This window comes from Actinacidiphila sp. bgisy160 (assembly GCF_057707815.1).
This window is the reverse complement of sequence record NZ_JBYIQW010000012.1, coordinates 56,397-149,555: the sequence shown is the minus strand read 5'-3', so window position 1 is coordinate 149,555 and position 93,159 is coordinate 56,397. Positions and strand designations below refer to the sequence as shown.

Here is a 93,159-nt window from a genome sequence, read left to right as displayed (position 1 = left end):
GGACCCCGCCACCGGTCGCCCGTCGCGGGTCGCGGGTCGCGGGTCGCGGGTCGCGGGTCGCGGCACACTGGCGGCATGGACACAGGCGGCGGGATGCCGATCGTCGGTTTCCTGCCCCCGGCGACCCGCGGATCCGCGCCACCATCGACGCGACCGAGCGGAGGCTCACCGACGACGCAAGGCTGGTCCACCGGTACCGCACCGGGGAGTAAGTGGACGGCCTCGCCGGCGAGGAGGGCGCCTTCCTGCTCCGCACCTTCTGGCCCGGCCCAGGCGCCGGCCCTGGCGGGCCAGGCCGAACGGGCCGGCGAGGTCTCCGCCCGGGCGGCGGCGTACGTCGACGACGTGGGCCTCCTGGCGGGGAGATCGGCCCGGAGACGGGTGAACTGCTCGGCAACTTCCCCCAGGCGTTCGGCCACATCGGTCTCGTCAACGCCGCGTGGGCGATCAGCGCGGCCCGGCAGACCATTGCGGTGTGACGATCCGTCACCATCTTTTCGCCCGCACGGAGCCGGCGGGGGCAGGGCGGGACAGGACGTACGAAGCGGGCCCGGGGCCTTTCATCGGGGGCCACTCCGGGGCCCCGGGCCGCTGCCTTCATCAGACACCCGCCGCCGGGTTCCTGCGAGCCGGACTGACCCACCCGGGCTCAACCGGGCAGGAGGCGGGTGGTGCGACAGAGCGTCCGGAGCCCTTCGCGCCCCGTGAGCCCGTGGGCAGCGCCGTGCCACGGGTCCCACGACCACACGATCGGCGCCGGCCGGGAAGGGGGCCCGGCCGGCGCCGGATCGGAGCGGGGCCGTTCTCCTGCACGGGACTCCCTGGGGGCCGGACCGCTTCGCGGTCCCCATGGAGTCCTGTGGCAGGTCTCCCGCGCCTGATTCAACCGTGAACCGGAAGTCGTCATTCCCCGTCCGGTCCGGAGACCGGGTGACGCCGCTCCCAGTCGGCGGCGAGCAGGCCGAACAGCAGGTCGTCGGTCCACTCACCCTTGATCCAGGTGTGAGCCTGGCGACGACCCTCCGGCCGGAACCCCACACGCCGCAGCAGCCGCGCCGAGGCGGTGTTGCGGGCGTCGCACTCGGCGCAGACGCGGTGCAGACCGCCGTCGGTGAACAGCCGGTCCAGCAGCGCGGTGACGGCCTCGGTGGCGTAGCCGTGGCCCTGGTGCGCCCGGGCGAGGGTGAAGCCCAGGTCGGCCTGTATCCGGTTGTCGTGCAGGCAGACGCCGATGTCGCCGATCAACTCGCCGGTGGCGGTGAGCTCCACCGCGTACTGGAACCAGCCCGGCTCCCGCGGATCCCCCGCGGCGAACCCCGCGATCAGGTGAGCGGCCGCCTCCACGGACACGGGCTCGCTCCAGCTCTGATACCGCGCGACGGCCGGATCGGAACGGTAGGCCGCCAGGGCCGCCGCGTCACCCGGGCGGAACCGGCGCACACGCAGCCGCGAGGTCTCCAGGAACATGCCCGCGATGGTCTCACGGCGGGGCCATGCCTCCATGCGCCCCGCCCGGCGTGGTCCGGCCGTTGCGTTGGTGCTCACCGATCGCAGGCACGATGCTGGTCAGTGGACGTCCTGGCCGAGCCCGGTTCCCGCGCCCCAGCGGGGGGAAAGAACCTAGCGAGGGCGAGATGACAGCCATGGAGCCACTTCCCACCGCCGCCGGTGGACAGCCGGAGTCCCGGGGCACCGACGGCGGCACCGCCTACACCGCCACCGCCACGCTCGACGACCACGGGATCGTCACCGGCTGGAGCGCCCAGGCCCACCATCTGCTCGGCCACACGCCCGCCGAGATCATCGGCCATCCCGCCACGCTGCTGCTCGCCGGACCACCGCCGCACACGCCGCCCACCGCGCCGCGCTGGGCCGGGACCCTCGCGCTCCGGCACCGCGACGGACACACCCTGCGTCTGCGCCTGCTGGCCCACCACCGGGAGTCCGCCGGCACGGGCGGCGGCGCAAGCCCCGGCCACAACGGCGGCGGCCACGGCAGGAGCGGCTGGCTCGTCGTCGCGGCGGTTCCCGGGTCCTTTGGCGACCCGCCGGCGCACGACGCCGTCCGTGGCTGGGCGTTCGGCCAGTCCCCCTGCCCCCAGGCGGTATTCGACACCAACCTGCGCCTGACGCGGGCCAACGCCGCCTTCGAGGACACGCTGGGGCTGCGCGAGGCCGAGATGCGCGGCCTGCGGCTGCCCGACCTCGCCCCCGGTGACACCGCCCGGCAGGCGGAGACCCACATGCGCAGTGTCCTGACCAGCGGCCACCCGCAGCACACCCCGGCCCCCTTCACCGCGGACGGCTCCCTCGCCACCGGACACGACGGCAGCGGCCGGGGCACCGGGCCGGGGGACACCGACCGGTCGCGGGAAGGGGCGGACGCGGCGGAGGGCGCCGACGGGGAACACGCCCTTCGGGCGACGCTGACCCCGCTCGCCGACCCGGCGGGGACCATACGCGGGGTGGTGTTCACCACCCACCCGGCCGCCGAGGACCCCGAGGTCAGGCGCCGTTCGCACCTCCTGCACAGCGCGGCCACCCGCATCGGCACGACCCTGGACACCACCCGCACCGCGCAGGAGCTCACCGACCTCGTGGTGCCCGAGCTCGCCGACTACGCCGCCGTCGACCTGATCGAGCCCTCCACCGGCCGGCACACCGCCGGACCGGACGGCCCGGTGACCGTGACCCGCACCGCCGCCAGGTCCGTCCTGCCCGGCACCCCCGAGGCCCTCATCGCCCTCGGCGACACCGCGACCTATCCCCCGGGCTCCCCGCCCGCCCAGACCCTGGCCACCGGGAAGGCCGCGCTGTACGACATCACCGAGGCCACCCTCGCCCGCTGGGCCGTCCAGGACCCGCGGGCCGCGTGGATCCGCGAAGCGGGCACCCACTCGGTCATCGCGGTCCCCCTCACGGCCGGCGGCAGCACCCTCGGTCTGGCCGTCTTCAGCCGGCACCGCAATCCCATCCCCTTCACCGCCGACGACCTCGCCCTGACCGAGAAGCTCGCCGACCGGGCCGCCGCCGCGATCCACAATGCCCGCCGCTACGCCCGCGAGCGCACGACGACGATGACGCTGCAGCGAAGCCTGCTGCCGCACACCCTGCCCGAACAGGCCGCCCTGGACGTCGCCACCCGCTACCTCCCCGCGACCACGCACGCAGGCGTGGGCGGCGACTGGTTCGACGTGATCCCCCTGTCCGGCACTCGCGTCGCGCTCGTGGTCGGGGACGTCGTCGGGCACGGCATCCGCGCGTCGGCCACGATGGGGCGGCTGCGCACCGCGGTGCGGACCCTCGCCGACGTGGACCTGCCGCCGGACGAACTCCTCACCCACCTCGACGACCTGGTGATCCACCTCTGTTCCGACGACGCCGGGGAGAGCCAGGACGCGGAGACCGCCGGTGGGATCGGCACCACGTGCCTGTACGCCGTGTACGACCCGACCACGCGCCAGTGCAGCCTCGCCCGCGCCGGGCACCCCCCGCCCGCCGTGGTGACCCCCGACCACGCCGTCCACTTCCTGGACGTCCCGGCGGGCCCCCCGCTGGGCCTGGGCGGGCTCCCGTTCGAGACGATGACCACGAACCTCCCCGAGGGAACGGTCCTCGCCCTCTACACCAACGGGCTGCTGGACCCGCACCACCACGACATCGACCAGTCCCTGGACAAGATGTTCACGGCCCTCGCGCACCCGGCCCGGTCGCTGGACACGGTCTGCGACCGGGTGCTGACCACGCTCATCACGCACCGTCCGACGGACGACATCGCCCTCCTGGTCGCCCGCACCCGCACGCTGGCGCCGGACCACATCGCCACCTGGGAGCTCCCCAGCGACCCCGCCACCGTCGCGCGGGCCCGCCACCACACCACGAGCCAGCTCGCCACGTGGGGCCTGGAGGAGACCTCGTTCACCACCGAGCTGCTCGTCAGCGAGCTGGTCACCAACGCCATCCGCTACGGCAAGCCGCCGATCCAGCTGCGTCTGATCCACAACAACACGGCGCTCATCACCGAGGTCACCGACACCAGCAACACCACCCCGCACCTGCGTCGTGCCCGTACGTACGACGAGGGCGGTCGCGGTCTGCTCCTCGTGGCGCAGCTCGCCCAGCAGTGGGGCACCCGTCACCATCCCCGCGGCAAGACGATCTGGACCGAACAGGCCCTGACGCCCGCCTGACGGCGGCTTGACGACCGCCTGTGGGCACGTACCCCCACCCCGTATCGCCGGTGGCCGTCCGCACACCTTGGAAGATACCCCCATGGGGTATAGGTTGGAGCGGCGCGGGCATCCGGCACGCGTCCCTCGGACACGCAACCACGGAGCAGTCTTGAACACCGGAACGAAGATCACCGCCTTCGCCGTCGCCCTGGCGGCCTCGTTCGGCACCGCCTACGGCGTGGGCGCGGCCTTCGACCCGGTCCGTGCCCCGGCGGACGGCGCGAACGCGCCGGGAACGCGGCACGCACACGACACCGCCGACGGCGAGGGCGAGGCACGTCCCGCGGGCGGCCTGGCGATCAGCGAGGCGGGCTACACCCTCGACCTCCTCACGCCACGCGTCGGATCCGGCCGCCCCGCCGAGGTGCGCTTCCTCATACGGGACGCCGACGGCGGGCCGCTCACGTCGTACCGGCGCGCCCACGACAAGGAGCTGCACCTGATCCTCGCCTCACGCGACCTGACCCGATACCGCCATGTCCATCCGGTCAGGTCCGCCGACGGCACGTGGCGTACCTCCGTCAGCCTCCCCCGCGCCGGAGACTACCGGGTCTTCGCCGACTTCACCCCCGCCGCGAAGGGCAGCCGGAACCTCACACTCGGCGCGGACCTCTCCGTGTCCGGCGACTACCGGCCCGCCGTGCCCCCGCCGGTCTCCCGGACGGCGATCGTGGACGGCTACACCGTGACGCTCGACGCCCTGCAGCCCGGCGCCGCACGGGAGTTGCGGCTGACGGTGACGAAGGACGGCCGCGAGGTCACGGACCTGCAGCCCTACCTCGGCGCCTACGGCCACCTGGTCGCCCTGCGCGCCGGCGACCTGGCCTATCTGCACGTGCACCCGGGCGGGGCCCCGGGCGACGGCGAGACCGCGCCCGGGCCGGACGTCTCCTTCACCGCCACGGCCCCGAGCGCGGGCACGTACCGGCTCTTTTTCGACTTCAAGCACGAGGGGAAGGTCCGCACCGCCGCGTTCACGATCACGGCCGGTCCGGCCGGCGGGCACGCAGAAGCGGACGCGGTGAGGGACGGCGGCGGCACCGGCGGCCACGGCCACTGACAGCGGGCGGGGCCGGCGGGCGGGGCCGGCGGCCCCTCAGGCGGAGCGGCGCCGCAGGCGGCGGGCACCCAGGACGGTTCCCGCGCCGGCGATCAGAGCACCCCCGGCGACGCCGGCGAGCGCGGTGACGTCGGGCCGGTGCCCGCCGGACCCGGTGTCCGCCAGCGCCGGGCGGCCGGACTCGGCGGCGGTGGCGGCCTGGAGGATCAGGTCGGCGACGACGTCGGGCCGCGCGATCAGGGACACGTGGCAGGTGTCGATCTCCACGGTGTGGGAGTGGGCGCGCTTCGCCTGGAAGCGCTCCTGGTCGGGGTTGATGGTCATGTCCTGGCGGCCGACGAGGGCCCAGGACGGAATGGTCTTCCATGCCGCGACCCTGGCCTTCTCCGAGAACGCGGTGGTGGCCGCGGGCCGCTGGGTGACCCCCAGCAGGTTCGCCTCGCTCTCCGGCAGGCAGGCGGCGAACACCGGGTGCACCTTGTCGCGCTTGAGGTAGAGGTCGGTACCGCTGACGCCGCCGCCCGCCCGGTACGGCACGGACTTGGTGGCGGTGCCGAGGGCGCTGGGGAACCGCTCGGCCAGCGACATCCCGCTCTCACCGACGTCCGGCATCAGCGCCGAGACGTACACCAGCGACTTCACCTGAGGGTTCCCGGCCGCCGCACTGCTGATCACCGCGCCGCCGTAGGAGTGGCCGGCCAGGACGATGGGGCCCTTGATGCTCGCCAGTTCGGAGGCGATGTAGGTGGCGTCGCTGTACAGCCCGCGCAGCGGGTTGGCGGGGGCGATGACGGGGTAGCCGCGGCGCTCGAGCCGCTCGATCACCCCGTTCCAGCTGGAGGCGTCCGCGAACGCCCCGTGGATGAGGACCACCGTCGGTTTCGTCCCGGTCGTGTCCCCGTCCGCGGCCGCGGGAGCCGCGGCGGACGCGCACAGGGCCAGGGCGCAACCGGCCGCGGCGACGTGGGCGCGGCGTATGTGACGCCGGGAGCGGGAATCCGTTGTTGCCGCCATGCCGTATCTCGCTTTCCTCGGTGCTCAGGGCGGGGGCCCTACGGCACCTGAGTGTTCACGGCTCCGCGGCGACAGGCCCGGCCGTCTGTGCCGTCCGGGTCACGGGCATGGACCGTCGGGGGGAAAACGCCGCCATGGGGGTGTGGGACCCGCGGCGGGCGCCGTGCGGCCGGGCGGCGGGGCGGGCGTCAGGAACGCTTCGTCCGCGCAATGACCGGCAGGAGCGGAGCGGCGCACGCGACCACGCCGCCGACCAGCCGGCCCCCTCCGGGCAGGCCGGCGATGCCGCTGCCCGCGCACGGGACCAGGCCCGCCCCCACGGTGACGGCGCTGCGGCCTACGGCGCTGCCGTCTCGGCGGCGGCGGCCGGCGGTGCTGTCGGGCATGCGGATGTCCCTCCTGTAGTGGGACGTGTGCGCCGATGGCCCGTGCGCCCGGCGGCGAGCGCGGCCAGGCCGGCGGAAAACCTCCGGGACTGCGATGCGGCGGTCCGGCCCCGCGGCGCGGGAGTTCCGCGGGGGCGGCCGAACCCAGGTGCGGCGACGCCGGCCGGCGTCAGTCGTGGTCCAGGGAGCGGTGCGGATGCGCCGGGTAGACGCCCATGATGCGCACCTCGGAGGAGAAGAAGCGTAGTTCCTCCAGGGCCAGTGCCACGCTGCTCTCCTCCGGGTGACCCTCGATCTCGATGTAGAAGCGGCTGGCCTTCAGCCCCGCGCCCACCTGGTAGCTCTCGATCTTGGTGAGGTTCACCGCGTTGCTGGAGAAGCCGCCGAGGGCCTTGTAGAGCGCGCTCGGGATGTTCCGCACGGAGAAGAACAGGCTGGTCATCATCGGCGTGCCCGAGTCCGGCGGGAGCTGGGCGTCGCGGGCGAGGACGACGAAGCGGGTGGTGTTGTCGGAGGTGTCCTCCACCGCGCCGCGCAGCACCTGCAACCCGTACAGGTCCGCCGCTCCCGGCGGGGCGAGCGCCGCGTGCCGCGGATCGCCGAGCTCCGCGACCTCCCGGGCGGCGCCCGCGGTGTCATCGCTCACCAGGGTCTGCCAGCCGCCCTCGCGGATGATCTGCCGGCACTGCCCCAGGGCGTGCACATGGCTTCGGACGCACGCGACGTCCTCCAGCGTTGCTCCGGGCACGCCCATCAGGTCGAAGCGGATCGGCAGGAAGTACTCCGCGATGATCGAGAGGCCCGCCTCCGGCAGCAGATGGTGGACGTCGGCGACACGGCCGGCGGCGGAGTTGTCCACGGGGATCACCGCCAGGTCCGCGGTCTCCAGCGCGACCGCCTCCAGCGCCTGCTCGAAGGTCGTACAGGGCAGTTCACGGCTGTCGGGGTACAGCCTGCGGGCCGCGGCGGCCGAGTTCGATCCGGGTTCTCCCTGGTAGGCGATGGTCACCATGTGCGCGTCGGTATCTCCGGATCGGTGGGCTGTGCGTGCGGCGGGGCCGTCCTCGCATGGTACTGCGCGTCGTGCGAGCAGCCCCTTCCCGTCCGAGGGCCGGACGGCCGCGGCCGGAACGGAACGCCTGCTCACCCGCGGTGCGGGCGGGTGACCCCGGGCGGGCCCCCACCACCTGGGGGATGCCGCGCCGGCCGCGGCGGCCGGCGCGGCGATCACCCGGCAGCGGCGCCGTACGATCGCCGAAGGTGCCGGTCGGGCCGTCCTGGCCGACCGTGCGCCGGTAAGGTCCACGCATGCGCGAAGTTGCGACCGGCGTCTGGCACTGGCGGGCGCCACACCCGGACTGGACGCCCGAGGACCGGTGGCCGCGGGAGGTGTCGTCGTCCGCCGTCGACGACGGCACCCGGCTGCTTCTCCTCGACCCGCTGTCCGTGCCGCCCGCGCTCCTCGCGCTCGCCGCCGACCGCGAGCCGGTGGTGGTGCTCACCGCGCCCTGGCACGAGCGGGACACGCGGAGCCTGGTCGAACGGCTCGGCGCACGGGTGTTCACGCCCCCGCCCGACACCGCCGACGACCTCGTGCGGAAGTTCGGCGTCACCCGCGAACAGGCCGGTGCCGGCAGCCCCGACCTCACCTGGCTGCGCACCGGGGACGACGGCGAGGGCTGCCTGTACGCGGCGGGCGACCGGCTCCCCGTGGGGGTGGAGGCGCTCGCCGGAAGGGAGCACAACGACCTGGTGCTCTGGGACAGCCGTGTGCGGGCGGTCGTCCCGGGCGACACCCTGGTCGACTTCGGCCGCGGCCTGCAGATCAACGACTGGCTGCGGGACGGCGTGACGCGCGAGCAGGTGGTCGAACGGCTGCGGCCGCTGCTCGCGCTCCCGGTCGAGATCGTGCTCCCCGCGCACGGCGCGCCGGCCGACCGGGCGGCGCTGGAGCGTGCGTTGTCGCTTTGAACCCACCGCGGACGGAGCAATAGCCGCATGGTGACTGGGCGTCCGCCTGCTTCGGGCCGGAATTCCCCTGCTGCTCCTGACTCCGTGATCACGGCACGCGGCGCCCCCACCCCGTCCGGCGCAATCGCCACGGCCTCCGGCCTGCGCGGCGATCACGAACGGGGCAGCCTGGGAAGCGGAGCCCGCCCGGTCGCCCTCGCACGCCGACCGGGTGGGCCGCTGCCTCGGAGCGGGATGACCTGGCGGGCCGCGGCGGTTGTATGGGGGGAAGTGCACGTCACGCGAGGGAGCGGCGGACATGACCGCACAGGACGTCGAACGCACCGGCTTCATCGAGCAGTGGGAGCGCTGGCACCGCGGCAAGGAAGAGGTGCTCGCCGGTCCGCACGGCTTCCTGGCGATCACCAGCCTGCGATGGCTCGGCCCGCGACCGGAACGCTTCGACGACGCCCCCGGCGCCTGGTCGGTCGCCGACGACCACGTGGTGGTCGAGCTGGACGACGGCGAGGAGTTGACCGTCGACGGGACGAGGGTGGGCGGCCGGTACGACTTCGGCGTCATCGCCGAGCGCGACAGCGTGTACGCCGGGTTCGGCGACGCGGTCGTCGAGGTCGCCAAGCGCGGCGGGCACGACATCCTGCGGCCGCGCCACCCGGACAGTCCGCTGCGCACCGGCTTCACCGGCACGCCCGCCTACACGCCCGATCCCCACTGGGTCCGCGAGGGCCGGTTCGTGCCGTACGACGCCCCGCGTCCGGTGACCGTGGGCGCGGCGGTCGAGGGCCTGGAGCACGTCTACGACTCCCCCGGCCAGGTGGAGTTCGACGTGGACGGCGCGACGTACCGGCTCACCGTCTTCAACGGCTCCCGGCCGGGCGCCGTGATGGCCCTGTTCACGGACACGACGTCCGGAGTGACCACGTACGCCGCGAACCGCTCCCTGCAGATCGACCCGCCGGACTCCGCGGGCGGGGTGAGCCTGGACTTCAACCGCGCGGCCAACCTGCCCTGCGCGTACACCGACCTCGCCACCTGCCCCCTCCCGCCCGCCGGCAACCGGCTGCCGTTCGCCGTCGAGGCGGGCGAGAGGATCCCCCTGGAACGGGGCGGACAGGCCTGACCCCGGCCGCTCAGCCGCGCAGGACCTCCCGGCCCAGCCGGCGCCGGGCCGGGTCCAGCGCGGCGTCGACCTCCTTGTTCCGCGCGGCGTCCGGCACGATGGCGGCCGGATGGTGCTCCCGGCGCTCCACGGCGGCGCGGCGCCCACTCACCGGGACACCGGGGCACGGACCCCGCGGTTCCAGCACGATGGCGTCGTCGCGGTGCAACCGCGCGTGCCCGGCGGTCACCACGGCGGCACCGGGCAGCTAGGCCGCGCCGACCGGACCCGCGCGGACGACCGCCGGACCACCGGGCACGGCCTGCCGCCGGACTTGCCCGGCGGCCGCATGACGTCGTCGGAGCTCGCCGGAATCCACGCCCCGTACCCTGGCTAGTCGCCGCGCGGCGGGGTGATGTCGTACGAGATGCGCCCGGCGGGCAGGTAGAACAGCGCGATGAGGGCGCCGCCGCGGACCTCGGGGTAGTGGTGGCTGCCGGGGGCGGGGGCGGTCCAGCCCGGACCCTGCCAGCCGCTGGGGCCGGCCAGTTGCGCGCCGCCGTCGACGGGGGCCACGAGGTTGATCTCGCCGTAGGGGTGGGCGTGGTACTGGCCCCGGTAGCGGGCCGCGCTGTTCATGTAGACCGCGGTGATGCTGAAGTACTGCGTCTCCGCCGAGGGCGGCGCGATGAGGCTGCGCCGGTAGTTCGGTCCGTCGACCTCGACGTTCGCCGCCCAGCCCGCCTCGACGCCGAGCCTGATCAGGCGCGCGAGGTGGCCGTACAGCTCGCTGTGCGGACCGTGGGTGTCGTTCAGCCACGCTTCCAGCTCCTTGCCCGCGGTGCGGTTCCTGACCTCGTCCAGGAACGGGATGCTGCGCTCGATGAGCTCTCGCCGGTGGTCCATCGTCCGTCCTCCTCGGCACGCGGGTGGCCGTCGCACCTCTCGGAATCAGCGTGGCAGCGAGTTTCGTTATAGTCAATGGTTGTAACCTAACTACGACCCACGCCGGCGCACGCGGGCGGCGGAATCCCCGCCCACCGACCGTCGTTACGAAACTCCCATCCGTAATGAAATGTCCACCCTGGCCCGTCTCCGACGGCACGGCCGGTGGGTCAGGCGAGGAGGTAAGGCCCGTGCACCAGCGGTTCCGGCGTGTGGAGCGCATCGCTCCGGTCGTGGTCGCCGCGGGGGCGCCCCACGGGCGGGGACGGGCCGGGTCCTGGCCGGCGTGGCGCATGCCCGAGGTGGGTGCCCCCGTCGCACTGGTCCTGATCATCACGGCGATCGGTCTCGTCGCACCCGCCGACGTACATCTGGCGTCGCTCCTCATCGCCGCACCCGCCCTGACAGCGGCGGTCTCGACGGCGCGCGCCACCACCTGGGTGGCCACGCTGTCGCTGGTGGCCGCGGTGATCTGCGACGTCCACGACGGCCTGGCCCGCTCCGCCATCCTGCCGATACACATCGCCGCGCTGCTCGTGGTCTCCGTCTTCCTCATCGCCTTCTGCAGCGCCCGTGACCGCAACCGCCGGGAGACGAGCCAGTTGCGGGCGATCTCCGAGGCGGCGCAGCAGGTCGTCCTGCGGCCCCTCCCGCACCGGATCGAGAACCTGCGCCTCGCCTCGGTGTACCGGGCGGCCGAGACGATGGCCGAGGTCGGGGGCGACCTCTACGCCGCGGCCCGGACGCCGTACGGCACCCGGCTCCTCATCGGCGACGTCAAGGGCAAGGGCCTGAAGGCGTTGGACGACACGGCGGCGCTGCTCGGCGCCTTCCGCGAGGCGGTGCACCAGCACCCCACCCTGCCCGGCCTGGCCGCGGCGCTCGAAGGCAGCGTGCGCCGGCACGTGGCCGAGGCGTCCGAGGCGGACGCGGACGCGCCCGAGCGGTTCATCACCGCGCTGCTGGTGGAGTTCCCGGCCTGCGGGGGCCTCATGCGGACGGTCAGCTGCGGGCACCCCCTGCCGCTGCTGCTGCGCGACGGCCGCATCACCGCGCTCGCGGGCCCGGCGCCCGCGCCGCCGCTCGGGCTGGCCGGCCTCGACCCCGCCGCGTACCGGGAGGGCCGCTACCCGCTCCTCCCGGGCGATCTGTTCCTGCTCCACACCGACGGTCTCACCGAGGCGCGGGACCGCTCGGGCGCCTTCTACTCCGTGACCGACCGCGGGATCCCCCGGTCGGTCACGGCCGCGTGCGACCCGGAGTCCCTGCTCGAGGAAGTCCTGGCGGACCTGCTCCGCCACACGGACGGACAGCTCAACGACGACGTCGCGCTGGTGGCCGTGCAGTGCCCGCCCGCCGCCTGACACGGCGCGGCACCGGCCCCGATCAGGACGCCGTGACGTCGAGTTCGATGCGGGGACCGCCGGTGTCGGGCAGCCACAGGGGCTCGCGCACCCGGGCCCGAACGGCCCGCCCCACCGGTTGCGCGACGAGACCTCGTGGACCGGACGCCGGTCGGCAGCGACCCCCCAGCGGCCCAGCGGACACCCGAAGGCCGGCATCGCGATCATCCGCCGGCCGTCCTCGGTGGGCACGCCCAGCAGCTCGCAGACGGTGCCGGCCTCGTAGCGCGGCACCGCGGTCAGCACTCCGCCGATGCCCCCGGCGCGCGGCCGGCAGCGAACTCCGGATGGCCGGGCAGATGCCGGCGCCGCCATGGTCGTCCACCGCGAAGACGAAGAGGAGCAGCGGGATCTCGGTGAAGTGCCGCGGCGTCCTCGTGCGGTGCCGCACCGAGCCTGCCGGCCGCGATGTCGGCGTACTCCTGCCGCCGGCAGGACGCGTAGAGCGCGGCGAGCCCGCCTTGAGCCCGGGGCCGTCGACGGCGAGGAAGTGCCGGCGTTGCACGTTGCCGCCGTTGGGCACCCGGATCGCCGCGTCCAGGATCCGGCACCGGCTCTCGATCGGGATCGGGTCGGGCTTCATGCGGCGCATGATCCGGGCCGTGCAGAGCGCCTCGTGAACATCCACCGGCCGGCTCCCTGTCACAGAGACCGTCCGTAACACGAACCGCCGTCGCCCGCCCGCTGCCCGGGCCGGGTCAGCAGGAGCCGGACGGGCGCGCCGCGATAGCCGGCCAGAGGGTGTCGGCCACGCGCTCCGCGACGTCCGCACCGGAACCACCGGTGCGCAGGTAGTCCGCGAAGTAGCTGCCGAGGCAGAGGGTCACGACGGTGTCGAGGTCGACGTCCCCGCGAATCTCGCCGCGCTCGCGGAGCCGCAGCAGGATCCGCGCCAGCTCCTCGCACCGGGGGCCCACGCCGTGCTCCCGCATTTGCTCCAGCAGGCCGGGGACGCGTTCGGCCTCCGCCATGAAGTTGCCGTGCAGCGCCATCGCGCCCCTGTTGTGGTAGCGCGGGTCGAGGCGGCGCACGCCCTCCCGGAACGCCTCGGCCGCGGGCAGCGCCTCCATGTCGACGTCCGGGTACGCCTCGCGCTGAGCGCGGAGGCCGTACCGCAGGGCGTCGACGACCAGGTCGTACTTGTTCGCCCAGCGCCGGTACAGCGTGGGCCGGGTGACCCCGGCGTCGGCGACGATGTCCCCGATGGTCATCTGCGAGTACCCGTCGGCGACCAGGCGCTTGCGCGTCGCCTGGATGATCGCCTCCTCGATCGCCGGGTCCCTCGGCCGGCCACCGGCCCGCGAGGCGGCGCCGCGGCCGGTCCCCTTGGCGTCCCCGGCGCTTCCGGCGCGGTCGTTGCCGCTCATGCGCGGTCCTCTTCTCTGCGGACACGCCCCACGCACTCGACAGCGGGGCGTTACATTACATAAGTGTAATGTAACGGTCTCTCGCCTCACCATGGGAACGGCCCTCGTACGGTGATACCGGCCGGAAAGGTCACGGACACCATGTAAGACGCCGGCCGGTCCGCCGCTGGGGGTGCCGGGCGGGAGCGGCGCGGCTATCGTACCGACTGGACGGTATGAGCCGATCCCCCGCGAGCCCTCGAGGAGCCCCGCATGCCGCGCGCGAAGTCCAACGGTATAGAGCTCGAGTACGACACTTTCGGCAGCGCGGGCGATCCGGCGCTGCTGCTCGTCATGGGCCTCGGTGCCCAGATGACGCTGTGGCGGCCGGAGTTCTGCTCCGCGCTCGCGGACCGCGGCTTCTTCGTCGTCCGCTACGACAACCGCGACGCGGGGCTGTCGACCGGTCTTGACGAGCACCCCCTCCCGGACATCGGCGCCATCCTGTCGGGCGACGCCTCCAGCGTCCCCTACCTGCTGGCCGACATGGCGGACGACGCCGTGGGGCTGCTGGACGCGCTGGACATCCCGGCCGCGCACGTCGTCGGCGCCTCGATGGGCGGCATGATCGCCCAGCAACTGGTGATCGACCACCCCGACCGGGTGCTGTCGCTGTGCTCGATCATGTCCACCACCGGCGACCGGTCGGTCGGCCGGGCCTCGGCGGAGGCCATCGCGGCGATGCCCGGCTCGAACGGCGTCCCCCTGACCCGCGAGGACGTCGTCGACGAGGCGGTGCGCCGGGCCGCCGTGATCGGCTCCCCCGCCTACCCGCCGGCTCCGCAGGAGCTGCGCGAGCGCATCACCGCCGCTCACGACCGCGCGTACCGCCCGGAAGGCTACGTGCGCCAGTACGCCGCGATCCTCGCCTCGCCCGACCGCACGCCGGGCCTGCGGCAGGTGACGGTGCCGACGGTGGTCGTGCACGGCGAGCAGGACCCCCTGATCGACCACAGCGGCGGCCGGGCGACGGCGGCCGCGGTCCCCGGCAGCGAACTGCTGCTGATCCCCGGCATGGGCCACGACTTGCCGGAGCAGGTGTGGCCGGCGGTCGTGGACGCGATCGCCCGCAACGCCGCCAGGGGCGCCTGAGCCCGAACACCCCCACCGGGTCCGGCAACGTCGTGGGGGCCGGGCCCGGGGGCTACCGCACCGACGCCGCCGGCGGGCGCTCGCGCAAGGCGCCGTAGCCGATGAAGTACGCGGGCACCCGCTTGAGCCAGGGCGTGGAGTTGAGCAGGCCGGCGAGGCGCCCGGCGCGGTCGGCGTCGCCGAGCGGGGATCGCCCGGCCAGCACCGGGGCGATGAAGCGACGGTGCGCCAGGCGCTGCAGGGCCTGCGTGGCGGCCGTGGTCGGCCACCGGCGGAGCTGGACGGCGCGCACGTCCCGCAGCCCGACCCTGCCGCGGCGCAGCGGCTCCACGAGATGGCGGGCGGTGGCGACGGCGTCCTCGACGGCGAGGTTGATGCCGATCCCGAACACGGGCGACATCGCGTGGGCCGCGTCGCCGATGCACAGCAGCCCCGGGCGGTGCCAGCGCTCCAGCCGGTCGCAGCGCACGTCGAGGAGCTTGATCTCGTCCCAGGAGCGCACCGCTCGCACCCGGTCGCCCAGCCACGGCACGGCGGCCGAGAAAGCGGCGAGGAAGTGGCCGAGGCCCGCGGCCCTGCGGTCGGCGTCGCTGCCCTTGGGGATCAGCGCGGCGCACTGCCAGTACTCGCCGCGGTCGATCATCGCGGTGAGGAAGCGGTCACCGACCCCGGCCACCAGCCCCTGCGGGTCACCCGGGTGCCGCGGCACCCGGAACCACCACGCGTCCATCGGGCAGCCGAACTCCCGCAGGCCCAGTTCCGGCCGCGACCGGGCCAGCGACGCGCGACCGTCGCAGGCCACGGTCAGGGTGGCCCGCAGTTCGCCGCCGCGGCCGTCCCGGGTGCGGTACCGCACGCCCGTGATCCGGCCGCGCTCCTCGATGAAGGAGGTCGCCTCGGTGCCCATGCGCAGCGTGAACGCCGGCTCGCGGCGCGCCTCGTCCGCCAGGAGGTCCAGCAGATCCCACTGCGGCACCATCGCCACGTAGTTGTACGGTCCCCTCAGGGTGCCGACGTCCGAGACGGTCACCAGGGTCCGCCCGGGGCCGATCGGCAACTGGACGGTGGCGACGCGGCGCTGGGGCAGCGCGGCGAAGCGTTCGGCCAGGCCGAGCTCGTCCAGCAGGGCGAGGGTCGAGGGGTGCACGGTGTCGCCGCGGAAGTCGCGCAGGAAGTCGCCGTGCTTCTCCAGGACGGTGACCTCCACCCCCGCCCTGGCCAGCAGCAGGGCGAGCACCATGCCCGCCGGGCCGCCGCCCACCACGCAGCACGTGGTCCGTTCCATCGCAGCCCGCCCTCCGCCGTCGCTCGACCCCGACACAACGGGACATATTATCCTTGAACGGTGCACATTAATGCCGTCATGAGGTGCCACGCACTCCCGGAGGCCTGATGAGCCAGCAGCCGGTCACCCTGCCCTTCACCGATCCGGCCTTCGTCGCCGATCCCTTCCCCCTCTACGAGGAGCTGCGCCGGGAGGGCCCGGTGCGCCGCGCGGTCATCCAGGGCGAGCTCGAGGCCTGGCTGGTCACCCGGTACGAGGACGGCCTGGCGGCCCTGACCGATCCGCGGCTGAGCAGCGACGTCCGCGACGCCGCGGACCCGCGGCTCATGGCACGGCTGCCCACCACCGAGCGCGAGTCGATGATCCGCACGATGCTGCGCGCCGATCCGCCCGACCACACCCGGCTGCGCCGGCTGGTCTCCAAGGCGTTCACCGCCCGCCGCGTGGCCGAGCTGGAGCCGCGCGTCCAGGCCATCACCGACGAACTGCTCGACGCCATCGTCCCGGCCGGGCGCGCCGACCTCGTCGAGGACTTCGCGGTGCCGCTGCCAGTCACGGTCATCAGCGAACTGCTCGGCGTGCCCGTCTCCGACCGCTACGACTTCCAGCGGTGGACCGACGACATGGTCCTCCAAGGGCCCCGGCCACCGGACCCGGCCAAGATCGAGGCGGCCTGGCAGCAGATGCACGGCTACCTCACCGGGCTGCTGGACGCCAAGCGGGCGCACCCCGGGGACGACCTGCTCAGCGCGCTGATCGCCACCCACGACGACGAGCAGCGGCTGGACCGCCACGAACTCATCGCGATGGCCTTCCTGCTCCTGGTCGCCGGGTACATCACCACCGTCAACCTCATCGGGAACGGCATCGCCGCGTTGCTCACCCACCCCGACCAGCTGCGCTTGCTGCGCGAGGACCCGGAGCTGCTGCCCGGCGCGATCGAGGAGTTCCTGCGCTACGACGGACCGGTCAACCCCGGCATCGCGCGCTTCGCCCGCGAGGACCTGACCATCGCGGGGGTGGCGGTCCCGCGCGGCGCGACCGTCGTGGTCGCCTCCGCCATCGCCGACCGCGATCCGGCGCGGTTCGCCGACCCGGACCGCCTGGACATCACGCGGGCCGACAACGCCCACCTCGCCTTCGGCCACGGCATCCACTACTGCCTGGGCGCGCCGCTGGCCCGGCTGGAGGGCAGGATCGCCATCGGTACCGCCCTGCGGCGTCTGCCCGGCCTCGCGCTCGCCGTGCCGGCCGACGAGCTGCGCTGGCGGCCGCGCGTGCTGCGCGGCCCCTCGCGGCTGCCCGTCACCTTCGGTTCCGCCCACGGAGAGCACGTCCCGTAGCCCTCCGGCCCGTAGCCCTCCGAACGCGCCCCGCCGGGCGAGCCGCGAGGGGCTCGCCCGGCGGGGCGGATTCCGGCGGGAGCCGGTCAGATGCGGGAGCCTCCGGTCGGGCCCCTCACGTCCGAGGACTTCCCGCGGCCGACGCCCGGCCGCATCGAGGCCGCCGCCAGCGCGAGCAGCAGCGCGATGACGCCGACCACCACGTTGTTGATGATCGTGCGCATTGTGCTGACGTCGCCCGCGATGCACCACGGCGAGATGATCGTCCAGAGGCCGATGATGGCCGCGGCCCATGCCATCGAGTGAGTGCGCTCGAAGGCCCTGCCCACGCCGCCCATGAGCATGGCGTACGCGATGCCGACGATGAGGTTGCCGACGGCTATCGTCGACAGGCCGTTGAAGCCCACGATCCAGGGGGACGCCGCCAGGTAGGTGCCGGTCACCAGGCCCATGGCCTCGATCGCCTGGCCCCGGTTGGTGGCGGTCGTCCGTTCGTACTCCGCACGCAGCGCCAGCAGGTCGGGGTGCTGCTCGATACTCGGTCGCGTAGAGGCCATCTAAACCATCCCCACTCATTTCGGACGTTTCACCCCACACTTACCCACGATGCGGCGGTCAAGACGTGGAGATTCGCGCCGGACCGTTCAAGCGGCCCGCTCCCCCTGCTCAGGCCTCTCGTCCCGCCGAGCAGTCGACGCACAGCCGGCTCAGGGGCAGGGCCGTCAGGCGCTCCCGTCCGATCGGCTTGCCGCAGGCCTCGCAGGATCCGTAGGTTCCCTCATCGAGACGGCGCAGCGCTTCGGAGGCGTGGCGGATCCGGTCCGCGGATCGCGCGGCCTCGGCATCGAGCCGATCCGCCACCGTCGCCTTGTCCGCGGCGTCCGCGGCGTCCAGAAGGCAGTCGGCGGCAAGACCGGCCCGCGCCCGCTCCGTCCCGGCCAGGGCGTCACGTGCCTCGCGCAGGACGGCCGCCAGCTCGGTACGGATCCGTTGCCGGTCCTGCTCGTCCGGGTCGGATGGACCGGGGCGGTCCCCCGGGGGCTCCGTGGACATCGGCCGTCTCCTCCTCGGAGTTTCAAGAATCCGGTCGGGGATCTGTGGGCGATTCCGGGTACTGGGAGAGTGAGATGCGAACGCCCGCGTTCCGGCCGGCCAGGTACCCGGGGGAGCCGACGGCGACCGTCCCGGGGCTGCGGAGGAACCCGACATGACCGCGGACTGCCTCACCACCATTGTCACGATCACGCACAACCGGCGCGGGCAGCTTCTCGAGACGCTCGGACGGCTGACCTCTCGCCTACGACCTGGCGGCCCGCGGCTGGGCCTGCTGCTACTGCCCCCAGGTGCGGTCGGTCCACCAGCCGTCCCCGGGGCCGCGCCCGGGCCCTGCGGCGCACGTGGCACCTGGCGGCCGATGCCGCGGGCTACCCTGTCGCGCGCGACGCTCTGACCGGCGTGCTCACGCGCCTTCCCGCGGCTCTGCGTGACCGGCGCAGCCTGCCGGCACCGGTGGAGGCCGCGGCCGCGCTGCTGGAGCGTTGAGCACACGCCGGTCAGAGGATCTGCTCGGTGTCGATCCGGGCGTCCACGCGCTTGTAGGCCTCGGGCTGCTGGGTGAGCACCGGCAGTCCGGTGGACAGCGCCAGGTGCGCGGCGTGGGCGGTGGAGATGTCCGTGGCGCGCTCGTGGGCGATCTGCGCGACGGACCAGCAGGTGGCCTCACCGAGCGCCCGGAAGACGAAGCACGGTGCGGCCAGGGCGTCCTGGAGGCGTTCGTACACCTCGCCGAGGACGGACTCGGTCAGGCCCTGGGCGAAGGGGACCGCCGGGACGTACAGCGGCACCGCGGTCTGCGCCGAGCGGATGACCCGGGCGACCATGTACGGGCGCCCCAGGGCGAGGGCCCGGACGGCGGTGTGGTCGAGGATGTACCCGCCGCTCACGCCGCCTGACCCGGGTCGGCAGGAGGAGCGGTCTCGAAGCCGCGCCGCGCGTCGGCGGAGGCGACGGCCTCGAGGGCAACCTCCCACTCACCGGGGTTTTCCTGGCGGGCCCGGGCGGCGAGCCAGTCCACGGCGCGCAGGGCGCGTTCGGTGCGCTGGAGCCGTTCGGTGACGGCCGCCTCGATGAACGCGGACCGGTTGCCGCCGGGGCCGCCGGCCAGCTTGTCGACCGCGGCGACGGTGTCCTCGTCGAGGGTGATGGTGACCTTCTGCTTCGCCATACGGTCACCTTACTGAGGTATGGCCGTGCGGGCGACGATTGTCACCCGCCCGGACGACCGCGTGGCGGACCCCGATGGGACGATGTCCCCCGCACGTACGCACCCAGGGGAGGCTCCACCCGCCATGTCGCTCATCCATCACACGACACTCACGCCGACCAAGCTCGAACTGCTCACGCGATGGCTGCCCCGGCAGACCTGGTACGCGGGCGCGGGGCGGGAGCCGGAGCTCGCGAAGGCCGGCGGCTTCCGCCTGGACGACCCCCTGGGCGAGGTCGGGGTGGAGTTCATGGTGGTCACCGACCAGGACGGCGCCGCCTACCACGTGCCCATGGCCTACCGCGGCGCGCCAGTGGCCGGCGCCGAGGGCGCGCTCATCGGCACCACGGAGCACGGTGTGCTGGGCAGGCGCTGGATCTACGACGGCGCGCACGATCCGGTGGTGGTGGCCCAGTTGATCGCCCTGGTACGCGGTGAGACCGTGGCGCAGGCCCAGAGCGTCAGCGACACGCCCGACCCGACCGTCGCCCGCCACTACGCGGGACCGGCGGACGCCGTCGTGTCCGGCGCCGGAACCGTGGCCGACGGCCCGCAGGCCGCGACCGACGTGACCGTCGACGCCGGCCCGGCCGGCCGCCTGGTCCTCCGCGTGACGCGTGTACTGCGGCCCGGCGCGGGGGGCGGTGTCGCGAACGGCGCGCTGGGGCACGTCGACGCCCGCTGGCAGCAGCCTGACGGCACCGAGGCCCGCTCGGTCTTCGCGAGCCTGCGGAAGGCCGCAGAGGCCTGAGCCGAGGGCAGGGGTCGCCGAACCGCCGTGCGTGGCCGGCGGTTTCGATAACCTCCCGGCATGAGGATCACGGGGGCCCTGGCGGTGGGAGCCGTCTTCGGGATGCTCACCTCGCTCGTCAACGCGCTGTCGTCGCCGTACTCGGAGCTCGGGGCCCGGATCACGGGCACCCCCTGGGGCGGCAGCGCCAAGGTCCTCAGCCTGCTGCTGGACGCGGGCTGGTCCTGGGCCGCCCTCGCGGTGGCCGCGGGCCTGCTCGCCCGGACGCCCGCCGGCGGCGCGCTGGCCGGACCGCTGTCGCTGGTCATCGCCACGGCGACGTACTACGCCACGGACCACCTCCTGGTGGACGCCGGCACGGACGTCCTGGTCTGGGCGGTGGTCGCGGTGTTCCTCGGACCGTTCCTCGGCATGACGGGCGCGGCCGTCCGGCGCCCCGGACTGCCCGGCCTCCTGGCCGCGTTGACGGTTCCGGTCGGTGCCGCCGTCCAGATGGCCGTCCTGCCGCCCCGGCCGCACCTCACGGTGACCCCGGCGATCGCCGTCGCCGAGGCCCTCGTCTGGACGGCCTCGGCGGCAGGCGCGGCATGGGCCCTCCACCGCTTCCTCGCGGAGAGGCGTACCGTCAGGGCACGGTGACGACGGCCCTCGCTCGCCGAGCGGCGGGATGCCGGCTGACGGAGACTGGGTGGAACACGGTCGTGCTGCCGTGATCGTCGACCGGGTCTCCCCAGGGAGCGGACATGCGCATCGACCTCACCGGACGGACCGCCTTGGTGACGGCGTCGACGCAGGGCATCGGCGCGGCCATCGCGGCCGGGCTGGCACGGGCGGGTGCCCGCGTCGGCGTGAACGGCCGCGACCCGGACCGGGTGGACCAGGCCCTCGAGGAACTGCGGGACGAGATACCGGACGGCGAGTTCGTCGCCGTCGCAGCCGACGTGGCCACCGAGGAGGGTGCCGGACGGGCCCGCGAGGCGGTGCCGGACGTCGACATCCTCATCAACAACCTCGGCGTCTACGGCGCCAAGGACGCCCTGGAGATCGACGACGCCGAGTGGCGCCGGTACTTCGAGGTCAACGTCCTGTCCGCCGTCCGCCTCACCAGGATGTACATGCCGCGGATGCTGGACCGGGACTGGGGCCGCATCCAGTACATCTCCAGCGAGTCCGGCGTGGCGATCCCCGTCGAGATGGTCCAGTACGGCATGACGAAGACCGCCATGCTCGCCCTCGGCCGCGGCTTCGCCAAGAAAGCCGCCGGTTCGGGCGTCACGGTGAACTCGGTCCTGGTCGGCCCGACCCGCACCGTGGGCGTGGAGGAGTTCGTCCGGGGGCTCGTCGGAAGCGAGTTGCCCTGGGAGGAGGCGCAGCGCCGCTTCATGCGCGAGCACCGCCCGCAGTCGCTGCTGCAACGCCTCATCGAGCCCGCGGAGATCGCCAACATGGTCGTGTACCTCAGCTCCGACCTCGCCTCGGCCACCACCGGCGGCGCCGTGCGCGTCGACGGGGGCTGCGTGGACGCCGTCATCCCCTGATCCGGCGTCAGCCGAGCGGCCGTGTCATCCGTGCCGTCCGCTCCAGCCAGGAAATCGCCACCGTGCAGCGGCGCGCGACGACTTCCTCCGGCTCGCCGTTGAGGAGGGCGAAGGACACCTGCTCCAGGCCGAAGGTGAGGTACCACGTCCACGCCCGGTGCAGGGCCGCCCGGTCGACGGCCGCCGCCACCTTGTCCCAGCCGTGCCAGGCCAGGCAGGCGGCGTCGACGGCCGGATCGAACGGCTGGGCCAGGTCCCAGTCCAGTACGCCGAGCACGCGGCCGTCACCGCTCCAGTGCAGGTTGTCGCCTGCGAGGTCACCATGGACCAGGGACGGTTCCACCACGGGCAGGTCAACAGCGGCACCCACGCGGCGCAGCGCCTCGGACCGCCACGTGCGCGGCAGCCGGGGAACGACGTCCCGCTCCATCATCTCGGCCCACCGGTCACCGCCCGCGTACTCGTGCGCCGCGCCCAGCAGGCTCCGGAGGTCTCCGCAGTCCACCTCGCGCAGCGCCCGCAGCAGCCGGGCGAGTTCCTCCGGCTCCCCGCCCCCACTCCTCGGGGCGGGCGCTCCCTCAAGCCAGGACAGCGCGACAGCGGTGTGCCCCGCCACCCGGACCACGCCGGACAACGGGCGCGGCACCGCGAAGGGCAGGTCCAGCGCCCCCAGGCGGCGCGGCAGTTCCACGTTCCGGGGCAGTGCCGCGACCGCGGTGGGCTTCCTCGCGACGCGTACGACCGCGGCGCCGGGAAGCAGCACCACATGGTGCGAACCACCGCCCGCGAGGGTCGCGCCGGTCAGGTCCTGTCCCGGCAACAACAGGGCGGCGGCGACGGTCAGCAGTTCCTCGGGCACGACGGTCAGCAGTTCCTCGGGCGCGTGACCGACCATCACCGCAGCGTAGGGCCCCCGCGCGCGGCGCGGTAGCCTTGCGATCATGGCGGACTGGAACATGCGGCCGGCCGCGGCGACGGACGTCGAGGCGGTGGCGGAGCTGCGGGCCGTGGTGCTGCGGGCCGACCTGGAGCGGCTCGGACGGTACGACGAGCACCGCGTGCGGCAGCGCCTGCGGGACGCATTCGTGCCGGAGCACACCTGGGTCGTCGACGTGGACGGCGCGTTCGCCGGCTGCGTCGCGCTGCGGCCGGCCGAGGGCGCCCGCTGGCTGGAGCACTTCTACCTGGCCCCGCGGCTGCAGGGGGGCGGCATCGGCACCGCCGTGCTGCGGGAGCTGTTGCAGCGGTGCGACCGCGACGGCGTCCCGGTCCGGCTCAACGTGCTGCGGGGCAGCGCGGCCCGGCGGCTGTACGAGCGGCACGGGTTCACCGTCGACACCGAGGATCCGGTCGACGTGTTCATGGTGCGCGAGCCCGCCGCCGTGCGCGGCGCCTGATCCCGGGGGCCGCCGCGGCGGCCCGGTCAGCCGCGCAGCCCGATGCGGGGCGGCGTGGCCGTGCCGTGCAGCCTCCTGGCGTAGGCACGGTAGCGGCGGCGGCACCGGATCGGCATGAGCACACGGACTCGCAGCGGGGCGCCCTTCAGGAGTCCCTCGCGCCGACGCGGATGCCAACCCGGCGCGGCCACCAAGAACGGGGCCGCTGTCAGGCCCTCCGCGGTCGCATCAGCGCGAGGTCCTCGCCCCAGGCGTCCAGCACAGCGCCGTGCCCGGCCCGGCGGGCCGCGGCCTCGACGCGGGCGAACAGCCCCCGCTGCGCGGACACGTCCCCGGTCGCCGAGATGGCGTCCGCGGCGTCGAGCAGCACGCGGGTGTCCCAGCCCGGCAGCGGGAACCGGGCGAGTTCCCACTCCAGGTACTTGTTGTAGGGGCGGGGGCGCCGGTCCAGGGCGAAGAGCGTCTCGAGCAGGAGGCCGACACTGTCGGCGGCATCGAGCCGTGCCGCGAGCGCGTGACCGTCGCGGTCGTTCTTCAGCGAGCGGTAGAGCGAGTTGACGTAGGCGTCGAGCCACCGGCCCGCGTCCCTGAACGCCTCATCGGCGTCGAGCCGCGCCTTGGTCGCCACGATCCGGGCGATCCCTCCGTGGAGCCGGTCGAGAACGATCCGGGCGCGGGCGAGGGCGTAGCGCTCGAACCCCGGCATGCCGGCGGCGCGGAACTCCTCCAGGGAGACGATGACGAGGTCGAGTTCGGGACTGCGGTGCCCCGCGAAGCGCGTGAGATCCGTCGTGGCGCCGTCGGCGACCACGACGTACAGGTCGTGGTCGGAGTGTTCGGTGGTCATGCCCTCGTGGGCCCGTGAGCCTTTGAGGACGAGGCCGACGACAGCGGGATCGGCGGTGGCGACGTCGACGAAGGCCTCGTAGGCATGGGGCTGCTGCGAGCTCACTGCGCGGCCCCGCCTCTTCCGTAGCCCGATTGGGCGTCGATCCGGGCCGCCGTCCGCACGCCGCCCTCCGTCCAGTACTGGCCGGGCTTCGGTTTCGCCGCCGAGATGACGTCCACGTGGAGCGCCTCGCTCCAGCCGTCCGGGCCGGGGGTGACGTAGTCGACCTCGATGCGGCGGGGGACGGTGGCGGGCTGCGGAGCGCTGTGCCGGAACCCCTTGCCGGTGAAAAGTTCGGCCTCCCCGGGGCGGGCGGCGGCCGTGGTGGGGCCGGACGCCCACCACACCGCCTTCAGGGCCGCCGGGCCCACGGCGTCGGCGTCGGCGTCCCGGACCACGAGACGTTTCTCCGGCTCACCAGGGCAGCTGGGGCCCTTCACGGTGATCGCCTCGCCGCCTGCCCGGGCGCCGGACAGCGGCGGTCCCGGGTCCGAGCGGCTGAGGGCACACCCCGGGACGAGCACCGGCAGCGCGGCAGGCCCCGCGACCGCTCCGGCCGTTCTTCCGGACATGGGTTGCTCCGTCCCCCTCTGCCGACGGTGATCGCCCGTCGACCGGCGGCCCACTGTACGGACGGTTCGGCCACCATGCCCAGGGGATTACGCCCACGGGTCTCCGCCGACCATTGAGGAGCCGGGCGAACGGGCGTTGCCGGTGCCGGATGTCACGATCGAGGGGTGAGGGACACCGACTTCGACTGGCGGTCCTTCCTCGTGCGCTGGAGCGGGGAGTGGGCCGATGCCCAGGATCCCGGCGCGTCTCCCTCCGAGGAGTACCGCCACCGGTCAGTCCACACCCTGATGTGCGCGGGCCTGGTGCGGCGGTGGGGGCCGGTTCGGCGGTGCGGTGAGGTGCTCGCGGGAAGACGTCGACGCCGCCTCGGTGACCGCGTTCGGCGATCTCGCGGATCAGCCGGGTTCCGGTCCCCGCAGGAGCCTCTGAACGCCGCGCCCGTAGACAGTGTCTCCCCCGCGCGGCGGCGGCTCGCGCTGGTGGCGAGCGTCGCGGGCGCCGCGATCGTCGCCCTGGACGGCGGCGTCCTGCTGGTGGCGCAGCCCAGCCTGCAGCGGGACCTCGGCGCGAGCGTGGCCGAGATCGTCATCCCGGGCACGGGCGATCCGGGGCACCTGGTGAACAACGTGGCGGCGGGCGCGCTGCCGCTGACGGACGAGGAGACGGCGCTCATCGACCGGCCGCCCCGCCCGCTGACCCGGGCGGGGCCGCGCCGGCCCGGCTCGGCCCGGCCCGGCGTGGCGGCGGTCAGTCGTGCGGGACGACGGCCACCGGCGCCTTGGCGTGGTGCAGCACGGCGTGGGTCACCGGACCGATGTGCAGGCCGGCGGCAGAGTGCCGGACGCGGCGGCCGACGACGACGAGTGAGGCGTCGGCCGCCGCCTCGATCAGGTGATGCGCGGCCCCGCCGACCAGGGAGTGCTCCGCGACGTCGACGGCGGGGTACTTGGCCCGCCACGGCGCCAGCGCCTGGGTGAGCGCCTTGGCCTGGGCGTCGGTCAGCTCACGCTCCAGGTCCAGGGCTATGGCGGCGGGGTTGTAACCGTATGAGGCCGGCAGGTTCCAGCCGTGAACGACGCGGAGACCGGTCCCGCGCAGCATGGCGGCCTCGAAGGCGAAGGCCAGCAGGTCGTCGTGGGGGCGGGCCAGGTCGATGCCGAGCACCACGTCACGGAAGGGGGTGTACTGAGAGACCAGCCCGTCGAGGTCCGGGCGGTGCTCGTCCTTGCCCGTCTGACCGGCCCGTACCAGGACGACGGGCCGCACGGCCTGGGCGACGGTCGCCGAGGCCACGGAGCCGACGAGGAACCCGGCGAGCGCGCCGAGGCCGCGGGAGCCCAGCACCAGCAGCTCCGACTCCTCGGCGGCGGCCGCGAGGGCGGCCGCGGGCTGCCCGCTGACGAGCCCCGCGGAGATCTCCAGGTCCGGGTGGCGCAGGGCGAGTTCGGCGGCGGCGTCGCGCGACACGGACTCGGCCCACTGCCGCTGCGCGTCGGGGTCCACCGCGGCCACCGCCCCGGCCAGCGGGGCGTAGACGGAAGAGTACGGCTGCCACTCGTGGACGTGCAGGAGCCTCAGGCTCAGTCCGCGACGCTGGGCCTCGCGGGCGGCCCAGTCCGCGGCGGCCAGGCTCTCGGGCGATCCGTCGAGACCTGCGGTGACCGTACGGGACATGACGTGCCTCCTGGCGAACGTGACGAAGGGCGTGGGCTGTTCACCCCCAGCTTCCCGTCGGCCTTGGGCCTCCGGCAGGGGCCACCGGGCCCGCCCGGGGGCCGATCGGCCCATGGGCGCCGGCACCGCTCGATCAAGCCTACGGGGGCCTGCCCTGGGCCGCGGCGCGGGGTCGGCGCCGCGGCCGGGGCGGCGACAGCGGCCGGGGACATCGCGCCGGGGAGTGCTGGGCGCCGCTGTCCACCCACGGCCTCGGCAGGAACGGGCACTGGCCATCCGCCGACGAACACCCGGTGCGTGTCCGGGGTCGGCCAGGTCGAAGAGGCCCGCGGCAGGCGTCACCAACCCCGCGGCCGTGGGCCGGCCGGTGGAGCGGAGGTACGGCGCGGATCCCCTTCGTCCCGGCAACCGTGACCGGCCGCTCAGGCCCCAGCACCGGCCACGGCCCGCTCCGCCCTTGCCGACCGTGTAGCCCACCGCCTTCCCCACAGCCGGACCGCGCACCACCGGCGACCGGACAGCCCGCCCGGCCCCGACAGCCCGGCCGCCATCCGCACCCGCCCAGGGAACGGCACGTGGCCGGTGGGCAAGCGTGAGCAGACGCCGCGTCACGGCCGCCCACGCTCCGCCTGTGGGGGCACCTCGCAGCGGTGGCCAGGCAGACGTGCGGCGGACCCCGCGCCGAGCGATGCGGGCGCAGACGCGAGTCGCCGCGGGGGTCACCGGCCGAAGGCGGGCGGGCGAACCCGCGCCTCACTGCACCCCGATCGCGCCACCGCCACCCCCACCGACCGGACCCGGCGCCGCATCGTGGCCGGCCGGGCGTCCCCCGCCCTCACCGCCCGGCGGTGGACCCCCGCACCACGACCACCGGGCAATGCGCGTGATGCAGCACCGCCTGACTGACGGAGCCGAGCACCAGTCCGGCGAAGCCGCCTCGTCCACGGGCGCCGACGACGAGGAGCTGGGCGGTCCGGCTCTCCTCGATGAGGGTCTCTCGGGTCCCGCCGTGCACCGTCCTGGTCCGGACCGTGACGCCGGGGTGGCGCTCGCGGCGTCCCGCGATCGCCTCCGCGACCAGGCGTTCCTCGGTACGCGCGAGTTCGCCGGGCTCGCTCGCGTACGGCATCGTGGGGTCCAGCGGTGGCGCGGGAACGGGCGTGTTCCACGGGGTCCACGCGTGCAGGGCGAGGAGTTCTGCGCCCCGCAACGCGGCCTCGGCGAAGGCGAAGTCGACCGCGTCCGCGCCGGCCGGGGACCCGTCGACGCCCAGCAGGACCGGGCCGCCGGCGGCCGGCTGCTCCCGGACCACCATGACCGGGCACTGCCCGTGCGCGGCGAGGTGCACCGCCGTGGAGCCGAGCATCAGACCGACGAAGCCGCCCATGCCGCGGGATCCCACGACCACGAGTTCGGCGGCGCGCGACTGGGCCTCCAGCACGGTGAGGGGCTCGCCGGTCACCACGGCGTGGGAGACCTCCACGTCCGGTGCCACGCTGCCGGCGCGTTCCACGGCCTCCGCCACCACGTGTTGAGCGGCGTTGCGCAGGCCGCCGTCGGACGGGCCCAGACTCGAGGGCCCCAGCGGCACATGCATGGCGGGCCACAGGAAGGCGTGCACCACCCGCAGTCCGGCGCCGCGCCACCGGGCCTCGCGGGCCGCCGTCTCCACCGCGGCGAGGCTCGACGCCGAGCCGTCCGCTCCTACGACCACCAGCCCGCTCACCGCGCCTCCTCGTCCGCCCTGCCCGCCGTCTGCTTCCAGCCTCCCCCGGGGGCGGGCCGGCGTCCCGGTACCGTGCGCCCATCAGGGGTACCGCCGGGGCTCAGGCCCTGCGGTGCCCCCATGAGGGCCCGGTCTCCTCCCACTCGCGGCCCCACGCGGCGGCGCGGTGGCGGTCGATGCGGAGGCGGACGACCCAGCGTCCGGCGAGGACCAGCGCGCAGGCGCCCGCCGCGGCGACCGTGCCGAAGACGACGCCTTGGGCCTCGGCCTGCTCGGGGGTGAGCCGGTTCTGCTGCAGACGGCCGTTCGCGTCCAGCCAGACGAACGTGGTGGATCCCGCGGGGCTGCCCGGTTCGACGCGGGCCTCACCGGTTCGGGTGGAGCCGTCGGGGGCCGTCCACCGGACGGTGGTGAGGACCTTGCCGATGGAGCCCGTGTACGGGTTCTCCACGGCCTTCGCGGCGTCCTCGGTCAGGACGGCCGCCGCCAGGTGGGTGCCCTGGCCGCGCCGGAGCTCGGAGTCCTCCACCGCGGCCGCCGTGGCCACGCCGGCCGCAGGGGCCCCGGCGGCGATCAGCAGCGCCGTCGCCACGCCTGTCCAGGCCTCCACGACATCGGAACGCCGCCGCATCGGATTGCGGCGCCAGCGCCAGAACACCGCCCTGCCGCCCATGGCCGTGCTCCCTTCCCTGTCCGACGACCGTCGCACGCGCCGACGCTCCCGCAGCAGGGGCCACCCGGATCATTTCCGCCGTGGGACGGGGCCGACCGGCCCATCCCCGCGTGCGCGCCCGGCCTCGACGCCCCCGCACCGGGTGTGACGACCGTCACTCGCCGGCGATCGAACTTCCCGCGCCGCCCCGCGTCCTGTCGGTGTCCTCGACACCTTCCGGATACGGAGTACCGATGCCCACCCCTCTGACCGACCCCCTGTCCCCCGGCACCCATACCTTCGAGGTGGACGGAGTGGTCCAGCGCTACCATGTCCACGGCACCGGCCCGGTGTGCATCGCGCACTCCGGCGGGCCGGGCGTCTTCTGGGAGTACCTGCGCATGCCCGAGGTCGAGCGGCACCTCACGGTCGTCTACCCGGAGCCGGTCGGCACCGGTGGCTCGGGCCGGCTCCCCTCGCACCCCCACGGCTACACCCGTGAGCGCTACAGCCGGTTCCTGGACGCACTCGTCGACCACCTGGGCACCCCGCGCGTGCACCTCATGGGGCACTCGCACGGCGGCTTCGTCGTCCAGTACCACGCACTGCGCCGGCCCGCGCGCGTCGCCGGCATCGTCCTCTACGACAGCGCGCCGGTCACCGGCCCCGAGCACGGCGCCGAGGCGATGCGCATGGTCCAGGAGTTCGCCGCCCGGCACGCGGGCCACCCCGGTCTGCCGGAGGTCCTGGGGGCCCTCCAGGGGGTGTCCGCGATCTCCGACGACGTGGAGATGACGGCCGCCCTCAAGGGGCTGCTGCCCGCGTACTTCGCCGACTACTGGGGCAGGGAGGAGGAGTTCGCGCCGCTGCGCGCCGCGGTGGCGGGTACGCACATCTCGGGACTGGATGAGCACCTCGTCCCCGATGCCATCGACGACCGGGGGCAGCTGGGGGCTCTCACCGTGCCGGCGCTGGTCGTTGCCGGCCGGTACGACGTGATCTGCGGGATGCGGTGGGCCGGTGAACTGCACGAGCTGATCCCCCAATCTGAACTCGTGGTCCTGGAGAACAGCGGGCACTTCGGCCACCTCGAGGAGCCCGGGCGCTTCGCGGAGGCGGTCGTGGGCTTCGTGACCGCCCGGGAGCGGGTGGTCCCCGCCTGACGGTCCGGCGGAACGAGAGCGACGCGGGGGGCGCGTGGCTGCCGCGTCGCAAGGCTGATGGGGCTCGCCCGGCCGGCGGGGCCCGGGCCGGCCGGTGACGGAGACGCCGTGGCGTCCCCGGTCACCGCCGGCCCGGACCGTCACCGGGTCACCCGGGCCGCGGTTCAGGTGATGACGTCGTACTCCCCGTAGGAGTGCTGGGGCGTCATCGTGGCGTCGAGCCCGTTGGTGACCCACGTCCCGAGGACCATCTCCGCGGTGATGCCCGGCCCGAAGCCGGCCAGCAGACCTCGGTGCCCGTCCAGGGCGGAGCCCTCCTCGAACATCCGGTACAGGGCGTCGAGGACGACGGCGCTCGCGATGTTGCCGTACTCGGTCAGCGTGGCCCGGCTGAAGCGGAACGACTCCGGGGGGACGCCGAGGAAGCGGCACAGGTCGTCCAGGATCCGGGGGCCGCCGGCGTGGATGATGTAGAAGTCCAGCTTGGCGGCGTTCCACGCGTGGTCCTCGGCGACCTGGCGCAGCACCGGGGCCAGGGGCTCCATGGTGCCGGGCACGCGCTTGTCGAGCTGGAAGTGGAAGCCGGTCTGGCGCACCGCGTAGGAGATCCACTCCTCGGTGTTCGGGATGAGGTAGGAGGCGTTGCGCTCCAGCCGCATCCCGGTGCCGCCGCTGCCCCGGACGACGGCGGCGGCGATGCCGTCGCCGAACAGCCCGTTGGACAGCAGCGTTCCGACGCTGAGGTCCGTGGGTTGGTAGCACAGCGAGCAGAACTCGCATGCCACGATGAGGGCGTTGGCCTCGGGGTACGCCGTGCAGAAGTCGTGGGCGCGGTTGATGGCCGCGCCTCCCGCCGCGCATCCGAGCTGCGCGATCGGCAGCTGACGGGTGTCGTGACGGAAGCCCATCTTGTTGATGAGCCACGCGGTCAGCGACGGCATCATGAAGCCCGTGCACGATACGTACACGATGAGGTCGATGTCCTCGGGCTCCAACTCGGCCTGGTCGAGGGCCTGCCGTATGACGGCCGGTACCCTTGCCTTCGACTCCGCCTCATAGATCTGGCTGCGTACGTCGAAGCCCGGATGTTTGAGCACCTCTTCGATCGGCTGGATCAGGTGCCGCTTCTGAACGCCCGTGTGCTCGATGAGCTTGAGGGTCAGGTCGAGTTGCGGGTGGTCCTTGTGCAGCCGTCGTGCCAGCTCAAGCGTTTGTTCGCAGGTGATAACGTTGTCGGGTACCGAAATCACCGGCTTGCACAGAACAGCCATGGGTGGCTCCATTTCCTGCCCCTCGGCGGGCTATGGTCCCTGTGGTGCGCTGCTCCGGGATTTCCGGAGCAGGCCCGTACCTGTCACGAAAATGCGGTAGGGGGTACGGGCGCATTTCATCTGCGCGCCCAAGGGGCGGCGACTTTCAGGAGGTCCCGGCAAAAGTCGGTTCACAAAGGGGGACCGGCTGTCGTCGCGGTGGAATCATGGCCTGTTCAGATTTGCTTCCACCAGGAAAACGTACGTCACTTGGGCGGATTTCGCATGTCGGAGCGGCCCGCACCCGCCGCCACGAGGGAGAACGGTACGGAACCGGCCCCGCACCCGAAGGGGTGCGGGGCCGGGGCGGGACCGGACGGAACCGGGCCGGACAGGTCACCAGGCGACGTGCAGGGCCACCGGGTAGCGCCAGATCGACGTGGCGCTCCACCGGACCTCGTCGGCCGGCTTGGCCAGCCTCAGGTCCGGGAAGCGGCGCAGCAGCTCCCTGAAGGCCACCTGGAGCTCCATGGTCGCCAGCGGCGCGCCGAGGCAGTGGTGGCCGCCCCAGCCGAAGGTCATGTGGGGCGTGCCGGTCCGGTCCAGGTCCAGCTCGTCGGGGCGGTCGAACTTCTCGGGGTCGCGGTTCGCGGTCAGGTAGGAGACGTGGACGACGTCACCGGCCCGGATCAGCACGCCACCCATCTCCACGTCCTCGGTGGCGATCCGCGGGATGCCGACGCCCTTGCGGAACGGGATGTAGCGCAGCATCTCCTCGATGGCCTGCGGGATGCGGTCCGGCTGCTCGCGCAGCAAGGCCAGCTCGCGCGGGCGGGTGAGCAGGGTGAAGGCCATGTTGCCGATCTCGTTCGACGTGGTGTCCTGGCCCGTGATGAGCAGGACCATGGCCATGACGGCGAGTTCCTTGTCGTTGAGGATCTCGTCGCCGTCACGGGCCGTGGCCAGCACGCTGACCAGGTCGTCGCCCGGGTGGGCTCGCCGCTGCGCGGTGAGCTTCGTGAAGTACTCCCGCAGGTAGGCCTTGGAGCGGACGGCGTTGTCCCGGTTGTCGGGGCTGAAGTCCATCATGGTGCGGGCGTGGCCGCGCAGCTCCCAGCTGTCCTCATCGGGGATGTCGAGCACCTCGCAGATGGCGGCCAGCGGGAGCGGCGCCGCGAGGTGCTCCACGAGATCGGCCGGCGAGCCGCTCTCCTCCATGCCGTCGAGGAGTTCGCCGACGACCCGCTCGATGCTGGGACGCATGTGCTCGACGTTCCGGGGGGTGAAGCCCTTGGAGACCAGCGAGCGCAGCCGGCTGCTGTCCGGCGGGTCCATCACGTTGATGGCCTCGTCCTGGACGATCGGCTCCGGCGTCATGCGCGGGAAGTCCTTGCCGACGACGGCGGCACGGCTGAAACGCCGGTCGGTCGTCACCGTTCGCACGTCCTCGTACCGTGTGACGAGCCAGGCCTCGCCCTCGCCGTGCGGCAGCTTGATGCGGGAGATCTGCTCGTTCTCCATGAAGTACTTGAGCTGCGGGTCGAATTCGAGGGCTTCGGCGAAGTCGAAGGGGCAGTTGTGCGCGGAGGAACCGGATTCCATGCGAATACTCCAGTGCACCTGGGCGTCGGGGGGACATATCACAACCAATCCCCAGCGCGCGCCGGTGACCACCGCAGGCAGCCCATCCGGGCGAACCGCGCCCCACGAGGGCGCCGCGCCCCCGGGAACAGGGCGCGGCGCGTGCTCGGTCCCACCGGCCGTCAGTAGTAGTGGCGGCGCCCCGCGACGGCGTGCCCCATGGCACCCAGCACCCAGAGCACGAGGCCGATGACCACGAGGATGACTCCCAGGGTCCACAGGATGGAGATTCCGGTGAGGAATCCGATGATGAGCAGGATGATACCGAGGATGATCATGATGTAACTCCCTTGCACGGCCCTGGTCGCCGTTGCGCGTCCCGGGCCGGTGGCACCACCGGCGCGGACCCCGGGGCGTCGGCCGCGTGATGCGCGGTGACGCGGGGCCCCGCTCCGACGGGACCGGCCGTCGACGTCGCCGGCTGTTCCTACCTGCGGCGCGAACCCGCCGGCATTCGCGTTCACCCCCATTCGTACACGGATCGGCTACCCAGGTCCTCGCGGTTCATGACCGCGGGATTCGGCCGGAGTGGAGTCGGCCGGTCGCCGGGCTCCGGATGAGAGCGCTCTCAACAGCGCGAACGGCGTCGACGGGATGCTCTGGCCTCGGCGCGAGGCGCCACAACCCCAAGGAAACAACGTCTACTTAACGGTTACGGCTCTGTACGCACCGGCCGCGGCAGCCGGGGCAGCCTCCAAGCAGTGAAGGCAGGAAACCGCGCGCGACTTCTTCTGCTCCATGTATTGACCGCGGTTCGCCCTGGCGAGAAGGTGTTCCCGCCGTATGAGAGCGCTCTCACCACCGAATCGCACCTTCCCCGGCACCGATCCCGAGGAGGCATCACACCCGTGTCCGCGCGTACGACCACCGGCAGGCGGTACGCCGCCAGACCGCTCACCCTGATGGTGGCCGCCGCAGCCACCGTGACCGCGCTCTGCCTGGGCCTGCTCGGCTCGGCCAGGGCCGCCGTCCCCCCGCCGCCGTCCGGCTGGACCACCGTCTGGAGCGACGACTTCAGCGAAGCCGCCAACACCCTCCCGTCCGCAGACAACTGGATCATCGACACCGGTACCAGCTACCCCGGCGGCGCCGCCAACTGGGGCACCGGCGAGGTGCAGACCTACACCTCCGACACCGCCAACCTCCGCCAGGACGGCTCGGGCAACCTGCGCATCACCCCGATCCGGGATTCCGCGGGGAACTGGACCTCCGGGCGCGTCGAGACCCGCCGCAGCGACTTCGAGCCCCCGTCGGGGGGCAAGCTCCGCATCGAGTCCCGCATCCAGATGCCGAACGTCACCGGCGCGGCCGCGGCGGGCTACTGGCCGGCGTTCTGGACGCTGGGCGCGCCGTACCGGGGCAACTACTGGAACTGGCCCTCCATCGGCGAGTTCGACCTGATGGAGAACGTGAACGGCGTCAACCAGGTCTGGGGCACCCTGCACTGCGGCACCAACCCGGGTGGCCCCTGCAACGAGACCATCGGCCTCGGCGCCACCCGTGCCTGCCCCGGCAGCGCCTGCCAGGGCAACTTCCACACCTACGCCTTCGAGTGGGACCGCGGCGTCAGCCCCCAGCAACTGCGCTGGTACGTCGACGGGGTCCAGTTCCACTCGGTGAACGCGGGCCAGATGGACGCCGCCACCTGGAACGCCGCCACGGGCCACGGCCACTTCATCCTGCTGAACGTCGCCATGGGCGGGGCCTTCCCCGACCCCGTGGCCGGCTACAAGACCCCGACGGCCTCCACCGTCTCGGGCGTACCGATGCTGGTCGACTACGTCGCCGTCTACAGCTCCGGCGGTGGCGGCACGCAGCCCCCGACGGACCCCCCACCGACCGGGGACACCGGCAGCGCGTACGGCACCCTCCAGGCCGAGTCGTACACGCAGCAGTCCGGCACCACCGTGGAGACCACGACGGACAGCGGCGGCGGCAAGAACCTCGCGTCGCTCGCGAACGGCGACTGGGCACTGTACTCCGGTGTCGACTTCGGGACGACCACGGCCCGCCAGTTCAAGGCCCGGGTCGCCTCCGGGGCCGCCGGAGGCGTCAGCGGCCTGGTCGAGGTCCGGCTGGACAGCCGGAGCAACGCCCCGATCGGCAGCTTCTCCGTCGCCAACACCGGCGGCTGGCAGAGCTGGACGACCATCCCCGCCAACATCTCGGGCGTCACCGGCAAACACGACGTGTATCTGACCTTCACCAGCGGCCAGCCGGCCGACTTCGTGAACGTCAACTGGTTCACCTTCAGCACCACCTGACACCCCCACCGCCCGCGGCGCCCCGGCCGACCCCTGGCCCGGCCGCCGCGGGCGGCACCTCCCGGTTGTCAAGCCCCGCCCCCGCCGACCAATCCCCGAGGGGTGGTCGCGGTCGGCACCTGGCCGACGCCGCGGGGTGTCGGCATGCTCTCCTCACGTGGATCTTTTCCGACGCCCCTCGTGCTGGTCGTCGCACTCGCCTCCTGGATCCGCGGAGATTCTCGGCGCGCGGGGGGTTGTCCGTCTCTCGGCACGGACCAAGATCTTGCTCAGCCAGGGCCTGGCCTTCGCCGGAAACGTGACCGGCCGCCAGGTCCTCGACGACTGCGCGGCTCCGTCCCACTGCTCGCCGACTCCGGCGCGTGCTGAGGGCCGGCGGTCGACTGATCGTGTCCGCCGCGGCCATCCCTTCGTGATCCACACCATGCGGCGCATGGCCGGGCGGAAGCCCGACTACCCCGGGACCGTCCGGGCGTCCCGGCGTCGGTCCCGGACCTCGGGGCGTGGCCGGAAGCCGGCCGACGTGTAGGTGGCGACGGCTCCGGCATTGGAGCTCGGGGTGCAGACGATCGCGCTCGACGAGCCCAGTTCCCGGAGTGCGGCCGCCGCGGCGACGGTGATCGCCTTGCCGTAGCCGTTGCCGCGGTGTTCCCTGTGCACGCCCATCGGCTCGAGCAGCCCGGGCTTCTGCGGGCCGGCCGACCACACCGTCACCGCCGCCACCGCGTCGCCCCGGTCGTCGTACGCGACCAGGCAACGGGCGTCGGCGTACGGGGACCCGGCCGCCATCGCGTGCCAGCGCTCGTCGGTGAACGTCGACCCGTCGAACGAGGCACGCTGGACGGCGGCCCGCACGTGCGCCTGCTCCGGCCCGATCGCCTCGATCCGCACGCCTGGGTCCTCCACCGGCTCCGTGAGGTCGCGGCGCAGCGGCGTCCACGGCTCGTCGGTGTTCCAGCCGTCCGCGGACAGCACATCCTGCACCAGCGCGGCTATCGGCGCCTCGACATACACCTTCCCGGGTGGCAGTACGCCGCGCTCCGGATCGGCCACGTCGTCAGCCAGCTGCCGCGCCAGCTCCTCGTCCCGCTGGGCGTCGGGCGCGATCGTCAGGCGCAACAGCCCGGGGCCGTCCAGCAGCCCGACGGCGAGAATCCGTCCGCCCCGCCCCCATGTCCGCACCGCCGCGGCCGTCGCCTCCGCACCGAACCGCCAGAACCAGCCCAGGTCGCCCGGATGCAGTTGCATCGGCGCCCCGTCGTACTGCCACTCCCGCAGCACGTCCAAGACCCGGCCCAGCCCGTCAACTTCCGGCCTGCCCAAGACAATCGCCATGCCCCCGATGACACACCACCACACCGCCCTCGCGCATCCGGTTTCCCCGGCGGGCGGTTCAGTGGCGTGGTGAAGGTTCGACCCGCGGCCGGGCACAGGCCGTCACGTATCCCTGGGGCGGGCGATGAGCAGGGCGACGTCGTCGCGGTCGGCGGGGTGTCGGAGCGCGGCGAGGAGGCGGTCGCAGGTTTCCTCGACCGGCTCGTCGGGGGCGTCCAGGAGGCGCAGCAGGTCGTCGAGGCGCTCGTCGATGGCGTGGTCGCGGGTCTCGACCAGACCGTCGGTGTAGAGGACGAGGCGGTCCCCCGGGACGAGGTCGACGGTGGTGCTCTCGAAGGGCACGCCGCCGACGCCCAGGGGGGGTGCCGGTGGGCAGTTCGAGCAGTTCGGGGCCCTTGCCGGCGCGCACCACGACCGGGGGGAGGTGGCCCGCGCCGGCGAGGTGGCAGACGCCGCGGCGGTGGTCGTGGACGGCGTAGACGCAGGTCGCGATGTAGGGGTCGAGACCGTGGGTGATCCGGTCGAGGTGGCCGAGGACCTGGGCCGGGTCGAGGTCGAGACCGGCGAGGGTGGAGGTGGCGGTGCGCAGGCGTCCCATGGTGGTGGCGGCGGGGACACCGCTGCCCATGACGTCGCCGATGACGAGGGCGACCCTGCCGTCGTCGAAGGGGATGACGTCGTACCAGTCGCCGCCCACCTCGCTGCTGGCCTGCGCGGCGCAGTAGCGGGCGGCGAGTTCGAGGCGGGGGTGGGCGGGCGGGAGTTGCGGCAGGAGGCTGCGCTGGAGGGTCTCGGCGGTGCTGCGGAGCTGCTGGTGGAGGCGGGCGTTGTCGATGGACACCGCGGCACGGGAGGCCAGTTCGCAGGCGAGGGTCTGGTCGTCCTCGTCGAAGGGCTGGGGGATGCGGGCGCGGGCGAGGCCGAGGACGCCGAGGATGCGGCCGCGGGCGATGAGCGGGACCGCCATGGCCGTGTGGACGCCCGCCCGGGCCAGCAGCGGGGCGGCGTCGGGGTCGCGGGCGATTCGCACCAGGCTGCGCTCGTCGGCGTGGGTGATCAGGCCGGGGCGGCCGGTGTCCAGGCACCGTGCGGCCAGGTGTTCGGGGCCGTAGGAGACGAGGCGGCCGGGCCCGCCGAAGGCACCGGCGGCGACACCGGCCTCGCTGCACTTGGTGGTGAGCGCTCGGAAGCGGGGGCGGTCGTGGCCGGGCTCGCCGCCGTCGTCGCGCAGCGCGGAGTCGAGGACGTCGACCGCGGCGAAGTCGGCCAGTTCGGGGACGACGACGTCGGCGAGTTCCCGGGCGGTGTCCTCGACCTCCAGGGACATGCCGATGCGAGCCGAGCTGTCGGCGATCACGGCGAGGCGCTGCCGGGCGCGGTCGGCCTCCTGCGCCGAGCGGTGCCGGTCGGTGACGTCCACCACGGAGGTGGCGACGCCCAGGACGTGCCCGTTCCGGTCCTCCAGCCGGAAGTAGGACATCGACCAGGCGTGGTCGGTGCCGGGATCCGCGGGCGTCCGGCCGACGACGTACCGGTCGACGATCGGTGTGCCGGTCCGCAGGACCTGCCGGAGCGCGTCCTCCGCCATGCGGAACCTGGCGCCGGGGAGCACTTCCCGGAAGGGGCGGCCGACGTGCTCGCCCTCGGTCATGCCGTGCATTTCGGCCAGGGCGGGGTTGACGGAGAGGTAGCGCAGGTCCGTGTCGAGCACCCCGAGCCCGATCGGGGACTGGGAGACCAGCCGGAAGGAGAGGGCGAGGCCGCGTTCCAGGCGCTGCAGCACAGGCCGGTCGGTGGCTATGCCCAGGGCGTAGACGCGGCCGCGGCTGTCCGTGAGGCGGACATTGCGGAACTCCGCCAGTCGGGTGCTGCCGTCCTTGTGGCGCACGGGAAACGCTCCCGACCAGCTGCGACCGGTCTCCAGCACCTCCGCGAACAGCCTCATGGCGTCGTCACGGTCCTGGGGCCGGACGAGCAGCGGCGCCGCGTACTGCCCGACCGCCTCGCCCGCGGTGTAGCCGAACAGTTGCTCCGCCTGCGGGCTCCACATGTCGATGCGCCCGTCCGACTCGAGCAGGACCGCGGCGACCCCCAGGAGGTCCATGAGTCCGCTGGGGCCCAGTGCCCTGGCCTCGAGCTGATCGGCGCCGAGCGGCGGCCGCGCTTCGCTCATCGCAGGCTCCCTCTTCGCCCGCCCCTTCGCCGATCTCTTCCTCGCTCTCCGTACGTCCGCCTACCCCGGCTCCGGCGAGCGAGTCCTGCCCGTGGCCGCCGCCCGTGCCGCCGGGGTGACCACGTTTCCCGGGCCCGCTCCCGGGCAGGCGCCCCTGTCGCACGAGAAGAGAAGAGAAGAGAAGAGACGAGAAGAGCCGAGAACAGCACAGAAGGCTCAGAAGACCTGGAAGAGGGGAAAGCGCCATGGCCGCAGAGTTCCCGGGCGGCCGCCGCGTCCTGGCGGTCGTCACCAACTACGGGGTCGAGCAGGACGAGCTGGTCGTCCCCGTCGAGCACCTCCGTGACAGGGGCGCCGACGTCACCGTCGCAGCGACGCGGCACGACGCCGTACAGACCCTGGTCGGGGACAAGGATCCCGGCAAGGTCGTGGAACCGGACACCACCCTCGACGAGGTGGACCCGGCCGGTTTCGATCTGCTCCTCATCCCCGGCGGCACGGTCAACGCCGACAACCTCCGCCTCCAGGGGAAGGCGATGGACGTCGTGCGGGCGTTCGCCTCGTCCGGACGCCCGATCGCGGCGATCTGCCACGGCCCGTGGGCGCTGGCCGAGGCGGGAGTCGTGAAGGGCAAGACGCTGACCTCGTACGCCTCGGTGCGGACCGACTTGCTCAACGCGGGCGCCGCGTCCTGGGTCGACGAACCCGTGGTGCGCGACGCCTCCGCCGGGTACCCGCTGGTCACCTCGCGCACGCCCCAGGACCTGGACGCCTTCCTGGGCGAGGTCGACAAGCTCCTGGTCGGCTCCTGAGCGCGGTCGCCGTCAGGGCTCGATGAGGCCGGCCCGGATCGCGTAGCGCGTGAGTTCCAGGCGGTCGCGCAGACCGAGCTTCTGCAGGAGGTTGGCGCGGTGGCGTTCGACGGTCTTGACGCTGATGAAGAGCACGTCGGCGATCTCCTGGGACGTGTGGCCCTCGGCGACGAGCTTCAGGATTCCTCCTCGCGTTCGGTGACGGCGCGGACGGGCAGGGGCTCGCCCTGGCGGGCGCGTTCGAGGTAGTTGCGGATCAGGGTGGTGACGGCGCCGGGGTAGATGAAGGGTTCGTCGCGCACGGCGGCCCGGCAGGCCTCGACCAGGTCGCGGTCCGCGACGGACTTCAGGACGTAGCCGCCGGCCCCGGTCTTGAGGGCCTCGAAGAAGTACTGCTCGTTGTCGTACATCGTCAGGATGAGGATGCGCAGGCCGGGGCGGAGCCTGCTCAGTTCGCGGGGCGGCCTGCAGGCCGGTCATGCGGGGCATCGCGATGTCCAGGACGGCCAGGTCGACCTGCGCCTCGCGGGCCCTGGCGACGGCTTGGGCGCCGTCGCCGGCCTCGGCGACGGCGGTCAGGTCGGGTTCGCCATTGGGTGCCGGCCCCGATGGTTCCGCAGGCGGGCGCGGGCGACGGTGGAGGAACAGGGCCCACCCGACACCGGGAGGAGGACACCATGCCGCGCCCGCACAAGGCCATCGAGGACATCGAGGCGGAGATCCGGCGTACCGACCCCTGCTTCGCCGAGGGGTTGCGGACCGGGCGTCCGTGCGCGCCGCGGGAGTACCGGCGGAGGCTGGGCCGGCTCCTGCTGGTCGTGGCGCTCGCCTGGATCTTGATCGGCATCATGCTGCCACAAGGGTTGCTGATGGCGGCCGGACTGGTCCTGGACGGCATCGGAGCGGGCGTCCTGGACCCCCGGCACGACACTGTCGGGCGGGGTCGCCGGCGGGTGTGATTCGGGGCGCGGGGCGGGGGGATCCGGGGATGGACGGGTGTCGCGCAGCTCCGAAGGTTGTTCGCGGGGCCCGCGTGTGGCGCCGTTGCGCACGGCTCGGGCGGGCTATTGTGTCGCCGACCGAAAAATTGCGCAAATCGTCACAATTGGGAGCCCTACGTGATCGAAGGCATCGGCAGGCGCCGTTTTCTCGCCGCGGGGGCGGCCGTCGTCGGGGTGGGTGCGGCGAGCAGGGCTTGGGCGGGCACACCGCTGGCCGATGTACCACCGGGTGGGGTCCTGCGGAGCGAGGCCCGGCTCCCCCGCCCGTACCAGGTACCCCTGCCGGTCCCGCCGGTCCTCGAGCCCGCCCTGCGGACCGCGACGACCGACTACTACTACCTGACCCAGCGCGTCGCTGAACTGGAGATCCTCCCGGGACTGCGCACCAACTGCTGGACCTTCGACGGTCTTTTCCCCGGTCCCACGCTCGTCTCCCGCTCGGGGCGCCGCGCTGTCGTCACGCACCGCAACGAACTCCCCCAGCCGACCGTGGTCCACCTGCACGGCGGCCACACCCCCGAGGACAGCGACGGCTACCCGATCGACCTGACGATGCCGGTCGGCAGCCGCATGTCGTACGCCGACGCGATGGCGGGCATGCCGGAGATGCACGACTCACACGGCAAGCTCAGTCACGGCCAGCGCAACTACACCTATCCGATGCTGCAGCGCGCGGCGACGCTCTGGTACCACGACCACCGCATGGGCTACACGGGCCCGGCGGTGTACCGCGGAATGGCCGGGTTCCACCTGGTGACCGACGACGAGGAGGACGGGCTCGACCTGCCGCGCGGCTCCCGCGACATCCCGCTGCTGCTCGCTGACCGGGCGTTCGCCGAGAACGGGGCGCTGATGTACCCCGCCGTCGACCCGGGCATGCGCAAGCCGGGCGTCGTGCACGCGCACCACTTCGGCGTGATGGGCGACGTCATCCTGGTCAACGGCGCCCCCTGGCCCGTGCACCGGGTCAGGCGGCAGCGCTACCGGCTGCGCCTGCTCAACGGCTGCAACGTCCGGGACTTCCGCCTGGAGCTGGACCCGCCGCCGCCGGGCGGCAAGGGCCTGCTCCAGATCGGCAGCGACGGCGGACTGCTGGGCAGCCCGCTGGCCCACGACAGCCTGCGCATCGCCCCCGCCGAACGCTTCGACGTCATCGTGGACTTCGCCCGCTACCGGCCCGGCACCAAGGTGCGCCTGGTCAACCGGTTCGGCAGCGGCAGCACCGCGCGAGTCATGCGCTTCGACGTCTCGCCGTCCTCCCGGAAGCCGCACGACGACACCCACATCCCCAAGCGGCTGTCGCGCTACCCGGCCACCGTCCTGGACCCCCGCAAGGCCGTGGCGCACCGGACCTTCGCCTTCCGGCACTCGCGCGACGGCTGGACGATCAACGGTTTCCCGTACAAGCCCGGCCGCTCACTCGCCGACGTGAGGCTCGGCAAGGTCGAGATCTGGAAGTTCACCTCGGTGTTCTTCCATTCCGTGCACGTGCACCTGGACGCCTTCCGGGTGCTGTCCCGCAACGGCAAGAAGCCGGGCGCGTACGACGCGGGCTGGAAGGACACGGTGGCGACGGGGCCGGGCGAGACCGTGGAGGTGGCGGTCCGCTTCACCGACTACACGGGCAACTTCATGATCCACTGCCACAACCTCGAGCACGAGGACATGGCGATGATGGCCGACTTCACCACGCACTGAGGCACGGCGGCCCAGCTCCGGTCCGGCGCGGCGTCACTACGACGCGGCCGGGCCGGACGGCTGTCCGGGGGCCGTACCGCCGGGCGGGGGACTCTCGCCTCCCGGTGGTCCGGGGGTGCCGGGGGCCGGGCTCTGCGGGGCGGGTCCGGTGCCGGGCGGCGGGGACTGCGGGGCGGTCCCGCCCGGTTCACCCGCCGGCGTGGAGGGGCCCTCCTCCGGGGCGGCCGGTGAGCCGCCCCGCGGCGACCCGGACGGGCTGCCGGGCGGCGCGTTCTCCGGGGGCGTCGTCCGCTGATCCCCGGAGGCCTTGCCGTCACCACTGTTCCGGGTGAACCACTCGCCGGTGTCCGCGTCGCGGACCACGAACTTCTTCACCGGCTCGGACGCCGGGGCCACCACCACGGTCCTCGACGGCTGGTAACCGGGCCACGCGTGGCCGACGGTCGTGGCGCCGTCCTTCTGCTCGACCGGCCGGGTCAGCGGATTTCCGCAGGCACAGCGCACCCGGGGCAGGCCCCGGTCGTCCACCAGGACCGCGGTCCCGGCCTGCAGGACCGACTGGAAGGCGGTGGGCCGGCCGCCGCGGTAGCCGTGGTTGGTGACCCGGGTGTCCGCGCGCAGCTGGAGCGGGGTCAGATCCCTCAGGTACGCCGGGACGCCGGAGGGCGCGAGGCCCAGCACCCTGGCGAACGCCTTGTTCTTCGAGGGGTCCGACGACAGGGCGCTGATCTGCTTCTCCACGTCGCAGCTCGCGGCGTCACGCGTACCGCCGTACAGACCGGGCATGCCGCCGCTGTAGACCTGCCGCACGGTGCCGCCCGTCGTCGACGGGGTCGGCAGGGCCGGTGTCGCGGAGGGAACGGCGGTCTCCTCGGCCGTCGACCGCGTGAACGGGTTCGGTCCCGCGCTGCCCGCCGTCTGCAGGAACAACTCACCCGGCTTCCCGCCCGAGACCCCTCCGGGCCGGGTGAACACCACGGCCAGTGCCACCGCGGCCACCACGACGGCGGTGAGCGCGGCCACCTTCGGCACCGAGCGCCACCAGGGCCGTTCGTGGCCTCCGCCGTCCCCGCCGCCGTCTCCCCCGCCGCCTCCGCCGCCGTCCGGCGGTCCGCCAGGTGGCGGCGGCGAGCCCACGACGACCGTCGGCGTCCGGCGCCGCGGTCCGGACGAGTCCTTGCTGGGGGGCCGCGACTCGTCCGTGCCGTCCGGTCCGGACAGCGGGCCCGCGGGCGGGCCCTCGGGGCGGGCGAGCGAGGGCGGTAGAACGCTCACAGGGCTTTCCTCCACTCGTCCCGCACCGTCACCCCGGCCGGACGGCTCCGCCGGCCGCTTCGCAAGCCCCACCTGCTGACCATTGTGTGCGCCCCCCTCACAGTCCCCGCAAGCCGACGTGTGCCGGGGACGGCAGGCGTGCGCGGTCTCCGCGGCAGCCCCGGGAGGGGTGCGCGGCCGCCTCTTCCGGGGGACCATGGAATCCCGCCGGCAAGGGCGAGCGGGGACGGCGGACCGACCGGCCGGAACGGCAGGCGGAAGAGGCGCCCACCATGAGCGACACGGATCGGTACACGACCGGCCCGGAGCGGCTGGACGGGGTCGCGACGGGCCCGAGCGGGTTGCTGGACCTCCTGGGCGTGGCCGCGGTGCTCCTGGAGGGCGACGGCCGGGTGGACATGTGGAGCCCGCAGGCCGAGGAGCTGTTCGGCTACACCGCGGAGGAGGCGGTCGGCCAGTACGCCGCACGCCTGCTCGTCCACGACACCCACCGCAAGCTCGTCGTCCGGCTGTTCTCCGAGATCATGAGGACCGGCCAGAGCTGGGCGGGGTCCTTCCCGGTGCGCCGCAAGGACGGCACCCGGCTGCTGGTGGAGTTCCGCAACATGCGGCTGATGGACAGCCTCGGGGACTACTACATCCTCGGGCTCGCCACCGACCAGTCCACCCTGCGCGAGGTGGAGCAGGAGGTCGCACTGAGCACACGGCTGATCTCGCAGTCGCCGATCGGCATCGCGGTGCTGGACACCGCGCTGCGCTACCTCACCGTCAATCCCGCGCTCGCGCGGTCCCACGGCCTCTCGGTCCAGGACCACCTGGGGCGGCCGTTCCGCAGCGTCCTGCCCGGCGCGGAGTACCGGGCGGTGGAGACGGAGATGCGGCAGGTACTGACCTCCGGGAAGCCGATGGTCGACCGGTACATCGTCGCGCGTACCCCCTCCGCCCCGCGGAGCGAGCACGCCTGGGCGCTGTCCTTCTACCGGCTGGAGGATCACAGGGGCCACGTACTGGGCCTCGCCGAGGTCGTCGTCGACGTCACCGACCGGCACCGCGCGGCCGCGGAGGCCGACCGGGCCCGGCGCAGGCTGACGATGATCGCCGACGGCTCCGCCCGGATCGGCACCGCCCTGGAGGTGGAGCGCACGGTACGGGAGCTGGTCGAGGTGGTCGTGCCCGACCTGGCGGACCTGGCGGCGGTCGACATCCTCGACGGCGTCCTGGACCAGCGCGCCCCCGCCGCGTCCCTGGACCCGCCGGTGTTCCGCTCCCTCGCCGTCAGGGCCGCCTACCCGACGGACGCGGCCCGGGCCGCCCCCGCCCAGGGAGACGTGGTCACCTACCACGCCGAGCACCTCTCGGCGCTGTGCGTGCGCACGCTCCGCCCGCACCTGATCGCCCACGCCGGTCAGCACGACCTGGAGCGCATCACCCCCGATCCCGAGTCGGCACGGCTCCTCGCCGACGCCGGCGTGCACTCCTGCATGGCGATCCCGCTCATCGCCCGTGGCGAGGTCCTGGGTGTGCTGGGCATGAGCCGTGCCCGTACGCACGCGTCCTTCGACGAGGACGACCTCACCCTCGCGTGCGAGCTGGCCGCGCGTGCGGCCGTGTGCGTCGACAACGCCCGCTGGTACCAGCAGGTGCGCAACATCGCCGAGACCCTGCAGCGCAGCCTCCTCCCGGAGCCCCAGCCGTACCACCCCGGCCTGGAGGTCGCCGCCCGCTACCGGCCCGCGCAGGCCAGGAGCCAGGTCGGCGGCGACTGGTACGACGTCATCCCGCTCGACGACGACCGCACCGCACTCGTCGTCGGCGACGTCATGGGCAGCGGCATCGAAGCCGCCACCACCATGGGCCGGCTGCGCACCGCGACCTCGACGCTGGCCGAGCTCGACCTGGACCCCGCCAAGGTGCTGGGCCACCTCGACAAGATCACACACGGCCTCGACCCGTACATCGCGACCTGCGTGTACGCGCTGTACGACGCGCGCAGCTCCAAGTGCCATCTGGCGACCGCCGGCCACCTGCCGCCGGTCCTGGTGCGCGGCGACGGCTCCCCGGAGCTGCTCGACCTGCCCACGGGGACGCCGCTGGGCGTCGGCGGCGTCCCGTTCGAGAGCACCAGCGTGACGCTCGCGCCCGGCGACCGTCTGGTGCTGTACACCGACGGTCTCGTGGAGACCCGCGACGACCCGATCGACGAGCGCCTGGAACTGCTCCTGTCGCTGCTCGGCACGCCGGACGCCTCGGTGGAGGAGACCTGCGACCGGCTCCTGCGGGAGCTGCGGGGCGCCGACGACCACGACGACGTCGCCCTGCTGATCGCCCGCGCCGACCGCACCGCCGCCCGTGGGAACACCTGTGATCAGGTGCCGCCGGGCGGGTGGTGACCGCGCCCCCGGGTGGGCTCGGCACCGGCAGGGTGGAATGCATGGGGTTCGGCCCCGGCGCACGCCCGGGTCGTACTGCCGCACGGAAAGGCGTGAGGGAATGGGACACGGCGGAAACGTGATCGCTGAGCTGCTGGCCGACCACCGCGAGGTCGAGGAGATCTTCGATCGCATGCAGTCGATGTCGACCGGCGACCCGGCGCTGCGGGAGCTGGTGGACGAGGTGACCATCGAGCTGGTGCGGCACTCGGTGGCGGAGGAGCAGTACCTCTACCCGGCCGTCCGCGAGCACGTCGAGGGCGGTGACCGTATCGCGGACAAGGAGCTCGCGGACCACGCCAGGACCGAGGAACTGCTGAAGGAGCTGGAGCAGCTGCCACCGAACGACGGCCGGTTCCACCCCTTGCTGATGCGGCTGATGGACGAGGTGACCGCGCACGTCCAGGACGAGGAGGGCACGCTCTTCCCCGAGCTCAGCAGCGCCTGCTCGCCCGAGGCGCTCGACGACCTGGGCGACAAGGTGCGCCGCGCCAAGTCCCTCGCCCCTACCCGTCCCCACCCCGCCGCGCCGGACACCCCTCCCGCCAGCAAGATCCTCGCCCCGGGCGCGGGCCTCGTCGACCGTGCCCGCGACTTCGTGACCGGCCGCGGCCGGTCCTGAGCTCGGGGAGCGGCGGCGCAGGGTCCCTGTCCCCCCGGGACCCTGCGCCGGGTCCCCGCGGGACGGGACGTGATGCGGCTCATGTCGCGAAAGCGCCGTTTTGCGTACGCTGGGCGCGCCGCGCACCGGACGGGCGCGGCACCCACGCGCGCGGAGGACGGTTCGTTCGGCATGCACAGTGAGTTCTCGTCGGTCATCGCCGCCGCCACCCGGTGGCTGCTGTCCGCCTATCCGGCGACCGGTGGAGCGCTCAGCCGTGCCCTGGCCGAGGCGCAGGCCCGCCAGGCCGCCATGGTCGCCGCGGCCCTGCGCTACCCGACGGCCGTGGACGCCGCCCTGCTCGGGCTGCTCCCGCCCGGCGGCGCCGACCGGCTGGAGTGGGTCGCCGACGCCGGGGTCGCCGAAGAGGCCGGCGGGCACGCCGCAGACACCGGGGACGGCTGGCGGACCTGGGTGGACGAGGTCGTCGTGAGCTGGGCGGCCTGCCTGCTCTCCGACCCCGGTCTTGCCGCCTCCGCGGTGACGGCGCTAGCGGCCACCGAGCACGGCCCCTCCCTCGCGGGCGACGCCCTCCGGCTCACCGCCCCCCGCGCCCACGACCGCGCCGCGGCCACCCTCCTCCGGCACCCGGACCTGGTGGCCCCGATAGCGGGCCTGCACCGCGCGGAACTGGCGGCACTACTGGCTGCGGAGCCGCTCGACAGCTTCCCGGCGTAGCGACCGCTTTCGCGGCGCCTGACCCGTTCGCCAGCGCACCGGGAGCGGCAATCGCTGTATCCGGGCGCGGCACGGTGGTGAAGACCCGCGGGCGGCTCAGCCGCGCGCGAACTCCAGCAGGTCGGCGTTGAACCGTTCGGCGAACTCGGGCACCATCGCCAGCCCGTGCGGGGCGCCCTCGTACACCTTGTAGACCGCTCCCTTGACCAGCTTCGAACTCTTCGCGCCCGCGGCCACGATGGGCACGATCTGGTCGTCGTCACCGTGCACGATCAGCGTCGGGACGTCGATCTTCTTGAGGTCCTCGGTGGTGTCGGTCTCGGAGAACGCCTTGACGCAGTCGTAGGCACCCTTGATGCCCACCGACATGCTCCACAGCCAGAACTCGTCGCGGGTGCCCTGGCTGACGGTCGACCCGGCGCGGTTCGCGCCGTAGAACGGGCCACTGAGGTCCCGGTAGAACTGGGACCTGTCCTTGGCCACGCCCTCGCGGATCTCGTCGAAGACCTCGATCGGAAGGCCCTCGGGATTGGCCTCGGTCTTCAGCATCAGCGGGGGGATGGCGGCGAGCAGCACCGCCTTGGCGACCCGGCCCGTTCCGTGCCGCCCCATGTAGCGCGTGACCTCGCCACCGCCGGTCGAGTGCCCGACCAGGATGACGTCGCGCAGGTCGAGTTCCTCGATCACGGCGGCCAGGTCGTCGGCGTAGGTGTCGAGGTCGTTGCCCTCCCACGGCTGACCGGAACGCCCGCCGCCACGGCGGTCGTGGGCGACACCCCGGAAACCATTGTCCACCATCCACTTCATCTGCGGGTCCCAGGCGTCCGCGGTCAGCGGCCACCCGTGGGAGAAGACGACCGGCCGGCCCGTCCCCCAGTCCTTGAAGAAGATCCGGGTCCCGTCCTTCGCTGTTGCATACGGCATGATCCTGAGTCCTTCCGGGGGTCGGCCCATTGCTCAAACCGTAATCCGGAGGCGGTGTCCCGGCGCGTCGAGACGGGCCGGGAGAGGAGGGAGGGGCTCGGCCGCCCGGTGCGACGGAGGCGTCCAGCGGCGGGCCGGCTTCGCGGGCCACGGTGGTCAGGGTCTCGCCGGCCGGGGCCCGCTCGGCGCGGACGGCGCCGCGACCGCCGCCGGGCGGGACGCCCATCGCGCGCTGGAGGAGGCCACCGACCGCGCCGCCGGGCGGCCCTGGGAGGCGATGGGCCCCTAAGGCGTGTCGTCAAGTGCCCGCCGGCCCCGCGGCGCCTGGCACGGCACCTGGCTGCGTTGTCGAATCCTCCGAGTAGCCCACTACGAGGACGACTCTCCGCCTTGCGATGCACCGCACCAGACACCGCGGGGCCCGCCCTCCGGGCGGCCGGCGCTCATTCGACGACACGCTCTCTAGGCCGTGGAGCGCCTGGTCAGTCACGGTGTTGTCGGCGCCTGCGCGGGCCTGTGCGGGGCGTTGCCCTACCCGAACCCGATGGGGGTGTCCGAACCCCCGCGAGGGTCTCGGGCCGAGAGGAGCCCGGCGATGCAGGCGTCCCAGTCGATGCGGCTGCCCTCGGTGCCAAGCGGGACGAGTTCCGCAGTGGCGGCCAGGAACCGCGCGAGTGCACCCGTGGCGACCTGCAGGACGGCCGCGCCGCCGGGGCCGGCGAGGGTGATCAGGGTGTGGGCGTGGTCGCCGGGTTCGACGTGGACGTCGCCGTCCCCGGCCGAGGCCGCGAGCCCGGACAGCAGCAGCTCGCGGGAGAGCACCCAATCCGCCTCGCCGGTGCCGTCGCCGTGACTGAAGCGCATCCGCACGGCGTAGGGGTCGTCGGGACGGTACTGGCAGTCCGCCGACAGATCGAGGACCCGCCGGGTCCCGGTGATCAGCCGCAGGGACATTTGCTCCGTGAGTGCTCGCATGGACGCCCCCTCGTGGTCCCGGTTCGGCCGGGTTCGCAGGTCGTTGCCCTGCGCTTGCCCCGTGACGCGTGGTCCGGGCCGGGATGGCGGGGAAGATTTCGTGAAGGCTCGGCGCACCCGCCGCCGGGCGGCGTGAAGCCGAGGTGCCGGTGTGGCAGTGGTCCGCGACGGCGTTCTCCCAGTGCCTGGCCGCGGCCTCCGGCGGCGGTCCACATGGGGGCCGCGCCGCGGGCACGTCGTCGCCGGCGCCGTTGGACGCAGGCGTGCAGGCGGCGGCCGTCCCAGGTGAGGACGGGGTCGGCGGCGCTGCGCGCGTGGGTGTGGGACTCGTGGACGGTGGCGGGGGCGTCCGCGGTCCAGCCGAGGGCGGCGAGGTGGTCGGCGCGTCCAGCGCCCGTCCCCGAGCGGGCTCCTGAGCAGGGCAGGCGAGGAAAACGGCCGTTCGCCCGGGTACCGGGTCGCGAACGCCGGTCCGGAGCCATGCCGTCGACGGCCCGGGAAGTCCGCTGCGGCAGCGGTACCCCGGCGACGGCAGGCGTGCTCGGACGCGGCAGCCCCCGCATCGCGCAGTGGGCCTCAGGTGCCCGTGCGGCTCCCGGGCCGCTCGCACGGCCGCCCACCAGGCCGCGGCCCGGGCGGCGGCGCGGGCCTGCGGGTGGTCCGGTCAGACCTCCGCGGGTGCCTGCGCGTCCTTCAGACGCGCGGCGACCGTCGACAGGAACTCGTCGGACAGCTCGGGATCGGCGACCGCGCGCGAGATCAGCAAGGCGCCGACCAGGGCGCTGAGCGTGAGCATCGCGTCGGCCCGCGCCTCGTCGGGGTCCTCGCCCCGCGCGGTCTCGCCGATGAGCGCGAGGTAGTCGCCGACCTGCTTCTCGTACGCCTCCTTGAACGCCGCGTCGCCGCGACCGGCCGCGGCGCCGAGGGTCACCAATGCGCAGCCGGTACCGGGGGCGTCCCGGTGGCGGGCGCTGAGGTAGGCGTCGATCAGCCCCGAGCGGGGGGCCTCGGGGTCCTTGCGGGCGGCCTCGGCCATCTTGGCCTCGCCGTCGGCGAGGGCGAGCGCCGCCGCCTGACCCATCAGGTCGTCACGCGACGCGAAGTGCTTGTAGAACCCGCCGTGGGTGAGTCCGGCCTCGTTCATGAGGTCGGCGACGCCGGGGCGGGTCATGCCCTCCTCGCGGATCCGGCGGGCGGCGATCCGCAGGACCTTCTCGCGCGACTCGGCCTTCGCTGCCTGCGAGTGACCCATCGCCTGACCTCCCGGGTGTGCGTCGGGCCGCCCCGACCGAATGTGGATGACGGCCATCATACACCCTCCCCGGAGCCCCGCCCGGGGCTTTGACATGCGGGATGACACCCATCATCCTCGAGATGTGGATGACGGTAATCATCCACACACCGGCACGCGCCTCCACCGGAGCAGGCCCGCCGCCTCTCCCCCTCCCGCCCGCGAACCCTCCGCGAGGACCCATGACCACCGCAGCAACCCGCCCGGACGTCAAGCGGGGAACCCTCCCCGTGTTCGCCACGGCGACGGCGATCACGGTCGCCAACATCTACTTCACCCAGCCCCTCCTCGACCAGATCGCCCACGACTTCGGCATCTCCGCCTCCGCCGCCGGGCTCGTGGCCACGGCGGGGCAGATCGGCTACGCGCTGGGCATCGTGGCCGTCGTCCCGCTCGCGGACCGGGCACGGCTGCGCCGGCTGTCCAGGGTCCTGCTCGCGGTGACCGCCGTCGCGCTCCTGGCGGGCGCCGTTGCCCCGTCCGTCGCCCTGCTGGGCCTGGCGACCCTCGCGCTCTCGGCGAGCACCGTGCTGCCGCAGGTGATCATGCCGACGGTCGCGTCCATGGCCGCACCCGGCAGGGCCGGACGGGTCCTGGGGGCGGTCGGCACGGGGCTGACGATGGGCGCCCTGCTCTCCCGCACCGCCTCCGGACTCATCGCCCAGGCCGCGGGAACCTGGCGGGCGGGCTTCCTCGTCGCCGCGGCGGCCACGGCGGCACTGCTGCTGGTCCTTCCCCGGTACATGCCGGCCGGACGACCGGCGGGAGCCGCGACCTCGGGCGGCTACGGGCGATTGCTCGCCTCGCTCCCCCGGCTGCTGGTGGACCACGCCCCGTTGCGCCTGTCGGCCGCGCTGGGAGCGACGGCCTTCGCCTCCTTCTCCGCCTTCTGGTCCACGCTCGCCTTCCACCTCACCGCCCCGCCGATCGGGCTGGGCCCGGCCGTGGTCGGCCTCTTCGGCCTGTGCAGCGTGCCGGGCGCGCTGGCCGCCCGCTACTCGGGGCGGCTCACCGACCGGTGGGGGCCGCTGGCGGTCAACACCGTCGCGGTGGCCTCGGCCGTGGCCGCGTTCGTGCTCTTCGGGGTCGCGGGGCGGTCACTCGTCGCCCTCGCCGTGGGCTGCAACCTGCTCGGCTACGGGGTCACCAGCGGCCAGACAGCCAACCAGGCCCGCATCTTCACCGCGGGGCCGGGGATGCGGGGTCGGCTCAACACGGTGTACATGTTCGCGGTCTTCGGCGGTGGCGCCACCGGTTCGGCCGTCGCCGGAGTGCTCTTCTCATCCTTCGGCTGGCACGGCGTGGTGGCCAGCGGCCTGGGCTTCCTGCTCCTCGCGGCCCTGACGCTCGCCTGGCACGCCCCCCGGGCCCGCCGTGCGGGCACCCGGCGGGGCGACGGCAGCGGACCCACCCGGACGGACGCGGACACCGCCGCGACTCCCGCCGTACGCGGGTGACCGGAGCACGCGCGGAGCGCGGGCCGCACCGCCCGCGCTCCGCGACTCCATGAGGGAGCCGGCCGTCACCGGCCGTCGCCGCGGCGCTCCCAGGTCAGGACACCGGTGCGGAGCGCGCCCCAGAGCCGGACGGGGCCGGGCAGGCTCAGCCGGAGCATTCGGCCGTCCAGGTCGGCGATCCGCGTCTGGGCACCGCCCACCCAGTTGGGGAACAGGCTCAGTTCGACACGGTGCACGACCGTGTCCCCGGCCGGGACCTCGAAGGTGCCGGCGTAGGCGAGGTAGCCCGCGGCCGCCGCGGCCAGTTCCCCGGGCAGCCCTTCCTCGAGCCGCCCATGCCGGAAGTCCGGCCGCCCGGCCCGCATGATCTGGGCCGCCATGTGGCCGTCCCGGCCGTACGTGATCAGGCCCCGGGGCCGCGGCCCGAAGGGCTCGACGACCTCCCCGGTCCCGACGTCGGTGGCCTCGTAGGACACCAGCCGCCAGCCGCCGATCAGGGATTCGCGCAGTTCATCGGGAGACATCGCCGTACCTCGCTGTCGTGCGGGCACCCACTGGGCGCCGTCGATGGCCGCCGGCCCGCATCCCCCGCCCGCGCTGCGCTGCGCGCACCCACTCGGCGGCCCGGCGTCGTTCCTTGACTTTCAGGATGACGAGAGTAATCCTGAATGAGGATGATGCAAATAATCCACACTGGGAAAGGACGCATCATGACCGACACCTACGACCCCACGCGGACGGCGATCCTGCTGGTCGACCCCTACAACGACTTCCTGTCCGAGGGCGGCAAGGTCTGGCCCGCGCTGGAAGGCGTCGCCACCGAGGTCGGCCTGCTGGACAACCTCCGCGCCGTCGTCGGCGCGGGGCGCGCGGCGGGCCAGAAGGTCTTCTTCGTCCCTCACCGCCGCTGGCGGGAGGGCGACTACGAGGACTGGCAGCACCCCAACCCCACGCACCGCATCATCCAGGAGCGGCACACCTTCGCCCTCGGCACCTGGGGCGGCGAGTTCCACCCCGACTTCCGGCCCGCCGAGGGCGACGTGGTCGTCCAGGAGCACTGGTCCCAGAGCGGCTTCGCCAACACCGACCTGGACTTCCGGCTCAAGCAGCACGGGGTCACCCATGTGATCGTCATCGGGCTGCTCGCCAACACCTGCATCGAGTCCACCGGCCGCTACGCCATGGAACTCGGCTACCACGTGACGCTCGTCCGCGACGCCACCGCGGCCTACCGCCCCGAGATGATGCACGCCGCCCACGAGCTCAACGGCCCCACCTACGCCCACTCCATCACCACCACCGCCGACCTGCTGAAGACGCCGGAGAACGGAGACCACTGACATGCGACTGACCGGAGAGATGCTGATCGGCGCCTCGTCCGTCCCTGCGTCCGAGGGCACGATGAAGGCGCTCGACCCGGCGACCGGCGAACTGGTCGGACCGGAGTTCGCGCTCGGCGGGGCGGCCGAGGTCGACCGCGCCGCACGGCTGGCCGACGAGGCCTACGACACCTACAACCGCACCGGCCTCGTGGAGCGCTCCGCGTTCCTCGACTTGATCGCGGACCGGCTTGACGGGATCAAGGGCGAACTGGCCGAGCGGGCGGCCCTGGAGACGGGCCTCCCGGTCGCGCAGTTGGAAGCCGAGGCGGCCAAGTCCGCGGGGCAGTTCAGGCAGTTCGCCGAGGTCGTGCGGCAGGGCCGGTTCCGGCAGGCCGCCGTCGACACGGCCCAGCCGGGACGGCGGCCCAGGCCCCGTATGGACCACCGCCTGCAGAAGATCGCCATCGGACCGGTGGCCGTCTTCGGCGCCAGCAACTTCCCGATCTCCTACTCGGTCGCGGGCGGCGACACCGCCGCCGCGCTCGCGGCGGGCTGCCCGGTGATCCTCAAGGCCCACAACGCCCACCCCGGCGCCTCGGAACTGCAGGGGCGCGTCATCCAGGGCGCCGTCGCCGACTGCGGGCTGCACGAGGGCGTGTTCTCGATGCTCCGGGGGGCGGGCAACGCGATCGGCGAGGCCCTGGTGGAGCATCCACTGGTCAAGGCGGTCACCTTCACCGGTTCCGAGGCCGGCGGCATGGCCCTGTACCGGCGGGCGCAGCTGCGCCCCGATCCGATACCGGTCTTCGCCGAGATGACCAGCGTCAACCCGACCTTCGTCCTGCCGGCGGCGCTGGCGGCGCGCGGCGGCGAGATCGGCGACGGCTTCGCCGAGCGCATGCTCGTGAACGTCGGCCAGGCCTGTCTGAAGCCGGCCGTGCTGCTCGCCGTCGACGGCCCGGGGTACGCCGAGCTGCGCGAGGCGGCCGCGGCGCGGGTCGGTGCCATGGGCGCGCGGACGATGCTCACCCCCGGCATCCACGACGCCTACGGCCGCGGGGAACGGCGCCTGCGCGAGTCCGGGGCCGCGACCGTGGCGGCCGGGCCGGAGCCCAAGGGCGCCTACCAGGGCCGCGCGCAGCTCCTCGAGGTCGACGGCGACCGCTTCCTGGCCGAATCCGCGCTGGCCGAGGAGGTCTTCGGACCGGCCGCGCTGCTCGTCCGGCTGAGCAGCACGGAGCAGATGACGGAGGTGGCCCGCGGCTTCCGCGGCCAGCTGTCGGCGACGATGCACCTGGAGGAGGCGGACCACCCGCAGGCCGCGCGCCTGCTGCCGGTCCTGGAGCGCCGTACCGGCCGGATCGTGGTGAACGCCTTCGCCCACCCGCAGGAAGTCGGCCACGCCACGATCCACGGCGGCCCGTTCCCGGCCACGACCGACAGCCGCTTCACCTCGGTCGGCATGAGCGCGATCGACCGCTTCCTGCGGCCCGTCACCTACCAGGGCTTCCCCGACGCGCTGCTCCCCGAGGCGCTGGCCCCGGCCAACCCGCTGGGGCTGTGGCGGCTGGTCGACGGGCACCTCACCCGCGACTGACCCGCCGGGCGCGGCCCGGTCGCGGGAAGCGCGCGGGTTCCCCCCGGGTGCGGGCGGTCCACGGGTGGTCCTCGCCGAGATGGCGCACCCGGTCCTGGAGGACCTGGCGCAGCAGCCGGGCGGCGCGCGAGGCGGCGCGCGCCTCCCCCACGCACGTCGCGTACCACTGCGGGGGCAGCTGCCCGGGGGCCGCGCCTGCCTTGTCCAAGGCGGCCATGGCGTGGTGCAGGTCGCCGCGCTGGTAGGCGGTCGCGCCGATGTCCAGGGCGCCGCTTACGGCCGCCCGAACAGCGGGGTCAGCGCGGTCCGGGCCAGACCCGCGAACATCCTGACCAGGTAACCCGCCGCGCCCGTGACGTGTCCGCTTCCGGCACCCGTCGCGTACTCCCCCGTTCCCCCGGTCCGCCCTGCGTGGTGTGTTCCCGATGGCGCCAACGGCTACCCGCCGGGGGCGTGGTAGCGGGCGGAGGCCAGTGAGAAGTCGAGGAAGCCGCGGGCCCAGGCGTGGATGCCGTCCGCGTACTGGCTGACCGCCGCCAGTTGCGCCGGGGTGAGGTCGGTCGCGAGGGCGGTGGCGTACAGGTCGCGCGTCGCGGTGCGCAGGGCGGCGACTCGGCGGGCGTGCCACAGCCGTGTCTCGTCGATCGCTTCCTCCAGCGTCAGGCCGTGGTGGTGGCGCAGGACGAGGACCAGGTTGGTGGTCTCCCCCGAGAGCAGCTCCTTCTCCACCGAGAACAGGTCATTGGTCCAGCCGATGACGTCGGCGGCGGCCTCGCGCAGGGCGCGGCAGGCCGGTGAGAACCAGATCGCCGCGGGCAGCTCCGACTCCTGGGCGTACTCGATGAGGTCGAAGCACCAGCCGGTCGCACCGGAGACCCGCCGCCAGGAGACGTACGCCTCCGGGGTGGGCACCTCGTGGTCGGCGCGGATCCGGATCATGTCCTGGTTGGTGCGGATCCACGCGATCAGGTGGCGGCGGAAGCGGTCGCCCCAGGCGGCCCCCATGGCCCCGGTCACCCGCGGCATGATGTCGCCGAGCACGCGGACGGCCGGTGGCGCCGAGGCGGGAACCGCGCGCCCGCAGCCGCCGACGGCACCGGCCATGGCCTCCAGTTCCACGCCGGTACTCGGGGAGGGACCGGCGTCGCTGCCGTCGTCGACGGCGAACATCCACAGCGTGAGCCGGGCCAGTTCCGTCAGGCGGGCCGGCGCCGCCCAGGGCCACACGTGTGCCGCCATGGCCACCTGCCGCTCCCGGCCGGCCTGTCCCGAGGTCAGCGGGGACAACAGCCCGGCCCGCCGGGCCCAGGCCATGACATGCGGCTCCACCTCCCCCAGGCCGGGGTTGAGCCGCGACGGGCCCGGTACGAGGACGGGCCCCGCGGCCCGCCCCCGCGTGACCCCGCTGTGCGCGGCCCGTCCCCCCGGACCGTCGATACGGACGAACGCGGACGTCTTCCCCACCGAGATCCCCCCTTCCCGAGCCGTCGGCGGCCCGGCAAGGACTACGACTTCCAGCCATCCCCGTCCGGGTTCCTACCCAGCCTTCGACGACCGAACGCCAGGAACGCACGGTCGGTTGGCGTCAGGACGCCAACGCGGGCGGCAGGGCGCCGCGGGAACCCGGTCGGCCCACGACGCGTCATGATCCGTTGGGCACCGACCGCCCGCGCAGACCGCCCGTACCGAGCGCCCGCACCGTTCGCGTTCAGTTTCACGTTCTTCGAGGAGACAAGTGCACAGACACCGCCGCCCGTTCACCGCCGCCGTGGCCGTGGCCGCCGCGTGCCTGGCCGCCCTGCTGGGTGCCTGCGCGGGCCCGGATTCCGGGGCCGTGGCCGGATCCGGACCGTCGGCGGCCGCTACCGCCGGCGCTCCGGCCGCGAAAGCGGACCCACGCGTCATCGGGCTGCTGGACGACCACCGGCACGTGGCGCGCAGGACGGCCACCGGGCGGCGCCCGCACATGGTGCAGCGGTGCACCGACCGCACCCGGCGGGTGAAGCACAGCTCCTCGAGCGGTTCCGGAAAGCGCAGGTCGACCCGGACCTGGTACACCACCGAGCACTACAAGGACTGCCGGAAGGTCCGGCAGGGCACCGAGTCCTACACCCGCGTGGTCTCGGCGGAACGCTGGTGCGTCGAACTGGACGACGTCGGCGGCGACCGCACCCGGGACGACGTCTGGTTCACGGTGGACTCCGCCACGTACGACACGGCCGTCGACACCAAGGAGGGCACCCCCACGTCCTTCACCCCCCTGGCGACCGGCTGCTGACGACCCGCGGCGGGCGGCCCGGGCTTTCGATTCCCATGGCGTAATCCGGATGCGCGCCGCGCGGCACGTCTGCCATCCTCGCGCCCATGTCCACTTTCCAAGATCTCCTCGCCGAGGGAGAGGCCGTCCCGACCGAGGGCTGGGACTTCTCCTGGTTCACCGGTCGCGCCACCGAGCAGCGCCCGTCCTGGGGCTACGCCAGGCTCCTCGCGGAGCGGGCCGCGCGGTCCGAGGCCGTCCTCGACATCCAGACCGGCGGCGGGGAGGTCCTGGCGACCGTGCCCACCGCCCCGCCGGTGGTCGCGGCGACGGAGTCCTGGGCGCCCAACCTGGAGATCGCCCGCCGCAACCTGGCCCCCCTGGGCGCCACCGTCGTCGAGGCGGAGGACACGGCCGACCTCCCTTTCCCCGACGGCCACTTCGACCTGGTCGTCAGCCGGCATCCGGTGGTGACCCGCTGGGACGAGGTGCGACGGGTGCTGCGTCCCGGCGGCGCCTACCTGTCCCAGCAGGTCGGCGCGGGCTCGGTGCGGGAACTGACGGACTACCTGATGGGGCCGCAGCCGGTCGCCGCGCACGTGCCGCCGGACCCCTTCACGACCACGGCCGGCTCCAGCGCGATCGAGGCCACCGCCCGCGCGGAGGCGGCGGGCCTGCAGGTCGTGGACCTGCGGCAGGAGGCGCTGCGCATGGAATTCCACGACATCGCCTCGGTGGTCCACTTCCTCCGCAAGGTCATCTGGATCGTGCCCGGCTTCACGGTGGACGCCTACCGTGAGCGGCTCGCGGAGTTGCACGACTTCATGGAGCGGCACGGGTCCTTCGTCGCGTACTCGCAGCGTTATCTGATCGAAGCCCGCAGGGGCTGACATCCGGAAGAAGTACACCCGTGGTGCATGTGCCGAGGACCGGGCCGTTCGCGGCGTCCGACGTCGGTGCCGCGACCGGCCCCCTCGCCGCCCGCCACCGGTCCCGACGCCGCTGACGCGACGGCAGATGACGCAGAACCCGAACTTGTCGGCGTAGAGCCGTCCCAGCGCCTCGACGGCGGCCTTGCTGACCCGGTACGGGCCGTCGGGGGCACCGGTTCCCAACTCCCTCTCACGCGCACGCCCGTTCACTGGCACTCCGAGGCATTCCACGGGCCGAGGCGTCGTTACCTGACGCCACGTCACCCACTTCCCGCTGGCAGGCCGTTCCCGCACGGTTCGGCAAGGTCGGCACGCCGGGGGCGGATTGGCGCCGGTACACGGGTGACCGTTTATGCTCTGGTCCGTCATTGGGATTGTTGTGAACTCAACCACGTTTGGCCGTCGAGGGGACAGCGCGCCATGAACCGTCCGGGGATGTCGATCAATCAAGTGCGGATAGCCGTGGCTTTGCTCAGCCTCGCGCTCTTCGCACAGACGGCGTTCTGGCTGCTCTACGACATCGTTGTCCGCGGTCTGCCCGGTGCCTGGTCGCTGTGGACCACCGGGTGGGTGCCGGGCCTGTCGGCGACCTCCTCGCTCGACCTCGGCCTGGCGGCGCTTCAGCTATGCGCCGGCCTGGCGGCGCTGTTCCGCACGCGCGGCGCGGGCGGCCTGCTGGTGACCTCGTGCACCGTGACCCTCGGCTTCCGGCTCCCCGCGGTCTGGTACCTGCTGCTCGACTCGCCGTCCGACCCGTGGTTCGGCAACCTGAAGGGCGCCTCGCTGAACGCGGTGGGCGGCACCGCCGTCCTCGCGGCGGTGCTCTCCCTCGTCCTGGGCGGACTCCTCCTCCTCGCCCGGCACATGGAGTACGAGGCCGCCGCCGCGGACACGATGACGGGCGGCATCCGCCCGGTGAAGGTGACGGCCACCGCCTCAGGGGTGCTGCTCGCGGTGCTCAACGTCTTCTACATCGGCCGCAACGCGGTGACGGCCGTTCAGGTCGGGCCGGCCGTGCTCACCGACCTGATCGTCGGCAAGGGGAGCGGGCGGTCGATCCTCGCGGTGCCGTCGCCGTACCAGTGGGTGTGCCTGACCGTACTGTGCGGGGCCGGCATGCTGCTCGCGGCCCGGCGGCGGCCCACAGCCCCGGGCTTCTCCGTGGGTCTTTCGCTCTTCATGATGCCGTCGGCCTTCACCGAACTGTGGGGCTACGCGGTCGGCACGATGCCCGTGACCGCCGTGGACGCCTCGCAGAGCCTGCTGGAGTTCGTCGGCTCGGCGGCGGTGGTCGCCCTCATCGTCGGCGACGTCCGCCGCGACCGCCGTCCGGACGACGCCGACCTCGACGTGCTGGCGCCCGCCGTGCCGACGGGGATCGCGCCGGCCGCTGCGCCCGACCGGGACGACGCCGCCGACCAGGCCGGCGAGGCCACCGAGGCCGCGGAAGTCACCGTCCCCGCCCGGCGCGAGACCGACGCGGACCGCCCGGCGCCCGAAGGCGCCGACGTCTGACGCGGGGCGCCCCTGCCGGACCGGCACCGCGGCGAGGAACCTTCGCGCGGGGCCGGTACCGGTACCGGGAGTCACGGCATGCCCACCACCGTGCGGCCGACCGTTCCCGTGGACGTGCCCGTCATCCGCGACAAGCACGGGCACGTGCGCAAGTCGGCGGGGTTCCTCGACGACACCGCCGCCGACCGCTTCGCGTGGCGGCTGTTCCTTGTCGCGGGCGACCCGCCGACCCGTCCACCCACTTCGCGGGCTTCCCGAAGGACGACGTGAGCCCGATCTCGTGCCAGGACAACGTGGCCTTCGACCCGCACGGCAACCCGTGGATCTCCACGGACGGCGCGCCGGGCACCCTGGGCGCCCACGACGCCCTGTTCGGCGTCCCGGTCAAGGGTGCCGAGCGTGGTCAGGTGCGGCGGTTCCCGAGCGTGCCCGAGGGCGCCGAGACCTGCGGCCCGATCGTCCAGGACCAGCGGGTCCTGGACGCCGTGCAGCACCCCGGGCGGACCGACGGCTCCACGTACGAGAGCCCGTCCTCGCACCGGCCGGGGGGCGGCAGGCGGATCCCCCGTCCCTCCCTCGTCGTGGTGGTGTGGAGCAAGGGCGGCCGCGTCGTTCCGTGGGTCAGTGCACGGTGACGGGCAGCTCGTACAGGTCGTTCTGGGTGACCACGGGCTTGTTCCGCAGCTCAGTCGCCGGCACCGCCAGGTCGAGCTTCGGGAAGCGCTCGAAGAGGGCGGGCAGCGCCACCGAGGCCTCCAGCCGGGACAGCGCGGCGCCCGGGCACACGTGCGGGCCGTGGCCGAAGGCGATGTGCCGGATGGGGTGGTCGCGGGTGATGTCGAAGACGCCGGCGCTCGGGCCGTGCTGATTCTCGTCGCCGCCGATCGCCGCGTAGGAGACGATCAGCGCCTCGCCCTTGGCGATGACCTTGTCGCCGACGGGGACGTCCTCGGTGGCGAAGCGGATCAGCACGTGCGAGGTGGGCGTGGAGTGGCGCAGGGTCTCCTCCACCACCGACTCCCAGCTCGCCTTGCCCTCCCGCACCAGCGCGAGCTGGTCGGGGTGGGTGAGCAGGTTGACGACCGCGTTCACGATGAGGGAGATCGTGGTCTCGTGCCCCGCGGCGATCATCAGCTGCAGGGTGCTCTGGATCTCCTCGTCGGTGAGGTGGTCACCGTCCTCGGAGGCCGCGATCAGGGCGCTGGTGAGATCGTCGCCGGGCTCGGCGCGCCGGTCGGCGACGGTCTTGGCCATGAGCTCCGCGAGCTCGCCGAGGGTGGCGATGACCTCCTCGGGCGGGGTCTGGGTGGAGAAGAACTTCTCGAACAGCACCTTCAGCCGAGGCAGGTGTGCCTCGTCGATGCCCATCAGCTCCTGCACGACGTACATGGGCAGCGGGTAGGCGAAGGTGGCCTTGAGGTCCAGCGCCCCGCCCTCGCGTGCCGCCTCCTCGACGCCGTCCAGCAGACCGGCCGTCAACTGCTCGATCCGGGCCCGCATCTGCTCCACGCGGCGCGGGGTGAGCGCCTGGGCGACCAGGGAACGCAGTCGGCGGTGGTCGGCGCCGTCCACGGTCAGCATGGAGCGGCCCGGGTTGGCCAGGCCGATCAGGGCCCAGTCGGCGGGTATCTCACCGCGGTTGAAGGCGTCCCAGTGGGCGATGTCCTTCACCAGCCGCGGGTCGGTCAGCAGCGCGCGGGCCTCGGCGTGGTGCGTCACCGCCCACACCGGCACGCCGCCGGGCAGGACGACCGCGGCCAGCGGGCCTGCCTCGCGCAGCGCGGTGCTCTCGGCGACCAGGTCGCCCACCAGCGGGTCCAGCACGATCGGGGAGGCCGCCTCGTGGCCGGTGACCGGACACTTCATCAGAGTTCTCCTAGCACGGGGGTGGGTGTGAAACGCACGGGGAGCTTGGTCATGCCCCGCAGCCACGGGGACGGACGGCGCACCAGCCCGGCGGGGTCGACCGCCAGTTCGAGGTCGGGCAGCCGGTCCAGCAGCACCTCGATGCCGGTGCGGGCGATGGCCTCGGCGATCTCCTGCGCCGGGAACGGGCAGCGGTGCTCGCCGTGGCCGAAGGAGAACCAGGCGTTGTTGCCGTTGGTGGACGCCCCGGCCTCCAGATGCACCTGGGGGTCGGCGTTGGCCGCGGCGAAGCCGAGGATGAGCAGGTCGCCCGAGGCGATCTGGCGGCCGCCGAGCCGGGTGTCGCGGCTGGCCCACCGGCCGGCGATGTTCTGGGTGGGGGTGTCCTCCCACAGGACCTCGTTCATGGCCTGACCGACGCTGTTCCGGCCGCCGGTGAACGAGGCGGCGAAGCGGTCGTCGGTGAGCATCAGCCGCAGCGAGTTGCCGATCCAGTCCGCGGTGGGCTGGTGGCCGGCCACGGTCATCACCATCAGGTCCTGCACGATCTCCTCGTCGGAGAAGTCGTACCGGTCGGCGAGCATGCGCGAGACCACGTCCGCGCCCGGCTGTTCCTTCTTCGCCTCGAGCAGCTCGGTCATCGCGGAGTAGACGTGCGTCTGGCCGGCGATGGCGTCCGGGCCCCCGTCGACCAGGTCCTTGACCGCCTTCACCAGGAGCGGGCCCTGCTCCTCGGGGAAGCCGTACAGCCGGGCCAGCACGCGGACCGGGAGCAGCATCGCGAACTCTTCGAGGAGGTCGGCCCTGCCGCTGCCGCAGAAGGTGTCGACCAGTTCGTCGGAGTAGCGCTCGGCGTACCGGCGCAGTTCGACCGCGTCGGTGTCCTCCATGGCGTTGCCCATCATCGCGGCGCGCTGCCGGTGCCGCTCGCCCACGGTGTAGAGGATCGACGGCTGTTTGCGCCCGATCATGGGCAGCAGCGGCCAGTCGTCGGGGATGCGGTCCCACTGGTTCCACAGGTCCGAGTCGCGGCTGAAAAGCACCGGGTCGCCGGTGACGTGCAGCAGTTCCCGGTAGCCCAGGACGAGCCAGGCCGGGATGTCGCCGTCGAGTGTCACGGGAGCCAGGGCGCCGTGGTCGCGGCGCAACTCCCGGTACAGAGCGGCGGGTTCGACGTGGAAACGCGGACCGCTGAACGGCACCGCCCCGGCGAAGGGGCAACTGCCGGCGGCCCCGGGGGGCGGCTGACTGGTCACGGGGCGGTCCTCTCCCGGGCCCGCGGGCGGGCGGCGGACAGGGTCTGCAGGTGCTGGACGAGGGTGATCAGGACGTCCTTGGACGACTGCCGGGACCGCGCGTCGCAGTCCACCAGCGGCACCCCGTCCGCCAGCGACAGCGCGTCGCGGACCTGTTCCTCGGTGTGCTTCGGCCCTCCGAAGTCGTTGCGGGCCACCACGAACGGGGTGCCGTGGTGCTCCAGCCGGTCGATGGCGTACCAGGAGTCGTCCAGGCGGCGGGTGTCGACCAGCACCACCGCTCCGAGCGTGCCGGAGAACAGCCGGTCCCACAGGAACCAGAACCGCTCCTGCCCGGGCGCGCCGAACAGGTAGAGCACGGTGCGCGCGTTGATGCTGATCCGGCCGAAGTCGAAGGCCACGGTGGTCGAGGTCTTCGTCGCCACACCGGCGAGGTCGTCGACCCCGGCACCGGCCTGCGTCATGGTCTCCTCGGTGTTCAGCGGACGGATCTCGCTGACCGAGCGGACCATGGTCGTCTTCCCGACGCCGAAACCACCGGTGATGACGATCTTCAGCCCGTTGTCGGCGCTCGCGTCGAGCGGCGCCCGCGGCCCCGGCGGGCCGGGAAGGAGGCCGGGGTCAGAGGTTGCGTAGTCCAACGAGCACCTGCTCCAGGATCTCGGGGTCCGGAAGTTGAGCCGCCGTCCGGGCGGTACGGGGGTGCCGGACGCTGATCCGGCCGGTGTCCAGCAGGTCGCACAGGAGCACCTGGGTGATGCCGACCGGCAGCCCCAGGTCGGCGGCGAGCTCCACGACTGCGGTGGGCCGACGGCAGATCCGCAGGATCGCCGCGTGCTCGGACTGCATCCCCGGTGCCGGCTCGCACTCGGCGACCACCAGGGTCACCAGGTCGAACGCGTCGGACTCGGGCCGGCTGCGGCCCGACGTGAGGGTGTACAGCCGGTCCGGATCCTCCTCCCGGCCCGGGCGGGGTGTCATGCGCTGTCGCCGTCCTCACCGGTCAGCTCGCGCGGGGGCGCGCTCAGGTGCTCGCCGAGCTGTTCGACCAGCTCGTTCATGTTGTGGCCGATCAGACCGACCTCGGCGTCTTCGGAGGCGACGACCGCGAGGTGGGCGCCGTCACCTGCCTCGACGATGAACAGGATCCCGCCGTAGAACTCGGCCATGGCCTGCCGCACGCCGCCGCTGCCGTCGCCGAACTCCATGGACGCGCCCTGGGACAGGCTCTGGATGCCGGCGGAGATCGCGGCGAGCTGGTCCGCCTGGTCCACCGAAAGCTCCGGGGTGCGGCACAGCTTGAGCCCGTCCCGGGACAGGACCAGGGCGTGGCGGGCGCCCGGGGTACGCTCCAGCAAGTTCTCCAGCAGCCAGTTGAGCCGCTCGTCCGTACTGGTGTGGCCGGTGGCCGGTGCGGTCATCGCGCGTCGCTTTCTGGGGATGGGTCCGTCGCGTTCTGCTCGTCGCGGTCCGCGCGGGGCGCGGACGCGGAGGACTCGTGGTCAGGGGTGGGGGCAGGTGCGGGTTCGGCGGGCGTGGTGCCCTGCACCGCGCTGCGGAAGGTGCTGAAGCGCGCGGCGCGCTCGGCCGCCGTTCCGTGGCCGGCGGAGCCGGTACCCGCACGTGCGGCGCGCCGGTCGTGGCCGGCGGAGTGCAGCGTCTGGCCGCGTCGGCGCTTGGGCAGGCCGCTCTCGCCCAGTTCCGGTGCCGTGAGCGGGAGTTCCTCGTCCCGGCCGGACGTCTCGGCGGCGGCGGGGGCGGACGGCTCGGCGGCGGCCGGGGCCTGCGGGGGCAGGACGGGCTCGGCGGCGGGACCGGCGTCCAGGCCGGGGCGCGGGACGGTGAGCAGTTCCTGCGGGATCATCATCACCGCGCCGGTGCCGCCTCGGGCCGAGGGCCGGAAGGACACCGTCAGGCCGTGCTTGCGGGCCAGCCGCCCGACGACCGTCAGGCCGAGCCTGGTCCCGGACAGACCGGTCAGGTCCCCGGACCCGGCGGCGACGGCGCTCTGCGCCCTGCGCAGCGCCACCTCGCCCATGACCAGGCCGCTGTCCTCGACCGTGATGACCGTGCCCGCGGGCACCTCCTCCACGTACACGTGGACCTCGGCCGTGGGCGGGGAGAAGTTGGCGGCGTTGTCCATGAGTTCGGCCAGCGCGTGCATCACTCCCTCGGCGGCGTGGCCGACGACGGCGACCTCGCTGGTGGAGTGGAGCCGCACCCGCTGGTAGCCGGCGATGCGCCCCATCGCGCCGCGCAGGATCGACTCCATCCGGATCGGCTTGGCCCACCGGCGGCCGGAACGGGCCCCGGTCAGCACGGCGATGCTGTCGGCGAGGCGGCCGGCCTGGGCGGTGCGGTGGTCCAGGTGCAGCAGGTCGTGCAGAACGGCCGGGTCGGAGTGGCGGTGCTCCATCTGCCGCAGGTCGGCGAGCATGCCGGTGGCCAGCGCCTGCATGCGCCCGGCGGCGTTGGCGCCGACGGCCATCGCCGCGGCGCGGCGCGACTCGCTCGTGCCCACCCGGTCGGCGACCAGGGCCAGCATGCGGCGCTGCGGGCCGGTCAGCGGCTCCCGCACCCCGGCGAGCACCCGGTCCACCGTCTCCCCGGCGGTGATCCGCCGGACGGCGGCGGGGAGCAACTCGTCGGCGAATCGTTCCGCCTCCGCCCGCAGGGCGTCGAGCTGAGCGGCCAGCCGCCGGGCCCTCCAGCGTTCCTGCGCCGCCAGGGCCACGGCGCAGGCCAGCGCCAGGATCCCGGCGGCCGCGCCGATCACGGCGGGGGCGCGCAGCGACCCGGGGGCGGCGACCACCAGCCACCCTGCCACCGGCACGGTGACCACCAGGGGAACCGCCATGGCCCGCGCCAGGTACGCGAACGGAGCACGCTGCTCACGCCGCCGTGCCGGGATGCGCAAGCGCCCGGTCCGCGGGCGCGGGAGCGCGGTCTGCGCTGTCATCGATCTGGACCTCGGGGCCGTACGGACGGATGGGACAGGCTCAGGGGAATCCGGCAAAAACGGGCACCGCCACGGGCACGAATCGTGCACGGGCTCCGTGTTCGCGGGGAACTCGCGGTCACTATATGCGAGTTGCCGACAGCGTTGATCAACGAGCCCGATGACATTTGTTGGCTCGTGAGGATATGCGAGGTGGCCGCGACACCCGGCCGCCCGAGCGCGGGGGAACCGTCGCCTCCGCTCCGCCAAGGCGCGGCCGGCGCCGCGGCGCCGGCCGGCACGTCTTCGCGGTGCCACTGACCACGTCTTTTGCCGTGCCGTCCGGGCCCGGGGCGCGGCGGCCGGGGAGGGCGCGCGGGGCGTCCCGCGCCGTGGGGGGCGGGTCCGGTCCGGCGGGCGGCCCCGAACATCGGCGGCGTGTCCACTCTGCGACATGTCCCAACCGCGCCACGGCGCCCGGCACGTCAGCCCCGGGCGGACGCTCCTCGGGCACCGGCGACGCCGCTCCGCGCGGCCTCCGCGCCCGCCTCCGCCTCCCCCTCGTCCGCGTTCACGCGGACCAACCTCGCGGCCACACCGACGACCAGCGCCAGCACGAGCGCGGCGGCGCCGATCAGGAACAGCACGCGGTGGTCCTGGCCGGTCCGGGCGAAGACATAGGAGTAGAGGTAGGCGGAGAGGGCGAGTGACAGCGCTCCGGCGACGGTCGCCCCGCCCCAGGCAGCCGACTGCGCCTCGGGGCGCCGCGGTACGAGTTCGTGGACGCGCCCGAGGACGACGGGCACGACACCGGGCGGGAAGGAGCCGATGACGACGCTCAGCACCGCGATCTCGGGCAGGCCGTGCGCCGCGGCGAGCGCGGCGAGCGCCCCCGCCTGCACCAGGGTGATCAGCAGCAGGGTCCTGGCGAAGCCGAGGCGGTCGCCGAGCAGCCCGTAGAGCGTGGGGCCGACGAGGGCGCCGAGTCCGTAGAGGATCCAGACCATGGAGCCGCCCCCGGCATGGAGCGACCTCCATGCAGGACCTGGCGATTGCCACCGGCGTGCAGCGCGGCTCGCTCTACAACGCGTACCGCGACAAGGAGACGCTGTTCCTGCGCGTCTTCGAGGACTACGCGGACGCCTTCGTCGCCGAGGCGGCCGCCACGCTGGACCCGCCCGACGTCCGGCGGGCGCTGGAGGACTTCTTCGACTTCACCATCGTCTCCATGACCCGCGGCACCCCCACCCGCGGCTGCCTGTCGACCAAGACCACCACCGACACCCAGGCGGACGCCGAGCCCATCCGGGCCGCGGTCCGAGGCATGCTGGACCAGCTCGAGGGCGTCATCGCCGAACGGCTCTCCCGCGAGGACGCGGCCGGCCTGCTCACCGTCCCGCCCACCGAGGCCGCGCGGGTCCTGGTCACCATGACTCGCGGCACCGTCGTCATCGAGCGCGTCTACCAGGACGCGGACCGGCTCCGGGCCACCGCGAGGTCCCTGATCGCGATGGTGCTCGGCGCGCACCGGCAGACCGCCGCCTGATCAAAGGGCCCAGTAGGGTGCCCGGATGACCGCCACAGAGGGGAACGAGACCGGCTGGACGGCCACCCGCGCCTGGGTGCACCGCCAGCTCCGCGACGGGGAGCGCATGGAGTCGGCGGAGCGCCTGGCCGGCGGCTGGACCTCGCGGATGCGCCGCCTGCGGGTCACGGGCCCGGAAGGCGGACGCCAGTTGGTGCTGCGCTCCTTCGTGCGGCCCTTCTACCGGCGGCACGCGGAAGGCCTGCTCAGCCGTGAGGCGCGGATCCTGACGCTGCTCGGCCCGACCGCCGTCCCCGCCGCCGAACTCCACGCCGTCGACGCGACGGCGGAGCACTGCGACCACCCCTCACTGCTCATGTCCCTCCTCCCGGGCGGCGTACGCCTGGACGACGCGGAGGCCGGGGCGCGGGCCTGGCTCCTGGCCCGCCAACTCGTCCGTATCCACGGGCTGGACGTCGGAGAGCAGGACCGGCCCCGCGCGTACCAGGCCTGGACGGCGCCCGAGCGTGTGCGCCCGCCCGAGGCCACCGGCCGGCCGGACCTGTGGGCCCGCGCGGTGGACGTCATACGCCGTGACCCGCCCGACCACGAAGGCCGGTTCCTGCACCGCGACTTCCACCCCGGCAACGTGCTGTTCACCGGGCACGGCGGCCACCTGCGCATCACCGGCGTCGTGGACTGGGTCGAGACCTCCTGGGGACCGGCCGACCTCGACGTGGCCCACTGCGCCACGGCACTGGCGCTGCTGCACGGACCCGGGGCCGGGATGCGCTTCGCCGACCTCTACACCGCGGCGGGCGGCCACCTGTCCGATTCCCCCGGCGCGCATCTCTACTGGCGGCTCCTGGACGCCCTCGCCTTCGCACCGGACGCCGAGAAGGTAGCCGTCCCCTGGCGCGAACTCGGCCGCACCGACCTCACCCCGGCGACGCTCGCGACCCGCCTGGAGACCTACGTCGCGGCGCTGCTCGCCCGCTACGGCGAGGCCTGACCGAACCGACCGGCGTTCGGCGCCGGATGCCGTTCCCCTCTGCGCAACTGCGTACGCGTGGACAGGTCCTCCGGTTCCACGCCCAGTCGATTCGGGACCACCGGGGACGGGACGGCGAAGCGGGAACTCCTGATCGTTCAGGTTACGGGCGCGTGCCGCGCCTGTCGTAGCGACAGCACGAAGGAGCAGGCATGACCACTGGGGAGGACGGCCGGACGGATGTCCGCGGCACCGGCGAGGGCGCCCCGGAACCGCCCGCCCGCCGCAAGCGGCCCCGGAAGGCCGCTGGACGGCGTACCTGGTGGCAGGAACTGCCGATTCTCGTCGTCGTGGCGCTGGTGATGGCCCTGGGGATCAAGACCTTCCTCGTCCAGGCCTTCTCGATCCCCTCGGGTTCGATGCAGAACACCCTGCAGGTGGGCGACCGGGTCCTGGTCGACAAGCTCACGCCGTGGTTCGGGGCGACACCGCGGCGCGGCGAGGTGGTCGTCTTCCGTGACCCCGGCGGCTGGCTGGACGACCAGCCCCGGCTGAGCGGCGGGAACGTGATCACGAAGGCGTTCGCGTTCGTCGGGCTGGCGCCCTCCTCCGACGAGCGTGACCTCATCAAGCGCGTCATCGCGGTCGGCGGCGACACGGTGGAGTGCGAGCGCGGCGAGCCGGTCACGGTGAACGGGAAGCCGCTGGACGAGCCCTACATCTACCCTGGCGCCACGCCGTGTGACGACATCCCGGTCGGGACGGTCACCGTCCCCGAGGACCACCTGTGGGTGATGGGCGACCATCGCGACGCCTCCTGGGACTCGCGCGCCCACGTCAACGAACCGGGCGGCGGGTTCGTGCCCTTGGACGACGTGGTCGGCCGCGCCTTCGTCGTCGCCTGGCCGGTGCCCCGGTGGTCCACGCTGCCGGTGCCCGCGACCTTCGACCGGTCGTGACCCGCGGCGGCCCGGCCCCGCACGGCAAGGGCCGCCTTGTTCGACCCCTCGCGGCGCGTCACCGACGGTGGGGAGGTGCCGCGATGCGGGACCGCTTCCCGCCAGGCGAGGACGAGAGAAGGCGATACGGCCATGAGCGCTGATCGCGCCGGCAACGGGACGGCGACCGGTTCCCTCCAGGTGGTCCGGAAGTCGGCACAGATCCTGGACCGCTTCCCCGCGACCACCCCCGCCTCCAGGCGTCCGCGACGCAGAGGCCCGGATGTGGCGGCGCAAGACGGCCAGGCCCCTGGCGTCCCCGCGTCGACCGGGTTGCCTTGACGATGCCCCTTGCGGGTCGCACAGTGGATACCGCATTGCGGCAATGGCTTCCACGATGCGGCAAAGTGAGGACGGTGGAGCCATGATCCAGACGAGTCCGCGCACCGCCGGGCGGCCGGACGCAGCCGGTGCGGGCTCCGCTCACGCGCCCTTGGCACCCGGCGGTGACGCATGCCCCGTCATGTACCGGCGGCTGCCGGTGTTACGCCCGCCCCGCACGGCCCCTCGACGGCGGCCGTGTCCCGGGACCCCCGCACAGGCCGCCCCTGAACGGTCCTGCCGACCGGCCGGACCCCACCGGGCCGGGTGACGTCCCGTCCGTCCGCGGGGACGCGGCCACGCGTTCCCACCGTGCCGGAGGGCGCGCGCACACCGCACGCGTCGCGTCCGCGCACGGCGCACGAACCACCGGCAGGACCCTCCATGAACCTCTTCTCTTCCCCTGTACCGGCGGCAGCGCGGGCAGGGCGTCGCTTCCGCCCATCCGGAACGCGCCTCGCCGGCGCACGGGGGAGGCATCATCGGCTCACCGGCCGGGCCGGCGAACGCGCCAGGTGGGCGGGCATCCGCACCCAGGTGACCCTGCCGGTGGGACTGATCGCGGTGATCACCCTGGCCGGGTCCTTCGCCCCGTTGGCCATCCACCTGTCCCCCCTGCTGGTGGCGGCCCCCACCTCCACGGCCGCGTTCGCCCGCGCCCGGTTCACCGCGTGCGTGGCCCTCGTCGCCAGCGCCGCGATGCTGCTCGTCGACCGCCACGACGGGCTGCTGCACTCGGCCATCCTGCCCATCCACATCGGCGCGCTCCTGGCGGTCTCCGGCTTCGTCATCGCCGCGCGCACCCTGCACGACCGCGACTTGAGAGAGCTCCACGAGGTACGGGCGGTGTCCGAGGCGGCGCAACGGGTGCTGCTGCGGCCGATCCCGCCGCGTCTGGGCCCGCTGCGGGTCGCCTCCGTCTACCGGGCGGCCGCCGCGCACGCCCTGGTGGGAGGGGACCTGTTCGGCGCCGTCCGCACCGAGAGGGTGACGAGATTCCTGATCGGCGACGTGCGCGGCAAGGGACTGCCGGCCGTGGAGGACGCGTCCGTGCTCCTCGGCGCGTTCCGCGAGGCCGCCCACCACCACGCCACACTGCCCGAGCTGGCGGCCTCCCTGGAGCGCAGCGTCGAAAGGCACCTGGCCCAGCTCACCGAGGCCGACCCCGAGGCCGGGGAGCGCTTCATCACGGCCCTCCTGGTGGAGGTGCCCGACGACTCCGCCGTCGTACGGGTCGTCAGCTGCGGGCACCCGCCGCCGCTGGTCCGGCACGGCGGCCGGGTCGCCGCCCTGGAGGCCCACCGGCCCGCACCGCCCTTCGGGCTGGCGGGCGACGCCCCGGACGACTACCACCTCGACACCTTCGTCTTCGGCGCCGGGGACACCCTCCTGCTGTACACCGACGGTGCCATCGAGGCCCGGGACGCGTCGGGCGGCTTCTACCCGATCCACGAGCGGGCCGGCACCTGGAGCTGGGAGGCGCCGGACGTGCTGCTGCGGCACGTCAGCGACGACCTGGACGCCCACACCGGACGGCACCTCGACGACGACCTGGCGATGGTGGCGGTCCAGCGCCCAACCCTGCCATGCGCCGGACAGCGTCCGCCCTGCCCCCGGTCGCCCCAGCCGGCGAAGGCCGCCCCGTGAACGGCGGCTGGACGGCGCCGCCGGGAGGACGCACCGGCCACGAAGGGTCCTGGCGACCGTGTTCGCCCACCGGGTGCCGTGGGGCATCGGTCCCGTGCAGCTCCTCGGCTATCCGGGCGCCGTCTGCGCAGTGCAGCTGGAGGCGTCCAAGGGCGGCCTGATCCGATGGTCGGAGTACTCGGCGTTCGCGCCCCTCGTGGCCGCCGCCCTGCTGCCCGCAGGCGCACCTTCGTCATCGGCGTCGCCACGCTCACCCCCGGCGCGGTGATCCGCGGCTTCGAGATCCACGGGGTGCCGGTGGGCGGCCGGACCGCAGTCATCCCGGCGGCGCGCCGTCCTTCGCCCTCGGCCTCGTCCTGTGCCGGGTCCGGCTGTGGCTGCGGAGCCGGCCGAGCCGGAATGACGACGTACCGCGGGAGCGCTGACATCCGCCTCGCCCGGCTGACAAGATGATCGCAGGGCTACTTCCCGTCAAGTGACGGGAGTACGACACATGAAGGCAGCGCGAAGGCGGACCGCGGACCATGCTCGAATCCATCGGCCTCAACAGGCAGGACGAATCGGTGTACGAGGCCCTCGTGCGACGGGTGCACGCCACGGTCTCGGACCTGGCCCACGACTGCCGGCTGTCCGCTCCCGCGACGCGCCGCAGCGTGCGGTCACTGGTCTCCCTCGGGCTCGCCGTGCGCTCCACCGGACGCCCCGTCACCTACGCCGCGGTCTCCCCGGACAGCGCCCTGGAAGCCGTACTGCGCGACAGGGAACAGGCGTTGAACGAGGTGCGCTCCCATGTCTCCGGCCTGATGGACCTCTACCGCGCGGGGACGCGTTTCGTGAACCCCGGCGAGCTGGTCGAGGTCGTCTCGGGGCGCGACGACGTCAACCGCCGCTGGGCGCAATTGCAGCAGAGCACGCGCACGCAGGTCCGGGGCTTCGACCGGCCGCCGTACGCCTCGGTCGAGGAGCACACCGAGCCCAACCCGATCGAACTCGAGCTACTCAAACGCGGCGTGGCCTACCGCGTCATCTACGACAGCACCGTGCTCGCCCTGCCCGGCTGGCTCGCCGACGTCACCGTCGGCGTCCGGCACGGCGAGCAGGCCCGCGTGGCGGCCGGCCTGCCGATGAAGCTGGCCATCTCCGACGACCGGCTGGCCATCATCCCCCTGCTGCGGCCCGGCGACGACGCGGTGACGGCGTCCTACCTGATCCACCCCTCGCCCCTGCTCGACGCGCTCATCGCCCTCTTCGAGGCGCTGTGGGAACGCAGCGTGCAGGTGCGCCTGCCGGCGAACGGCGGTGCCCCGGTGAGGCTGGAGCAGGCCCCGGACGAACTGACCGCCGAGGAGGCGAAACTGCTGACGCTGCTGGCCGCGGGCGCCACCGACAAATCGGCCGGCCGCGCCCTGGGCTGGAGCGAACGGACCGTCCAGCGCCACCTCACCCGGCTCATGCAGCGCTTCGGAGCCCAGACACGCTTCCAGATCGCCATGGAGGCCACCCGCCGCGGCTGGATCTGAGGATCCACACCCACTCGCGGCGGGCCCGGCGGACGGTCCTACGATCGTGCCGCCGGACAAGCCGGGGGTGCACATGGCATTCGAGCTCGATCTGCCGCTCGTGGCGGACCCGGAGCCGGACGCCGAGGCCGACCGGCTGTCCCGCGCGCTCACCGAGGTCGGCAACGAGCGCTTCCTCCGCGCCGTCGTCCGGGACCCGGCGCGCATCCGCCACAGTGTCGTCCGCACCACCGACGGCGACTGGTACCTCGGCGACCTGATCGGCGACGACGGCGAGATCCAGTGCTGGCAGAACGCCGGCCCCGACCTGAGTGACGCCCTGCGAATCCTGTGAGCGCCGTGTCGCTTCCCGCGGACGGCGTGATCGCGACCCGGACGATCCTGTCCGGGCGCCGGACGAGATCGTGGAGCCGGCGAAGACCAGTCTGCGCGAACCGGGTTTCGACCAGGCCACGGAGCGGGGGGCGCCGCGGGCGCCCGCCGGGCATGGGCACGGCGGGCGCGACGCGTCACGGCTGCGGCCACCAGGGGCTGGAGTGGGCCACACGCCACACACCACGCACCACGTACCACGCACCCGCGGGGCGCCGCTCAGCGGGGCGCGTCCGGCGCCACCAGCGTGCGCACCAACGGGACCCGGACCACCACGAACGCGCCGCCCACCACGAGCAGCGCGCCCAGCGACATGGGCAGCAGCCACCAACCGCCCCGCAGGTGCTCCTCGAACACCGTCACGCCCAGCGCCAGGCTCACGGTCGCGTCCCCCAGCGTCAGCGCGGGCTGGGAGGCCACCAGGGGCCCGGACTGCATGGCGTTCTCCAGGAGGAAGACGGCCGCGACCCCGACGAGGGCGAAGCCGTACGTCTGCCACGCGGTGAAGAAGGCGGCCGCCCCCTCGGTGGCGCACGCATGCGTTGCGTCCTTCAGGAGGCCAGCGGTCAGCGCGTAGCAGACGGCCGCCGCGAGGCCGAAGCAGGCGGCCCGCACCCGGCCCTCGGGGCGCCGCACGGCGGTGCCGACCAGCACCACGACCGCGGCGGCGCAACTGGGCAACGCCATCGCCCACATGCCGGTGCGCGGCCGGTCCACCCCGCCGCTGGGCGAGGCCGCCCACAGCCCCACGCCCAGCCCCACCATCATGGCGGCGACGGCGGCCCAGCCGCGCGGCGGGAGCCGCCTGTGCAGCACGATGCCGCCGATGAACAGGGCGAAGGGCAGTTCCAGGACGAACAGCGGCTGGACGAGCGAGAGGGCGCCGTTCAGCAGGGCCAGCGCCTGGAGCGCGGCCGCCACGATCACCGCGCCGAACCCGGCCAGCCACACGGGCTTGCGCAGCAGTTCGCCCATGAGGGCCGGACGCAACCCCACCGTGAGCGGAACCGTGCGGGCCGCGTAGCGCTGGAGCACGGTGGCCAGGGCGTTGCTGACGGCCGCGAGCAGCGCGAACAGCACGGCAAGGGTGGTCTGCACCAGGGCTCTCCTCCAAATCCCGGCCCACGCTAACCGCTGTGCTCCCCCACCGGGCCGCACGACGCGTCGGAGGGCGAACGGGGCTCCGGCAAATGCGGTTGACGCCGCTCGCCGTGCACCGGTTTCCTGCTGCGATGTCGACCCTTCGCATCGAACGGCCCCGTGGCGACGCCCTGCTCGAAGACTGGCGGTTCGTCCACAACACGATCATCCCGACCGGCCCGCTCTCCCTTGAGGACGTGCGCGAGCGCTCGCAGCGCAACCATCTGGAGGTCGCGTACCTCGGTGACGCCGTCGTGGGCTGCACGACCGTGCGGCCGCCCACCGGCGCGGAGGCCACGGCCACGGTCATCGCCCGGGTGCTGCCCGGCCACCGGGGACAGGGATTCGGCACGCAGCTCTACACCCGGGGATTGGAACGGGCGCGCGAGATGGGCGCGGCGGCGATCGAGACGGTCGTGCTGGCGTCCAACACCGACGGGCTGCGCTTCGCGGAGGCCCGGGGCTTCGTCGAGTTCGAACGCTACGTGCTGCCCGGGGACACCATCGGGTACGTCACGCTGCGGCTGGCCTGAACCCCGAGCCCCTGCGCTGCGCCCTGGCCACGCGGCCTGCGCGACCCACTCGTCGAAGCCGCGCAGCCCCGGGGTCAGGGGGAGGTGGGCAGCAGGGAACCGGTCGCCGGCCCCCGCCCCACCGTCCCCGGCGACCTGGGGGACAACACGGGACGCCGAGCGCCCCGGGCCCGCCGCGGCCGCCTGACCGTGGCCGCCGTGTCGCGCTCCTCGGGGCCGGCCGGTTCGGGGGACACGGCCCGCCGGGTGCGGCGGGGCGGCCCGCCCGAGGGCGTGTGCGACCTGCCTCGCGCCGCGGGGCCGGGAGCGCATGACCGCGGCGGGCCCTTCCGCCACCAGGGCATCGTGACGGCGCTTGCCCTCGTAGTGGCCCAAGCCGGCCCGGCCCACCCCACGATGGACGGCGCGACGTGATGCCCCGCCCCGTTTTCGGTGCGTCGGGCGGCGGGTTCGGGGGCGCCCAAGGCCGGCGGTGACACCGGTAACGCGGTGGCCGCACTGCCGGTGGAGGAGCGGGGCGCGCGTGCCGCGGCGGAGCCCGACGCCCTCCAGGACGCCTTGACGGCCTCCGCGGACCCGCCGGGCGCCGATGCCTCGAAGAAGGCGACGGCCACGTCCGGCCGGTCGTCAGGTGGGCACTCTGGGAGCCGGTGATCACCCCGGGGCCGGCGCCCCGCGGCCTCCCCGGCGGTGACACCCCCTGACATCGCCAGGGTGGCCCCGGCGCGGCCGCTCAGGCGCGGTCCGCGGGGGCGCTGCGGCGCAGGTAGCGCTCCGCCACTTCGCGCAACCGGTCGCGGCCGAAGCTCCGCCCGTGGCCGGGGTGGACGACGGAGACGTCGAGCCCGGCGAGGAAGGCCGCGGTGCGCCGGTATGCCGCCACGTCGGACTCGGGCAGGTCGTCGACCAGATAGCCGTCATAGACGGCGTCGCCGGAGTAGAGCACCCCCGTGCGCTCCTCGAGGAGGGCGACCGAGCCGGGCGTGTGGCCGGGCAGGTGGAGGACGGTGAGGACGCGGTCGCCGAGGTCGATCCGCTCGTCCCCGTTCAGGGAGCGGGTGAGGGTCAGCGGGCCGATGCCGTAGCCGCCGGGGTCGTAAGCGGGGTCCGGCAGGGCGTCCAGGAGGAGCGGCGGGAAGAAGGCGCCCACGTCCTCGGTGCCGAGCCGTTCGGCGAGCTCGGGGCCGTACAGGCTCGCCGGCACGCCGCGCGTCAGAGCCGCGGCGTCCGCGGTATGGGCGGCGCGCTCGGGGAACTCGTGGGCCCCGCCGACATGGTCGAGGTGCGCGTGGGTGAGGAGCAGCAGGGGATTCCTCGCGAAGACGTCCGGGATCTCCCGGCGCAGGGGCACCACACCGAGTCCGGCGTCCACGACGAGGTCGCGTTCGAAGCCGCGCAGCCACCACACGTTGGCCTTCACGATCTCGTGGGCGTGCGGCTCGCTGATGCGGACGAGGCCGTCCTCGACCTCGCGTCGCTCATACCAGTGCGTCATACCGGCCCAGTCTCCTCGCCCCGGGCGCGGGCCCTGCTGCGGGGTCGGCGGGTGGGGCGGGGTCGGCGTGTGGGGCGGGGCCGGAGACGCGACCGGGGTGGCCGGGCCTCCCCGGCAGGCATGTGAGCGCTGCCGGTGGCGACCCGGCCACCCCGGTCGCGGACCGTCAGTTGCGGATGATGTTCTCCGCCTGCGGCCCCTTCTGCCCCTGGGTGACGTCGAACGTCACGGCCTCACCCTCGACCAGTTCGCGGTAGCCGCTGCCGGCGATGTTCGAGTAGTGCGCGAACACGTCGGGGCCACCTCCGTCCTGCGCGATGAAGCCGAAGCCCTTTTCCGAGTTGAACCACTTCACGACGCCTGTCGCCACCGCGTCCATCCTTCACGTGCCAGCTGAAGAGCCACGCCGACTGCGTGACCCGAAGCCACCTCCTGCCGGAGACGGCCACGGAGCCCTCTTTACCCGATGCAGGGCGTTTTTACGCCGGGTCATCGCATCTGTACGCCCCCTGCCGCAATGGACGCTCCCGCGACGGGTGCGCGGGGCGGCACCGGCGGCGGACGCGGGGCGGGACGGCCCTGGGCCGTGCTCGGCGACGACCCGGTGGCCGGGCGGGATGCGCCCCTCCACCGGCCGGAACGGGACCCGCGAGAGCGGTGACCGACTGTGTGCTCTCCGCAACGATCCCATCAAAAGATCTTGACTAAGCGGCCGCACCGGCCGTGAATGGGGTGGCGCGCTGCCCGGCTCCAGGGAGAAGCAGCCGTCGAAACCGGGGAATACCGGGGAATGCGGAAGGTGCGGTGCCGATGCGGGGAGGTACGGGTTGAGGACGCAACGGAAGGTGCGCAGAACGGGAGTGCTCGACGTCGGGTGCCACAGCGCCCTGCTGACGATCGTGGAACGACGCGCCGACTCCCCGCTGGAACCGGTGCTGGCGCGCAAGGTGCGGCTGCGGCTGCACGAGACGCTCGACGCGACGGGACGGCTCGACCGGTCGGGCGTGCGCAGCGTCCAGCACGCGGTGGCACGCACCCTGGCGGCCGACGGGGGGCCGTCGCTGCCCTCGGTGTACGCCTTCGCCACCTCCGTCATCCGGGACGCGCCGAACCGCGACGAGGTCATCGCGCAGGTGGCGCGGACCACCGGCACCCGGCTGCGGGTGCTGTCGGGCGAGGAAGAGGCCCGGCTGGCCTACGTGGCCGCCCGCCAGTGGGCGGGGCAGGACGGACTCCCGCTTCTGGTGCTGGACATCGGCGGCGGCACCGTGGAGATCGCGGACGGCACCGGGGAGCAGCCGCGCGCGGTCCACTCCTTGCCCCTCGGCGCCCGCGCCGTCAACCGGCGTTGGGACCTGCTGGACGCCGTGACGTCCAAGCGGCGGCTGCACGAGGTCCGCGACCGTCTGCGCGACTCGGTCGGCGAGCTGGGCGGCACCCTGCCGCGGGCCACGCGGGACGGACGGGTGCTGGCCTCCTCGAAGACGTTCACCCAACTGGCGCGGCTCGCGGCCGCCCGTGGCACGTCCGGCGAGGGCCCGGACCGTCTGTCGCTGCGACAGGTGCGGGAGATCGTGCCCGTCCTGGCGGCGAAGGGCCCGGCGGGGCGCGCCAAGCTCCCGGGCATCTCACGGCACCGCGCGGGCCAGTCGCTGGCGGGGGCGCTGGTGGCCGAGACCCTGATGGAGCTGTGCGGGGTGGACAGCGTGGAGATCTGCCCCTGGTCCACGCGCGAGGGGTTGCTCCTGGAGCGCCTGGAGTCAGTGGCCCCGGCCGTTCACCGCCGCGCCGGCTGAACCCTCGGTGGGCTCGGCCGCGGCGCCGGCCGCGGCGCCCCAGTCCGGGCGAGGCACCGCCAGGTCGTCCGTGGCGTTCCTCGTCGAGCGCCGGGCATCTCGGTCACCAGCAGGGCGTCGCCCGTGTCGCCCTCGACGAGCAGGACGCGGTGGTGCGGGGCGGGGCCGGGCGACGCGGGCGGTGTCGTCACGACCGGGGCTCCCCCGCCTCCGCCTCGGTGGCCGCGGCGGTGGAGGCGGTCTCCGGCTCGGGCTGCCGAGCGGGAAGGGTGAACGTCATGCGGGTACCGGGGCCGTACTCCGGGTCGATGGCGATGGCGCCGCCGTGGAACTCGACGATCTTCTTGCACATGGCCAGCCCGATCCCGTTGCCCGGATAGGCGTCCTTGGTGTGCAGCCGCTGGAAGATCACGAAGACCTTCTCGGCGAACTCGGGGTCGATGCCGATGCCGTTGTCCGTGACGGAGAACCGCCACAGGTCCCCGTCCCGCCGGGCCGCGACATGGATCCGCGGCGCCCGCTCGGGGCGGCGGAACTTCACCGCGTTGGAGATCAGGTTCTGCCAGAGCATGCCCAGTTGCGTGGCGTCGCCGACGACGGTGGGCAGCGGGTCGCGGGTGATCTCCGCCCCGGACTCCTCCAGCGCGACGCTGAGCGCCTCCTCCGTCGCGTCGGCGATCCGCTCGAGGTCGACGGTGCTCTGCTGGTTGTGGACCCGGCCCACCCGGGAGAAGGCCAGCAGGTCGTTGATGAGGGTCTGCATGCGGTTCGCGCCGTCGACGGCGAAGGCGATGTACTGGTCGGCCCGCTCGTCCAGTTGGTCCCCGTAGCGGCGCTGCAGGAGCTGGGTGAAGCTCGACACCTTCCGCAGCGGCTCCTGCAGGTCGTGCGAGGCGACATAGGCGAACTGCTCCAGCTCGGCGTTGGAGCGCCTCAGCTCGGCGGACTGCTCGGCGAGGAGCTCGCGGGCCCGCTCGGCGAAGGAGAGCTCCTCCACAAGCCTGCGCCGCATGGCCTCCACGTCCCCGCCCAGCCGCCGCAGGTCGGCCGGGCCGGTGACGATGACGGGGTGGTCGAAGCGGCCCCGCGTCACCTGCCGCACCTCGGTGCCCAGCCGTTCCAGGGGGCGGGTGATACCGCGGCGCAGGCCCTCGAAGACGAGCACGGCCAGCAGCACGATGACGGCGGCGATGGCGGTGAACACCCTGTTGCGCAGCCGCACGGCCGCGTCGAGCTCGGTGCCCGCGGTGACGCGGGCCTGCCGCAGGTGCTCCTGCTGGACGCCGAGGGCGTCGCGGACCCGGTCGAAGGAGGCCCTGCCCTCGTCGGCCCGCTCGGTGGCGATCGGCACCGGCTCCCCCGGGGTGGCGGAGGCGGCGGCGACCGGCCGCGCGATCAGCTGCTGCCAGGCGGCGGCCGCCCGCAGCACGGCGTCGAGGTCGGCGGCGGCCCGGGAGTCGCCCCGGACGAGGGGACGCAACCGGCCGAGGGCGGTCCGCTCGTCCGCCGTCCCCTGGGTGTACGGGTCGAGGAACTCCCGCCGGCCGCTGAGTCCGTAGCCCCGGACGCCGGTCTCCTGGTTCACCAGCGCGGCCTCCAGCCGGACGGAGTCGACCAGGGCCGGGGAGCGGACGTCGACCAGCTGGGCGGTCAGGGACGAGCTGCGGTCCAGCGCCCATATGCCGAGCGCGCCGAGCGCGGTGAGCACCGCGAGAGCGAGGCTCACGCCGACCAGGAGCCACCGGCGGGTGGTCCACGCCGAGAACGGGCCCTGGCCGCGGACGTCCTCGGGCACGCGCGCCGCCTCCGGCCCGCCGGCCGCCTGCACGATCGTCTCGCCCGTTGCCACGCCGTACGCCCTCCGCTTCACTCTCACTCGCCGCCGCCGGATGCCCGAGGGCGGAACCACTGTATCGGCCGTACGACAACACTTGTTGTCCTACGATTCGGCAGGACCTAAGGTGGTGGCCATGCCTGGCACCCACTTCGCTCCGCGCCTGCCGGAGGACGAACTCGCCGCACTGGCGACCGGCGCGGTCGACGACCTCGCCCGGCGCCTGGCCCGTCGGGCCCTCCGCCCGCTCACCGTCCCCGGGACCACCGACGCCGGTACCGAAGCGCGCGGGCAGGCCCTGGCGTACCTGCACATGCTCAATCTCCTCCAGCAGGCGGTCGAGGACCTGGAGAACCGCGCGGCCGAGCAGGCGGCCGCCGCAGGTGCCGGATACCCGCAGATCGGCCGCGCCTGCAACATCAGCCGACAGGGCGCCCGCCGCCGCTGGCCCGGCCTGGTGACCGGCGACACCCCCCACCGTGCCCCGCGGCGCACCGACCGGACCCGGAGTCAATGACGATGATCGCCCCCGCCCGCCCCTACGACGTGCTGCTGGTCGAGGACGACCCCGCGGACGCGATGCTCATCGGGGACGCCCTCGCCGAGCGCGGTGCCCGCAACCTCACCCAGGTCGAGGACGGCCTCGCGGCCCTGGAGCACCTGCGCGACCCGGCCCACCGGCACCCCGACCTGATCGTCCTCGACCTCAACATGCCGCGGATGAACGGGCACGAGCTGCTGGCGATCCTCAAGAACGACGAGGAGCTGCGCGCGATCCCGGTGGTCGTCCTCACCACCTCCGCGGCACCCGACGACGTTACCGGCGCCTACCGGCAGCACGCCAACGCGTACGTGACCAAGCCCGTCAACCTGGACGACTTCGAGCGGGCCGTGCGCAGCATCGACGCCTTCTACCTGGACACCGTCACCAAGCTCCCCCGCCAGTGAACGCGGCCGGGAGCCGATGAGCGTCAGCCGCGGAAAAGGGGGTAGACGGACGGCTGGCCGCGCCTGAGCGCGGCCGGCCGGGAAGCAGTACGAAAGGCACCACCATGGAACAGAGGCTGGACGGCCGCCCCGCCCACCCGGCCGACTGGCCGTGCATCCATGCCGGATTCGCACACGAGGGCGATTCCGCGGCGATCTCCGCGGCGCGGCGCTTCACCACCGGTTTCCTCGCCCGTGTCCAGGGCGAGCACGGCGTCCCGGTGCCGGTCGCGACGGTCGAGACCGCGCAGCTCGTCGTGAGCGAGCTGGTCACCAACACCTGCAAGTACGCCCCCGGCCCCGGCCTGCTCGACCTCGAGGTGGTCGCCGGCACGGCGACGCTGCTGGTGTCCGTGTGGGACACCAGCAGCACCCTCCCGCTGGCCCGTGCCGCGGAGCCGGGGCGGATCGGCCAGCACGGTCTGGAGATCATCCTCGCGCTGTGCGAGGGCTACGACGTGCAGCGGCAACCGGTGGGCAAGCGCATCACGGTCCGCATCTCCCTGGAGCCCCGCGCCCGCTGAGGGCGGCACGCCCTGCCCCGACGGCGATCGGGTGAACCCCGGGCCCTGCCGGGTTCACCGGCGGGCGGGCATGGAAGGTGCCTCACGCGCCGGTCCGCCGCCTCCGGCGCCCCGCCCGGCCACCGGAACACAGGACCGTCCAGGAGCAGCACCATGACCAGGATCGCCGTCATCCTCGGCAGCACACGCCCCGGGCGCCTCGGCGAGGCCGTCGCGCAGTGGGTGTACGAGAACGCCGCCCTCCGCGGCGACGCCGAGTACGAACTGGTCGACGTCGCCGACTACGACCTCCCGCTGCTCGACGAACCGTTGCCGCCGTCACTGAGCCGCTACAGCCGGCCGCACACCTTCGCGTGGGCGGAGAAGATCGCGTCCTTCGACGGCTACGTCTTCGTGACTGCCGAGTACAACCACTCGATCCCGGGGGCGCTCAAGAACGCCATCGACTACCTCTTCGCCGAGTGGCACAACAAGGCGGCCGGGTTCGTCGCCTACGGCAGCGTGGGCGGCTCCCGCGCGGTGGAGCACCTGCGGCTGGTGATGGCCGAGTTGCGGGTGGCCACCGTACGCGCGCAGGTGGCGCTCTCCCTCTTCCGGGACTTCGCCGGCATGAGCCGCTTCGAGCCCGGTCCCCACCGGGCGGGCGAACTGGGCGTCGTCCTTGACGAGGTCCTGGCCTGGAGCGGGGCCCTGGCACCGCTGCGCCGCGCGCAGCCCTGACCGGCCCCGGACCCCTCGTACCGCACGGCCCTCGCTAGGGTCGGGCCGTGGACGGACTTCAGGGGGGCGGCGCGCCCGCGTGCGAGCGGTGTGGTGGAACGGTGGCCCCGGACGGCCGCTGCTGGGACTGCGGCCTCGCCCAGCCGGCCTTCCGGTCGCGTGTGGAGGTCACCGCGGGCGGCGCGGCGGGCGTCAGCGACCGGGGGAAGCGACGTGAGGTGAACGCCGACGCGATGGCCCTGACCACCGCCGGCGCGTGGACGATCGGCGTGGTGTGCGACGGGGTGTCCATGTCGCCCCGGTCCGAGCGGGCCGCCCGGCTCGCGGCCGAGGTCGCCTCGGACGCGCTGGCGTCGGCGTTGCGGTCCGGCACCGTGCCGGAGGTGGCGCTCGAGGACGCCACCCGGCGCGCGGGACGCGCCGTCGCCGCGCTCGCCGTCTCCCCGGGCGAGGCGCCGGCCTGCACCTTCGTCGCGGGCGTCACCGGTCCGGAGGGCCTGTGGTGCGCCTGGATCGGTGACAGCCGCGCGTACTGGCTGCCGGACGAGGGCCTGGCCCTCGCGCTGACCGAGGACGACACCGGCGAACTGGACGCCCTGACCGGCTGGCTGGGCGCCGGCAGCGGCGAGCCCGCGCCACGGGTGCGCAGCCGCCGGCCCACCGTCCCCGGCCGCCTGCTGCTGTGCACCGACGGGCTGTGGCGGTACCTCCCCGGCGTGGAGGCACTGCGGGACCGCTCGGCCGCAGCGCCCGCCTCCGCAGGCGGCGGCCCGCTGGAGAGCGCGCGCTCGCTCGTCGGGTACGCGCTGGACTCCGGCGGCCATGACAACGTCACGGCGCTGTTCCTGCCCGTCCCCGCCGACGTCCCGCCACGGGCGGGGTCAGCGGGAGAGGTGTAAGCAGGAGGTATGCGTCTCGCACCACGCACACGCACGTACTGGTCCGCCAAGCGGAACCCCGCCCTGATAGCGGTCCCGGTGCTGCTGATCGTGGCGATCGTCATCAGCGACCTGGTGATCCCCACGGAGGGCCACCTGGGACCCCTCCTGGTGGTGGCACCGGCGCTCACCGCGTCGTTCGGCGGGCTCCGGCTCACCGCCCTCATCGGAGGGCTGGCGGTGGCAGCGGTGACCGTGGTGTCGGTGGCCGACGGGACCATCACCGCGTCGTACCGCCAGAGCGAGATCATCGCGCTCGTCCTCGTGTCGGCCTTCACCGTGCTCTTCTGCCGGCTGCGCGAACGGCACCAGGCCGAGTTGCAGCAGGTACGCTCCGTGGCGGAGGCGGCACAGCAGGTCGTCCTGCAGCCCTTGCCGAAACGCATCGGCCCGCTGCTGATCGCCTTCGACTACCAGGCCGCCGAGGACCAGGCCCGGATCGGCGGCGACCTGTACGCGGCCGTGCGCATTCCCGGCGGCACCCGGCTGCTGGTCGGGGACGTCCGCGGCAAGGGCCTGCCCGCGATCGGCGACGCCTCACTGCTGCTCGGCGCGTTCCGCAGCGTCGCCTACCGCGCCCCACCGCTGCCCGCGATGTACGCGCACCTGGAGGCCACGGTGTGCTGGAAGGAGGCGCAGGCCGGCGGTGACCGCCTGCAGGAGGACACGCCGATCGAGTCGTTCATCACCGCGATCCTGGTGGATTTCCCCGACGACCGTCCCGAGATCCGCATCCTCAACTGCGGCCATCCGCCACCCCTGCGGCTGGCCGCAGACGGCCTCGCGGCGCTCGACCCGAGCCAGCCGGCCCCGCCCATCGGCCTGGGGCTGCTGCAGCCCTCTCACCCGGGCGTGGACACCTTCCCCTTCGCGCCCGGCGACGTGCTGTTGCTGTACACCGACGGCGTCACCGAGGCCCGTGACGCCTCCGGCCGCTTCTACCCGCTCGCCGAGCGGGTCGCGTCGTGGCCGGTCCATGAGACCCCGGAGCACCTGGTGCGGCACGTGCGCGAGGACCTCCTTGCCTACTGCGGCGGACGGCTCGGCGACGACGCCGCCTTGATCACCGTACGGCGGGAGCCGGTGGGCCTCGGGCTGTCGCACGAACCGCGGGTGGTCGGCGGGCCGTCGGCGCTGTCCGGCGGGCCAAAACCCGGTCCTTCCACGAGGCTGCCGCCCTTCAGTCCCGAGCGGGAATGACGCGACCCCGCGCCCCGTCGCCCCCGTCCGGGTTCCGCCGGCGCGGCGCTGATCTACGCTGGGCCCGCCCACCTCCCGGCGGCCCCGCCGCATCGTGCCCAGGGGCCCGCCCGACCGGAAGGACGGTCCATGAACGAGCAGCATCCGATCGGCTGGGACGAGGCCGACTGGCTCAATGCCCCGCAGCGGGCCGAGACGGACGGGTCGGGGTTGCTGGTCACCACCCGCGACCGCAGCGACTTCTGGCGCACCACCGGTTACGGATTCGTCCGCGACGACGGGCACGCCCTGCTCACCGCCTTCCCGGCGGACACCTCGATGGAGGTGACCTTCCGCGCGGACTTCGACACCCTGTACGACCAGGCCGGGCTCATGATCCGCGTCGACGCGGAGAACTGGCTCAAGGCCGGTATCGAGATGTCCGACGGCGTGCCGCACCTCGGCGCGGTCGTCACCCGCGGGGTGTCCGACTGGTCGCTCGCGCCGGTGCCCGACTGGGCCGGCCACTCGGTCACCGTGCGTGCCAGCCGTTCCGGCGACGCCGTCACGATCCGCGCCCGTCGCGACGACGGCCCCTGGCGGCTGGTCCGGCTGGCGCCGCTCGCGCCGGACTCCGTCGCCAGCGCGGGGCCGTTCTGCTGCTCCCCGGAACGCGCGGGACTGCGTGTGATGTTCACCGGCCTCACGCGGGGCGCGGCCGACTCCGCGCTGCACGAAGAGCCGCAGCACTCCGGCACCGAGGGGCACTGAGGACCGGTGAGGGCACGATGGGGTTCGTGGGTGAGACCCGGCGGGTGCTGAGCGGGGGGGGAGCCCGTCGGGGACCTCACGATCGAGGAGGCCGGTTTCCCGTGGCTGTCGGGGCGGTTCACCCCCGCCCCGGCGTTCGCCCGGGTGCGGCCGCTGTTCGCGCGGGAACTCGTCCTGATGCAGGCCGCGATGACCGCGCCGAACGAGGATGACGAGCCCTGGGCGGCGTGGGAGGCGGCGTACGACGAGGTACGGCGCGCGGTCTCGCTGTCCTCGCCCACGGGGCCCGTCCCCGAGTTCCTCCTGCACATCGAGGGCGACCAGGCCTGGTTCCGGTGGGGTGACGAGCCTTCGACGACGACTCGCCGAGCGACTGACTCCCGCGCCCACGACTTCCCTGCCCCTGAGCCTGGTAGTGGCACTACCAGGCTCACTGCTTGACGTCACGCCCTGTGGGTCGGAGCGTGGGGACGTGGACAAATAGTGGCAAAGGCAACATTTCGAACATCACTCTTCGAACGTCACCCCCTGAGGGCCGCACGCACGACCCGCAGCTCGGGTGGGGCAGCGCCGCTCGCAACCGTCCGGCGCAGTGGCCTTTGAACCCGGTCCACACCCAGGAATCGACCTGGTTGGGAGAGTTGTCATGCGTATTTCCAAGTGGCCCCTCGCCGCAGTGGCAGGCCTCGCGCTCGCCCTTGGGGGTGCGGCCACATCGGCCGTCGCGGCACCGACGAGCTCACCGGCCTCAGCGGTCAGCTATGCCGAGCACGGCGGCGGTGGCGGGGGCCACGGCGGCGGCCATGGCGGCGGCGGCTACGGCGGCTACGGCGGATACGGCGGCTGGGGCGGCTACGGCGACTGGGGCGGCGGCCACGGCGGCGGCCACGGCGGCGGCTACGGCGACGGCGGCTACGGCGGCGGCTACGGCGGCGGCGGCCACGGCGGCGGCTACGGCGGCGGCGGCGGTGGCGGCGGCCACGGCGGCGGCGGTGGCGGCCACGGCGGCGGCGGTGGCGGCGGGCGGTAACACGCTCACCGGGGAACTGGTCCCCGACCGGTCCCCGGCACCCGCCGAACATCTGGCGACCGGCCACGGCAGGTCCCAGACCAGCGTCGGCGGTCGCGCACCTCATGAAGCGGAAGCAGCGCCCAAGGGATACCGGTGGGCGCGGCTTCCGCTCCTGACGTTCTCGCGCCCCCGGCACGACCCCGCGCCGCGATCGTCCTGGACGACGCCGACCTCCCGCGGACGGTGCGGGGACTGTTCGCCTCGCTCGGCGACAACGGGAGGATGTGCGCCGCGCGGACCCGCGTCCTCGCTCCGCGCCGCCGGTACGAGGAGGTCGTAGCGGCCGTCGCGGACGCCGTCGGGTCCCTGAGGGTGGGCGACCCGGCCGAGCCGGACACCTCGATCGGGCCGATGGCGGGCCACGCGCGGCAGCAGCGGTTGATGTCGTACATCGAACTCGGCATAGATGAGGGCGCCCGCCTGGTGACCGGCGGTCCCCGCGCCCCCGCCGGCCCGGAGGAGGGCTATTACGTGGCCCCGACGGTACTCGCGGACGTCGACCACCGCATGCGCATCGCCCAGGACGAGATCTCCGGCCCGGTACTCCGAGTCATCGCCCACGACGGCGACGACGACGCCGTACGGATGGCCAACGACTCGGAGTACCGGCTGTCCGGCGGCGTGTGGTCCGCCGACCCCGAACGCGCCGTCGCGCGCAGGCTGCGTACGGGCGCCGCCGTGCCCGTCAACGGGGCCGCGACGGGCCTCGACGGGACGGAGGGCCCCGACGCGTACGTCGTGCACCGGACGATCACCCGGCCCCGCTGACCGTACGACGGACCACCGGTTCACGGCACGACACAGCCGAGGAAGCCGCGCAGGTACCCGGCGACGGCGTCCAGGTGCTCTCCAGGGCGAAGTGCCCGGTACCGGGCAGGTGCACCTCGGCCTCGGGCAGGTCGCCGAGGAAGGGCCGATCCCCGGCCGGGGCGTAGAACTCGTCATGGGCGCCCCACACGTCGCGGGGTCCGGCCTCGCGGTGGAAGACCTCCCGTTCCGCGACGGCGGCGGTGAGGTGGCGGACCGGGACCATCGCTGACCTCCTGGGGGCACGATTTTCCTGTCGCATGCCATGCCGGGCACGGGGATCACGTCAGGCGCGGATTCACGCGGTTGCCGGGGTGCCGTCGGCGTGGCGGTGCCGCGCAGGTGTGCGCGAAGACGCCTCCCCGTGCCCGGTCCCAGCCCCCGCGCACGGTCGCCGATTCGGTCCCCCGGTCCGCGCGGCACCGCACCGGGGCGGGGTGGAGTGAGTAGCGGTACTCATGCCGGTGGGCCGCCCGGGCGGGACGATGGGAGCGACGAACCCCCGGGAGAAGGAGGTCGGTGACGGGCATGGGGAGATTCCTGGGCACGGTGCTGGCGTTGGCGGTGACCGCGGGGGCGCTGGCACTGGTCTACGCGGTGGGCGCGCCGCTGCCGGCGGTCCTGGGCGCGGGCGCCGGGGTGCTGTGCCTGCTGTGGCTGCTCGTCCTGCTCACGGTGCCGTGGAACGTCTACTTCCGGGCGCACGCGGTGCTGGCCGAGATCGCCGTGAGCCGGGAGAAGGGCCTGGTCATCCCGCGGGCACGGGACGACGAGGCCGCGCGGATCGCCCGGACGATGCTGCGGGTCGCGCTGGCGGGCCATCTGCTCACGGCGGCCGGGGTGGTGGCGGTGACGGTGGCGACCGGTCGTATCGCGGGATACGGGATCGCCGCGTTCTTCCTGCTGAGCACGGTCTTCCGCCCGGCGGGCGCGTGGTTCGGACAGCTGAGGAGGCGGCTGGGCACCCTGCTGATGGACGTCGCCTACCCGCGGGACGACGTCCTGGGGCTGAAGAAGCGCGTCGAGCGCACGGACAGCGGCATCACGGTCCTGGAGGAGAAGGCCGAGGAGCAGTACCGGGCCCTGGCGGAGCTGCGGCGCACGGTGGACGCGCTGGGGGCGTCGGTGTACGAGCGGGCCGAGGACGCCGACCGCCGGATCACCGCGCTGGCACGGGAGTTCGAGGCCACGGTCGACCGGCTCACGGACAACGAGGAGATCATCACGGGCCTCAAGGCCTTCCTCCGGCTGCTGCGGGCGGGCGATGCCGCCCCCGGCCGTGCCGCGGCGGACGCCTGACCGAAGCCCGGCGGCCACCCCGTACGGCCGGGTTGCCGCCCGGCGTCCGGGCTCACCCGGCCGGCGCGTCCGGGCCCGCCGCCACGGCGCTGAAGCCGGTGAGCTTGGCCGGGTTGAGCACCCACAAGAGCTGGTCGATGCCCTGCTCGGAGGCGCTGATGGACAGCAGGGCCATGGGCACGCCCGCGTGGGTGACGAGCGCCGCGGTCTGCCCGTTCGCCTCGACCCACGCCACATCCGTGTCGGGCCAGAAGCGCGGGGCGAAGGCGGTGATGACCTTCGCCACCTTGGTGCTGCCGGCCACGGGGATCTTGGCCGCGTTGCGCAAGGCGCCGCCGCTGTCGCCGTAGTTCACCACGTCCGTGGCGAGCAGCTTCTCCAGGCCGGACAGGTCGCCCGCCCTGGCCGCCGCCACGAAGGCCTCGAGGAGCCGGCGGTGCTCCGCCGTGCTCACCTGCTCGCGGCGCCCGGCGGCGATGTGCTTGCGGGCCCGGCTGACCAGCTGGCGGGAGTTCGCCTCGCTCAGGTCCAGCACGGTGGCGATCTCGTGGTACGGGTAGTCGAACGCCTCGCGCAGCACGTACGCCGCCCGCTCGGTGGGGGTGAGCCGCTCCAGCAGGAACAGGACCGCGAGCTCCACCGCCTCTGCGCGTTCGGCGCCGAGCGCGGGGTCGGCGCTCGTGTCGACCGGTTCGGGGAGCCAGGGTCCGACGTAGCCCTCGCGCCGCACTCGGGCGGACTGCGTGACGTTGATCGCCAGCCGGGTCGTCGCGGTGGTCAGGAATGCGGTCGGATTCTCCACGGCGTCGCGATCCGTGGCCTGCCATCTGAGCCAGACGTCCTGGACGATGTCCTCGGCTTCCGCAGCGCTGCCGAGCATGCGGTAGGCGATCCCGAACAATCGTGGGCGCAGGGCCGTGAACACCGCCGCGGCCTCGTCGAGCGCGCCGTCGTGTTCCGCGTCCCCTGGCTGCATCGTCGCGTTTTCCTCCACCGTCACATCCGCCCGACTGCCCCTTCCAGCCTACACAGACGGCGTTTTCCCGCGGGTCGGGGGCGCTCCGGCCGGGCCCGGTCCACGCGGTTCTCCGCGCCGTTCAGGCGCGCCGTCTCCGGTCGGCCGGCATTTCCCGCGCCGCGCGTGAATTGGCGCGGCAGGGCGCCGGACGGGCGTTCCCGCGGGGCGGGGGGAATTACGGTCGCATTCCGCTACCGGCGGCAGGGCGCACGACCCCCCAGTCAATGACCGGGCAGCGGCTCCGTTTGTGACAGCGGGATTCCTCCGGCGATCCCGGCCGGTTCCGCGCGGACCGCTCACAGATCTTCACGGGAGTTCGCACACGCGTTCCAAAAGTGCCGTGGAGCAGGGTAACGTTACGTTTCGCAGCGAGATCCGCACAGGGAGGGACGGGGCATGGAGCCCACCAGGACGACAGTGCGCCGTGGGCGCCCCCAGGGCTCGGACAACCCCGGGCCCGACGGACTGACCAACCGTCAGTCCCGCATCGTCGAGGCGATCCTGAGTTCCGTGGAGAACCGCGGCTTCCCGCCGTCGATGCGCGAGATCGGCGAGGCGGTCGGGCTGGCCAGCACGTCCTCGGTCGCCCACCAACTGGCGGTGCTGCAGCGCAAGGGCGTGCTCGAGCAGGATCCGCACCGGCCCCGCGCCTACCGCGTGCGCTGCTCCTGGCCCTCCCAGCAGGACTCCGGGCCGGACGCGGAGCCGGTCAGCGCCTCCCCGTCCGCGCGCGTGCCCGTGATCGGCCGGATCGCGGCCGGCACGCCGATCCTCGCCGAGGAGCAGGTCGACGAGGTCTTCGTGCTGCCCCGGCAGATCGTCGGAGCGGGCGAGCTGTTCGCCCTCAAGGTCGTCGGCGACTCCATGACGGGTGTGGCCATCTGCGACGGCGACTGGGTCACGGTGCGCAGCCAGGACGCGGCCGACCACGGCGACATCGTGGCCGCGATGATCGACGGCGAGGCGACCGTCAAGCGGCTCAAGCACGAGGGCGACCGGGTCTGGCTCATGCCGCACAACCCCGCCTACGACCCGATCCCCGGCGAGGAGGCGGTCATCCTCGGCAAGGTGGTCGCCGTGCTCCGGCGCCTGTAGGGACCGGGCGCCACCGTCCCGCTCAGTCCGCCGTCCCGGGCAGCACCGACCGGATCCCGCCCAGCAGATGGGCCCGGAACGACGCGTCGTGGTAGGCCTGCGCGGAGTGCCCCAGCGCCGTGTAGAAGACGGGCCCTCCGCCGTACTCGTGGCACCAGACCAGCGGGTGGTCCGCACCCATCGAACCGCCCGTGTACGAGGACTCGTCGGCGCAGGCCAGGACCCGCACCCCGGGACGGGGCTGCGGTCGAAGGCGTACCACTCGTCGGTGACCTGCCACGCCGCGCCCAGGTGCGCGGTGGCCGGATGGGCGGGGTCCTCGACCAGGACCGTACCCGCCTGCAGAGGCGGATGCCCCGCGAAGCGCGCGCCCAGCAGCTCCCCGTAGTAGCGCCAGTCGTACTCCGTGCAGGCGGCGGCGTGCACGCCCATGAACCCGGCGCCGTCCGCGTGGTGTGCCGCGAGGGCGGCCCGGCCCGCGTCCCGCAGCACCTCCCCGCTGGTGGAGAGGAACACCACAGCGTCGTAGGGACGCAGCCCGGCCCCCTCGAAGTCCTCCGGCCGTTCGGTGGCGTCCACCCGGAAGCCGTGCGCGGCCCCCAGCTCGGTAAGGGCCCTGACGCCGTCCGGGATCGAGTCGTGCCGGTAGGCGGTGGTGCGGGTGTAGACGAGCACACGGGGGTCGCGGCGGGACAATCGGCTCTCCCAGGACGGTGACGGCGGCGGCGGACGGCGCCCACCAGTCTCCCCGGCGCCGCCCGGACGTCAACGGCGGCCCGGGGACAGCTCCGGTCAGTGCCCGATGCTGTCGATCAGCTCACGGGCACCCTGCCGCAGCAGGGCCACGGCGACCGACGTCCCGAGGGTGGCGGGGTCCAGGGGTCCGGCCCATTCGTGGGCGTCCAGGACGGTCTTGCCGTCCGGGGAGAAGACCCGGGCGCGGAGCGAGAGGCGGCCGTCGCGTTCGGCGTGGGCGTAGCCGGCGATGGGGCTGTTGCAGTGGCCCTGCAGGACGTGCAGGAACATCCGCTCGGCCGTGGTCTCCCGGTGGGCGTCCGGGTCGCCGAGGTCGCTCACGACGTCGATCGTCTCGGTGTCGCCCTCCCGGCACTGCAGGGCGAGGACGCCCGCGCCGATCGGCGGGATCATCGTCTCGACCGGCAGCACCTCGCTGATCACGTCGGTCCTGCCGATGCGCTCGAGCCCCGACATGGCCAGGAGCAGCGCGTCCGCGTCGCCCGCCGCGAGCTTCTCCAGGCGGCGGTTGGCGTTGCCGCGCATGGGGACGCAGGTGAGGTGCGGGTACGACGCCATGATCTGCGCGATCCGGCGCACCGAGGAGGTGCCGATGCGCGTGCCGGGCGGGAGCCGGTCGAGGGAGAGGCCACCGGGGTGCACCAGGGCGTCGCGGATGTCGTCCCGCTTGAGGAAGGCGGCGAAGACCGTCCCTGCGGGCAGCGGCCGGTCGGCGGGGACGTCCTTCACACAGTGGACGGCCAGGTCGGCCCGGCCCTCCAGCAGCGCGGCGTCGACCTCCTTGGTGAAGGCGCCCTTGCCGCCCAACCGGGCCAGGTCGCCCATCCAGCGGTCACCGGAGGTGGTGACGGGCACGACCTCCGTCCGGATTCCCGGGTGGAGCGCCGCCAACTCAGCGCGGACGCGCTCGACCTGGGCCAGTGCCATCGGGGAGGAGCGGGAGACGATGCGGATCAGCTCGGGGACTGCCATGCGCCCACGGTACGGCGTCCGGCCGGCGTCCCGTGCAACAGCCCCAACCCCACGCGCGGGAGCGGCGGCGCGGCTAACGTGTCCCGCGGCGCCCACCGGTCGGGCGCCGGCGCGGGGACGTGCCGCCACAGGAACGGGCGACGGGGTAAGCGCACCATGACGCAGGAACGGCCCTCGCCCACCGCGGTGTCCCCCGAACCGGCGACGCCCGCCGCCATCACCGCGGTGCCCGTGCGCCGCTTCCCGGCGCCTCCACTGCGGCACCGCCGTCCGCTGTACGTCCTGGCCGTGCTCGCGCTCCTGGCGCAGATGGCGTTCGCCATGGTCACGACGGCCGTCCAGCAGACGCCCACCATCGACGAGCCGGTGTACGTGGGCACCGCGACGGTCTATCTGCGCGAGCACAGCCTGCGCTTCAACCCCGAGCACCCGCCGCTCGGCAAGCTGGTCATCGCCAGTGGTCTGGTGTTCGCCCACCCACGCCTCGACCCTGACTTCGAGGGTGACCAGACGGAACTCGGCCGCAGCGTGCTGTACGAGTCGGGCAACGACCCCTGGCGCCTGATGCCGGCGGCCCGGCTGCCCGTGATCGCGCTGACGCTGCTGTTCGGGCTGGTGGTGCTCGCGTTCGCGCGCGATCTCACCGGGCCCGCCGGGGGGTTGCTCGCGCTCGCCCTGTACGCGTTCTCCCCGGACGTCATCGCGCACGGCTCGCTCGCCACCCTGGACGTCCCGGCGGCCGGTTTCCTGCTGACCTCGGTGTGGGCCCTGTGGCGGGCCCGGAAACGTCCCCGGAGGTATCTGCCGCTCGCCGGTGCGGCGCTGGGCGCGGCGGTCGCCACGCGGATGAGTACGCTCCCAGCGGTGCCGGTCCTGCTGCTCCTGGCCGCGCTGTCGGTGTGGCACGGGGGTGGGCGGGGTGCACAGCGGCCCGGTACCGCCCGGTCGCTGCGGCGTGCCGCGGTCGCGGCGGGCGGGGTCGGGCTCGTCGCCGTCGCGGTGGTGTGGGCGGCCTACCTCGTCGTCGACCCGCGGCTGCGCTGGACGGCGCCTGACACCCTGCCGGCCCTGCACGGCCTGCGGGGGCTGGTCGTGGACGCGCTGCCGCTCCCCCGGGCGTACCGCGACGGGATGGCGGTCCAGTTCGGCTTCGAGAACGCGACCTTCGACGGCTTTCTCTTCGGCCGGCACTACCACGGGGCGCTCTGGTACTACCTGCCCGCCGCGGTGCTGGTGAAGACCCCGCTGGGCACGCTGGCCCTGTGGCTCGCCAGCACCGCGGCCCTGCTCGCCCTCCCCCGGCTGCGCGCGGCCGCCCCGTACCTGCTCGTCCCCGCGGCCGTGCTGACGGCCGCCGCCATGACCGGCTCGCGGGACTTCGGGGTCCGCTACGTGGTCTTCCTGCCGATGTTCGGGGCGGTCGCGGCGGCCTGCGTCGCC

General features: G+C 73.7%; 93 protein-coding genes and 4 pseudogenes (1 of these 97 cut by a window edge). 48 read left to right on the top strand and 49 right to left on the bottom strand.

What is annotated here, in order from left to right; genetic code table 11:
* Positions 1-903: 903 nt before the first annotated feature.
* Positions 904-1,545 carry a GNAT family N-acetyltransferase gene (locus tag AC3EUJ_RS13545; protein WP_431961397.1) on the bottom strand — a complete coding sequence of 214 codons (642 nt, stop codon included), beginning with the start codon at positions 1,543-1,545 and terminating at the stop codon, positions 904-906.
* 98 nt (positions 1,546-1,643) lie between these two features.
* Here AC3EUJ_RS13545 and AC3EUJ_RS13540 point away from each other — a divergent pair, with 98 nt between their 5' ends.
* A complete protein-coding gene (locus AC3EUJ_RS13540; RefSeq protein WP_431961395.1) occupies positions 1,644-4,190 on the top strand; it encodes a SpoIIE family protein phosphatase in 2,547 nt (848 codons plus the stop codon).
* Between the two features lie 151 nt (positions 4,191-4,341).
* A complete protein-coding gene (locus AC3EUJ_RS13535; RefSeq protein ID WP_431961394.1) occupies positions 4,342-5,292 on the top strand; it encodes a hypothetical protein in 951 nt (316 codons plus the stop codon).
* Positions 5,293-5,328: 36 nt separating this feature from the next.
* Here the strand turns inward: AC3EUJ_RS13535 and AC3EUJ_RS13530 are convergent, their stop codons facing one another.
* The 3 genes from AC3EUJ_RS13530 to AC3EUJ_RS13520 all read right to left on the bottom strand — a co-directional run bounded on the left by AC3EUJ_RS13530 (position 5,329) and on the right by AC3EUJ_RS13520 (position 7,704).
* Positions 5,329-6,306: an alpha/beta fold hydrolase gene (locus AC3EUJ_RS13530; RefSeq protein ID WP_431961393.1), complete on the bottom strand. Its 978-nt coding sequence runs from the start codon at positions 6,304-6,306 to the stop codon at positions 5,329-5,331.
* A 188-nt stretch (positions 6,307-6,494) separates the two neighbouring features.
* Positions 6,495-6,692 (bottom strand): hypothetical protein, encoded by a 198-nt coding sequence (locus AC3EUJ_RS13525; RefSeq protein WP_431961392.1) that lies wholly within the window; start codon positions 6,690-6,692, stop codon positions 6,495-6,497.
* A gap of 169 nt (positions 6,693-6,861) precedes the next feature.
* Positions 6,862-7,704 (bottom strand): prephenate dehydratase, encoded by an 843-nt coding sequence (locus tag AC3EUJ_RS13520; protein WP_431961391.1) that lies wholly within the window; start codon positions 7,702-7,704, stop codon positions 6,862-6,864.
* A gap of 296 nt (positions 7,705-8,000) precedes the next feature.
* Between AC3EUJ_RS13520 and AC3EUJ_RS13515 the strand changes: the two genes are divergently transcribed.
* Positions 8,001-8,663 (top strand): MBL fold metallo-hydrolase, encoded by a 663-nt coding sequence (locus AC3EUJ_RS13515; RefSeq protein ID WP_431961390.1) that lies wholly within the window; start codon positions 8,001-8,003, stop codon positions 8,661-8,663.
* A 298-nt stretch (positions 8,664-8,961) separates the two neighbouring features.
* Entirely contained in the window at positions 8,962-9,783 is an 822-nt protein-coding gene (locus AC3EUJ_RS13510) for a DUF1684 domain-containing protein (protein WP_431961388.1), read from the top strand.
* A gap of 10 nt (positions 9,784-9,793) precedes the next feature.
* Here AC3EUJ_RS13510 and AC3EUJ_RS13505 read toward each other — a convergent pair whose 3' ends face one another.
* Positions 9,794-10,012: a hypothetical protein gene (locus AC3EUJ_RS13505; protein ID WP_431961387.1), complete on the bottom strand. Its 219-nt coding sequence runs from the start codon at positions 10,010-10,012 to the stop codon at positions 9,794-9,796.
* Between the two features lie 143 nt (positions 10,013-10,155).
* A complete protein-coding gene (locus AC3EUJ_RS13500; RefSeq protein ID WP_431961386.1) occupies positions 10,156-10,668 on the bottom strand; it encodes a 4-hydroxylaminobenzoate lyase in 513 nt (170 codons plus the stop codon).
* A 230-nt stretch (positions 10,669-10,898) separates the two neighbouring features.
* Here AC3EUJ_RS13500 and AC3EUJ_RS13495 point away from each other — a divergent pair, with 230 nt between their 5' ends.
* Positions 10,899-12,071, top strand: a complete 1,173-nt coding sequence (locus AC3EUJ_RS13495) for a PP2C family protein-serine/threonine phosphatase (protein WP_431961385.1) — start codon at positions 10,899-10,901, stop codon at positions 12,069-12,071.
* A 22-nt stretch (positions 12,072-12,093) separates the two neighbouring features.
* Here AC3EUJ_RS13495 and AC3EUJ_RS13490 read toward each other — a convergent pair whose 3' ends face one another.
* Together AC3EUJ_RS13490 and AC3EUJ_RS13485 are read right to left on the bottom strand one after the other, a co-directional pair.
* Entirely contained in the window at positions 12,094-12,693 is a 600-nt protein-coding gene (locus AC3EUJ_RS13490) for a hypothetical protein (protein ID WP_431961384.1), read from the bottom strand.
* A 115-nt stretch (positions 12,694-12,808) separates the two neighbouring features.
* Positions 12,809-13,477, bottom strand: coding sequence for a TetR/AcrR family transcriptional regulator (locus tag AC3EUJ_RS13485; RefSeq protein WP_431961383.1), 669 nt, complete (start codon positions 13,475-13,477; stop codon positions 12,809-12,811).
* A 252-nt stretch (positions 13,478-13,729) separates the two neighbouring features.
* Here AC3EUJ_RS13485 and AC3EUJ_RS13480 point away from each other — a divergent pair, with 252 nt between their 5' ends.
* On the top strand, positions 13,730-14,608 hold the full coding sequence (locus AC3EUJ_RS13480) for an alpha/beta fold hydrolase (RefSeq protein ID WP_431961381.1): 879 nt from the start codon (positions 13,730-13,732) through the stop codon (positions 14,606-14,608).
* A 52-nt stretch (positions 14,609-14,660) separates the two neighbouring features.
* Here the strand turns inward: AC3EUJ_RS13480 and AC3EUJ_RS13475 are convergent, their stop codons facing one another.
* Positions 14,661-15,893, bottom strand: a complete 1,233-nt coding sequence (locus AC3EUJ_RS13475) for an FAD-dependent oxidoreductase (RefSeq protein ID WP_431961380.1) — start codon at positions 15,891-15,893, stop codon at positions 14,661-14,663.
* A 107-nt stretch (positions 15,894-16,000) separates the two neighbouring features.
* Between AC3EUJ_RS13475 and AC3EUJ_RS13470 the strand changes: the two genes are divergently transcribed.
* Positions 16,001-17,236 (top strand): cytochrome P450 family protein, encoded by a 1,236-nt coding sequence (locus AC3EUJ_RS13470; protein ID WP_431961376.1) that lies wholly within the window; start codon positions 16,001-16,003, stop codon positions 17,234-17,236.
* A gap of 86 nt (positions 17,237-17,322) precedes the next feature.
* On the opposite strand, the gene AC3EUJ_RS13465 is transcribed toward AC3EUJ_RS13470, so the two are convergent.
* From AC3EUJ_RS13465 to AC3EUJ_RS13450, 4 genes are all read right to left on the bottom strand, one after another.
* Positions 17,323-17,793 (bottom strand): SPW repeat protein, encoded by a 471-nt coding sequence (locus tag AC3EUJ_RS13465; protein WP_431961375.1) that lies wholly within the window; start codon positions 17,791-17,793, stop codon positions 17,323-17,325.
* Between the two features lie 109 nt (positions 17,794-17,902).
* Positions 17,903-18,289 (bottom strand): TraR/DksA family transcriptional regulator, encoded by a 387-nt coding sequence (locus AC3EUJ_RS13460; protein ID WP_431961374.1) that lies wholly within the window; start codon positions 18,287-18,289, stop codon positions 17,903-17,905.
* Positions 18,290-18,789: 500 nt separating this feature from the next.
* Positions 18,790-19,179 (bottom strand): hypothetical protein, encoded by a 390-nt coding sequence (locus tag AC3EUJ_RS13455; RefSeq protein ID WP_431961373.1) that lies wholly within the window; start codon positions 19,177-19,179, stop codon positions 18,790-18,792.
* Positions 19,176-19,460 (bottom strand): ribbon-helix-helix domain-containing protein, encoded by a 285-nt coding sequence (locus tag AC3EUJ_RS13450; RefSeq protein WP_431961372.1) that lies wholly within the window; start codon positions 19,458-19,460, stop codon positions 19,176-19,178. The genes AC3EUJ_RS13455 and AC3EUJ_RS13450 overlap by 4 nt, the downstream gene beginning before the upstream one ends.
* 124 nt (positions 19,461-19,584) lie before the next feature.
* Here AC3EUJ_RS13450 and AC3EUJ_RS13445 point away from each other — a divergent pair, with 124 nt between their 5' ends.
* The 3 genes from AC3EUJ_RS13445 (at position 19,585) to AC3EUJ_RS13435 (ending at position 21,788) form a co-directional block, all read left to right on the top strand.
* On the top strand, positions 19,585-20,250 hold the full coding sequence (locus AC3EUJ_RS13445) for a maltokinase N-terminal cap-like domain-containing protein (RefSeq protein ID WP_431961371.1): 666 nt from the start codon (positions 19,585-19,587) through the stop codon (positions 20,248-20,250).
* 60 nt (positions 20,251-20,310) lie between these two features.
* Positions 20,311-20,889 carry a hypothetical protein gene (locus AC3EUJ_RS13440; RefSeq protein ID WP_431961370.1) on the top strand — a complete coding sequence of 193 codons (579 nt, stop codon included), beginning with the start codon at positions 20,311-20,313 and terminating at the stop codon, positions 20,887-20,889.
* A gap of 104 nt (positions 20,890-20,993) precedes the next feature.
* A complete protein-coding gene (locus AC3EUJ_RS13435) occupies positions 20,994-21,788 on the top strand; it encodes an SDR family NAD(P)-dependent oxidoreductase (RefSeq protein ID WP_431961369.1) in 795 nt (264 codons plus the stop codon).
* 7 nt (positions 21,789-21,795) lie between these two features.
* Here AC3EUJ_RS13435 and AC3EUJ_RS13430 read toward each other — a convergent pair whose 3' ends face one another.
* Positions 21,796-22,683: a phosphotransferase family protein gene (locus tag AC3EUJ_RS13430; RefSeq protein WP_431961367.1), complete on the bottom strand. Its 888-nt coding sequence runs from the start codon at positions 22,681-22,683 to the stop codon at positions 21,796-21,798.
* Between the two features lie 46 nt (positions 22,684-22,729).
* On the opposite strand from AC3EUJ_RS13430, the gene AC3EUJ_RS13425 reads away from it, so the two are divergent.
* Positions 22,730-23,185: a GNAT family N-acetyltransferase gene (locus AC3EUJ_RS13425; protein WP_431961366.1), complete on the top strand. Its 456-nt coding sequence runs from the start codon at positions 22,730-22,732 to the stop codon at positions 23,183-23,185.
* A gap of 208 nt (positions 23,186-23,393) precedes the next feature.
* Here AC3EUJ_RS13425 and AC3EUJ_RS13420 read toward each other — a convergent pair whose 3' ends face one another.
* The 5 genes from AC3EUJ_RS13420 to AC3EUJ_RS13400 all read right to left on the bottom strand — a co-directional run bounded on the left by AC3EUJ_RS13420 (position 23,394) and on the right by AC3EUJ_RS13400 (position 28,720).
* Positions 23,394-24,137: a hypothetical protein gene (locus AC3EUJ_RS13420; protein ID WP_431961365.1), complete on the bottom strand. Its 744-nt coding sequence runs from the start codon at positions 24,135-24,137 to the stop codon at positions 23,394-23,396.
* Positions 24,134-24,646, bottom strand: coding sequence for a hypothetical protein (locus AC3EUJ_RS13415; RefSeq protein WP_431961364.1), 513 nt, complete (start codon positions 24,644-24,646; stop codon positions 24,134-24,136). The genes AC3EUJ_RS13420 and AC3EUJ_RS13415 overlap by 4 nt, the downstream gene beginning before the upstream one ends.
* A gap of 748 nt (positions 24,647-25,394) precedes the next feature.
* Positions 25,395-26,321 (bottom strand): universal stress protein, encoded by a 927-nt coding sequence (locus AC3EUJ_RS13410; RefSeq protein ID WP_431961363.1) that lies wholly within the window; start codon positions 26,319-26,321, stop codon positions 25,395-25,397.
* Between the two features lie 835 nt (positions 26,322-27,156).
* Positions 27,157-28,047, bottom strand: a complete 891-nt coding sequence (locus AC3EUJ_RS13405; RefSeq protein WP_431961361.1) for a universal stress protein — start codon at positions 28,045-28,047, stop codon at positions 27,157-27,159.
* A 100-nt stretch (positions 28,048-28,147) separates the two neighbouring features.
* The gene (locus tag AC3EUJ_RS13400) at positions 28,148-28,720 is read right to left on the bottom strand and encodes an Rv1733c family protein (protein ID WP_431961360.1); all 573 of its coding nucleotides are present in this window, start codon (positions 28,718-28,720) and stop codon (positions 28,148-28,150) included.
* A gap of 233 nt (positions 28,721-28,953) precedes the next feature.
* Here AC3EUJ_RS13400 and AC3EUJ_RS13395 point away from each other — a divergent pair, with 233 nt between their 5' ends.
* Positions 28,954-29,862 carry an alpha/beta fold hydrolase gene (locus AC3EUJ_RS13395; RefSeq protein WP_431961358.1) on the top strand — a complete coding sequence of 303 codons (909 nt, stop codon included), beginning with the start codon at positions 28,954-28,956 and terminating at the stop codon, positions 29,860-29,862.
* Positions 29,863-30,026: 164 nt separating this feature from the next.
* Here the strand turns inward: AC3EUJ_RS13395 and AC3EUJ_RS13390 are convergent, their stop codons facing one another.
* The 3 genes from AC3EUJ_RS13390 to AC3EUJ_RS13380 all read right to left on the bottom strand — a co-directional run bounded on the left by AC3EUJ_RS13390 (position 30,027) and on the right by AC3EUJ_RS13380 (position 33,031).
* Entirely contained in the window at positions 30,027-31,133 is a 1,107-nt protein-coding gene (locus tag AC3EUJ_RS13390) for a type III polyketide synthase (protein ID WP_431961357.1), read from the bottom strand.
* Between the two features lie 375 nt (positions 31,134-31,508).
* Entirely contained in the window at positions 31,509-32,714 is a 1,206-nt protein-coding gene (locus AC3EUJ_RS13385; protein WP_431961355.1) for a cytochrome P450, read from the bottom strand.
* 161 nt (positions 32,715-32,875) lie between these two features.
* A complete protein-coding gene (locus tag AC3EUJ_RS13380; protein WP_018557825.1) occupies positions 32,876-33,031 on the bottom strand; it encodes a DUF6131 family protein in 156 nt (51 codons plus the stop codon).
* 624 nt (positions 33,032-33,655) lie between these two features.
* Here AC3EUJ_RS13380 and AC3EUJ_RS13375 point away from each other — a divergent pair.
* Complete coding sequence (locus AC3EUJ_RS13375; protein WP_431961408.1) at positions 33,656-35,017, top strand: glycoside hydrolase family 16 protein; 1,362 nt, start codon at positions 33,656-33,658, stop codon at positions 35,015-35,017.
* 453 nt (positions 35,018-35,470) lie between these two features.
* Here the strand turns inward: AC3EUJ_RS13375 and AC3EUJ_RS13370 are convergent, their stop codons facing one another.
* Positions 35,471-36,352, bottom strand: coding sequence for a GNAT family N-acetyltransferase (locus tag AC3EUJ_RS13370; protein WP_431961354.1), 882 nt, complete (start codon positions 36,350-36,352; stop codon positions 35,471-35,473).
* A 102-nt stretch (positions 36,353-36,454) separates the two neighbouring features.
* Positions 36,455-38,525: pseudogene (locus AC3EUJ_RS13365) on the bottom strand (SpoIIE family protein phosphatase).
* Positions 38,526-38,770: 245 nt separating this feature from the next.
* Between AC3EUJ_RS13365 and AC3EUJ_RS13360 the strand changes: the two are divergent.
* On the top strand, positions 38,771-39,337 hold the full coding sequence (locus tag AC3EUJ_RS13360; protein ID WP_431961353.1) for a type 1 glutamine amidotransferase domain-containing protein: 567 nt from the start codon (positions 38,771-38,773) through the stop codon (positions 39,335-39,337).
* Positions 39,338-39,349: 12 nt separating this feature from the next.
* Here AC3EUJ_RS13360 and AC3EUJ_RS13355 read toward each other — a convergent pair whose 3' ends face one another.
* From AC3EUJ_RS13355 to AC3EUJ_RS13345, 3 genes and pseudogenes are all read right to left on the bottom strand, one after another.
* Positions 39,350-39,472: a response regulator transcription factor gene (locus tag AC3EUJ_RS13355; RefSeq protein WP_431961407.1), complete on the bottom strand. Its 123-nt coding sequence runs from the start codon at positions 39,470-39,472 to the stop codon at positions 39,350-39,352.
* Between the two features lie 41 nt (positions 39,473-39,513).
* Entirely contained in the window at positions 39,514-39,747 is a 234-nt protein-coding gene (locus tag AC3EUJ_RS13350) for a hypothetical protein (RefSeq protein ID WP_431961412.1), read from the bottom strand.
* A 40-nt stretch (positions 39,748-39,787) separates the two neighbouring features.
* Positions 39,788-39,916: pseudogene (locus AC3EUJ_RS13345) on the bottom strand (response regulator); the annotation flags it as partial.
* Between the two features lie 98 nt (positions 39,917-40,014).
* Here AC3EUJ_RS13345 and AC3EUJ_RS13340 point away from each other — a divergent pair.
* Positions 40,015-40,296, top strand: coding sequence for a DUF3040 domain-containing protein (locus tag AC3EUJ_RS13340; RefSeq protein ID WP_431961352.1), 282 nt, complete (start codon positions 40,015-40,017; stop codon positions 40,294-40,296).
* 159 nt (positions 40,297-40,455) lie between these two features.
* Entirely contained in the window at positions 40,456-42,036 is a 1,581-nt protein-coding gene (locus AC3EUJ_RS13335) for a multicopper oxidase family protein (RefSeq protein ID WP_431961351.1), read from the top strand.
* Positions 42,037-42,072: 36 nt separating this feature from the next.
* On the opposite strand, the gene AC3EUJ_RS13330 is transcribed toward AC3EUJ_RS13335, so the two are convergent.
* Positions 42,073-43,311: a DUF6777 domain-containing protein gene (locus AC3EUJ_RS13330; protein ID WP_431961349.1), complete on the bottom strand. Its 1,239-nt coding sequence runs from the start codon at positions 43,309-43,311 to the stop codon at positions 42,073-42,075.
* Positions 43,312-43,583: 272 nt separating this feature from the next.
* Here AC3EUJ_RS13330 and AC3EUJ_RS13325 point away from each other — a divergent pair, with 272 nt between their 5' ends.
* From AC3EUJ_RS13325 to AC3EUJ_RS13315, 3 genes are all read left to right on the top strand, one after another.
* Complete coding sequence (locus tag AC3EUJ_RS13325) at positions 43,584-45,701, top strand: SpoIIE family protein phosphatase (protein ID WP_431961348.1); 2,118 nt, start codon at positions 43,584-43,586, stop codon at positions 45,699-45,701.
* 100 nt (positions 45,702-45,801) lie between these two features.
* Positions 45,802-46,362 (top strand): hemerythrin domain-containing protein, encoded by a 561-nt coding sequence (locus AC3EUJ_RS13320; protein WP_431961346.1) that lies wholly within the window; start codon positions 45,802-45,804, stop codon positions 46,360-46,362.
* 171 nt (positions 46,363-46,533) lie between these two features.
* A complete protein-coding gene (locus tag AC3EUJ_RS13315; RefSeq protein ID WP_431961345.1) occupies positions 46,534-47,079 on the top strand; it encodes a hypothetical protein in 546 nt (181 codons plus the stop codon).
* Between the two features lie 96 nt (positions 47,080-47,175).
* Here the strand turns inward: AC3EUJ_RS13315 and AC3EUJ_RS13310 are convergent, their stop codons facing one another.
* Positions 47,176-48,003 (bottom strand): alpha/beta fold hydrolase, encoded by an 828-nt coding sequence (locus tag AC3EUJ_RS13310; protein ID WP_431961344.1) that lies wholly within the window; start codon positions 48,001-48,003, stop codon positions 47,176-47,178.
* Between AC3EUJ_RS13310 and AC3EUJ_RS13305 the strand changes: the two genes are divergently transcribed.
* A complete protein-coding gene (locus tag AC3EUJ_RS13305; RefSeq protein WP_431961343.1) occupies positions 48,002-48,292 on the top strand; it encodes a helix-turn-helix domain-containing protein in 291 nt (96 codons plus the stop codon). The genes AC3EUJ_RS13310 and AC3EUJ_RS13305 overlap by 2 nt on opposite strands.
* 242 nt (positions 48,293-48,534) lie before the next feature.
* Here AC3EUJ_RS13305 and AC3EUJ_RS13300 read toward each other — a convergent pair whose 3' ends face one another.
* Positions 48,535-48,978: an SsgA family sporulation/cell division regulator gene (locus AC3EUJ_RS13300; protein ID WP_431961342.1), complete on the bottom strand. Its 444-nt coding sequence runs from the start codon at positions 48,976-48,978 to the stop codon at positions 48,535-48,537.
* Positions 48,979-49,642: 664 nt separating this feature from the next.
* The gene (locus AC3EUJ_RS13295) at positions 49,643-50,230 is read right to left on the bottom strand and encodes a TetR/AcrR family transcriptional regulator (protein WP_431961341.1); all 588 of its coding nucleotides are present in this window, start codon (positions 50,228-50,230) and stop codon (positions 49,643-49,645) included.
* 221 nt (positions 50,231-50,451) lie between these two features.
* Here AC3EUJ_RS13295 and AC3EUJ_RS13290 point away from each other — a divergent pair, with 221 nt between their 5' ends.
* Positions 50,452-51,726: an MFS transporter gene (locus AC3EUJ_RS13290; RefSeq protein ID WP_431961340.1), complete on the top strand. Its 1,275-nt coding sequence runs from the start codon at positions 50,452-50,454 to the stop codon at positions 51,724-51,726.
* 65 nt (positions 51,727-51,791) lie between these two features.
* Here AC3EUJ_RS13290 and AC3EUJ_RS13285 read toward each other — a convergent pair whose 3' ends face one another.
* A complete protein-coding gene (locus AC3EUJ_RS13285) occupies positions 51,792-52,250 on the bottom strand; it encodes a lipocalin-like domain-containing protein (RefSeq protein WP_431961339.1) in 459 nt (152 codons plus the stop codon).
* A gap of 186 nt (positions 52,251-52,436) precedes the next feature.
* Between AC3EUJ_RS13285 and AC3EUJ_RS13280 the strand changes: the two genes are divergently transcribed.
* A complete protein-coding gene (locus tag AC3EUJ_RS13280; RefSeq protein ID WP_431961338.1) occupies positions 52,437-53,066 on the top strand; it encodes a cysteine hydrolase family protein in 630 nt (209 codons plus the stop codon).
* A gap of 1 nt (position 53,067) precedes the next feature.
* Positions 53,068-54,645 carry an aldehyde dehydrogenase (NADP(+)) gene (locus AC3EUJ_RS13275; protein WP_431961337.1) on the top strand — a complete coding sequence of 526 codons (1,578 nt, stop codon included), beginning with the start codon at positions 53,068-53,070 and terminating at the stop codon, positions 54,643-54,645.
* Here the strand turns inward: AC3EUJ_RS13275 and AC3EUJ_RS13270 are convergent.
* On the bottom strand, positions 54,632-54,853 hold the full coding sequence (locus tag AC3EUJ_RS13270; protein ID WP_431961335.1) for a hypothetical protein: 222 nt from the start codon (positions 54,851-54,853) through the stop codon (positions 54,632-54,634). The two genes, AC3EUJ_RS13275 and AC3EUJ_RS13270, sit on opposite strands and share 14 nt — an antisense overlap.
* 230 nt (positions 54,854-55,083) lie before the next feature.
* Positions 55,084-56,109: a terpene synthase family protein gene (locus AC3EUJ_RS13265; protein WP_431961333.1), complete on the bottom strand. Its 1,026-nt coding sequence runs from the start codon at positions 56,107-56,109 to the stop codon at positions 55,084-55,086.
* A gap of 271 nt (positions 56,110-56,380) precedes the next feature.
* Between AC3EUJ_RS13265 and AC3EUJ_RS13260 the strand changes: the two genes are divergently transcribed.
* From AC3EUJ_RS13260 to AC3EUJ_RS13240, 5 genes are all read left to right on the top strand, one after another.
* Entirely contained in the window at positions 56,381-56,923 is a 543-nt protein-coding gene (locus AC3EUJ_RS13260) for a hypothetical protein (RefSeq protein WP_431961331.1), read from the top strand.
* 86 nt (positions 56,924-57,009) lie between these two features.
* The gene (locus AC3EUJ_RS13255) at positions 57,010-57,792 is read left to right on the top strand and encodes a class I SAM-dependent methyltransferase (RefSeq protein ID WP_431961330.1); all 783 of its coding nucleotides are present in this window, start codon (positions 57,010-57,012) and stop codon (positions 57,790-57,792) included.
* Between the two features lie 477 nt (positions 57,793-58,269).
* Positions 58,270-59,349, top strand: a complete 1,080-nt coding sequence (locus tag AC3EUJ_RS13250) for a hypothetical protein (protein ID WP_431961329.1) — start codon at positions 58,270-58,272, stop codon at positions 59,347-59,349.
* A gap of 78 nt (positions 59,350-59,427) precedes the next feature.
* Positions 59,428-59,619 carry a hypothetical protein gene (locus tag AC3EUJ_RS13245; RefSeq protein ID WP_431961411.1) on the top strand — a complete coding sequence of 64 codons (192 nt, stop codon included), beginning with the start codon at positions 59,428-59,430 and terminating at the stop codon, positions 59,617-59,619.
* Complete coding sequence (locus tag AC3EUJ_RS13240) at positions 59,544-59,984, top strand: alkaline phosphatase PhoX (RefSeq protein ID WP_431961328.1); 441 nt, start codon at positions 59,544-59,546, stop codon at positions 59,982-59,984. Before AC3EUJ_RS13245 ends, AC3EUJ_RS13240 begins: the two co-directional genes overlap by 76 nt.
* On the opposite strand, the gene AC3EUJ_RS13235 is transcribed toward AC3EUJ_RS13240, so the two are convergent.
* From AC3EUJ_RS13235 to AC3EUJ_RS13205, 7 genes are all read right to left on the bottom strand, one after another.
* Positions 59,971-61,215, bottom strand: coding sequence for a cytochrome P450 family protein (locus tag AC3EUJ_RS13235; RefSeq protein WP_431961327.1), 1,245 nt, complete (start codon positions 61,213-61,215; stop codon positions 59,971-59,973). The two genes, AC3EUJ_RS13240 and AC3EUJ_RS13235, sit on opposite strands and share 14 nt — an antisense overlap.
* Positions 61,215-62,471, bottom strand: a complete 1,257-nt coding sequence (locus tag AC3EUJ_RS13230) for a cytochrome P450 (protein WP_431961326.1) — start codon at positions 62,469-62,471, stop codon at positions 61,215-61,217. The genes AC3EUJ_RS13235 and AC3EUJ_RS13230 overlap by 1 nt, the downstream gene beginning before the upstream one ends.
* Positions 62,468-63,112: a GTP-binding protein gene (locus tag AC3EUJ_RS13225; protein ID WP_431961325.1), complete on the bottom strand. Its 645-nt coding sequence runs from the start codon at positions 63,110-63,112 to the stop codon at positions 62,468-62,470. Before AC3EUJ_RS13225 ends, AC3EUJ_RS13230 begins: the two co-directional genes overlap by 4 nt.
* Positions 63,093-63,452 (bottom strand): DUF742 domain-containing protein, encoded by a 360-nt coding sequence (locus tag AC3EUJ_RS13220; RefSeq protein WP_431961323.1) that lies wholly within the window; start codon positions 63,450-63,452, stop codon positions 63,093-63,095. The genes AC3EUJ_RS13225 and AC3EUJ_RS13220 overlap by 20 nt, the downstream gene beginning before the upstream one ends.
* Positions 63,449-63,892, bottom strand: coding sequence for a roadblock/LC7 domain-containing protein (locus AC3EUJ_RS13215; protein WP_431961322.1), 444 nt, complete (start codon positions 63,890-63,892; stop codon positions 63,449-63,451). Before AC3EUJ_RS13215 ends, AC3EUJ_RS13220 begins: the two co-directional genes overlap by 4 nt.
* A complete protein-coding gene (locus AC3EUJ_RS13210) occupies positions 63,889-65,430 on the bottom strand; it encodes a sensor histidine kinase (protein WP_431961321.1) in 1,542 nt (513 codons plus the stop codon). Before AC3EUJ_RS13210 ends, AC3EUJ_RS13215 begins: the two co-directional genes overlap by 4 nt.
* A gap of 464 nt (positions 65,431-65,894) precedes the next feature.
* Entirely contained in the window at positions 65,895-66,416 is a 522-nt protein-coding gene (locus AC3EUJ_RS13205; RefSeq protein WP_431961320.1) for a YbfB/YjiJ family MFS transporter, read from the bottom strand.
* A gap of 29 nt (positions 66,417-66,445) precedes the next feature.
* On the opposite strand from AC3EUJ_RS13205, the gene AC3EUJ_RS13200 reads away from it, so the two are divergent.
* The 6 genes from AC3EUJ_RS13200 (at position 66,446) to AC3EUJ_RS13175 (ending at position 72,745) form a co-directional block, all read left to right on the top strand.
* Complete coding sequence (locus tag AC3EUJ_RS13200) at positions 66,446-66,955, top strand: TetR/AcrR family transcriptional regulator (RefSeq protein ID WP_431961319.1); 510 nt, start codon at positions 66,446-66,448, stop codon at positions 66,953-66,955.
* 25 nt (positions 66,956-66,980) lie between these two features.
* A complete protein-coding gene (locus AC3EUJ_RS13195; protein ID WP_431961318.1) occupies positions 66,981-67,946 on the top strand; it encodes a phosphotransferase family protein in 966 nt (321 codons plus the stop codon).
* A 191-nt stretch (positions 67,947-68,137) separates the two neighbouring features.
* Positions 68,138-68,884: a signal peptidase I gene (gene lepB / locus AC3EUJ_RS13190; protein ID WP_431961317.1), complete on the top strand. Its 747-nt coding sequence runs from the start codon at positions 68,138-68,140 to the stop codon at positions 68,882-68,884.
* Between the two features lie 897 nt (positions 68,885-69,781).
* On the top strand, positions 69,782-70,891 hold the full coding sequence (locus AC3EUJ_RS13185) for a PP2C family protein-serine/threonine phosphatase (RefSeq protein WP_431961316.1): 1,110 nt from the start codon (positions 69,782-69,784) through the stop codon (positions 70,889-70,891).
* A gap of 524 nt (positions 70,892-71,415) precedes the next feature.
* A complete protein-coding gene (locus AC3EUJ_RS13180) occupies positions 71,416-72,411 on the top strand; it encodes a helix-turn-helix transcriptional regulator (RefSeq protein WP_431961315.1) in 996 nt (331 codons plus the stop codon).
* Positions 72,412-72,484: 73 nt separating this feature from the next.
* Positions 72,485-72,745 carry a hypothetical protein gene (locus AC3EUJ_RS13175; protein WP_431961314.1) on the top strand — a complete coding sequence of 87 codons (261 nt, stop codon included), beginning with the start codon at positions 72,485-72,487 and terminating at the stop codon, positions 72,743-72,745.
* 257 nt (positions 72,746-73,002) lie between these two features.
* Here the strand turns inward: AC3EUJ_RS13175 and AC3EUJ_RS13170 are convergent, their stop codons facing one another.
* A complete protein-coding gene (locus AC3EUJ_RS13170) occupies positions 73,003-73,881 on the bottom strand; it encodes a DMT family transporter (protein WP_431961313.1) in 879 nt (292 codons plus the stop codon).
* A 134-nt stretch (positions 73,882-74,015) separates the two neighbouring features.
* Here AC3EUJ_RS13170 and AC3EUJ_RS13165 point away from each other — a divergent pair, with 134 nt between their 5' ends.
* On the top strand, positions 74,016-74,456 hold the full coding sequence (locus AC3EUJ_RS13165; RefSeq protein WP_431961312.1) for a GNAT family N-acetyltransferase: 441 nt from the start codon (positions 74,016-74,018) through the stop codon (positions 74,454-74,456).
* A gap of 733 nt (positions 74,457-75,189) precedes the next feature.
* Here AC3EUJ_RS13165 and AC3EUJ_RS13160 read toward each other — a convergent pair.
* A complete protein-coding gene (locus tag AC3EUJ_RS13160) occupies positions 75,190-75,951 on the bottom strand; it encodes an MBL fold metallo-hydrolase (protein WP_431961311.1) in 762 nt (253 codons plus the stop codon).
* A gap of 166 nt (positions 75,952-76,117) precedes the next feature.
* Positions 76,118-76,321 carry a cold-shock protein gene (locus AC3EUJ_RS13155; RefSeq protein WP_431961310.1) on the bottom strand — a complete coding sequence of 68 codons (204 nt, stop codon included), beginning with the start codon at positions 76,319-76,321 and terminating at the stop codon, positions 76,118-76,120.
* Between the two features lie 475 nt (positions 76,322-76,796).
* On the opposite strand from AC3EUJ_RS13155, the gene AC3EUJ_RS13150 reads away from it, so the two are divergent.
* A complete protein-coding gene (locus tag AC3EUJ_RS13150; RefSeq protein ID WP_431961309.1) occupies positions 76,797-77,747 on the top strand; it encodes a Ppx/GppA phosphatase family protein in 951 nt (316 codons plus the stop codon).
* Positions 77,748-77,934: 187 nt separating this feature from the next.
* On the opposite strand, the gene AC3EUJ_RS13145 is transcribed toward AC3EUJ_RS13150, so the two are convergent.
* Entirely contained in the window at positions 77,935-79,542 is a 1,608-nt protein-coding gene (locus AC3EUJ_RS13145) for a sensor histidine kinase (RefSeq protein WP_431961406.1), read from the bottom strand.
* 175 nt (positions 79,543-79,717) lie between these two features.
* Between AC3EUJ_RS13145 and AC3EUJ_RS13140 the strand changes: the two genes are divergently transcribed.
* The 9 genes and pseudogenes from AC3EUJ_RS13140 to AC3EUJ_RS13100 all read left to right on the top strand — a co-directional run.
* Positions 79,718-80,098 (top strand): hypothetical protein, encoded by a 381-nt coding sequence (locus tag AC3EUJ_RS13140; protein WP_431961308.1) that lies wholly within the window; start codon positions 79,718-79,720, stop codon positions 80,096-80,098.
* A 2-nt stretch (positions 80,099-80,100) separates the two neighbouring features.
* Positions 80,101-80,529 (top strand): response regulator, encoded by a 429-nt coding sequence (locus AC3EUJ_RS13135; protein WP_431961404.1) that lies wholly within the window; start codon positions 80,101-80,103, stop codon positions 80,527-80,529.
* 104 nt (positions 80,530-80,633) lie between these two features.
* Positions 80,634-81,092 (top strand): ATP-binding protein, encoded by a 459-nt coding sequence (locus AC3EUJ_RS13130; protein ID WP_431961307.1) that lies wholly within the window; start codon positions 80,634-80,636, stop codon positions 81,090-81,092.
* 153 nt (positions 81,093-81,245) lie between these two features.
* Positions 81,246-81,812, top strand: coding sequence for an NADPH-dependent FMN reductase (locus AC3EUJ_RS13125; protein ID WP_431961306.1), 567 nt, complete (start codon positions 81,246-81,248; stop codon positions 81,810-81,812).
* Positions 81,813-81,859: 47 nt separating this feature from the next.
* Positions 81,860-82,711, top strand: coding sequence for a PP2C family protein-serine/threonine phosphatase (locus AC3EUJ_RS13120; protein ID WP_431961305.1), 852 nt, complete (start codon positions 81,860-81,862; stop codon positions 82,709-82,711).
* A gap of 9 nt (positions 82,712-82,720) precedes the next feature.
* Positions 82,721-83,950: a PP2C family protein-serine/threonine phosphatase gene (locus tag AC3EUJ_RS13115; protein WP_431961304.1), complete on the top strand. Its 1,230-nt coding sequence runs from the start codon at positions 82,721-82,723 to the stop codon at positions 83,948-83,950.
* A gap of 129 nt (positions 83,951-84,079) precedes the next feature.
* Positions 84,080-84,700, top strand: a complete 621-nt coding sequence (locus AC3EUJ_RS13110; RefSeq protein ID WP_431961303.1) for a DUF1349 domain-containing protein — start codon at positions 84,080-84,082, stop codon at positions 84,698-84,700.
* A 646-nt stretch (positions 84,701-85,346) separates the two neighbouring features.
* On the top strand, positions 85,347-85,730 hold the full coding sequence (locus AC3EUJ_RS13105) for a hypothetical protein (protein ID WP_431961302.1): 384 nt from the start codon (positions 85,347-85,349) through the stop codon (positions 85,728-85,730).
* 186 nt (positions 85,731-85,916) lie between these two features.
* A pseudogene (locus tag AC3EUJ_RS13100) lies at positions 85,917-86,540 on the top strand (aldehyde dehydrogenase family protein); the annotation flags it as partial.
* Here the strand turns inward: AC3EUJ_RS13100 and AC3EUJ_RS13095 are convergent.
* A complete protein-coding gene (locus AC3EUJ_RS13095) occupies positions 86,524-86,805 on the bottom strand; it encodes a hypothetical protein (protein ID WP_431961301.1) in 282 nt (93 codons plus the stop codon). The pseudogene AC3EUJ_RS13100 and the gene AC3EUJ_RS13095 sit on opposite strands and share 17 nt — an antisense overlap.
* A gap of 302 nt (positions 86,806-87,107) precedes the next feature.
* Here AC3EUJ_RS13095 and AC3EUJ_RS13090 point away from each other — a divergent pair, with 302 nt between their 5' ends.
* Positions 87,108-87,878, top strand: coding sequence for a hypothetical protein (locus AC3EUJ_RS13090; RefSeq protein ID WP_431961300.1), 771 nt, complete (start codon positions 87,108-87,110; stop codon positions 87,876-87,878).
* A gap of 52 nt (positions 87,879-87,930) precedes the next feature.
* Here AC3EUJ_RS13090 and AC3EUJ_RS13085 read toward each other — a convergent pair whose 3' ends face one another.
* Positions 87,931-88,854: an RNA polymerase sigma-70 factor gene (locus AC3EUJ_RS13085; RefSeq protein WP_431961299.1), complete on the bottom strand. Its 924-nt coding sequence runs from the start codon at positions 88,852-88,854 to the stop codon at positions 87,931-87,933.
* 438 nt (positions 88,855-89,292) lie between these two features.
* On the opposite strand from AC3EUJ_RS13085, the gene lexA reads away from it, so the two are divergent.
* Positions 89,293-89,991: a transcriptional repressor LexA gene (gene lexA, locus AC3EUJ_RS13080; RefSeq protein ID WP_431961298.1), complete on the top strand. Its 699-nt coding sequence runs from the start codon at positions 89,293-89,295 to the stop codon at positions 89,989-89,991.
* Positions 89,992-90,013: 22 nt separating this feature from the next.
* Here lexA and AC3EUJ_RS13075 read toward each other — a convergent pair.
* Positions 90,014-90,687: pseudogene (locus AC3EUJ_RS13075) on the bottom strand (ThuA domain-containing protein).
* Positions 90,688-90,783: 96 nt separating this feature from the next.
* Entirely contained in the window at positions 90,784-91,719 is a 936-nt protein-coding gene (gene hemC / locus AC3EUJ_RS13070) for a hydroxymethylbilane synthase (RefSeq protein ID WP_431961297.1), read from the bottom strand.
* Between the two features lie 156 nt (positions 91,720-91,875).
* Between hemC and AC3EUJ_RS13065 the strand changes: the two genes are divergently transcribed.
* On the top strand, positions 91,876-93,159 hold the 5' portion of the coding sequence (locus tag AC3EUJ_RS13065; protein WP_431961296.1) for an ArnT family glycosyltransferase. It continues 432 nt past the right edge of the window; the window shows 1,284 of its 1,716 coding nt (coding positions 1-1,284); it begins with the start codon at positions 91,876-91,878; its stop codon lies beyond the right edge, outside the window.

Bases quoted from the DNA above. Each gene is read 5' to 3' on its own strand.
- AC3EUJ_RS13540 (WP_431961395.1), top strand. From the start codon at position 1,644: ATGGAGCCACTTCCCACCGCCGCCGGTGGACAGCCGGAGTCCCGGGGC.
- AC3EUJ_RS13530 (WP_431961393.1), bottom strand. From the start codon at position 6,306: ATGGCGGCAACAACGGATTCCCGCTCCCGGCGTCACATACGCCGCGCC.
- AC3EUJ_RS13525 (WP_431961392.1), bottom strand. From the start codon at position 6,692: ATGCCCGACAGCACCGCCGGCCGCCGCCGCCGAGACGGCAGCGCCGTA.
- AC3EUJ_RS13520 (WP_431961391.1), bottom strand. From the start codon at position 7,704: ATGGTGACCATCGCCTACCAGGGAGAACCCGGATCGAACTCGGCCGCC.
- AC3EUJ_RS13515 (WP_431961390.1), top strand. From the start codon at position 8,001: ATGCGCGAAGTTGCGACCGGCGTCTGGCACTGGCGGGCGCCACACCCG.
- AC3EUJ_RS13510 (WP_431961388.1), top strand. From the start codon at position 8,962: ATGACCGCACAGGACGTCGAACGCACCGGCTTCATCGAGCAGTGGGAG.
- AC3EUJ_RS13500 (WP_431961386.1), bottom strand. From the start codon at position 10,668: ATGGACCACCGGCGAGAGCTCATCGAGCGCAGCATCCCGTTCCTGGAC.
- AC3EUJ_RS13490 (WP_431961384.1), bottom strand. From the start codon at position 12,693: ATGAAGCCCGACCCGATCCCGATCGAGAGCCGGTGCCGGATCCTGGAC.
- AC3EUJ_RS13485 (WP_431961383.1), bottom strand. From the start codon at position 13,477: ATGAGCGGCAACGACCGCGCCGGAAGCGCCGGGGACGCCAAGGGGACC.
- AC3EUJ_RS13480 (WP_431961381.1), top strand. From the start codon at position 13,730: ATGCCGCGCGCGAAGTCCAACGGTATAGAGCTCGAGTACGACACTTTC.
- AC3EUJ_RS13475 (WP_431961380.1), bottom strand. From the start codon at position 15,893: ATGGAACGGACCACGTGCTGCGTGGTGGGCGGCGGCCCGGCGGGCATG.
- AC3EUJ_RS13470 (WP_431961376.1), top strand. From the start codon at position 16,001: ATGAGCCAGCAGCCGGTCACCCTGCCCTTCACCGATCCGGCCTTCGTC.
- AC3EUJ_RS13465 (WP_431961375.1), bottom strand. From the start codon at position 17,793: ATGGCCTCTACGCGACCGAGTATCGAGCAGCACCCCGACCTGCTGGCG.
- AC3EUJ_RS13460 (WP_431961374.1), bottom strand. From the start codon at position 18,289: ATGTCCACGGAGCCCCCGGGGGACCGCCCCGGTCCATCCGACCCGGAC.
- AC3EUJ_RS13450 (WP_431961372.1), bottom strand. From the start codon at position 19,460: ATGGCGAAGCAGAAGGTCACCATCACCCTCGACGAGGACACCGTCGCC.
- AC3EUJ_RS13445 (WP_431961371.1), top strand. From the start codon at position 19,585: ATGTCGCTCATCCATCACACGACACTCACGCCGACCAAGCTCGAACTG.
- AC3EUJ_RS13440 (WP_431961370.1), top strand. From the start codon at position 20,311: ATGAGGATCACGGGGGCCCTGGCGGTGGGAGCCGTCTTCGGGATGCTC.
- AC3EUJ_RS13435 (WP_431961369.1), top strand. From the start codon at position 20,994: ATGCGCATCGACCTCACCGGACGGACCGCCTTGGTGACGGCGTCGACG.
- AC3EUJ_RS13430 (WP_431961367.1), bottom strand. From the start codon at position 22,683: ATGGTCGGTCACGCGCCCGAGGAACTGCTGACCGTCGTGCCCGAGGAA.
- AC3EUJ_RS13425 (WP_431961366.1), top strand. From the start codon at position 22,730: ATGGCGGACTGGAACATGCGGCCGGCCGCGGCGACGGACGTCGAGGCG.
- AC3EUJ_RS13415 (WP_431961364.1), bottom strand. From the start codon at position 24,646: ATGTCCGGAAGAACGGCCGGAGCGGTCGCGGGGCCTGCCGCGCTGCCG.
- AC3EUJ_RS13410 (WP_431961363.1), bottom strand. From the start codon at position 26,321: ATGTCCCGTACGGTCACCGCAGGTCTCGACGGATCGCCCGAGAGCCTG.
- AC3EUJ_RS13400 (WP_431961360.1), bottom strand. From the start codon at position 28,720: ATGGGCGGCAGGGCGGTGTTCTGGCGCTGGCGCCGCAATCCGATGCGG.
- AC3EUJ_RS13395 (WP_431961358.1), top strand. From the start codon at position 28,954: ATGCCCACCCCTCTGACCGACCCCCTGTCCCCCGGCACCCATACCTTC.
- AC3EUJ_RS13390 (WP_431961357.1), bottom strand. From the start codon at position 31,133: ATGGCTGTTCTGTGCAAGCCGGTGATTTCGGTACCCGACAACGTTATC.
- AC3EUJ_RS13385 (WP_431961355.1), bottom strand. From the start codon at position 32,714: ATGGAATCCGGTTCCTCCGCGCACAACTGCCCCTTCGACTTCGCCGAA.
- AC3EUJ_RS13380 (WP_018557825.1), bottom strand. From the start codon at position 33,031: ATGATCATCCTCGGTATCATCCTGCTCATCATCGGATTCCTCACCGGA.
- AC3EUJ_RS13375 (WP_431961408.1), top strand. From the start codon at position 33,656: ATGGTGGCCGCCGCAGCCACCGTGACCGCGCTCTGCCTGGGCCTGCTC.
- AC3EUJ_RS13370 (WP_431961354.1), bottom strand. From the start codon at position 36,352: ATGGCGATTGTCTTGGGCAGGCCGGAAGTTGACGGGCTGGGCCGGGTC.
- AC3EUJ_RS13360 (WP_431961353.1), top strand. From the start codon at position 38,771: ATGGCCGCAGAGTTCCCGGGCGGCCGCCGCGTCCTGGCGGTCGTCACC.
- AC3EUJ_RS13350 (WP_431961412.1), bottom strand. From the start codon at position 39,747: ATGTACGACAACGAGCAGTACTTCTTCGAGGCCCTCAAGACCGGGGCC.
- AC3EUJ_RS13340 (WP_431961352.1), top strand. From the start codon at position 40,015: ATGCCGCGCCCGCACAAGGCCATCGAGGACATCGAGGCGGAGATCCGG.
- AC3EUJ_RS13325 (WP_431961348.1), top strand. From the start codon at position 43,584: ATGAGCGACACGGATCGGTACACGACCGGCCCGGAGCGGCTGGACGGG.
- AC3EUJ_RS13320 (WP_431961346.1), top strand. From the start codon at position 45,802: ATGGGACACGGCGGAAACGTGATCGCTGAGCTGCTGGCCGACCACCGC.
- AC3EUJ_RS13315 (WP_431961345.1), top strand. From the start codon at position 46,534: ATGCACAGTGAGTTCTCGTCGGTCATCGCCGCCGCCACCCGGTGGCTG.
- AC3EUJ_RS13305 (WP_431961343.1), top strand. From the start codon at position 48,002: ATGATCCTGAGTCCTTCCGGGGGTCGGCCCATTGCTCAAACCGTAATC.
- AC3EUJ_RS13310 (WP_431961344.1), bottom strand. From the start codon at position 48,003: ATGCCGTATGCAACAGCGAAGGACGGGACCCGGATCTTCTTCAAGGAC.
- AC3EUJ_RS13300 (WP_431961342.1), bottom strand. From the start codon at position 48,978: ATGCGAGCACTCACGGAGCAAATGTCCCTGCGGCTGATCACCGGGACC.
- AC3EUJ_RS13295 (WP_431961341.1), bottom strand. From the start codon at position 50,230: ATGGGTCACTCGCAGGCAGCGAAGGCCGAGTCGCGCGAGAAGGTCCTG.
- AC3EUJ_RS13290 (WP_431961340.1), top strand. From the start codon at position 50,452: ATGACCACCGCAGCAACCCGCCCGGACGTCAAGCGGGGAACCCTCCCC.
- AC3EUJ_RS13285 (WP_431961339.1), bottom strand. From the start codon at position 52,250: ATGTCTCCCGATGAACTGCGCGAATCCCTGATCGGCGGCTGGCGGCTG.
- AC3EUJ_RS13280 (WP_431961338.1), top strand. From the start codon at position 52,437: ATGACCGACACCTACGACCCCACGCGGACGGCGATCCTGCTGGTCGAC.
- AC3EUJ_RS13275 (WP_431961337.1), top strand. From the start codon at position 53,068: ATGCGACTGACCGGAGAGATGCTGATCGGCGCCTCGTCCGTCCCTGCG.
- AC3EUJ_RS13255 (WP_431961330.1), top strand. From the start codon at position 57,010: ATGTCCACTTTCCAAGATCTCCTCGCCGAGGGAGAGGCCGTCCCGACC.
- AC3EUJ_RS13250 (WP_431961329.1), top strand. From the start codon at position 58,270: ATGTCGATCAATCAAGTGCGGATAGCCGTGGCTTTGCTCAGCCTCGCG.
- AC3EUJ_RS13245 (WP_431961411.1), top strand. From the start codon at position 59,428: ATGCCCACCACCGTGCGGCCGACCGTTCCCGTGGACGTGCCCGTCATC.
- AC3EUJ_RS13235 (WP_431961327.1), bottom strand. From the start codon at position 61,215: ATGAAGTGTCCGGTCACCGGCCACGAGGCGGCCTCCCCGATCGTGCTG.
- AC3EUJ_RS13220 (WP_431961323.1), bottom strand. From the start codon at position 63,452: ATGACACCCCGCCCGGGCCGGGAGGAGGATCCGGACCGGCTGTACACC.
- AC3EUJ_RS13215 (WP_431961322.1), bottom strand. From the start codon at position 63,892: ATGACCGCACCGGCCACCGGCCACACCAGTACGGACGAGCGGCTCAAC.
- AC3EUJ_RS13210 (WP_431961321.1), bottom strand. From the start codon at position 65,430: ATGACAGCGCAGACCGCGCTCCCGCGCCCGCGGACCGGGCGCTTGCGC.
- AC3EUJ_RS13205 (WP_431961320.1), bottom strand. From the start codon at position 66,416: ATGGTCTGGATCCTCTACGGACTCGGCGCCCTCGTCGGCCCCACGCTC.
- AC3EUJ_RS13200 (WP_431961319.1), top strand. From the start codon at position 66,446: ATGCAGGACCTGGCGATTGCCACCGGCGTGCAGCGCGGCTCGCTCTAC.
- AC3EUJ_RS13195 (WP_431961318.1), top strand. From the start codon at position 66,981: ATGACCGCCACAGAGGGGAACGAGACCGGCTGGACGGCCACCCGCGCC.
- lepB (WP_431961317.1), top strand. From the start codon at position 68,138: ATGACCACTGGGGAGGACGGCCGGACGGATGTCCGCGGCACCGGCGAG.
- AC3EUJ_RS13180 (WP_431961315.1), top strand. From the start codon at position 71,416: ATGCTCGAATCCATCGGCCTCAACAGGCAGGACGAATCGGTGTACGAG.
- AC3EUJ_RS13175 (WP_431961314.1), top strand. From the start codon at position 72,485: ATGGCATTCGAGCTCGATCTGCCGCTCGTGGCGGACCCGGAGCCGGAC.
- AC3EUJ_RS13165 (WP_431961312.1), top strand. From the start codon at position 74,016: ATGTCGACCCTTCGCATCGAACGGCCCCGTGGCGACGCCCTGCTCGAA.
- AC3EUJ_RS13160 (WP_431961311.1), bottom strand. From the start codon at position 75,951: ATGACGCACTGGTATGAGCGACGCGAGGTCGAGGACGGCCTCGTCCGC.
- AC3EUJ_RS13140 (WP_431961308.1), top strand. From the start codon at position 79,718: ATGCCTGGCACCCACTTCGCTCCGCGCCTGCCGGAGGACGAACTCGCC.
- AC3EUJ_RS13135 (WP_431961404.1), top strand. From the start codon at position 80,101: ATGATCGCCCCCGCCCGCCCCTACGACGTGCTGCTGGTCGAGGACGAC.
- AC3EUJ_RS13130 (WP_431961307.1), top strand. From the start codon at position 80,634: ATGGAACAGAGGCTGGACGGCCGCCCCGCCCACCCGGCCGACTGGCCG.
- AC3EUJ_RS13125 (WP_431961306.1), top strand. From the start codon at position 81,246: ATGACCAGGATCGCCGTCATCCTCGGCAGCACACGCCCCGGGCGCCTC.
- AC3EUJ_RS13115 (WP_431961304.1), top strand. From the start codon at position 82,721: ATGCGTCTCGCACCACGCACACGCACGTACTGGTCCGCCAAGCGGAAC.
- AC3EUJ_RS13110 (WP_431961303.1), top strand. From the start codon at position 84,080: ATGAACGAGCAGCATCCGATCGGCTGGGACGAGGCCGACTGGCTCAAT.
- AC3EUJ_RS13105 (WP_431961302.1), top strand. From the start codon at position 85,347: ATGCGTATTTCCAAGTGGCCCCTCGCCGCAGTGGCAGGCCTCGCGCTC.
- AC3EUJ_RS13095 (WP_431961301.1), bottom strand. From the start codon at position 86,805: ATGGTCCCGGTCCGCCACCTCACCGCCGCCGTCGCGGAACGGGAGGTC.
- AC3EUJ_RS13090 (WP_431961300.1), top strand. From the start codon at position 87,108: ATGGGGAGATTCCTGGGCACGGTGCTGGCGTTGGCGGTGACCGCGGGG.
- AC3EUJ_RS13085 (WP_431961299.1), bottom strand. From the start codon at position 88,854: ATGCAGCCAGGGGACGCGGAACACGACGGCGCGCTCGACGAGGCCGCG.
- lexA (WP_431961298.1), top strand. From the start codon at position 89,293: ATGGAGCCCACCAGGACGACAGTGCGCCGTGGGCGCCCCCAGGGCTCG.
- hemC (WP_431961297.1), bottom strand. From the start codon at position 91,719: ATGGCAGTCCCCGAGCTGATCCGCATCGTCTCCCGCTCCTCCCCGATG.